This window comes from Sulfurimonas sp. ST-25 (genome assembly GCF_048079205.1).
Classification (GTDB): domain Bacteria; phylum Campylobacterota; class Campylobacteria; order Campylobacterales; family Sulfurimonadaceae; genus Thiomicrolovo; species Thiomicrolovo sulfuroxydans.
Map to the genome: position 1 here is coordinate 2,471,977 of NZ_CP182225.1, position 90,499 is coordinate 2,562,475.

A 90,499-nucleotide genomic window follows, 5' to 3' on the forward strand; every position below is an offset into this window, starting at 1 on the left:
GGAAGGCCATGAGGTCATATGTCTCGCGCTCGTGCCGGAAGAGCCGCAGGCTGACCTTGGAGTGGTCCCCGTCGCTGCCGAGGTAGCGGATGCCGACGACCTCGGCATCCCGTGCCAGGAAACGCGGGCGGGGGTTGCCCTCGCCGTAGGGCTCGTAGCGCTCCAGGATCTCCAACAGTTCGAAATCCACGCTGCCCGTGTCGAGCTGCCCGACGATCTCTTCGACCGGCAGGAAATCCTCCGGATCGAGCGTTGCTGCTTCGGCGTTGATCCCGGCGCGAAAGGCGTCGACATCCTCGGCGCGCAGGGAGAGCCCCGCAGCCATCATATGGCCGCCGAACTTCTCAAGCAGCCCCTCCTGCGAGGCGATCAGGTCGTAGATGCTGACGTTGCCGAGCGAACGCGCACTCCCCTTGGCCCGTCCCTCCTCGATACTGAGCACGATGGCCGGCCTTTCAAACCGCTGTACCAGCCGCGCGGCGACGATCCCCACGACCCCCTCGTGCCACCCTTCGTGGGCGACGACGATGACCCGGTCGTCGGGCCGGACCAGGGCAATGGCCTCCTCCGTCGCCTCCGCCTCGATGGCTTTGCGCATGACGTTGAGCTGCGTCAGGAGTTCAAACTGCCTGAAGGCCGTCTTCTCATCCGGCGCGGTCAACAGCTCCAGGGCCAAAGAAGCATCCTCCAGACGGCCGGCGGCATTGATGCGCGGCGCGATCTGGAAACCGATATCCTCGGCCCCCAGTTTCGTTTTCCCCAATGCTTCGCGGACGATGACGGAGAAGGGGCGGCCGGAGCGCTCCATCTGGGCGAGCCCCGCCTGCACGATCGCACGGTTGATCCCCATAAGCGGCATCACGTCGGCGATGATCGCCAGAGCCAGGAGTTCGAGGAACTGCCCCATATCGATGGAGAGCCCCAGCTCCTTCTTGATCAGCGCCATCAGCAACCATGCCACCTGCGCCCCGCAGATCTCCGGGAAAGCGTAGTGGTCGTCAGCGCGCTTCGGGTCGACGACGGCGTAGGCGTCAGGCAGTTTCTCGGAGGGCGTATGGTGGTCGGTGATGATCAGATCGATGCCGCGCGCTTTGCACACCTCCGCCGCCGCGAAGGCGTTGATACCGTTGTCGACGGTAAACACGACGTCGGCGTCAATGCGCTCGAGCACGCGTTCGGAAACTCCGTAGCCGTCTGTGAAACGATTGGGTATGGTCACCTCGAGCGGATAGGGGATCTGCCGGAAAAAGAGGGTCGTGATCGCCGTGGCGGTCACGCCGTCGACGTCGTAATCCCCCACCAGGGCAACGCGTTCGCCTTTGCGGATGGCATCGGCGATCCGTTTCGCGGCCTTTGAAGCATCGGTCAGACCGGCGGGGTCGGGGATATCGGAGAGTTTGGAAAAACCGGAGGCAAAACGCGAACGCAGCAGTGCCTCCAGGGCACGCTTGTCCAGCAGCGGAGCGTCAGGCGCCTTTGGCATGGGCCAGCGCCGCCTTGACAAAGGCGAGAATGGAGGGGTTCGGCGTCTGCAGACGCGAGGTGAATTCCGGGTGGAACTGGACACCGAGGAACCACGGGTGCGCCGGGATCTCGACGGCTTCGATCAGGCCGTTGGATTCGCCGGTGACGATCATACCGGCATCCTCGAGCTCCTTGCGATAGGTCGGGTTCGCCTCGTAACGGTGGCGGTGGCGCTCGAAAATCGTCTTTTGGCCGTTATAGGCTTCGCGCAGCAAAGAACCCTCTTTCGTGTCACAGGGGTATTCGCCCAGGCGCAGCGTCCCGCCCATCGGCGACTTGTGGGTGCGCAGCTCGGTCTCGCCGCTCTGGTTGATGAAGTTGTCGATCAGGTAGATCATCGGGTGCGCCGTCTCCTCGTCAAACTCGATGGAGTTCGCGTCCTCGTAGCCCAATACGTTGCGGGCGTACTCGACGAGGGTCAGCTGCATGCCGAGGCAGATCCCGAGATAGGGCACTTTGTTTGTTCGGGCATAGTTGATCGCCTGGATCTTGCCTTCCACCCCGCGTGAACCGAAGCCCCCGGCGACGAGGACGGCGTCACAGTCCTGTAGCAGCGTCTCTGCGCCGCGCTCCTCGATCTCCTCGCTGTCAACCCAGCAGAAATCGACCTTCGTATCCAGGTGCGCGCCCGAGTGGATCAGCGCCTCGATCAGAGACTTGTACGACTCTTTGAGCTCCAGGTACTTGCCGACGAAGCCGATACTGATGCGCTCCTGCGGGGAGACGATCTTCTTGACCAGTGCGTCCCACTGCTCCATGTCCGGGTTCAGCTCGCCCAGCTCCAGCGCCTTGGCGATCGGAGGCAGGATATTCTGATGCATGAAACTGATGGGCACCGCGTAGACGCTCGGCGCATCCAGTGCCTCGATGACACTGTCCTGGGGAACGTCACAGGAGAAGGCGAGCTTTTTCTTGAAAGTTTTCGGCAGGGCGTGTTCGCTGCGGGCGATGATCATCTGCGGGGTGATACCGATACGGCGCAGCTCCTGGACCGAGTGCTGGGTCGGCTTGCTCTTATGCTCGCCGGCGGCTTTGATGTAGGGGATCAGGGTAACGTGGATGAAGAAGGTACCGGAGACCTCCTCGTCATGCTTCATCTGGCGCACGGCCTCCATGAACGGCTGTCCCTCGATGTCGCCGACGGTCCCGCCGAGCTCGACGACGAGAATATCGTGTCCTTCGCCCGCCGATTTGATCCGGTCGACGATCTCGCCGACGATGTGCGGAATGACCTGGATCGTCTGCCCCAGGTACCCCCCGGCACGTTCGCGCTCGATGACCGAGCTGTAGACCTGCCCCGTCGTGAAGTTGCTGCTCTTGAGGAAGGAGGTATCGAGGAAGCGCTCGTAGTTCCCGATGTCGAGGTCGGTCTCCGCGCCGTCTTTCGTGACGAAGACTTCCCCGTGTTCCAGGGGGCTCATCGTCCCCGGGTCAACGTTGATGTAGGGGTCGATTTTGAGCATACCGACCTTTTTACCGGAATGCTTCAGCAACGCCCCGATGGAAGCAGCCGTGATCCCTTTCCCAAGGGAACTCAGTACCCCGCCCGTTACAAAGATATATTTCGTCATCGCAGACCCCGTTTGAAGCTATATTTTTTCGCAATTATAACGGGCGGCGGCTTATCGCTGTATGAGATACTCCTGCTATACTTACCGGAAAAAAGAAACATAACATGGACCAGCCCCTGCTCTACGCCGTTACGGCCCTTGCCATCTCCGTTGTTGTGAACATTCTGCTCAAGAAGATCGGTGTCTCCCAGGTGATCGGCTACATTCTGACCGGCACGATTATCGTCTATGCCTTCGACCTGCGCCACTACAACGATTCGCACACCCTTGAGCAGATCGCGGAGTTCGGGATCGTCTTCTTGATGTTCACGATCGGCCTGGAGCTTTCCCTGCCCCGGCTGGGGGCCCTGAAACAGATCGTCTTCGTCAACGGTCTGCTTCAGGTACTTGTCACGGCAGTCACCGTCTTTGGCTTTGCCTATGCGCTGTTGGGCATCGGCCTCACCTCATCCATCATCATCGCCAGCGCCTTCGCGCTCTCCTCCACCGCCGTCGTGCTCAGCTATCTCAAAAGCTCCAAGGAGATCCACCTCCCCTACGGGCAGCGCGCCATGGGAATCCTGATCTTCCAGGATATCGCCGTCATCCCGATCCTGCTGCTCATCGGATTCCTCGCCAGCGAGGGCGGCGACTGGCAGAGCACGCTGCTGCACACCGCCGAGAGCGCCGTGCTGATCCTCGTCATCCTCTTTTCCGTCGGCAGACCGATGATGACATGGCTGCTGCATTTCGCGGCTGACAGCGGGATCGAGGAGCTCTTCCTCGGCTCGGTCCTCGTGATCGCCGTCGGGGCTTCCCTCCTTGCCGATGCGATGGGCTTTACCTACTCGCTGGGCGCTTTCCTCGCCGGGGTCATCATTGCCGAAACCAGGTACCACCACAAGGTCGAGGCGGACATTGCCTCCTTCAAAGATCTCCTTCTGGGCGTCTTCTTCGTCACCGTCGGCATGAAAATAGACCTCGCTTTCTTCGCCGAGCACCTCGTCAGCATCCTCGGTGTCCTCGCCGCCGTCATGCTCCTCAAAAGCCTGATCATCTTCGCCCTGATCCGCCTGAGCAGCCCGACGCCCGTCGCCCTCAAAAGCGCGCTGTCGCTCTCCCAGCTCGGCGAGTTCTCCTTCGCCATCTTCGCCCTGGCCGCCTCGGACGGGCTGCTCGATCCGGCCCTGGAACAGTACCTGATCATGATGGTCGTCGTCTCCCTCGTACTGACCCCTTTCTACCTGCCGAAAATCCACCCCTTCGTGCTCAAGCGCTTTCAGCAAAAAGGGCTTCATGACAACCTTTCCCCTGTGGCGGAGCACCGGAACCACGTTATCGTCTGCGGCTACAGTACCGTCGGGAAGTTCGTCGCGGCCGAGCTCAAAGCACGGGGGATGGCGTACGTCGTCATCGACAACTCTCTCAAACATGTCAAAGAGGGGCTGGACTGCGGCGAAGCCATCTACCTCGGCGACCTCTCCAAGCCGGCCATCGCGGCAGCCCTGCATACGGAAAACGCCTCGGCCGTTATCGTGACGCTGGACAACCCGGAAAAGAAAAACCTCATCTGCGAAACGGTGCTCGCCATCAATCCTCAGGCGAACCTTGTCGTGAAAATCGTGACGCTCGAAGAGAAAAAAGGGCTTGAAGCGCTGCATGTCGGACATATCGTTGATGGCAAACATGAGGTCGCAAAGGTCCTGGTCTCCCAGGCAATGCAGTGTGAAATGTAAAAGGGTGGTTTAAAAACATCCCGGTAAAAGGAGGGGGGAAACCGGGATGCGCTTCATAGGTATATAAGGAGTGTATAAATGAAACTCAATGACTGCTACTGTTGTCGTTGAGACGGTGAAAGTATAGGGCAGAAGAGGTAAACTAGCCGTAAATATGCAACTATAATACAAATCTTTTATGTTATGTTTAAGTATAACAAATACTTTTACTTCGTCTTTGTCCGTCACCCCTTTCGCTATAATGGCGCCATGCGATGGCGAGAGATTAAACACACCAAACCGAAACGTCGGCCGGAGAGCGCTCCGAAAGTGACCTATGCCGACTTCAAGTCACGGGCCCTGGCCTTTATCACGGATATCTTCATGATCGGCATTCCCATCACCCTCATCATTATGATCGCCTTCGGACATGATCAGATGATGAACAGCGCGGGCGGAACGGATGTATTGATGAACCCGGCCGAGGCGAAGCAGCACGCCCCCAACCCCTACGCCTCGATCACGCAGATGCTGCTCTATGCCGTCACCTTCGTCCTCTTCTGGCACAAAAGCGGACAGACGCCGGGCAAAAAGATGATGCAGATCCGCGTCGTTGACGCACAAACCTTCCGGACGGCCTCCTGGAGCCGCCTGTTCCTGCGTTTCGTCGGCTACTTTCTCTCTGCTCTCACCCTGGTCGGTTTCTTCACCGGGCTGCTGCGCCGCGACGGCAGGGCCCTGCACGACCTGCTCAGCGGTACCGCCGTCATCCGTGCCTGAATGACCCTGCTCGTCTCCGCGTTTTACTTTTTCTACTTCGCCATCATCGGCGTCTACGTCATCTTCATGCCCAAAGTGCTTGAGATGGTCGGGTACGCCCCCTCGGAAATCGGCATTATCTTCGCCAGTGCGCCGCTGGTGCGTTTCGCCGTCCCCTTCGCCTTTATGCGCGGTCTCCGGCTCGACCGGACCGTCTTCAACGCCGCCCTGCTCCTCATGCTCGCCGCGGCCGCCGCTTTTTTCCCGGCCCTGCCCCACTTCTGGGCGCTGCTGGCCGCTAACATCACCCTGGGAATAGGGCTCAGCCTTATCCTCCCCTATATCGAGGTGATCGTACTGGAACTGATCGGCAAGGAGCGGTACGGTAAGGTGCGGCTCTACGGTTCGGTCGGCTTCATCCTCGTGGCCCTCGCACTGGTCAAGGTGCTGGACGCACCCCAGACGGCACTCTTTTTCCTGATGGGGACGACGCTGCTGACGGCGCTGTTCGGGTACAGCATCGCCAGGCATGATGCGAAAAAACAGTCAGAAGCGCCTGCGGCAGCCGACAGCGGCGGGTTTACGCTGCTGACCCACCCCGGCCTCTGGCTGGGCTTTCTACTGATGCAGATCAGTTTCGGCCCCTTTTACAACTTCTTCACCATCTACGAGACCGCCCACGGCGTGAGCCTCGATATGACCATCTACCTCTGGAGTTTCGGCGTGATCGCGGAGATCGTCCTCTTCTACTTCCAGGGTCCCCTGTTGCGCCGCAACCTGCATCGCCTGCTGGAGTTTGCCGCCGGTGTCACCGTCATCCGCTGGCTCATCGTCTGGCAGTTCCCCGAAAACCTGCCGCTGCTTTTTGCGGCGCAGAGCATGCATGCGATCAGTTTCGCCCTCTTTCACACCGCGGCGATCAGCTACCTCTACACCCTCTTCACCCAGAAAAAACTGGCGCAGCAGTTCTTCTTCGGGATCAGCTACGGACTGGGGGGATTTATCGGCGCCGTGGGGTCGGGGTATGTCTATGAGTACGCCCCAGCATCCCTCTTTCTCACCGCGGCGATCGCCTCCGCGCTCGCGCTGCTCGCGCTGCGGCGCGGCTAGAACTTGAACGTAAACAGGGTCCGCTGGTAGAAATCATCCTGTTTGACGCCGACGGCGGGCTTCGCATCGTGGTTATACCCGACCCGGAAGCCGAGATAAAGCTGCTTGTAAATCCGCAGTTCAACCCGGGCGGAAGTGGCGATGTAGTAATCGTTGGCGTCGTCGACCTTGGGCTGGTAATAGGCAACCGCCGCAAACAGGGCATCGTCCGGCAGCGGCAGGCTGTAGGCGAGGTAGCTGTTGAAACGGAGGTTGCGCTCCAGGGGATCGACCGCGGTCGAATAGCCGATATACTCGGCATAGGCACCCAGGCCGATAAACAACCCGCCCCACTGGCCGCGTTTCTTGTTCAGGACCTTCCAGCGCACGCCTCCGCCGGCAAGGGCACGCTCCTCGATAGACTTGAACGCATCCTTCTCCATCTGCCCGAACCCTTCCGCCGCGATATCGGCGCCGGCGATGTTGCGGATATAGCGCAGGTGGGCGAAGAGGTTGTCCGTATCCTTGACGCCGCTGGCCTCGCCGTATTCGCCGCGCACCACCCCCCAGAGCACGTAGGTCGTGTTGCTGTCGAACTGCAGCTGAAGGCTCCCGGAGTAGTTGTCTTTCTCCGTATTGCCCCGTTTGGTCTCAAACGCACCGGAAAGCTCCCCGGAAAGGCCTGGTTTCTCGCCGACCTCGCGGGGTTTGATCGCGACAATGGCGAAGAGTTGTACCGAAAGAAGTAAAAGAAAAAAAGCTCGTACCACGCAAGACTCCGTCTGAAAATCAGACGGCATTATAATGGACTAGTAGTCGATAATCAATGAAGTCATAAAGGTCGTATCCGTGCGTTCGTTGCCCGCTGGAGGGAGGTTTGTGTAATCGACCTTGTAGCTGACCCCCATGGAGAAGTTGCCGTTGATTTTGCTCTCCAGTGCCGTTTTGGAGACGACGAAGTAGTTCTGATCATTATCGAAATCGCTGCGGTAGCTCGCCTCTTCGATAAACTTGAATCCCTCGACGATGATCCAGCTGAACGCCCCTTTGAGCATGTAACCCCAGTAGTCGTTGTAGGTGCCGTCGACCTTCGTCAGACCGGCTTTGCCGTCCGGATAGGGGTAAGGGACTTCCGTCCCATTGACGTCGTAATACTTGGTCATCCCCTGGTCGATGCTGTAGAGTGCATTCCCCTGAAACTCCAGAGCGTAGGGCTTTGTATCGAGGACAATTACCTTTGCACCGGGACCGGTGTAAAACTGGTAAGCGAAACCTGAAAACTTGTCATCCTTGTAACCGGCCAGGTAGTTCAGCGCGATATGTTTGGCGAACTGCCAGTCGTAGTTGAGCTCGCCGAAGAGCTTGTTTTTGTTCTCCTGGCTGTTCTCCGTCCCGTAGAGCGCATCCGCGTGGAGCTTCAGGCTGTGTGCCCCCCAGCTCTTTTTCCCGTTGAAATCCAGCGAGAACGCGGTCGTATCGGTATTCCCCTGGGTCTGGACATAGCTCAACTCCGTATGGGTAACAAGGGGGTTGGACTTCGGTGCCGTCTCGGCGGCAAGCAGCAGGGCCGGAACGGCCAGAACCGTTAACAGTAAGCGCTTCATACGTTCGGCTCCTCTTTGGGGGTATCGAAATGGACATCCATTTGAGGGTAAGGAATGCTGATACCGTTGGCATCCAGCGCGAGCTTCACCTCCTCGATCATACCGAAGTAGGCATCCCAGTACTCCTCGGACTTGACCCAGGCGCGGACGGTAAAGTTCACACTGTTGTCGCCCAGTTCGCTCACCGCGACCAGCGGTGCGGGCTCGTCAAGGGTGTGGGGATCATCGCGGATCACCCCGTACAGCACCTCCTTGGCTTTTTTGAGGTCATCCCCGTAGCCGATGCCGACGACGTGATCGACCCGGCGTACCGGCTTGTTGGAGAAGTTGACGATGTTCCCGGCCGTAATGGCCGCGTTCGGGACGATGATGGTCCGGTTGTCCACGGGGCTTATGGTCGTCGTAAAGAGGCTGATGCTCTCCACCGTTCCCGTCGCGCCGCCGGCCTCGACGAAGTCACCGACCTTAAAGGGGCGGAAGATGAGAATGATGACGGCGGCACCGACATTGGCCAGGGTATCTTTAAGCGCCAGGCCGACGGCAAGACCGGCGGCGCCGAGGATCGCCATGAACGACGTTGTCTCGATGCCCAGCTGCCCGAGCGCCGCCATGATGACGACGACGAGCAGCACAAAATAGACGCTGCTCGAGATAAACTTCGTCAGCGTCTCGTCGACGCCGTATTTCGACATCGCCTTATTCGTCACATTGCCCAGTGCCTTTGCCACCCTTTTCCCGATCAGGAAAACAAGCAGCGCACCCAGGAACTGCAACGCATAGCCAAGGGCCAGATCAAAGTAGGGACCGTACGTATCAGGGTCCAGATAAGCTTCCATGGGAACCTCCCGGTTAGAGTGTACGTCAGTATAACACAGTAAACAACGGCGAAAGGTTACCGCTGCCTAAATAAATGGCGTCAGGGGCCGGAGAGCGAAAAATGGTATAATCGCGGCACTATTTTTTGCGCGGAAACTCTATCTCCGCCGGACAAGGCAAACAATTATGGGTCAGACTATCACCGAAAAAATCTTCTCCGAGCACGCGGGCAAAACCGTCTACGCGGGCGAGATCGTTCGGGTGCCGATCGATATGGTCATCGGTAACGACATTACGACGCCTATCTCCATCAAGGCGTTCGAAGACGCGGGTGCCACCGAACTGGCCAACCCCGACGGCTTCTCCATCGTCCTGGACCACTTCATCCCCGCCAAGGATATCGCTTCGGCCAACCAGGCACGTATCAGCCGCGATTTCGCCAAAAAGCACAAGATGAAGCACTTCTTCGACGAGAAGGATATGGGCATCGAGCACGCACTGCTGCCGGAGAAGGGCCTCGTCGTCCCCGGTGACGTCATCATCGGCGCCGACAGCCACACCTGTACCCACGGTGCCCTGGGCGCTTTCTCCACCGGGATGGGCTCCACCGACCTCGCTTTCGCCATGGTCACCGGCGGCAACTGGTTCAAAGTGCCCGAAAGCATCAAAGTCGTGCTCTCCGGAAAACCGGGGGCCTTCACGACCGGCAAGGACATCATCCTCGAAGTGATCCGCATGATCGGGGTCGACGGCGCGCTTTACCGCACCCTCGAGTTCACCGGGGACACGATCGCGCACCTCAGCATGGACGACCGTTTCAGCATGTGTAATATGGCGATCGAAGCAGGGGCCAAGAGCGGGATCGTCGCCGTCGACGAGATCACCGAAGCCTTCCTGGCCGACAAAACACTGGCGCGCCCGGCGAAGATCCACCACTCCGACCCTGATGCGGCCTACGTCCAGGTGCTTGAGATCGACGTGGACAAGCTCGAACCGGTCATCGCCTACCCGTTCCTGCCGTCCAACGGCCACAGCCTGAGCGAGGCCGTCAGCGACCACATCAAGGTCGACCAGGCCTTTATCGGCAGCTGTACCAACGGCCGCCTCAGCGACCTGCGCATCGCCGCGAAGATCCTGGAAGGCAAAAAGGTACACGAAGACGTCCGTCTCATCGTCACCCCGGGCACGCAGCGCATCCTGCGCGAAGCGACGAAACTGGGCTACATCGACACCATCGTTGATGCCGGCGGCGTCGTCTCCAACCCGACCTGCGGCGCCTGCCTTGGCGGATACATGGGGATCCTCGGTGACAATGAAGTCGCCATCTCCACCACCAACCGTAACTTCGTCGGCCGGATGGGTTCACGCTCTTCCAAGGTCTACCTCGCCAACTCCGCCGTCGCCGCCGCCTCGGCCATCACCGGCTACATCACCGACCCGGCTACGATCGACTAAGTTACGCCATGTCCTGGAAGGCGATTACGCTCGGTACGGTACTTGTCATCGTCATCGCCTGGAACGCGGCGGTCTATTTCGCCGACCGCCAGATCGCGGCCAAACGGTACGACGGTGTCTACGACAGCTGTCATAAGGTCTGGTCGTCCCGCGGACTCTACGACACCAAACAAGAACGCAACTCCCTGACGGCCTTCCGCCGCGCCTTCGAAGCAGGCGCCCACGGTGTCGAGGTCGACTTCAGCTATGATACGGCCTCGGACCGCTTCATCATCGGCCACGGCCACCCCCGCAAAGGTCCGGACGGACGGACGGTCTACACGGAAAAAGAGGGGGGTCTCTTCACCCTCGAGACTCTGTTCAGGGAACTGGGCGAAGGGCACGCATTCTGGCTCGATTTCAAAAACCTCGACCACCTAAGCGGTGAGGAGACCCAAAAAGCGATCCGACGGCTCGAGAGCATTGCAGTCAACGGTAACGTGCATGACCGTCTCTACATCGAAGGCTCCAACCCCCTGTCCCTCGCCCTGTACACCGACGCGGGCTTCAGAACGCTCCTCGGTACTTTCCCGCTTGCCGACGGCAACCCGGTCGCCTCCATTGTTCTTAGCGCCTACAAAATGATTTACGCCGCCTTCAACATCACGGGTATCGCGATGAACTACGGCAGCGTCGACGAGCCTATCTACGGGGAGAATACCCGCAAACAGCTCGGGAAAATCCCGGTGTTCGTTTTTCATATCCCCGATGATCCGTCGCTGCTCCGGCAGCTGGTGCATAACAGCGATGTCCGCGTCATGCTCGTCGGCCGCGACATCAGCATCGACCGCTTTGCCGTCACCGACTGCGGCCGGGAGTGACGGACGGCCCGGTTCACCAAAGGAGCGCCACATGCCTGAAAACGCCTTTCCCCTCCCCTGCATCATCTTTGCCGGCGGGAGGAGCTCCCGGATGGGCCGCAACAAGGCCCTGCTCCCCTTTGACGGTTTCGCCACCCTCACCGAGTACCAGTACGCCCGCCTCTCTCCCCTCTTCAACGCGACCTTCCTCTCCGTCAAAACGACCGAAGGTTATCCCGAAGGGCTCCCCTACCTCCCTGACGATCCGTCGATAACAGATTCCGCGCCGACTGCGGGCTTTGTCACGGCATTCCGGCACCTGGAAGCGGAGCGTTTTTTCGCGCTCAGCGTCGATACCCCCTTCGTCGATACCGCCGTCATCCGTGCGCTGCTTGAGCACGACCGCGGGGAGCTTGATGCCGTCATCGCCAGAACCAAGGGGGGCACGCACCCGCTCTGCGGCATCTACCACCGCAGCCTGCTCGAGCGGTTCGAGGCGATGGCCGCCTCCGGCGATCATAAACTGGGCAGGATGCTCTCAGAGAGCCGTGTCCGTTATGTCGATTTTGACGATGAAGGGCTTTTCAGCAATCTCAACCATCCCCACGAATATGAAACGGCATTGAAGATGCTGGATAAACAGTAGGCATTTTCGGAGAAAAGGTGCCGCCATAGGGCGGCGGAAGAGGAGAAACGTTGTTGTATGATACATCAATCATGGGGCTTACCTATAGTAGGCGGCTATAGTGCCCAAAGACGCGATGTTTGGCTTTGAAAACTTCGTCGGCAAAAGGCATATCCTTGTGCACATTCAAATCATAGAACAAATTATCCACAATTAATCCAACAGTATGATTAATTATTGAACAATACTCTGCTTATACTCTACTTTTCGCCATCAAGTTCCTTCTAATCGGCTTTACTATAAGATAGCGTTAAAAACGGGATACAATATATGCAGCTGACCCATCTGGATGAAAAAGACCGGCCGAAGATGGTCGACGTCTCAGCCAAAGCGCCCACCGAACGCGTGGCCGTCGCCAGCGGTACAATCACGATGAGCTCCGAAGCGTACAGTGCCATTGTCGAAGAGCGCACCAAAAAAGGGCCTGTCCTTCAAACGGCCGTGATCGCCGCGATCATGGGGACCAAAAAAACCTCGGACCTCATCCCGATGTGCCACCCCCTGAACCTCAGCGGGATCAACTGCGACGTGGAGGAGCTGCCGGAACTGCCGGGCTTCCGCCTGAGCGTCACCGCCAAGCTGACGGGGCAGACAGGGGTGGAAATGGAGGCACTGACCGGCGTCAGCATCGGTCTGCTGACCATCTACGACATGGTCAAAGCCATCGATAAAGGGATGATCATCTCCGACGTACAGCTCGAAACGAAGCGAGGAGGCAAAAGTGGTGAATATCAACGAACTTGATCAGAAAGTTGAACTGGAATACCCCTGTAGCTGGTGCTACAAGGTTGTCGGCGAAGAGCGCGAAAAACTCGAAAACGCCATCCATGAAGTCATTCTGGAGCGCGAGCATAAAATCGCCCACTCCAATACAAGCCGCACCGGCAAATACATCAGCCTGAACCTGGAGCTGCTTGTACACAACGAAGATGACCGCCAGTTCATCTACGAAGCGCTCAAAGCGCACCAACACGTCAAAATGGTTTTATAGGAGGCTCCGATGCTGGACCTGGAACAACTGCAGCGCGATATCCGCAATCATTACAAGAACCAAGCGCCGATGGAACTCGATGCTCGCATCGTCGACCTCATCGGCTATCTGGGAAGTGAATACGGCCTGAACGAGACCGACCTGACCCTCCCGGAGATCCGGCTCGTCGTCAATACGATCCTGGCCGAGCAGACGGCGGCCCTTCAGGAGGATCTGGAGGCGCTGCTCGTGCAGAAAGAACGCATCGAACGGCAGATCGAGCGCAAAAGCGAACGGATCCAGGACGAAAAACATCAGATCTTCAATGCGCTGGAGGGCATCCTGGGCGACGCCCCCGGTGACGCCCAGGCAAAACTGCACCAGGTCAAACTCCAATCCATCGACCTCTTCGACATGCTCGAGGAGGTGGTCGAATCCGCGATCATCACCACTCTCGAGAAGAACCACGATATCGAAGAGACGGTCGAGGAGATCTGCAAGGAGGTCACCTTTGAGACCCTGGGGGAAGGGCCGCTGGAGACCGGACGCATCCGCCTGGTCATCGGCAGTATTCTCCACAGTGCCGTCGAAGTGGGCGAAGCCACACCGAACCAGGCCGAAGCGATCCTTCTCGGGACCCTGCGGGGCGTACGCAGCGGCCTTATCAAGGCCATCCGCCGTCTGAAAAAGCAGCTCCTCTTCATGCCCGAGGAGCTCAAGCTGACGGCATCGATGCAGACGGAGCTGCTCCGTACCGATGTGCTCTTCACACAGATCCTGCAGGATGAAGCGCTGCAGTGCACCCCTGAAAGCCGAGCCCTGCTCGAAAAACTCGCCAAAGAGATCCGTTTCGATCTTGAAGAACTTGTCGAAGTCTCCAAAGAGACCGTCGACCTGATGCGCAGCCAGCTCAGCCAGGCCCTCTCCCGCTCCCAGGTCCTCAACTCCAAAACCGCAGCGGAGGCCAAGCGCGTCGGCATCTCCGCCTGGCGCTCGGCCAAAACGGTTCTGGAAGGCGCCCTGCAAAACGCCAAAGGTAAGATCGACAAAAAATAACTTTTTTTCTTAAATAACTCTTATTTTTATAGCATAGGTCAACAGCTAAGCGTACGGTATCCCCCTTTTAATATAATCTGTTCGAATATCGGTGCTTTGCACCGAAAACATCAAGGAGTTTCACCTATGCTACTGCACCCACCTCTCACCCACTTCGCCATCGCGCTTCCCGTCGTCACCGCCGTCTTCGGACTTCTTTTTCTCATCACCCGCAAAGAGGGGCTCTCCAAGATTACGGCGCGCATGCTTGTCGTTACCGCCCTCGTGATGATCGCCGCATGGTATACCGGTTCCAAAGCCGGACCGGAGATCTTTGACTATCTCAGCAAAGACGGAAAACATGAACTGCTTGAGCACAAAAACCTCGGTCTCTACCTGGCGATTGCCTTCTCCCTCATCGCCGTTGTGCAGTTCCTGGGCTGCCAGCTCAAGAAGTTCGCGATTCAGGCCGTTGCCATTCTGCTTCTGTTCGCGGCCACGGTCATGACCTTCGTACAGGGTAAAGACGGAGGCGAGATCGTCTACAACCACGGGATGCCGTTCAAAGCCGAAATGATGCTCAGCACCCTGAAAGAGGCGGGCGCGACTGCGGAGGATACGGAGGACTGCGACGAAAAGGTCGAAGCCTATGAGGACGCGGTATACAATATCAATACCCTCTCCGGAGAGGTTCAGGCAATTTACGGAGAAGCGGAAAAAGAGGGAGAGTAATTCAACTCCCCCGTGTTACAATCGCGCAAAAGGAGATGCCATGCAGACCTTGCTTTTGCTCGTGGATGACACTTACGCCGACACACTGAAACAATCCCTCCCCGCCGACAAGGCCTGGGTGCTGGATGCGCGCTACGATGCATTTCGCTGCCGCGTCCGCCTCGCCCTCGACGGCTACCACACTTCCCCCGATGCCGTTCAGATCTATCATGAAACCATCGAAGACATTGATGCATGGCTTGCGGAGCAGCGGTCATGAGAGTCGTCGCCACACCGCTCTTCACCGAACAGCTCAAAGCGCTTCTCCTGACGATCGCCGACAGCGATCCCGAAGAGGCGAAACGTTTCAAGCTCTATCTCGACACCATCTTGCTCAACCTGCCGAGCAAAGCGCAGAAATACAAGCCCTCAATCTATAGTGACAACGCTGACGTGCGGGACATTGAACATCAGGGGTGTACTATTCCCTTTTATTATGATCGAGCCGGAGCGGCCCTCGTGCTTTTGGGAATTATTGACAATCGTGTGTAAACTTAACACTTTTTAATTTTTTTGTATTAATAACTAAAACGTCGCATTTTAAGCTATACTTATTTAAATTTTACATATTTATAATAATAATATTTTTAAGTCATACAATTACCGCCATTATTGTTTCTTTTGGTAACGATATCCGGCGCTGCGGTTTCGTATTCACTCTTTATAGACGTTTCGTATTGTATACTTACGTTTGATAAGATCGTGATATTGGGTTCAGCACCTGTAAAGACAGCACATCAACAGCCGAATAACAATTTGTTGCCGGAAGTTGATGTGCTGTTTTGGTCTTATGACTATCGAAATAGTAAATAGTAAAGTTATTAATATAAAAGGGAGGAAGAATGAGAAACGAACATTCTCAACACGATGCTGAAAACGTGTCGGCCGAAAGAAGAGACTTCTTCAAGAAAACTGCCGCACTCTCAGCCACGGCGATCGCCGGTGCCGGAATGCTCTCCGGAACACGTGCGATGGCCGAAGATGACCCGGTCATTATGAATACACCGGACTGGGGTCACAAGATCGGTTACCCGGTCACTAAGAACCGCTACGGTATGCCTTCACCGTACGAGCACAACATCACCCGCCGCAACGCGAAACTCCTTTCCTCAGGGAACTGGCAGGCATCCATCGCGATGTGTCCGATCCAGGACCTCAGCGGTATCATGACGCCGAACGGCCTCTTCTTCAGCCGCTGCCACGGTGGTATCCCGACCATCAACCCGAGTGAATGGCGCCTGATGATCCACGGTCTTGTCGAAAAGCCGCTGGTTCTGACGCTTGATCAGCTCAAGCGCTACCCGAACGTCAGCCGCGTTCACTTCGTCGAGTGTCCGGCAAACGGCGGTCCGGAATGGCGTGGACCGCAGTTCAACTCCATCCAGTTTGCGAAAGGGATGATGAGTAATGCCGAGTGGACCGGCGTCTACCTCAAAGACATCCTCAAAGACCTCGGTCTCAAGCCAAGTGCAAAATGGATGCTAGCAGAGGGTATCGACAGCTCACACATGGGCCGTACGGTTCCTGTCGACAAGGTGCTTGACGATGCAATGATCGTTTGGGGCCAGAACGGCGAAGCGCTTCGCCCGGAGCAGGGCTACCCTGTCCGTCTCCTCCTCCCGGGATGGGAAGGTAACCTTTGTGTCAAATGGCTCGGACGCCTCGAATTCGCCGCTGAACCGTTCTACGCGAAAGAAGAAACAGCGAAATATACGGCACTCAAGCCGTCAGGCAAAGCGATCCAGCACTTCTATGCGAACGAAGTCAACTCCATCATCACTTCACCGTGTCCGGAAAAACCGTGGACGGATCTGAAAGCCGGCGACATGGTCGAGATCGAAGGTCTCGCATGGAGCGGTATGGGTACGATCGAAGGCGTCGACATCAGCTTCGACGGCGGCAACAACTGGGTAGAAGCAAACCTCAAGGGCCTCGTCCTTCCGAAGTCCTGGACACGCTTCAGCTTTATGTACAAGTACGAAGGCAAGCCGCTGATCCTCGCCAGCCGCGCACGCGACGACGCAGGCTACATCCAGCCGACAATCGATCAAGAAACCGCAGTGATGGGTGTTGAATCCGTTTACCATAGAAACGGTATCGCCTCATGGGAAGTCACTGCAGAAGGGAAGGTAAACAATGTTCAAGTTCGATCGTAAATTTATTCTTGGTGCTTCCGCAGCGGCAGCGGTAGCCATGCTCGCTACCGGCTGTGTCGAAAGCGGCGACGCTGCGGCACCGACTGCATCCAGTGCCGACAATGTCCTCACGTATGCAAACGGCAAGCGCGTCATTGACGGCGGTCGCTACTATGCAACCGTAAACGACAAAAGCGGCCCGTACTATGTGAACACAGCAGCGGAAAAAGGCGGTTACACCTACGGACGTACACCGACAGCCAACGAACTCGAAGCATGGAACACAACGGTAACACCGTGGCGTCTGCCGCCGAAAGGCGAAGGTACAGCCGAAGAGGGTGAAGCAGTTTACGAAGCCAAATGTGTCATGTGTCACGGCGACTTCGGTTCCGGCGGCGGCGGTTATCCGGCGCTCTCCAAAGGGAATGCATACGACAACATGGCCACACTGAAACACCAGCGTACCGGTCCGGACATGGAAGGTCCGATCCGCGTATTCGGTAACTACTGGCCGGAAGCGAGCACCCTGTGGTGGTACATCATGGAAGGTATGCCGCACCCGGATACACGTACACTGACTGATGATGAAGTCTACGGACTCGTTGCCTATATCCTGAACCTCAACGAGATGGAGATCGACGGCGAAGAAGTTGATTACGAATACGTCCTCGACCAGGAGAAATTCGCGAAGATCGTTATGCCGAACAAAGACGGCTTCGAACCGGTCATCGACGGTGCAAACGGCCTCGAGAACGTCCGTGCCTATTTTGCGGACCCGGCAAACTTCGGTGCGCAAAAGATCGCTTCAGCAGACGAGCGCTGTATGAGCAACTGCCAGAAAGAGACGGCGAAAGTTGTCCCGATCTCTATCGAGCAGAAAGATTTCCTCCCGCCGCTCTCCCAGGTACGTGACCTGCCGGAAGTTGAAAACACTGCAGGCGTAGACCTCGAAGCGAAAAACACCTATGAATCCAGCTGTGCCGTGTGCCACGGTGCTGCGGGCATGGGTGCTCCGGTAGTCGGTGACAAAAAAGCGTGGGACGCTGTTGTAGGCAAAGGTATGGACCAGGTCTATGCACGCGCTATCAACGGTACCGACGCGGGCATGCCTCCGAAGGGGGGCACGGACCTGTCTGACGACAAACTCAAGGCGGTGGTTGATTACATGATCAGCCAGAGCAAATAAATCTCAACCAAAGGATAAACATATGCAAAGAAGAACATTCCTCTCTCTCGCAGCTGGCGCTTGCGCCCTGGCTGCTGTACCGGCAAGCGTCCGTGCGGAAGATTTCCGTAAATCCAAGCCGACAGTTTGGACAGCAAAAACTGTCGACGACGCCCTCAAAGCGATGTACGGCACGACTGCAACTGTCGCTGAAGGCGTTACAGTCGTCGCTCCGGACGTTGCAAGCAACGGTGGTGCGGTTCCGGTTGATGTCAAGTCTGACATCGCTGCAAAATCCGTCATGATCGTCCAGAACGTCAACCCGGAATCTGCGGTTATCGTTTACGACCTCAACGAGTACAGCATCATCGACTTCTCCATCAAGATCAAGATGAAAGCTTCCGGTACGATCACAGCAATCGTACAGGGTAACGACGGCAAGCTCTACAGCGGCTCCAAAACACTCGACGTTGCACTCGGTGGTTGTGAGGGCTGATCGCCTTCGCCTATAGAAAACGAAAATAGAAAGGTAATATCATGAGAATCAAAGCAAAACTCAAAGGTAATGTTGTTTCTGTAAAAGCGATGGCGAAGCACGACATGTGGACATACGATATCGCTGAGAAGAAAACCGGCGACCGCAACAACGCGAACTTCATCACGCACATCGACGCCAAAGTCGGCGCGGCAACTGTTATGGACGCTTCTGTCAGCCAGTTCCTCTCCAAGAACCCGATCTTCAAGTTCGCGTTCAAAGGCGACTTCAAAGCGGGTGACGAACTCGTGATGACTTGGGTTGACCTCAAGGGCAACACCAAGACTTCCAAAGCCAAAATCAAATAATCCCCGGGTGGACGCTTCGGCGTCCCACCGCTTTCTCTCCAAGGCACCAACAGTGTATAAACACCACTTCATCACTCTTTTTATTCTCACGTCGTTCTTTTTCTCCTTGTCCGCACGCGATATCGACCTGAACCGTATAGCAATCGATACGGCCAAGCAGAAGAAGACCCTCCTAGTCTGGCTTCACAAAAATGACTGTGGTTACTGTGAAGCAATGTATGAATTTACCCTCGGCGACGACAAAGTCGCATCCCTGATTCAATCCTCTTTTGAACTTGTCGATATCAACATCAACGACGATGACACCGTGGCGTTCAAGGAGTTCAAGGGGAGCGGACACGACTTCGCCAAACATGTCGGATACAACTTCTACCCCTCCTCGCTTTTTCTGGATGCCGATGGGGAGATCATCTTTGCCGCACCGGGATATGTCGAAGAGAAGGATTTTTTGAACATGCTCGACTATGTCAGCAGCGGTGCGCATAAAAGCATGACCTATGACAGCTTTAAACGGGAGGGAAAAAGTGAATAAGCACAAAGGAAAGGTCCTGGGCCTTTTTCATGCCCTGAAAGGGGTTGAAGGGCGTCATGAGTATGATATGATCGAAATCGACGAGCAGGGTATTATCGGCGATAAATATTACGGCAAGAACCTCAACCGTACCATTCTGATCACTTCCGAAGAGGCCAGCTACGTCATGGCGGCCGACGAAGGCATCACAATGCCCTACGGCTCGTTGGGAGAGAACATTGTCATCGATATCAGTCCCTATCACCTTCAGGCTGGCCAGCAATTGAAGATCGGTGAGACGATCGTCGCCATCACCCAGAACTGCACCCTCTGCAGCAGCCTCGGCAAAGTCGACGCCAGACTGCCGGAGCTCCTCAAGAACGACCGCGGTATTTTTGCGAAAACACTCCAGGGCGGTAAAATAAAAAAAGGTGATACAGTCACCATACTCTGAATTAAGGACTCTGCCGCTACACTAGTCTCACAAACTTATCACGAAGGAGTGAGATGAAACCGTTTGCAAGGACCCTTCTCTGGACAGTACTGTCCCTGACACTGCTGATCAGCACCGCCGCCACCGATACGAACACACAGCAGGATATCCGGATCTTTACCGTTGAAAACAGCGGCGGGAAAATTACCGGGAAAAGCATAGAAAAAGCCTTTGAAGCAGCCGGTTTTCTGATCGATGGCAACAACGACATGAACAAGCCCTTCAAAGCCCGGTTCGGTGCGACGCACTACCCGGTCTACCGCCTGGCGACCATTCACGATCCCGATCTCTCCGCCAAACTGATCGCCGTTAATCCGCTGATGGGGCTGCTGACGCCGCTCTCCATGTCTATTTGGCAGGATAATGAAGGGAGCATGAATATCTCCGTCCTCTCCTTGCGCGGTCTTTCGCGTATGACGCAGATCCCAATGAACAACCCCGACCTTGTCGCCCTGGCAGCTAAAATGGAGAAGGCGCTGCGTGCCGCCCTTCCTGGGGGCCATTTCAAGTCGCTGGCCTATCAAAAGGTCGCAGACCCTGCCACACCCCTTTCGGTGACCTTTAAGGCCGTATTTGAGGCTCCAAAGGATGGATCTGTTCTTGATGCCAAAGATGACTTTGAAGCTGAATTCGAAGGAGAGATGGAGCCCATTGGTTTTCTCTTCCCAGGGTTTATCGACGTCAACGAAGAGCTGCAGGAGCGTGATGATGATAGTTATGACTTTTATGACACCTATTCTGTCTGCAAACTCGACGTCATCTTCCCGATCCATCAAACCCATCCGGAAGTCGGTGCCTTCGCGCCCTGTACCTTTTTCCTCTACAAGAAACATGGAGAAAAAACTGTCCATATGGGCTTCCCATCCGTTCAGAACTGGATCGCTTCGACGGATATTGCAGACAAAACCTCTCTAGACCCTCTGATCGAAGCGGAAAACCTCTTCATCGATACGGTTAACGGCATTACGGAATAACGCTCGGGACGGCAGGACCGTCCTCAACCATCTTCACACGATCACACCCAGCAATCCCCTAATCGACAGCAACAACATATATGATACAAAAGAGTGCTGGTTAAGCCTGTAGAACACTGGCTGAAATGAAAGAGGAATAGCTATGCAGCCGGGAGGCCGCATTGTTATTTAAATGGTGTCGAAAGCTCTTCTTCAATCGCACCCGGCGTGTTGACAATTTGCATAAACTCCCCCATGCTCAGCAGAGGATAACTGATGGCAATGTAGTATTTTGCCGCCAAAGCCTGTGCTTTACCCTCTTCGATCAGGATCGTATACGGCAAAATCTCGGCATTCTTCGCACCGATCGTCTTAACGAATGACTTTGTCTCATCACTCAGGGCGTACCCGACCAGCACTTTGCCCTCGCCAAGCGGCAGTTTAAAGACAACCGAACGGCCGTCATTATACGTCTCAAGCTTTGAAAGCAAAGCTTGCGTGTCACCCTCTGCCAGCGCGTACGTGTCTTCATAATAGGGCATACCGATCATAAAATGGTAGCCGGCGAGTTTGTCGTATTCGAAAGCATCCTCGGATACGCTGAGATCACCCAGCGCTTTTTGCAGCGCCGCTGTCAGCGTGTCGCCCAGGGTGTGATCATACTCCGACTGGAAAAATGCCTTCCCGAAATAGACCGGATTCGTGACGGCGATGCGTTGGTTTTCACCATCCACGAGCACACGGAGGACCGCGCCGAAACCGCGCCCCGGTTTCTTTGCAGCTGCTTTGAGTGCTTCAGTCGTCATGACAATCGTTTCGCTCTTATCTGTTGTCGCATACCTCCCGACAATCTCAAACCCTGCCGCTTGCAACGTCGACATTACGGCAGCCTTATCTTGATAGGGTGCGTAATAATAGGCACTCACTTTCTCGCCAATCGGTTCGGCCGCAGCATGGGCATCCACCCAAAACAAGATGGCGGCCAACAAAATCAACAATGCTTTCATTCTCTTTTCCTTTCTATTGGTTGCACCTCTGCCCTCCCGGGAGAAAAGCGTCACTGCTTGTTCGCTTTCATTGAAAATTCGGCACGGAAATATCCTGCTTCTATGCGTCATAGTGTCTGATGCCAATGATTCAATGGATCCCGCCCGGGAGCGGGAGTGTGGAGGTATGGTTCTTTTAAAAGTCGTATGTCAACTGGAACGTGACACCGGACTGCGAGTGTTTTACTTCATTGCTCGGTCCTGTCATCCCCATGCCGTCAAGGGCGGAAGTATCGAATGAAACTTTCGTTTCCAGTGCGTACGTCAGCGCCAGATCGACGGAGAGCTGCTCTGTCAGCGGCGCGGAAGCACCCGCCGTAATATGGTCTTCTACGACCGCCGGGAACCCAAGGAGGTTGAAGACGTTGATGGCAGCACCTGCCTGTGTCGTGCCGTCTGCCTCTTCGATCGGCTGTGTACCGTGGTTATACCCCGCACGCAGCGCATACCCGTCTATTTCAAACTGGTATCCGACGGCAAATACATCCGTGTTTTTCCAGTTGAAGTCTTTATAGCCTTTAGCGTCACCCCATTTAACCTGCTTATAGTCAAACGCGATGGTATTTTCGCGGGTAATCTTGAATGAGAACCCAACACCGATCTCCGCAGGCTGTGTCAGTTCATCCCCGAATGGAGCAGGCAGAATCCCCAAACCGGCGAACGGCCCAGTAGCTCCGGAAATCTGCCCCTTGTACTTCATCGGGATTTCCGCACGATAGACCGCACCGAGTGTCAATGCACCGACATTATAGGAGAGACCAAAATTGTAAGTAAATTTCAGGTCCTGTGCCAGCCCCTCCCCGACAGTCGTACCCATGGCATTGTAATTAATATCCAAAGCACCATACTGAAGGATTGGAGTGAAACCGACACTGAGTCCGTTCATCTCATAAGCGACCGGCACACCCAGCTGCATCAACTGGAGAGCGGTGACCATATTCATGGTGCTTTGAGAATTCTCACTACGGTAATCCGTACCCATACCGGCAGTTCCCCAGATACCGATACCCCAGTAGAAGTGATCACCGACTTTATTACCGACAGAAACTTCCGGAATCACATTCAGATCCGCAGCACTATCTTGCATGCCATTGCCGTCATTGGCGTTATATTTTACATTCGGCATAAAGAGTGTACCACCGAACGAAATCTCTGTCCCCTTGACGCTGCTCAATAACGCAGGGTTGTTAATACCGGACTCTGCACCGAACGGCATCCCGATGCTTACACCGCCCATCGAACGTGATTTCGCACCGAGACCGATCAGGTGGTCACCGTTTGTTGCAAAAGCAGATGTTGCTCCCAACGCCATAGCCGCTGCAACAGCCAATTTGATTGTACGTGTCATTTATACTCCTACGAATACAGTTATTCGACAGAAAGCCTTCGCTTTCAACTCGGATCATTATAGAGAGGCAAAAATAAATTGAATCTGAATATAAATAATGCATTATCACAGAAACTTATCATTTTTTTTATCGTAATCAAGAAAAATGGGGAAATAAAAGATTTTTATACTTATAACTTATCTTAATGGCGGTTTTAAGCATAGAAAAAAGCTGTTTCTGAGTGTTTTTGTTTTTGATACAAAAGAGAGATTTTTTTGAGAATTTTATCATATTGTTTCATTTCGAAACAGTATTTTTACTTTTCCTGTTATATATTAATGTGTTATTTGACTCTATCTGCATGCATTAGTTTTTCTTGACATGCTCTTGTCGAGATGAAACAGCAGTAAAAAAAACTATAGAAGATGGGTAACCTGGGAGCCACGCTTCTAGTGCTTATAGCGAGATCTCATAGAACATAAAACACATGCCAGGATAAGATTGCAACGAAGCAGATAAGACTATTATTTGATAGGAAAACAACCAGGGTGACTAGAATGACATAGAGGAAAATACAGCACTAATCATTCATAGATTGTTAATGATCTTACGAGTTGAATATTTGTATCCCAGACCAACATTGCTCACAAATAATATGCATTCATAGAAGTGCGCTATAAATAGGCGGGACATGATCTGGATAAGGGCAACAAGGTTGTGCTTGTCTATGCGAAAAGTAAGATAAATAGGAAGCGAGTACGGAGTACGACGCGAGCATAGCCGCAGGTGTAAAGTAAGACAGTGTAATTGGTTTTAAAAGTTAGGAGGATTAGTAAAGAAGGATAAATCCGAGAACCAGGATATCTCATGAAAAAAGGCAACGGGGTTGCGTTTTTACAGGAGTAAAGTAAGATAGATGAAGAGCGAATACGTAGTATAAAGCGAACATAGCCGCCGGAGTTTAGACTTAAGAGATTGTTGGTAATAAATTGTTGTGATTGTTTGAATGTGAAGAAATTCCGAGAACCAGGCGGCGACCTACGTTCCCAACCCTGCAAGGGTCAGTATTATCAGCGATGAGAGGCTTAGCTTCCGGGTTCGGAATGGGGCCGGGCGTTTCCCTCTCTCTATAGCCACCTGGACAATCGGATCTAAAAGCACCGAAGTGATCTTAGATCCGACTGTGTCGGGAAGTTTTCATTGTTAAAGTCAACGGCAACTACAGTGATTACAGCTTCTCATATTCAGTAAGGCAGTAAGACACTAATTTTAGGGAAAAAAGACGAACGGACTATTAGTACTGGTCAGCTAAACAGATTGCTCTGCGTACACACCCAGCCTATCAAGCATGTAGTCTTCATGCGTCCTTCAGGGAGAGTTCATCTTGGAGTTGGCTTCCCGCTTAGATGCTTTCAGCGGTTATCACATCCGAACGTAGCTACCCGGCGGTGCCCTTGGCAGGACAACCGGTGCACCAGTGGTTCGTCCAACCCGGTCCTCTCGTACTAGGGTCAGCTCTCCTCAACTCTCCTACGCCCACGGAAGATAGGGACCGAACTGTCTCACGACGTTCTGAACCCAGCTCGCGTACCGCTTTAAATGGCGAACAGCCATACCCTTGGGACCTGCTCCAGCCCCAGGATGCGATGAGCCGACATCGAGGTGCCAAACCTCCCCGTCGATGTGAGCTCTTGGGGGAGATCAGCCTGTTATCCCCGGCGTACCTTTTATCCTTTGAGCGATGGCCCTTCCACACAGAACCACCGGATCACTATGACCGTCTTTCGACTCTGCTCGACATGTACGTCTCACAGTCAGGCTGGCTTATGCCATTATACTCTGCGATGGATTTCCAACCCATCTGAGCCAACCTTTGTAAGCCTCCGTTACTTTTTAGGAGGCGACCGCCCCAGTCAAACTACCCACCAGACATTGTCCTGACAGAGGATAACTCTGCGCAGTTAGCTATCAGAATATTCAAGGGTGGTATCTCAAGGGTGCCTCATATACAACTGGCGTCATATAATCAACGGCTCCCACCTATCCTGCACATGAATATCCCAATAGCAGTGTCAAGCTATAGTAAAGGTGCACGGGGTCTTTCCGTCTTTCCGCGGGTAGGAGGAATTTTCACCTCCACTACAATTTCACTGGATCCCTGGTTGAGACAGCTCCCATCTCGTTACGCCATTCATGCAGGTCGGTATTTAACCGACAAGGAATTTCGCTACCTTAGGACCGTTATAGTTACGGCCGCCGTTTACTCGTGCTTCAATTCACCGCTTCGCAAAGCTAACGGATCCTTTTAACATTCGAGCACCGGGCAGGCGTCACACCCTATACATCCACTTACGTGTTGGCAGAGTGCTGTGTTTTTGGTAAACAGTCGGGAGGGACTCTTTGCTGCGACCCGCTTCTGCTCCACCCGCAGGGGTTTCACATACAACGGGCACACCTTATTCCGAAGTTACGGTGCTAGTTTGCAGAGTTCCTTAACCAGGGTTCTTCCACGCGCCTTAGAATACTCATCTCACCCACCTGTGTCGGTTTACGGTACGGGCGACTGTAGATATGCTTAGAAACTTTTCTCGGCACGACGGCATCAACGATTCTGTTTCTGCTCCGAAGAGCGTCGACAGCCTGTCAGATCTCGGTCTCATGTAAGGCGGATTTGCCTGCCTTACAACCTACATCCTTCGAGCCACTATTCCATCAGTGACCTCGTTTAGCCCTATGCGTCCTTCCATCACGCTCTACAGTCGGTATCGGAATATTAACCGATTTGCCATCGTCTACCCCTTTCGGACTCGACTTAGGTCCCGACTAACCCTACGATGACGAGCATCGCGTAGGAAACCTTGGGTTTACGGCGAAGCAGATTCTCACTGCTTTTATCGCTACTCATGCCTGCATGCTCACTTCCATCCGCTCCAGCACTCCTTGCCGGTATACCTTCAACGCTGAATGGAACGCTCTCCTACCACTTAGTAAAACTAAGTCTAGAGCTTCGGTGTACATCTTAGCCCCGTTATATTTTCGGCGCAGAATCGCTAGACCAGTGAGCTGTTACGCTTTCTTTAAAGGATGGCTGCTTCTAAGCCAACCTCCTGGTTGTTTCAGCAACTCCACATCCTTTTCCACTTAGATGTAACTTAGGGACCTTAGCTGCTAGTCTGGGTTGTTCCCCTCTCGACGATTGATTTTATCACCCACCGCCTGACTCCCGAGGTTAGGCATACAGTATTCGGAGTTTGATAGGGTTTGGTACCGCGGTGAGCAGCCCTAGCCCTGTCAGTGCTCTACCCCTGTATGCTAATAACTCGAGGCTATACCTAAATATATTTCGGAGAGAACCAGCTATCACTGAGTTTGATTGGCCTTTCACCCCTATCCACAAGTCATCCGGAGGCTTTTCAACGCCTATCGGTTCGGTCCTCCACTAGCTCTTACACCAGCTTCAACCTGCTCATGGATAGATCACTCAGTTTCGGGTCTGCAGCATCTGACTAATCGCCCTATTAAGACTCGCTTTCGCTACGGCTTCGCGTTCGCTTAACCTTGCCAGATACCACAACTCGCAGGCTCATTATGCAAAAGGCAGTCCGTCACCCCTCATAAAGAATGGGGCTCCGAATGATTGTAAGCTATAGGTTTCAGGTTCTATTTCACTCCGTTCACCACGGTTCTTTTCACCTTTCCCTCACGGTACTGGTTCGCTATCGGTCTGGTAGTAGTATTTAGCCTTGGAGGGTGGTCCCCCCATGTTCAGTCAAGATAACACGTGTCCCGACCTACTCGAATAACATGTAGATAGTTTTCGCTTACAGGGCTATCACCTTCTATGGCTCCTCTTTCCAAAGGATTCTGCTAACACACTACACGCTTTAGGGCTAGTCCCATTTCGCTCGCCGCTACTCTGGGAATCTCGGTTGATTTCTTTTCCTCAAGGTACTGAGATGTTTCACTTCCCTTGGTTCGCCCCCCGAAGGGTGACACGATTCGCACCGTGCCGGGTTGCCCCATTCGGAAATCCCCGGATCAAAGCTTCTTGGCAGCTCCCCGAGGCTTATCGCAGCCTAGTACGTCCTTCATCGCCTCTACCAGCCTAGGCATCCACCTATAGCTCTTAATATCTTTATTCTAATTAGCGCTTACTGCCTTACTCAATATGAATAAGACTGTAATCTTCAATTGTAGTTGCATATAGTAATTTCTTACTATATTTGTTGACTTTAACAATGATAATTCAATGAACGATTTAGACTCTTATACACTAAGAAGTCTAATATGAATACTTCATCAAGTACTCGTATTAGGCTTCATCCGTGGTGGAGAATAGCGGGATCGAACCGCTGACCTCCTGCGTGCAAAGCAGGCGCTCTCCCAGCTGAGCTAATTCCCCACATAGTGATCCTGGTGGGCCTAGGAGGACTTGAACCTCCGACCTCACCCTTATCAGGGGTGCACTCTAACCAGCTGAGCTATAGGCCCCTTCTCGGCATTTCTAATTCAATAGAACACAGATCACTGAAAACTAAGCAAGCAAGCGGACAGACACAACTCTGTGTGAGATTTTCTCTTCGGGCCCTCAAACGAATGAGGCCCGGTTACTCTAGAAAGGAGGTGATCCAACCGCAGGTTCTCCTACGGTTACCTTGTTACGACTTCACCCCAGTCGCTGATTCCACCGTAAGCGGTAGCCAGTTTGGCATCCCGATTTCGGGTGAAATCAACTCCCATGGTGTGACGGGCGGTGAGTACAAGACCCGGGAACGTATTCACCGTAGCTTAGCTGATCTACGATTACTAGTGATTCCAGCTTCATGCACTCGAGTTGCAGAGTACAATCCGAACTGAGAGACGCTTTATGAGATTGGCTCCACCTCGCGGTATCGCAACTCTCTGTACGTCCCATTGTAGCACGTGTGTAGCCCTGGCCGTAAGGGCCATGATGACTTGACGTCGTCCTCACCTTCCTCCTCCTTGCGAAGGCAGTCTCCTTAGAGTGCCCAGCCGAACTGCTGGCAACTAAGGACGAGGGTTGCGCTCGTTGCGGGACTTAACCCAACATCTCACGACACGAGCTGACGACAGCCGTGCAGCACCTGTTTTCAAGCTCCAGTAAACTGGCACTACCGTATCTCTACAGTATTCTATCAATGTCAAGGCCAGGTAAGGTTCTTCGTGTATCTTCGAATTAAACCACATGCTCCACCACTTGTGCGGGTCCCCGTCTATTCCTTTGAGTTTTAATCTTGCGACCGTACTCCCCAGGCGGAATGCTTAATCTGTTAAGTGCATCACCGAAACTACAAGAGCCCCGACGACTAGCATTCATCGTTTAGGGCGTGGACTACCAGGGTATCTAATCCTGTTTGCTCCCCACGCTTTCACGCCTCAGCGTCAGTTATGTCCCAGCAGATCGCCTTCGCTTTCGGTATTCCTAGTGATATCTACGGATTTTACCCCTACACCACTAATTCCATCTGCCCCTTCCATACTCTAGGTTCCCAGTTTCAAGTGCAGTTCTATGGTTGAGCCATAGGATTTCACACCTGACTTAAAAACCCGCCTACGCGTCCTTTACGCCCAGTGATTCCGAGTAACGCTTGCTCCCTCCGTATTACCGCGGCTGCTGGCACGGAGTTAGCCGGAGCTTATTCATTAGGTACCGTCATTTTCTTCCCTAATAAAAGGAGTTTACACACCGAAATGCGTCATCCTCCACGCGGCGTTGCTGCATCAGGGTTTCCCCCATTGTGCAATATTCCTCACTGCTGCCTCCCGTAGGAGTCTGGTCCGTGTCTCAGTACCAGTGTGGCGGATCATCCTCTCAAACCCGCTATGTGTCATCGCCTTGGTGAGCTCTTACCTCACCAACTAGCTGATACAATATAGGCCGATCCCTCAGCGAAAAACCTTTCCCTGCGAACAGGAGTATCCGGTATTAATCACCGTTTCCAGTGGCTATCCCAGACTGAGGGGCACGTAACCTATACATTACTCACCCGTGCGCCACTCGTCAGCAAAGAAGCAAGCTTCTCCCTGTTACCGTTCGACTTGCATGTGTTAAGCACGCCGCCAGCGTTCACTCTGAGCCAGGATCAAACTCTCCATAATTGAAAAGACGTTTCCGAAGAAACGATTACTGATCCAGCCCAAGATATAAAATCATTGGCTGTATAGTGTCTATCACTATTAATAGTAATAGACGGTTAAATTGTGTCTTATCTAAGTAAGACTTCCAGACTCGCATCTGTCCATCCCACTTGCTTAGTTTTCAATGATCTCAAACTTCCCAAATCTTCAACTCGAAGACCCGGCTGATCGGCTTCTTTCGATGCCTCTCATCGTTTGTGGACGGGAATTATAGGGGATTCCTAAAGCAATGTCAAGAGGTTTTCGGGAGGAATTGCAAAATATGTCAAATTTCTTTTTTTTGGCCCATTTTCACCCTATTTTTGTTACAAAAATATACATCTGTCGATCTGCTGCTGCTATTACCCTGTATTTTCGCGCCAAACACCCCGATTTTATTTACTATCTGTTTGACATGAACCATGTATAGTTCAGAAATCAAACTCCAATATAATAGAGGAATAGACTATGGGACTTTATGATAGAGAATATGCACGCGGAAGAGCAGCGGATCACTACGCAGCCAACCGCAGTGAAACACAGGTCGTTTCATTTGTAAAAGAGACTTATAAACTGTTTGCCGCCTCCCTGATGGCTGCGGCAGTCGGTTCATACGTGGGGATTCCGATCGCCGGTACTCTTCAGGCCATGCACTGGCCGCTCTTTTTCCTGGTCATCGGTCTGCTGATCGGTCTGCACTTTGCCAAACACAAGCAGGGGCTCAACCTGATCCTGCTCTTTGCCTTCACGTTCGCAACCGGTATGATGATCGCCCCGCTGCTTTCCGTTGTCCTCGGCATGTCCGGCGGCGCGACGATCGTCGGTAACGCTTTTGCCATGACCTCCGTCATCTTCGGGGCCATGAGCTTTTACGCCATCCGTACGACGAAAGACTTTACCTCTTTCAGCAAGCCGCTCTTTATCGCACTGCTGGTGATCATCGGCTTCTCAATCGTCAACATCTTCCTCGGAAGCCCGATGATGGCCGTCATTATCTCCGCCGCTGCGGTTTTCCTGTTCAGCATCTTCGTCGTTTACGACACGCAGGCAATCATGCGCGGGATGTTTGAGACACCGATCGAGGGGGCCGTTGCCCTTTACCTCGACTTCTTCAATATCTTCGTCAACCTGCTCCAGCTCCTGGGCATCTTCGGTGGCAGCGAAGACTGACGCCCTTTCACCCGATCTTTTTCGGGTGATCGACGCCAACCTGAACCGCCTCAAAGAGGGCATCCGCGTTATCGAGGATATCGCCCGCTATCTCCAAAACGACAAAACAACCGCTTCCAGCCTCAAAGCCCTTCGCCATAAAAGTAGAATCGACGATCTGCAAAACCTGCTCTCTTCCCGGGACAGCATCAATGATGTACTGCGTCCGACGATCAAGAGCGAACTGAACCGCTCTTCGGTCAAAAGCATTCTCATCGCCAACTACAAGCGGGCCCAGGAGTCCTCACGGGTACTGGAAGAGATGTATAAGATCGTCGATCCGGCACTCTCCGAAACCTTCAAGCAGATCCGCTACGAACTCTATACATTGGAAAAAGAGCACCTGCTCAGCTCTGAATAAAAAGTACCTCGAACTCCAGCCGGTCCAAAGGGTAGTTCTCCATCAGCTGTTTCGTCTCTTTATAGGTGAGCACGTTTCGGTTCCCGCTGACCCCGCTGCGTTTGATATAACGGAACATATCGCGGGTGTTGTCAAAGGCGAGGGAGTAGCGGACCACTTCGCATGATGCATTGAAGAACCGCTTTGCCAAACGCTCCACCTCGTCGGCACTCCGCAGAAGCGGCGGCAGCCCCGCCGTCTTAAAAAGTGTCCCGAACGTTCCGGCTGTAAAGATTGCAAGAGAGACCGGGGCATTGAGTGAGCGGATCAGTGCGAAAGTGTGGGCCAGGTCCGGCGACCACTGCAGGGCGGAGGCGGAAAAGATACGGTCAAAGTGTGTCGCCTTCAGCGAGGCGTAGAGCTTGGGATCGTCGAAGTCCCCCTGCAAACAGGTGATCCGTTCCCCCTGGGGGTGCAGTGCCAGCATCCCCGGCGCGAAATCGATGCCGACAAGCTGCTGATAGGGCCACGCTATCTGCTCTGCGACGGCACCGCGCCCGCAGCCGATATCGAGCAGGTGCTGCGGTGCATCCTTCACCCCCGCGACCAGTCTTTCAGCCACTTTCTTCTGAATAATGTTATAGCTGCCGTAGTGGTCGGCATAACGGGAGAACTCGTTCTGAACGTTCATCGGCGGTTGATCACCAAGGAGATAACAAAGATCAGCAGGACGCACATGACGATGGTCGCGCCGCTGGGAAGTGCGAAAGCGTAGGAGAGCAGCATGCCGGCTGCCACGGAAAAGAGTGCGAACAGCACGGAGAGCCCCACTGTCGCGGAAAAGCCCTGGCGGAAACGCAGGGCGGCTACGGTTGGGATGACCATCAGCGCGCCGATCAGCAGGGTCCCGACGATACGGATGGAGAGAGCGATAATGACGGCAACGATGCTGACCAGCATAAAGTTGAGCAGCGTCACGGGGATACCGCCCGTCTTGGCGACCTCTTCATCGAAGGCGATAAAGTAGAACTCTTTATAAAAGTAGCCCAGCAGCGCCAGGGCCGGGACACCGACGGCAAAAATCGTCCAGACCTCTTCCGTGGAGACAGAAAGGATCGAACCGAAGAGGTAGCTGAAAAGCGAGCTGTTGAACGCCCCCGCCAGGGAGACGATGATGACGGCCAGGGCCAGGGAGCCCGAAAGGAAAATGGCCAGGACGGCATCGGAGTAGAGGTGAAAGAAGCTGCGCAGGTACTCGATGGTCCATGCACTGAGCAGTGCCGCCGCCACCGCCATCCAGACCGGGTTGGTCTCGGTCAGGATCCCGACGGCGACCCCAACCAGCGCCGAGTGTGCCAGGGTCTCTGTCAGCAGCGCGTAGCGGCGAAGGACGACAAAGGCCCCGCTGAAGGAGGCAAGCAGTGCGATCATGATCCCGGCGAGAAACGCATTGACCATAAACTGGTATTGGAAAAGTTCCAGCATCCTCTCTCCTCGTCAATGACGGTGATGCGCGCTGAGCAGGTGCGCATCGATGCCGTAAAGTTCGCTCATCCCCTCGCAGCTGAGCAGCGTTTTCGGGTCATTGCAGGTTGAAAGCCGCTGGTTGACCGTAAAGACCCGCGCGATGTCATCGGCGATCACGCCCACATCGTGGGTCACGAAGAGGATCGTCAGACGCTCCTCCTGATTGAGCTGGCGCAGCAGGGCGTAAAAGCGCTGCTGCGAGGGCTGATCGACACCTGTATTCGGCTCATCGAGGATCAGTACTTTCGGCTCCGAGGCCAGCGCACGGGCGATCATGACCCGCTGGCGCTGCCCGCCGGAGAGCTCGCCGACAAGCTTCTGCCGCAGACCCGTCACCTCCATCCGTTCCATGGCCCGCTCAACGATGCGGCGGTCGTTCTCATGCCACCGCTTGTCCCATCCGAGGCCGGAAATACGCCCCATACGGACGATCTCTTCTACGCTACCGGGGAAAAGACGATCCGTCTGCGTCACTTGCTGGGGGACATACCCTACCTGCGCCCACTGTCGGAACTGCTTTTGCGGCTCGCCGAAGAGGCTGATACGGCCCGACGTCGGTTTCTGTAGCCCAAGCAGCAGGCGAACGAGCGTCGTCTTCCCGCCGCCGTTGGGACCGATCACTGCGCAATACTCCCCCTGGAGGACCTTCAGCGATACGTCCGAGAGGATCGTCTGACCGCCGGCACTGTAGTCAAGATGTTCGACCTCGAAAACGGCCGGCTCAAAGGTCATTTGCACTCCATTGCGTCATGCAGCTTCAGCAGGTTGGCATTCATCAGGCGGAAATAATCCGCCCCGATCTCGTCGGCGGTGATGTTCGCCAGCGGCTGGAGCACATCCACCCGCACGCCCGTCTCCGTTGCCAGCGATGCTACCAGCTTGTCGCTGACAAACGATTCGTAGAAGAGGGTTTTGATGCCGTGTTCGCGTACGATGTCGGTCAGAGCCGCCATCGTTCTCGCATCGGGCATCGTATCCGGAGAGAGTCCGGTAACGGCGTCGACATGGAAGCCGTAGCGTTCGGCAAGGTAGCCGAAGGCGTTATGGCTGACAATGATCGTATCAAGCCGACAGTCGCTCAGGCGTTTGCGGTAAAGGGCATCAAGGGTCTCAAGCCGTTTGATGTAGGCGGCGGCCCGTTCCCGGAGTTTCACGGCATCCAGGGCGGGGAATGCCGAAGTGAACAGTTGTTCTTCCCCGCGGACAAGCGCAATCATATTGTCGATATCAAGCCAGTAATGCGGATCGGTGCCGTGGCGATCCTCTTCGTGCGTCTCCCCCGCTGCATCGTGGTGCGAATGCCCCCCTTCGTGCAGACGGACGTACCGGCTCATGTCCCTGGCGTTGCCGAATGACTCAAAAGGTTCCGTCCACGGTTCGAGGCCCGCGCCGCTGTAAAGGAACAGCCGGCTCTTCTGCACCCGGATCATATCCTGCGGCGTCGGCTCGAAGGTGTGCACTTCCCGCCCGAACGGGATCAGCATGGCCACCTCGGCATCCTGGCCCAGGAGGTGGCGGGCGATATCGTAAAGCGCGAACGTCGTCACGACGACATCCGCTTTACCGGCCTGCACCTTTTTCTCCGGTACCATAACCACGAGGGCCAGCACCAAAACCGTCAACAATGCCAGTAAAACAATGATCGCTTTTTTCAAAATCTCTCCACGGCTTTCTTCCCCGAATTATAGCGAAGCTTCCCCTGCCCATTATAGAATGGGGTTTTTTTCGCTATAATTCGCCACTTTAAAGCGAATGATTAAGGATAACAATGACTTCTTTCTTGCTGATCGTACAGGTCGTGCTGGTGATTCTGCTGACCATCGTCGTCTTGCTGCAGAAAAGTTCCAGCATCGGTCTGGGAGCCTACAGCGGTTCCAATGAATCCGTTTTCGGTGCCAAAGGGCCCGGCAGCTTCCTGGCGAAAACGACCTTCGTCTTCGGATTCCTTTTCGTAGCCAATACGATTGCCCTGGGTTACTTCTACGCGCAGGCCGCCAACAAGTCCGTCGTTGACGAGATCGTCACACCGGTCACGGCGGCCGCTCCGAGCGCAGCGGAAAGCGCCGTTGCACCTGCGGCACCTGCTGCCGAAGCCAACACTTCCAACTAACCCGCCATGCGCAGCCTCCTACTGACTGCGCTGCTGCCGCTGGTACTCTTTGCGGACGCGCACATCTTCGTCTTCCACCGTTTCGGCGATGCGCAGCATGCCGCGACCAACACCTCCGTTCAGACACTGCGCGCCGAATTCGACTATCTCAAAGCGCACGGCTACAAAGTCATCCCCCTCTCCCGCCTGGCCAAGGCCCTCAAGGCACACGAACCCATTGACGACAAATGGGTCGTGCTCACCATCGATGACAGCTACAAAAGCTTCTATGAGAACGGCCTGCCGATCTTCCGCGAGTACGGCTACCCCTTTACCCTCTTTGTCTATGTCGCGGCGGCGGACAAGAACTACGGCGACTTCATGACCTGGGATCAGATCCGCGATACGGCACAGTACGGCGAGCTCGGCCTGCACGGCTATGGGCACAGCCATGAGTGCCACCTCGTGCCCTATATGCTCAAAGATGACACCGACCGGGGGCTGCTCTCCTTTGCCAAGCAGCTCCGCCGTGTACCGCGCTACTACGCCTACCCCTACGGTGAATACAACCCCGAGGTCAAGGCGGGCATCGCCGGCTACGGCTTTGAACTGATCCTCAACCAGAACAGTGGCGCGGTCAACGCCGACAGTGACCCGCACGATCTCGATCGGACGGCACTGACCGGCGAAAACCTGATTGCGCAAAAACTGAAAATCGAGCGCCTGGACACCGAGTGGATCGCCCCCCTGCGGTGGCCCGAAGATGGCAGAATAAAAGAAATACACGCTAAAATTGCACCGACATACCGCACTGCCGAGTACTTTATCAGCGGCGGGGAGTGGGTACGCGTTCCCGTCGAAAACGGTGAAATCCGCGTAAAAACCGATGTGATGCTCGCTTTGCCGCGCAGCCGGGTCTTTATCCGGGTCGGCCGGAAACAAGAGAGTATCATCTTAGTAAAGGAGTAAGAATGCTTGACGAAATTTATCAAGAGTGCGAAATGGACATGGAAGGTGCGATCGAGCACATGCAGAGCCAGTTCAAAACGATCCGGACAGGGAAAGTAACGACACAGGTGCTCGACGGCATCAAGGTCGACTACTACGGAGCGGCGACTCCTCTCTCCCAGGTTGCGACAGTCCTGGCCACGGATGCAACGACGATCACCGTCTCTCCGTGGGAAAAACCGCTGCTGGGCGACATTGAAACCGCCATCGCCAAAGCCAATATCGGTGTCAACCCGAACAACGACGGCGAGCAGATCAAGCTCTTCTTCCCGCCGATGACCGTCGAACAGCGCCAGGAGAGCGTTAAGAAGCTCAAGAAGATGGGCGAAGATGCCAAAGTCGCTGTCCGCAACGACCGCCGCAAAGCCAACGACGCGGTCAAAAAGCTTGAAAAAGACAAAGAGGTCACCGAGGACGACTCCAAGCGTGCCCAGGACAATATCCAGAAGATCACAGACAAGATGGTGGCAAAGATCGACGAGATCATCAAGCAAAAAGAACAAGCCATCCTGACGGTGTAAGCGTATGGACATCAAACAGATCTACCTCGATGCCGACGCGATGCTTGAGGGCCACTTCAAGCTCAGCTCCGGCAACCACTCGCAGTTCTACCTCCAGTCCGCCAAAGTACTCGAGGACCCGAAAACGGCCATGAAGCTGGCCAACGCCCTGGCCGACCAGATCAAAGCCAGCGGCGTGAAGATCGATACCGTATGCTCCCCGGCCATCGGCGGGCTTATTGCCGGTTTCGCACTCGCCCAGGCCCTGGATGCCCGCTACATCTTCACCGAGCGCGTCGGCGGCGAGATGACCCTGCGCCGCGGCTTTGACGTCAAAGAGGGTGAAACCATCCTCGTCTGCGAAGACATCATCACGACTGGCGGTTCGGCGATGGAAGCGGCCGCCGCGGTCGAAGGGCTCGGCGCGAAGGTTGTTGCCTTCGCCGCCCTGGCCAACCGCGGTTTTTGCCGCCGTGAGCACAGCAGCATCGAAACGAAGCCCAGCTGCAAACTCCCCGGCGACCTCCCCTTCTTCGCCCTGGCGGACTTCGATTTCGAGATATACGCCCCCGAAGAGTGCCCGATGTGCAAAGCGGGCAGCGAAGCGATCAAACCGGGTTCCCGCGGGAACTGATCGCCCCTCTTCTTGCGCGGAAATTTCTTTTTCCGCCGCCTCCTAAAAAAGCTTGCTTTAAGCCCTTTTCTGCTCCTATATAGAAAAATATATAATCAATTATTATTATACTTCACACTGTGAATAACCTGTGTATTTTTTCATCGATCAACACCGGGTAAATTTGAGGAAACAGGTTTAACAGGTGCTCAAAAAAGTATCTCCCATATGACTTCAACATGTATGTTTTCGGGAATGCGTTGCTTACTAATTATTCTTACTGAGGAAGTAAGGGAAGAGTACACGGGGCGATTTTTTCGTGACGATTGTTGAGCCCAAGTTTTCGACGTTGCTTCGTAGAACGTCTGTGGTGTTGTCACTATTGCTTGGAAGCCTTCGGCGGTGCTTTGCACAACGCCTGCGGTTTATCCTTGCTACGCTGCGGAATTCCGTTCCACTGCATCGTTCGCCGAAACGACAAGCAGTTGTCGTTTCTAATGGCGAACTCACATGACGAAGATCGTCGGCGTAATCAGCGGATACTTTTTCATTTTGCGATAGATATGCTTGCGGACGACCTGGCGCAGATCGTTCTCCATCGCTTTGGGGTTTTCGATGATCCCCGGCTTGAGATTGGTCAGGAAGTGTTCCAGGACATCTTCCATCTCCTGGGCAAACGCTTTGTCCTGCTTGTCCGGCACCAGACCGAAACTGCTGACCTTCGGCTTGGAGATCAGGTGCGAATCCGCTTTGCTGACCTGGGCGACGATCATGACCATCCCCTCCGTTGCCATCTTCTGGCGGTCGATGACGATGTCGTCTTCGATCAGGTTGTTGCTCTGGTTGTCGATGTAGGTCTTGCCTGATTTGACGGTTTTGACCTTGCGCATATACTTCGGCGTCACTTCGACACACTCGCCGTCACTCATCAGATGGATGTTGCGCTCGGGGACCCCGCAGGCGATTCCCGTCTCTCTGTGGCGCATAACGTGGTTGTATTCGCCGTGGATCGGCAGGAAGAATTTCGGCTGCACCAGACGCAGCATCAGCTTCTGCTCTTCCGCCCCGCCGTGACCGGAGACGTGCAGATCGCGATCGCGGGCGACGGTCGCGCCGGCACGCTCGAGGTGGTTAAGCATCTGCGAAATAGAGCCCTCGTTGCCCGGGATCGCCCGGGAGGAGAGGATGATCAGGTCGCCCGGCTTGATCTTAATATGGCGGTGCTCGCCGATGGCCGTTCTAAACAGTGCCGAGTTCGGCTCTCCCTGCGAACCCGTGGTGATGATGAGGACGTCCTTGTCGTTCATCCGGCTGACGTCATCCGCATCGACGAAGATGTTTTTGGGCAGCTTGATGTATTCGTACTGCATCGCCACTTCGAGGTTGCGCTCCATGGAACGGCCGATAACGCAGACCTTGCGCCCGTACTTGATACCCGCCTGGATCGCCTGGAAGACGCGGTGGATGTTCGAGCTGAACGTCGAGAGGATAATGCGCCCTTTCGTTTTCGAGAAGACGCGGTCCAGCGCCGGGGCGACCGTCAGTTCGCTCGGCGTGATCTCTTTGTTGTACGAGTTCGTCGAATCCGACAGGAGTGCCAGGACGCCCTGACTGCCATAGTGCGCCAGACGGTGCAGGTCTGCCGGGAATCCGTCAACAGGCGTATGGTCGATCTTGAAGTCACCCGTATGGATGACCGTTCCCGCCTCTGTCGTCACCGCGATAGAAGAGGAGTCGATGATGGAGTGCGTCATGTGCATCCACTCGACCTGGAAATCGTTCCCGATCTGGTACACGACGCGCTTCTCGATCGGGCGGAAGTAGCGGCGGAACTCTTTGAGATGGTGTTCGTCGAACTTGTTGCCGATCATCGCCAGCGGAAGCGCCGTACCGTACAGCGGGAACTGCATCTCTTTGTAGAGGTAAGGGACCGCGCCGATATGGTCTTCGTGGGCGTGGGTAATGATGACGCCGACGATCTTGTCTTTGATCTCGCGGACATAGGTGAAATCCGGGACAAGAATATCGACGCCGTGCATCTCTTCGTCCGGGAAACTCATCCCGACATCGATCAGGATCGCTTCGTTATCCGTCTCCATGACCATCATGTTTCCACCGATCTCGCCGAGACCGCCCAGCGGAGTGATACGGACCTTCGCCTTCACCTCCCCATCAATCTTCGTATACGGACTGACACGGACGCGCTGCGACGCCTCGTTCTGGCGCGCATTCTCCAGCAGGCTCTGCTCCGTCGGTGCCGGGGCGTTGCGGCGGCGGTTGCGGTTGCCGCCGGAACGTCCGCCGCCACTTTTCGCGCGACTTTCGCCACGGTTTTCCCCACGGTTTTCCCCACGGTTTTCCCCACGGTTTTCCCCACGGTTGCCGCCGCGGCCGCCGCGGCTGCGGTTCTGGCTCTGGCTCTGGCCTTCGCCCTCTTTTTTCGCTTCACCCTCTTTGGGTTTCTGACGGCTGCGGCTGCGGTTGCGGTTGGATGAACGGCGGCGGCGCGGTTCGCCTTCACGGTTCTGGGCCGGTTTGTTTTCTGTATTTTTCTTCGCTTCTGCGACAGGGGCTTGTGTTTCTTCTGACATCCTAACTCCTTGCAGTACGCCCCTCGGGCGTCACTGTTAATGTAATTGTGTATAGAGTTGGTGATAGTCTGCTGTCGAGATCTGGTGAGGGCGAACGGTAGAGGGGTAGCCGCGAGAGGATAATGCGGCCTGGACCTCTTCTTTACCGTAGCGTGCGGAGAGATTTTTCAGCAAGGTTTTGCGCGGCTGGGCAAATGCCGTTTTGAGCATCTGTTCAAACGCATCCGATGCCCGATTCGCCGTTTTTTTCATGAGCAGGACGGCAGAATCGACTTTGGGCGGCGGCGCGAACGCTTCGGGCGGGACATGGACGAGGATACTGACCTCTGCCACGCTCTGGGCTATCACACTGAGTGCACCAAAATTTTTCTCTCCAGGTGAAGCGGAGAACTTCTCCGCGACTTCACGCTGAACCATAACAAGCAGAAATTCGCACTTCGGATCGGCGAGGGCTTTGAGGATAATGTTCGTCGCGATGTAATATGGCAGGTTCGCCACCAACTCGTACGGAACATCAAGCAGCTCACTCTTCCAGTGCTCGAGGACGTCGCCGCAGTGCAGCGTCAGTCGACCGGTAGTGATCTCATCCGTGAAAACTTCATTCAGGTGCTTGCATAGATCGGTATCGACCTCAAAAGCATCGACGCTTTTGACATCAACTAAAAACTTAGTTAAATCACCTAAGCCAGGCCCGATCTCCGCAACTCTCCTGTCGCTGTCGGGCATCGCTTCGATGATCTTGCGCAAAACGCTCTGATCTTTCAGAAAATTCTGACCAAACTGTTTTTTGGCCACAATCCGTGTGTTATTCATGGCACATTATACACCAATTTTCATTAACTTTGCATGCCCGAGGGGGCAAAGGCTACATCAGCCCCCTCAGCATAAGGTACCAGTACATCGGTTTGAGCATATACACGTCAAAATACCACCACATCACGCGCGGTTTTTCCGGTGCCAGGAACGGGATCGTCGGCGCGAATCCCTCGTAGTTGAACTCGGCCATGATGATTTCGCCGTACTCGGTTTTCAGCGGGCAGACCGTATAGCCGTCGAACTTCTCTTTGGGCGTTTTGCCCTGCATGACCGCCAGGAGGTTGTCTTGCAGCACCGGACCGTGGTGTCGCGCCGATCCGCCGGTTTTCCCCATCGGGATACCGCAGACGTCCCCGATGCCGAAGACATTCGGGAAGCGGGGGTGCTGCAGCGTATATTTGTCCACTTCGAGCCACCCGTCGCCGCCGGCCAGCGGAGAGTTGACCACGGCATCCGGCGGGCTCATCGGCGGCACGATATGGATAAAGTCGTACGGCATCTCGATCCGGTCGGATTTGCTCACGGTTTCATAGGTATCAAAGTCTTCGTCATATACCTCTTCATCATAGGCGTGGATATAGGTCGCGACCTTGCCCTCTACATCGATCGATTCAAGGTGGTGACTGAAGTAGTTGGTGATGCTGTCATAGCGCTTCTGCGCCTCACTAAGCGCCTCGTCGATCGGCTTCAGGAAGAAGAGGCTCGGGAACGATGTCGTAAAGGCGTATTCGGCGGAGAGCCCCTCTTTCTTCAGGTAATCGGCGCTGAGGTAGAGGATCTTCTGCGGGGCGCCGCCGCATTTGATCGGCGTGTTGGGCTGGGTATAGATGACCTTCGGTTTACCGTTCTTCGCGGCTGCTTTGAGATCGTTGAACCACTCCCAGGTGATCTCCCCGCCTTTGGCGGTCCCCGCTTCGGGGTTGTTCAGGTAGACGCTGGAGATGCCGTGCGTACCGATATCGTCCTCGGTGAGCCCTTTGATGGCGTCGTAGTGGCAGACAATGCCCGTCGCAACGACCAGATAGTCGTAGGCGACCTCTTCGCCCCCGCGGGTCGTTACCCGGTTGTTGTCCGGATCGAATGCGGCGACTTCATCCTTGATCCAGGTCACATCATCGGGGATAAAGTCGCTGTTGGGCTTGACAATGTCCTCATGGGTATAGAGCCCCGCGGCCATAAAGATCTGTCCCGGCTGGTAGAGGTGGATCTCGTTGGGTGCGATAATCGTGATATCCGGGTCCGAAATGGCGCGGTGCAGCCGCGCCAAGGCCATGATCGCACCGGATCCGCCGCCGACGATAAGGATCTTCCCCTTCACATCGACGGCTTCCGCTGAAGCTGCCGGCGCGGTCGAGGCCAGCACCGACGCCGCCACCGGGGAGATCCCCATCAGTTTAAGCGCATCGCGTCGACTCAGTCCCGCCGTATCCGGCAGCTCAAGTTCATCCCGCTGTTCAAGCAACTCTTCGCGTTTCATCGTAGCTCCTTCTGTTTGCTCTTATTGTATGATAACTTCCGTCCTTATGACGAAAAAATCACTGTTTTACCAAACTTGTTTCCCATCCGTCGTATTGCCCCTCGAAGGCTTCCGCCCAGGCAATGATCTGAAGCGTTACCGCATCGATATCGTAGTAATACGGTGCGTCCATGCGGTAAAACTGAACCCCGAACGGCGGGCTGACCTCCTCCGGCGGAGCATCAGCCTGCACTTTGAAGCCTTCGGTACTGATACGCTCGACGAAGCGCTCACGCCCCTCATGTTTTGAAAAAAAGGCCCGGTGCTCGATCGCCCGCCGGATGCGGAGATTGTCGCCGGCGGCTTTGAGCCGATCGCAGGTGTGGTGGTTCTGGATGAGCTGCCACTCCCGGTCCGTAGGGAAAAGGAGTTTGCGGTACACCTCCCACTCCGTATCGAGCCGGGAACCGGATTCGTAGGTGTAATCCGTGAAAGCGCCCATCGTGGCGGCAATGACGTCGGGCCATTCAAAATCGAATTTGAGGTAATAGACAAAATGGACCTCGCCCCCCGTCACGATACGCCCGACATATTTGCCGACGCGGTAACGCAACGCCTCCATCTCCAGCCGGTCCTCGATCTCCTTGACCGTGTCCGCTTCGCTCTCAACGACGAACCCTTCGGGCGTGGCCGTGTTCAAACGGAGCTTGAGAAAGCCCACGTATCCCAGCGCATCGTTGGGGAGCGCATCGGCCACCTCGGCATTGAACGCCACGGTCGCAGGGTTTCCATCCACCGGTTTCATATAGTTTTCCCAGATCTCCTGCATGGTCTACTCCATTTCCAAACTCATCAGATACATCTCTTCGCCGTCGACAACGTCGACCTCCAGGCTCTCGCACGCGGGGCAGCGGTACCAGACCTTCTCCAGCTCGCTTCGGCTCCCGCACTGTCGGCAGGTCAGGGTGACGGGCTGGATGTTCATCACGAAATCCGCACCGTCGCAGACGGTCTGCTCCTTGAATGTGTTGAAGGCGATCTCGAGGAGGTGCGGTTCCACGCCGCTCATCACGCCGATCTTGACGACCACCTTGGTCACCCGTTCCGCTTCGTTCTCGGCGGCATGTTTCTCCACCTGTTCCAATAAAGCCTGTACAACGGAATATTCATGCATAGCAATCTCCTAACAGATCCTCGGCAGCAGTTCGCCTTTGGGCAGGTCGAGGAAACGGCGGCTGCCGAATGCGGAGTGCAGCACCACCTTGCCCGGGTACTGCGTCGTCGCCCGGCCGATCACCGCCGCGTCGCGGCAGAACCCGAACCGCTGCAGTGCGCTCACGGCAAAGGCCGCGTGCATCGGCGCGACGGCGGCAACGAAGGTCCCCTCGTTGGCCAGGTCCGTCGCTTCGAACCCGAACATTTCACAGATCCCCTGCACCTCATCGCTGACCTTGATCGCGGCCTCCTCGATCTCCAGGCAGACATCGCTGTTTTCCGCCCATTCGTTCAAGACGGCGGCCAGCCCGCCCCGGGTCGCGTCGCGTAGGGCGCTGACGGAGATGTTTTCCGCCAGCAGTGCCTCGACGGCGGGCCAGAGCGTTTCGCAGTCGCTGCCGAGATCGGCACTGACCTCCAGTCCTTCACGGGCCATCAGAACCGTCGCCCCGTGGCGCCCGATATCACGCGACGCGATGATGACGTCGCCTTCCTGAATCGCCTGTGAAGAGATCCCTTCACGCATGACCTCGCCGATTCCCGCCGTATTGATGAAGAGCTTGTCGACGCTCCCCCGCGGTACGACCTTGGTATCCCCGCAGACGATCTTCGCCCCGGACTTCGCCAGCTCCTCGGCCATACTTTCGACGATGCGTTCCAGCTCCTCGAAAGCGAAGCCCTCTTCGATCATAAAGGCCGAACTGAGGTAGAGCGGCTTCGCGCCCATCATAGAGAGGTCGTTGACGGTGCCGGCGACCGCCAGCTTCCCGATGTCACCCCCCTCGAAAAAGAGCGGGCTGACCGTAAAGCTGTCCGTCGTGAACGCGATCTTCCCCTGCGTCTGCAGCACCGCCGCATCCTCGGCCTTGATGAGGATGTCGTTTTTGAAATGGCGGTAGAACAAGTCGTGGATGAGCTTGTTCGTCTCTTCGCCGCCCCCGCCGTGGCTGAGTTGTACCTGTTTCATCCGAGCACCCCCGCATAGCGGTAGTAGGCGTTGCACGCCCCTTCCGAACTGACCATGCAGCTGCCCAAAGGGCTGTTCGGGGTACAGGCCGTTCCGAAAACCTTGCACTCCATCGGCTTCGCGAGCCCCTTGAGGATCGTGCCGCAGATGCAGAGCTTGTGGTCGTCGATGGGTTCCGTCGGCAGCACCTCTGCGAACACTTTTTCCGCATCGAGATACGCAAATTCGTCCCGAAGCTCCAGAGCGCTGTCGGGAATATCCCCGATCCCGCGCCAGCGGAAATGGCTGCGCGGCTGCAGATACATGTCAATGAGCTGCTGGGCTTTAACGTTGCCTTCCATCGTCACCGAACGGGAGTATTCGATCTCCAGTTCGGCGCGCCCCTCTTTCTGCTGCCGTACAGCCATCAGGATCCCCTGCATCACATCGACGGGTTCGAAACCGCAGACGACGACGGGGGTGCCGTACTTCTGAGGCAGCGGCGCGTAGATCTTCGCCCCGGTGATGACACTGACGTGCGAAGGCCCGATAAAGGCGTTGATCTTCGCCTGGCCGTCGCTCATAATCGCGTCGATCGCCGGCGGCACGAGCACATGGTTGATATGGAAATAGAGGTTGTCGACCTTCTGGGCGACTACCGCGTGCAGCAGCGCTGCCGTCATCGGCGTCGTCGTCTCAAACCCGATCGCAAAAAAGACCACCCGTTTGTCAGGGTTTTCCTTGGCGATCTTGAGCGCGTCCATCGGCGTATAGAGCGGGCGGATGTCCCGCCCGGCAGCCCGTTCAACGGCCAGGGAGCTCTGCGATCCCGGCACGCGGATCATGTCGCCCAGAGTCACCAGGATCGTATCCTCCATCCGTGCCAGCGCGATGGCGTGGTCGATCCGCTCTTTGGGCATGATGCAGACCGGGCAGCCGGGACCGTGAATAAAGTCGATGTTGTCCGGCAGCAGCTGCGGCAGACCGTATTTCATAATCGTATGCGTATGGCCCCCGCACACTTCCATGATCCGCAGCGGTTCGTGCAGCGCTTTCGCCTCTTCCCCAATCTGTGCGGCCAGCATCCGGATCGTGGCGGGATCCCTGAAGCCGTCGTAAAGGTCTTTGAGTTTCAGTTCGCTCATGGTGCACCCCTGTTCTCGCAGTTGTCATCCTCCAGGACGACACGCGAGCGCTCTTCTTCGTCCATCTTCGCCAGGATCTCGTGGTAGACCTTGAGCGATTCGAGCGCGTCCTCCTCATCGATCTTGTTCATCACGAAACCGATATGGATCAGGACATAATCATCTATGTTGACGCTGCCCTCTTCCATCAGGTCCAGCCCCGCTTCGCGCTTGACACCCATCGTATCGACCACGGCGGTATTTTTCTCACGGTCGACGGAAACGACCTTTGAAGGGATAGAGAGACACATCTTAGCTCCTCATCCTGCGTTTGAATTCGATCCACTCGATAACGCGCTGCACGGACGCTTCGTCTTTGATGCTGACCTCCAGGATATCGACGCCCGGTTTGATCTTGCGCGCCTCCGCCTTTTCATGTTCGATGTCGTAGTCGAAATAGGGAAGCAGGTCGGTTTTCGTGATCAGCACCAGGTCCGCCTGCCGGAACATGACAGGATACTTTTCAATCTTGTCGCTCCCTTCGGGCACGGAAACGAGCACGATGTTCAGGTGGGAACCGACGTCATAACTGGCCGGACAGACGAGGTTGCCGACGTTCTCGATAAAACAGACATCCAGGTCATCAAGCGGCATGTCGTGCAGCCCCTCGTGCACCATGAACGCATCAAGGTGGCAGGCGCTGCCCGTCTGGATCTGGTAGGCAGGTACCCCCTTAGCCTTGATGCGCTCGGCATCCCGGCTCGTTTCCAGGTCCCCCTCGATCACACCGAAGCGGAAAGGGGCACGTTCCGCCATCTGCTCCAGCAGGGTCGTCTTCCCGCTGCCCGGACTGCTCATCAGGTTGATGGAGAGCACCCCGTGGTCGTCGAAGTGGGCACGGTTATGGCCCGCTTCGTGATCGTTCTTGTCCAGGATCTTTGTAATCACATCGATCGTCTTCTTGTCATTAAGCTGCGGATTATGGTGCAGCGTCTCGTGCGCCGCCTGATGGGCATGCGAATGCCCGTGGTGGTCATGATCGTGCTCATGATCATGATGGTGTCCGTGTGAATGTTCCGTCACACTGCAGCCGCAATCTTTACACATAATTTCTCCTTCTCAACCCGTCAAAACCCGGGGCCTTTCAGTAATATTGCTATTCTCTCATAAAGAAACAAACGCCGATGATCATCAGGGATGATACCGACGGAATTGCCAAAAAAGACTGAGGATTTCCGCCCGCGCCACTCGTCCCTATTCCGACGGGTTTCCGCAGCGGCAGCGCTCCTGGGAGCGCTGGCATCCTACCGATTTCATTGCGTATTTCTTTCTGCAAATGAATAAGTATTCAGTTTTATATTAATTATAGTCTTGTTATGTAAAATTAAACTAAAAAAACGTCACTCTTATATAACTTTGGAACCGGGAAAGGCGAAGGATGTCAACGCTTCAACACTGTCCCTATTGTCAAGGAAGCATTTACCGTCTGGGAGACGGCCGGTACAAGTGCGGACGCTGCCGCCGAAAAGTCAGTCCCGCGCGCGTCGCGAAGATACGAACGCTCATCGCGAGCTTCTCCCGGGACGAAAACGCCAGCGTCTCCGCCGAAGCGCTGGGACTCTCCTACGTCTCGGTCCACCGCTATTTCGGACAGTTCAGGCAGTTGTGCGCCCGCATCTGCGAGGATGAATACGAGACGAGACGGCACCTCTCCTGCGAATACGAGGAGTATTTCTACCTGGAGCGGGCCAAAAAGCGGCGCAAAAACGCCGTGTTCGATGCCCACAACTTTCTCACCTTCGATTACGAGGGGCATCTCTACACCATTGTCATGCCCTCCCTGCAGCAGTTTCGTAACCAGTTCATCGAAGATGACCTCGAATCCGTCTACGCGGAGGAGTTCGCCCGTTTCCGGCGCCAGAGCCGCCTTATCAAGATCTCCTCGCGGCATAACAACATCGTCCGCTTCTGGGAATACTTTGAAGCGAACATCCTCCGTTACCGGGGCGTATGCGACGAAAGCTTTCCCCTCTATCTCAAGGAGATGGAGTTCAAGTTCAACCACCCCGCCTCCGAACGGGAGCGGCTGCTGATCGATTACTACTTCAAGGAGCACGAATGATTCAAGCGACCACCGCCGTCCTGGGGGTCGGCAACATTCTCGAAAATGACGACGGCATCGCCGTCTACGCCGCGGCCTACCTCGATGCCAACTACCGCTTTGAGCCTTCAGTACGCATCATCAACGGCGGGGTCGAGGGGATCAATCTCCTCGACGTCTTTATCGAGCACGAACGGGTGCTGATCCTCGACGCGATCGACATCGACGACGACGCGGGGAGCATCTATCATATCCCGGCGTCCGAGCTCACCGGTTACGGTCTGGGAAACGGGGGCGCGCATGAAGTGGGGGTGATCCAGTGCCTTGACATGCTGGAGCTGATGGGGAGGCCGCAGCCCGAATCGAGTGTACTGGGAATCGTGCCCGAACGCGTGGAAGTGCGCATCGGGCTTTCACCCTCCCTCACCGCCGCGTTCGAACGCTATGTCGAGAGCGCATTGAAAATTTTGCAAACCGCCGGCATTGACGTGCAGCGGCGCGAACCCGGCAGCTCCCTCGCGGAGGTTATCGAAGCCTTCCAGGCCTCCGGCGTCTCCTAGAAGCCCCGCCCCAGGGCGACGCTGGGGGCGGCGAAGGTCTCAAGGATCGTCTCCAGGGTCACGCCGTCGTCCGATCGCTTTGTGCAGACGACGCCGGCGTGGGCCAAACGCGCCGTTATCGTTTCAATGTAGCGCTCCCAGGCGGCGCGCAACGGCGCGGAGAGCCCGACTTCGACGGAGATGATGTCGTCGGGCACGATGCTGATGACAGAGGTTTCGGCCATATTGCCCGTCAGCGAACAGATCTGCAGCATCTCCGCTATTTCCACCTCGTTGGCCGTTTTTTTGATGAGCGATCCCTCCAAAAAGGTATCGCAGTCGCGCACGGTCACCGTGCCGGCGGGCACATCCTCGTCCGAAGCCGTATTGACGATCAGCACCTCGTCATACTCCTGCAGCAGCGGCATCAGCCCAAACCCGAGCGTCCCGCCGTCGACGATATCGACGCCCGGTTCGAAGGTGTAGTTCTCTTTGAGGTATTTGGCCGCGTAAAGCCCGATTCCCTCATCCTTGAAAAACGCGTTTCCCGATCCGATCAGTGCGATACGGTTCATTCCTTCCCTCCTTGTCGGTACAGTGCATGGTAAAGCTGCCCCAGGGCGACGCCGCCGTCGTTGACGGGCGTTTCGCGCTGGACATAATAGCGGATCCCGAGCTCTTCCAAGGCGTCGCAGGCCATGGCCGTCAGTGTCCGGTTTTGAAAAACGCCCCCGCTGAGCATCACCGGCATGCCGGGATGGCGCTGCGCAATCTCAGTGATCACTCCGGTGAGCGCTGCGTGCAGCCCCGCCGCCGCCCGGGCGGGGGCTTCAAGGGTCTGACGCAGCAGCGGCTCCCAGTCGATCACCCCCTCTTCCACGGCGAAGGCAAATTCCCCGGGCAGCACCGTCCCGGCCGCCGCTTCCAGCCGCATCCCGCTTTCGCCCTCGTAGCCGAGGGTCTGCGCGCACCCCGTCAGTGACGCCACGGCGTCGAAAAGGCGGCCGACGGAGCTGCTCTCAGGCGCATTCAGGCCGCGCTGCCATATGGTATGAAGCGTCCTGATCTCCTCGGGTGTGAAACTCCCGACGGTCGGATGCGCCATCGCAAGCACGCCCTCAAGGCTATAACACTCAAATAACAGCGATAACGCCACCCGTCTCGGCTCCCGCACGGCCTGTTCCCCGCCGAGCAGCCGGAAGGGGCGGAAGTGGTATGCCCGTTCAAAACGCTGCGGATCGGCCAGAAGCACCTCGCCGCCCCAGAGCGTCCCGTACCCCAGGGTACCTTCTCCGGCTTCGCCGTTCACCTTGTCGCCCCCGTAGCCGGTGCCATCGAAACAGAACGCCAGCACCGGCTCATCCAGCCCGTATTCGGCCATGCAGGCCAGCGCGTGGGCATAATGGTGCTGCACCCGCACAAGCGCCGTGCCGGGATGCGCCGCGTGGAACGCTTCCGCCCACTTGGTCGTTTCATACCCCGGGTGCAGGTCGCAGACGACGATGTCGGGTTCGAAGGCGTAAAAACGTTTGAACGTTTCGAGGGTGCGCTCAAAATACTCAAAGGCGTCGACGGAGACGAGGTCCCCGATGTGCGGTGAGAGCACGATGTTTTTATCGAATCCCAGCGCGATCGTGCTCTTCTGATTGGCTCCGACGGCAAGGATCCTGCCCGGTGCTTCAAAAGACAGCGGCAGGCTTCTGGGGGCATACCCCCGCGCCATCCGCAACATCAGCGTGCGGGAGCCGGCCACGGTCACGACGCTGTCGTCGCAGGCGTTGACGATCTCCCGGTCGACGTCCAGCACCGCGTCGACGACACTGCCCAGTTTCTCCCGCACCTGCACCGCGTCGGTGAGAATGGGCTCCTCGCTGATATTGGCGCTTGTGGCGACGACGGGCCGCTGCAAACGGTCCATCAGGAGCAGGTGCAGCGGCGTATAGGGCAGAAAGACGCCGATGCGGTCGATGCCCGGGGCAATCGGCTCCCCGAAAGCAAGCGCCGCTTTTTTCCGCACGACGACAATAGGACGTGTGTTAGAGAGGATGAGCCGCTCCTCCGCGTCGCTCAGCGCCGCGGCCTCCCGGATCATCTCCAGGGAGGGGAACATCACGGCCAGCGGTTTGCTCGGGCGCCTTTTGCGCTCGCGCAGGCGCGCCACGGCGGCGCCGTTCGTCGCATCGCACATCAGGTGAAAGCCCCCCAGCCCTTTGACCGCGACGATCCGGCCCTTAGCCAGCAGCGCCGCAGCCTTCTCAATGTTCTCGTTTTCCATCCCGATCGGCGCACCCGCGGGATCGGTCAGTACCAGGTGCGGACCGCACTCATAACAGCTGATCGGCTGGGCGTGATAACGCCTGTTAGCCGGGTCGTTATACTCCTGCGCGCACTGCGGACACATGGAAAAAGGGGCCATCGAGGTCTGCGGGCGGTCATAGGGAAGTGCATGGATAATGCTGTAGCGCGGGCCGCAGTCGGTGCAGTTGATCAGCGGGTAGCGGTAGCGGCGGTTGGCGGGATCAAAGAGCTCGGCGGCGCAGGCATCGCACACGGCCATGTCCGGCGAGACCATCGTTTTTGCCGCACTGCTCTCGGAGCCCCGGATGGCAAAGGCCGTTTCGCCGAGAGGAGCCAGGACGTCGCGATGCACCTCATCGATCCGCGCCAGCGGCGGCGGGGATGCCGTCAAAGCCCTCTCGAACGCCTCCAGGGACGCCGGGAGACCTTCCACCTCGATTTCAACGCCGTCGCCGTCGTTGAGCACATGGCCGCCCACCCCTTCTCGGACGGCGAGCTGGTAAACGAAGGGGCGGAAACCGACACCCTGGACGATGCCGCGGATTCGGAACCGGAGGCGTTTAGAGGTAGACGCAGCCGACAACGGCATTCTCCCTGCCAATGGGGTAGTTGACGTTCATCAGCGGGGGCGTGGCCTTCAGGTTACGCTGCATGCGGCTGAAAAGCGACTGCTGTGCGAAATGGGCGCCGCAGAGAATAAAATGCTCCGCTTTTGTTTTGTCTTTGATCTGCTGCATCAGGTCGTTGAAGTAGTCGCCGAAGGATTCGAAGATGGAGTAGGCGATCATCTCCGTCTCCACCCCTGCCAGGCGGTAGCTCACCAGGCTGGCCAGGAAGGCCGCGTGGTCGAAACGGTTGTCCTTGACGTGCGTATCGACCTGTACCCCGCCCTTTCCGTAAAAGCCCAATGCCGCTTTGCTGACCCCGGAGAAGTTCTCCTCCTCCAGTTCCAACACGGCGGCGGCCGCTTCGAAGAGGCTCGTCGCGCTGCGCTCCTGCAGCGCTTCGACGCGTGCATAGGCAGCGGGCAGTCCCTTCTTGAAGTTTTGTACCAGCCTGTCGGAACCTTCGCGCAGGGAGGCGATCTTCTCCAACAGCCCCTCGGGTGCGAAGGCGATAGGCGGGACCAGCCGGATCACCTTTCGCCCGTCATAATAGAGGAAAGAGGGTTCGTCGTCGAAATGGGCGCCGACGCACTTCTGCCCGAAGAGGCCATGTTCCGCGACGACCGACATAAACGACGCCTCGTCCTGGGCGGCGGGGCGCTGATGCGTATGCCACTGCTCCTCCGACTCCCCCTCCAGCACGACGGCATTCTCGACCGTCACGCTGCCGAAATGCTCCGGTCGGTCGAACACGACGCGCTCCCCTTCGGGCACCCCGACCAGGCCGTGCGCCATCCCGAGGGTCTGCGACGCCGGCGCCATGCGCGACGGGAAACTCACCCGCTCGCCGGCGGCGACGAAACGGACATCCTTATTGATAAAGAGGTACTGGTCGCTCTGGGAAGAGAGCTCCAGGTCATACTCCATCCGCAGGTCCGCGTCGCTCCGGGCGTCCGCCTCCTCGTAGTAGACGTAATCCACCCCCAGGCGCTGCAGCTCCGTCGCCAGCAGGATCGTAAAGCCGTCGTCGGGGTATTTCACATCCGCCGTGCGGCCGGCAACCGCCTGAAGCTCCGGGGCTTTGACCGACACATGCAGCACGGGACGTTCGATGCCCAGCAGCGCATGGAACTCTTCGCCGATCAGGGAGAGGTAGTCGGTGATCTTCTCCGCATCGATCATCAGGATCACGGCGTTGCCGAGTCCCTCGGGGCTCAGTTGAAAGCGGCGGTAGCCCATCGTCGTTTTGACCAGCAGCGACTTGGCATCGGCGACGGCCTTGGCCGCCACCTCGAACATCGTTCTGAAGCTTCCGGCATCATTGGCATAGCGCTCGCGCCCCCCGCTTTCCAGGCGCACGGGCACGCCGCAGGCGTGGCAGCTGTTAAGGTGGTCCTTCTCCCGGCGGCCGTGCGTCTCCTGCTCCGATTCGCATGCCGTGCAGGGGCGCAGGTAGGAGAGGGCGCTGTTGGCGCGCTCAAAGGGGTACGCTTCGAAAAAAGCGTACTGCCCCCCGCACTGTGCGCAGTGGGTGAAGGGGTAGTAGTAGCGGCGCGACGAAGGATCGAAAAGCTCCTTTTGGCATGCGGGGCAGAGGCCGAGCCCCAGCGGGGGCGCATCGACCAGTTCCGGCAGCGTATCCGGTTCTCCCGCCGCCTCGTAGTGCCGGCTGCCGCTGAGATGCCAGGAGGCGGGAAGCCGCTCGGCGATGGCGCCGATACACGCCTCCAGTTCCGGGTGCTCCGAGGCAAATGCACAGGAGAGCGTCCCTTTTGACTGGACAATCTTTGCCGGTACGCCGAATTCACGGGCAATGCCGGCGATACAGTTACGCAGGTAAAATTGGGACGAGCTGCTCTGCAGTTCCATCACGAAGGCCATAGGGGGTCCTTTGAACGGTCATCACACCCTCACCGGGGGCTGAAACCTTGTTATCTTAGCATAGTTTGGGAGGTTGAAAACGTCCCGGGTGCCCCGGAACGCGGGGGAAAATCCTGCTGCTTAGGATTCCTGCTCTTTGGCGAACTTGCTGCCGCCGAAGACAATGGCGATATCCCCCTCTTTCCAGAAGATCGTCCGCCATATCTGGTAGTAGATATGGAAAGCGACCCAGGTTAGGATGAGCCACATCGATTCATGGTGCGAAATGCGCACATCCATCAGCGTTCCGCCCGTTACCGGGATGGTCCAGTCGGTGGCAAGGTGCAGCAGCGCCGGCCACCACGCCCCGATCGAACTCTGGCCGGACTCCAGTCCGTGAACATAGAGCTGCAGCCCGGTAAAGAGCATCCAGATCAGGAGCAAGTGGAAAATCGTAAAATAGACCGTGTTGAAACTGTCACTGTGCGTCGAATCAAACTTCTTGCGCCGGTTGAGCGTGACGAGGTTCAAAAGCACCTCGCCAAACTCGGCAATGTTTTTGCCGGTGGGAATAAGCTTCTTGTACGGCTTCTCGAAACGGCTGAAAAAATAGAGATAGGCGACGACGATGGAGGTGACGTCAAAGATGATCGCCACGATAAAGTGCCCCCACCGGTTCCACGCCATCACATATTTGTCCACCGCACCGTCGGCGATGAGCGTCTGGTAGTACGGGTGCCCTATGTAGAGCCCGGTGATCACGGCAGCCACCATCGAAATCGCGTTGGCCCAGTGGATGATGCGCATGGCGCCCGTCATCCGCTTAACCTGTTTACGTTCGGATTTCATGGGATCTCCTTAGATACTGCACTGGCTGTCGAGCTTGTAAACACCCAGCGATTTGCCCTTGGTATCGACGACGTGCACGGCACAGGCGATACAGGGGTCAAAACTGTGAATGGTCCGGATGATCTCCAGCGGCTGTTCCGGATCGGCGACCTTGGTCCCGATCAGGCTCGCCTCGTAAGCGCCCATCCGTCCTTTATAGTCCCGCGGACCCGCGTTCCAGGTGGAAGGGACGACGGCCTGATAGTTGGCTACCTTCCCGTCTTCAACGCGGACCCAGTGTCCCAGGGATCCGCGCGGCGCTTCGGCCAGGCCCATCCCCTTGGTTTTCACACTCACCTTGTCGAAGTCGAACTCCGTCCAGGTGCGCAGGTCGCCGGCCGCCGCGTTGGCGGCAAGTTCGTCGACCCACTCTACCAGCGCATCCGCCATCAGTTCGGTCTCAATGGCACGGCCCGCCGTACGGCCGACGGTACTGAACAGTACCGATACCGGCAGGTTGCCGCGCTTGAGGAAGTTCGTCACGTACTTCGTGATACGCTCGTCCTTGCTCGCCACCCCGACGATCATCCGTGCCAGCGGCCCGACCTCGACGCGGGTATCGTTGTACATCGGCGTCTTGATCCAGCTGTACTTTTCCCCTGTCTTCAGGTAGGCGATGCCGTCATCACGCTTATCGAGGCCCGTATATTTCGGGATCGTCTGCCCGTTGTACGGGTGCAACGGTTCGCTCCCCTCGTACCAGGAGTGCGTGACGTCTTCAGCGATCTTCTCATGGTCGACCGGCTCGACCTTGCTCAGGTCGCCCCCGTAGACAATACCGCTCGGGAAGAGGGTTTTCGCATTGTAGAACCCGGTGTCGTCCAGGCGGAAGTCGCCGTAGCTCATGTAGTTGAGCAGACCGCCGCCGGTCCCGCCGACGCCTTTGCCGCCGATGAGTTCCGTAAACGTCGCTTTGGAGTCCGTCGCTTCGTCTGCGTACATCGTCCCCGCCATGTAAACGTCAGGCAGATAGGCCTGCTTGATAAATTTGTTCGTGTCGGTCAGCAGCTGTTTGAACAGCGCAATGCGCGCCGGATTCTCAATATCCTGGACACAGGTGACGCCGCCGACGACGATGGATTGCGGGTGTGGGTTCTTCCCGCCGAAGATCGCCTGCATCTTCGCCATATCACGCTGAATATCCAGGGCCTGGAGGTAGTGCGCTACCCCGATCAGGTTCTGTTCCGGCGTGAGCTTGTAATGTTTGTTCCCCCAGTAGCCGTTGCCGAAGATCCCCAGCCGGCCCTGTTTGACGAACTTCGCGACACGTTCCTGGATCGCTTTGAACTCGCTCGGGCCGTCCGTGTACGGTGAAACGCCTGCGACAGCGGCCCATTTGCGTGCCTCTTCCGCCGTTTTGTCGGGATCGGCCGACAGTGCGGAAACGACGTCGACAAAGTCCAGTGCATGCAGGTGGTAAAAGTGCACAAGGTGGTCATGCACATACAGTGACCCCTGGATCAGGTTACGTACGATCCGTGCATTTTTCGGAATCGTAATATCAAAAGCATCCTCGACGGCCTCGATGGAACGCTGGTAATGCGTCCCGGTACAGACACCGCAGATACGCATGGCCAGCAACCCGCAGTCCCGCGGATCGCGCCCCTGAAGGATCGTTTCGATCCCCCGGAACATTGTCGAGGAGCTGTAGGCATCCACGATGGTGTTGTTTTCATCAATCACCGCCTCGATACGCAGGTGTCCTTCGATCCGCGTAATCGGGTCGACTACAATATGTCTCTTGCTCATTATCCTTCTCCTCCCTCTTCTTTCTTACCGGCAACTGCACTGGCGACGGCATGAATACCGATACCGATACCCGCCGCCGTCAGGAGACCGAGACCGAACTGGTCCACGGTCTTTTCGACACCGCCGGTCGGTGCTTTGATATTCGCATTGGCCATCGGCCGCTCATAGGCGTATTTGTCCCAGAAGTCCGGTTCGGCACAGCCGATACAGCCGCGACCGACGCCGATCGGCCAGTTGACCCCTTCGTTGTAGCGGATAATGGAGCAGTTGTTAAAGGTCATCGGTCCTTTACACCCCATTTTATAGAGACAGAAGTTGTTCTTCGCACCTTCGTCGCCCCACTCCTCGACGTACTCGCCCGCGTCGAAGTGCGCACGGCGTTCGCAGTTGTCGTGGATACGGTATCCGAACGCGAATTTCGGACGCAACAGGGAGTCAAGCTCCGGCACCTGCCCGGTGAGGGCATAATGCAGGACAACGCCGACCATATTCGCCGGGTTCGCCGGGCAGGCCGGGATGTTGATCACCGGTTTGCCCTTGATAACGTCCATTACCCCGACGGCTCCCGTCGGGTTCGGCGCCGCGGCGGGAATACCGCCGAAGGTCGCACAGGCACCGACCGCCACAATGGCGGCGGCGTCTTCGGCGACACGGTTCAGGTGATCCAGAAAGTTCTCGCCGGAGGCACCGATGGTACACCACTCCCTGCCGACACCGACGGGAATGGAGCCCTCGACAAAGAGAAGGTAGTTCCCTTTAAAGTGCTCCATCGCATCTTCAAGCTGTTTCTCCGCCTGGTGTCCCGCCGGTGCCATCAGCGACTCGTGGAACTCCAGCGAAATGATGTCGAGAACGATCTCGTCGATCTTCGGCCCGTCGCTGCGGAGCAGCGCTTCGGAGTTGCCCGCACAGTCTTGAAGCTCGAGCCAGATGACCGGCAGGCGGTTCATCAGTTCGGCGGCTTCCGCGACAAGCGGCGTAAACATCGGCGGCAGCATCAGCATCGCCGTGACCGCACTGACCCATTTCATAAAGTCACGGCGGTCCTGCCCCTCGTCGCTGAGCAGGGATTCGAAGTCGAGCCGGTTGACCGCCGGCTGCTCCCGCAGTGCGTCCAAACGCGCCCGACACGTATCGAACAGTTGTTGATAATATAGGTCACCCCGGTTCGTATCTACCCTGGCGCTTTTCGAGGTGAAGAGTTTCCGCACCCCATCTATTCGTTCAGCCATCGTTTCCTCCTCGATAAATGAATGATCATTCACCATTCTATGTGCTAATAACTTAAACTTATCTAAAGTCGGGGAAAGGCACCGTTCCCGCTGAATTTCTTATATAACTTTGGAACCAGACAGGCGCAGGATTTATCTTTCTCCCGGCGCCATCGTAGCGCCCTTTTGACACACTGTTTTTTTCCCTGGATACGGCCCTGCCGGATCAGGCGACATTCGTCGCTGCCCGCTTCGCTCTTTTGCCGCCCTCGGGGTAGCCTGGCAGGATGGCCTGCAGCCTGACGACGTCGCCGAAGACGATAATAGCCGGTCCTTCGACCGCCTCGGCGACGTCGGCAAGCTTGCCAAGCGTCGTAACCCGCGTCTGCTGATTCGGACGCGTTGCATTGGAAACGATCGCCGCCGGCAGTGCCCGGCTGATACCCCGCTCCAGCGCGGCGTCACGGATGGCCCGGGAAAGCGACAGCCCCATCAGTACCACTGTCGTATGATCGGACTGCCGGAGCAGATCGATCCACGACAGGTTGGTCTTCGCCCCTTTCAAATGGGCCGAAACAACGGAAAAGTTCGCCGCGTACCCCCGGGCGGTCACCGGGATGCCGGCGACTGCCGGCCCCGCGATCGCCGATGAGATGCCGGCAACGACACTGACGCGGAACCCTTTTTCGGCCAGGTAGGCTGCCTCCTCCGCCCCGCGTCCGAAGATATAGGGGTCGCCGCTTTTGAGCCTGGCGACGCTGCACCCCTTCTCCGCATACTGCACGATCATACGGTTGATCTCATCCTGCGTTCGGCTGTGGCATCCCTTGCGCTTGCCCACATAAATCTTGACGCTCTTTGTCGGGATCAGTGCCAGGATCTCCTCGCTGATCAGGTGGTCGTACAGGATGACATCGGCCTCTTTTATAATATGGTACGCCTTGAGCGTCAACAACTCCACATCACCCGGACCGCACCCCACCAGGGAGACGCTGGCGAGCAGACGACCGGCGGTTTTGCGCGTCGCCGCGGCATCGATCATCCCCCCGGAACGTTCGCCGGCTTTCTCCCGTGCAAGTGTTTCGAGCTCCGGCGGCAGGATGCGCCGTATCTTGTCCCGGACACACTGCGTCAACGCGGGGCTCGCCCCGTCGCTCGAGACGGCGATCTTGAGCGGTCCGTAGTGCAGCAGGGAAGCGAAGTAAAAGTCGCACAAAGACGGAACGTCGACAACGTTGAGCAAAAAGCCCTTTGCGGCCTTCAGACCGAGCAGCATCTCCGTCACGGCGTTGTCGCCGGTAGCGTCAATGACCACCGAAGCCCCCTTCAAATCGCCGGCTGCCACGCTTTTGCGTATCACTTTGTGCAGGGGAACCCCTTCAAAGCCGGTATGGACGGAGGGTGCAATCACCGTTGCTGCAATGCCGTTAGCCGCAAGGACCTCCGCTTTGTGCAGCCCCACTTTTCCCGCACCGACAAGGACGACCCCGCCCTCTTTGGGCTTAAGTAACACCGGAAGCGATGCCGTTTTCATGTTTCTCTCCTAGACTCCGAATCGTATTTCGGATCGATGCAAGCAGGTAGTCGATATCGGCGACCTCCTGCGAATAGTGCACGCTGATGCGCACCCAGCCCGGCCGCGTCTGCAGCTCCGCATCGTCGGGCAGCCCGAGCAGATCGTGCCCGTAGGGTCCCGCGCATGAACAGCCCGCCCGGGTCTGGATCCCCCACGCTTCCGAGAGTCCGGCGCACAGGGCGTAGGGATCGATGCTCTCGACATTGAACGAGACGATCCCGAGGTTCTCTTTCTCCAGATCCCCGTACACCGTACAGCCCGGGATGTCCCTCAGTCCGGAAAGCAGATAGTCCGTGAGCTGCTTTTTGCGGTTTTTGATCCAGGCCAGCCCAAGTTCGTTGCGCAGCTGGTAGGCGAGTGCGGCCCGGATAAGCTGCAGGATCCCCGGCGTGCCCGCATCCTCCCGGCTCTCCTTCTCGTCGATGAAACGGTGTTCGCTCCGGTTCACGTACGTCACGGTGCCCCCGCCGGCGAACGTCGGCGCGACCGTATCGTTGATCAGCGATTTGCGAATGACCAGCAGCCCGCACGACCCCGGCCCCCCGAGCAGTTTGTGCGGGGAGAGGAACATGGCGTCGTAGAGTTTACTGGGCACGTTCATATACGGCGACGACGCGGCCGCGTCGAAACAGACCATGGCGCCGTAACGGCGCAGCAGCCGCGAGATGCGCTGATAGGGGGTGATGATCCCCGTCACGTTCGAAGCGATGCAGAACGCCCCGATCACCTCCCGGTGGCGGTTCGCCTGCAGCAGCATCTCCATGTACTCCAGGTCGATCTCCCCTTCGGCATCGAACCCGATGCGCACGGTGTCGCAGATCCCTTCGCGGTAGCTGATCTCGTTCGAATGGTGCTCGTAGGGGCCGACGATGACCAGCGGCCGGTTCTTGGGCCGTACCCGTACGATGCAGCGTTTCCGCGTCGCCGGGGGGATGTAGACCCCCAGGATCTCCTGCAGACGCTTGATCGCCGAGGTGGCGCCGCAGCCGCAGGGCAGGATGGCGAAGGCGTCGTCCAGCCCCAGCAGCGTTTTGAGCTGCTCCCGGGCCCCGTTGTAGTAGTGTTCCGTCACCGCCGCCATCGACGCCTCTTTCGAATGGGTGTTGGCATAGGTCTCGAGGACCTCCCGAATCCGCGATTCGATCGGTTCGAACGCCAGCCCCGACGCGGTGTAGTCAAAATAGTGTTTCTTATGGCGGCCGATCGTCTGCTCAGCGACGAAAGTTTTGCGGTTCCCCCGCTTAAGCAACGGCCGAAATAGCTGTTGTGTCATATGCCTGCTCCCGTAAAAATGCTCCAAATGTTTCATACCCGCTGCAAAGATACTGCAGCAGCAGGCGCTCGATGATCCCGGCGGCCTCTTCGGGCGCCACCTTGATACCGCTCTTTTCGCCGAACGCGCTGCGCTCACCTTCCAGGTGGCCGCCGAAGATCAGCTCGAAACCGTTGATCCGCCGCTCCCCGCGCTTAAGCACGGCCCCCACGAACCCGATGTCGACGATGTGCGGATGCGCACAGGCGTTCGGACAGCCGTTGACGCTGATCGTAACGGGCTCGGTGAAATCGGGGAACCGCTCATTCAGGTAGTCAACGATCTCCCGCGCCAGCTCCTTCGTTTCGCTGATGGCGAACTTGCAGAAGTTCAACCCCGTACACGCCAGCGTTCGCGCTTTGAAGGGGGTCGGATTGGGCGACAGCCCGGCCTGCTCCAGCTCCCCGGTCATGGCGCTGACCCGGCTCTCGGGGACGTCGAGCACGACGACGTTCTGCGTCGTCGTGAACTTGGCCATGCCGGCACGGTGACGCTGCATCGCCTTGGCCAGTTGCAGCAGCCCGCCCCCGCCGATGCGCCCCGACGTCACGGCACAGCCGATGTAGCTCCTGCCCTCGACGCTGCTCGCATGGGCGCCGAAATGGCCCCGCAGGGCATAGGGCGTGTAGGCCCGGGTCTGCGGCGGCAGCAGCTCGAATCCCAGCAGCGCATGCAGCCGGGCGACGAAGGCGTCGACTCCCCAAGCATCGACAAGGTGCCCCAGGCGGGCCTTGGAACGGTTTTCGCGGTTCCCCTCGTCGCGGTACAGGGTCGCCACCGCCTCAGCGATAGGAACGACCTGTTCCGCCGCCGCATAACCGATATGCGAAGCGATGCGCCGGTTCTTGGCCAGCCCGCCCCCGACGCTGACGTCGAAAAGCACACGGCCCGACGGGTGGTCGACCGCCGTAAAGCTCAGGTCCTGTATCTCGTGGGAGATACAGTGGCTGCGGCAGCCGCTGATGCCGATCTTGAACTTGCGCGGCAGATTCGAAAAATCCCGGTTGTCCCGGAAGAGAGCGTTGACCGCCCTGACCAGCGGGCGCACGTCTGAGACCGCCCCATGGTCGATGCCGTCCACCGGGCAGCTGACGACGTTGCGCGGACAGTCGCCCGCGGCCATCTTCGTACTGAGTCCGACGCGTTCCAACAGGGCGAATATCACCGGCAGATGCCGCACTTCGATCCAGTGGAACTGCAGGTCCTGCCGCGTCGTGATATCGGCGCTGCGCCGCGCGTATGCATTGGAGATGTAACCGAGCGTTTTGAGCTGTTCGGTCGTCACCTCCCCCGCCTCGAGCTTGACCCGCAGCATGAAATAGAGCGTAGGATCCTCCTCTTTCTGGAGGTTTCTGTTCTGGGTGTAGAGCCCGTACCATTTGAACCGGTCGATATCGTCGGGATGCGGATCGCTGCCGTTGCAAGCATACTCCGCTATCGCGCCGATGACGTCCAGGCCGTCCTTTTCGCGCTTGATGCGCTCCACGCGCTGCGCTTTCGTTTCGGATGCCATGCATCACCTCCTATGCAATCGCTTTGGCTTCCCAATGCGGGAAGTGCCTGCGTATCAGGGCGTTGAGTTCCGCCTCGAACGATGCGGCCGCCGTTTCCGGCAGCGCCTGCTCTTCCGCCGCCGCGACGATCATGCCGGCAGCCGACGTGTTGTTGCTGACGCGGTCGATCAAAATGAAACTGCCCGTATAACGGTTCGTTTCATACGGATCAAAGGCGATCGGAGCCCCCAGGGCGAGCCGCACCCGGGCGATCCCGTTGAGCCCGAGGGCGGACGCTTCATGCTCCGTAAGGGTGTTGACATCGTACTGGTGGTCGATCGCCACCACCCGTGCCGCCACCGTTGTCGCCGCACGCTTGAGCGTGTAGGTCCTGCCGATCTCGAGCGGCGTCTCATCCATCCAGACCAGCTCCGCAATGAGCTTCCCGGCGAGGGCGATCTCGGCGTCGCCGCCGACGAGGATGTCGCCGCGGCTGATGTCGATCTCGTCTTCAAGGGTCAGCGTCACGGCGTTGTCCGCCTCCGCGACCGCCAGTTCGCCGTCAAAGGTCACGATCGAACGCACCCGCGACCGTTTCCCCGACGGCATGACCTTCACCGCGTCGCCCTTGCGGATCGCGCCGGAGGCCACGGTCCCGGCAAAGCCGCGGAAGTCGGAGGAGGGCCGGTTGACGTACTGCACGGGGAAACGGAAAGGCGCCCCGTCGACCTGCCTGTCCAGTTCGGCCGTCTCAAGCAGTTCAAGCAGCGTCGCGCCCTCGTACCACGGCAGACGCGCCGAGCGTTCCACGACGTTGTCCCCCTCCAGCGCCGAAAGCGGAATCACCGACACCTCCGCGATATTCAGACCCGCCGCGAACGCCATATACTCCTGCCGGATCGCTTCGAAACGCCCCTCGGAGAAATCGACGAGGTCCATCTTGTTCACCGCGACGATCACCCGGGTGATCCCCAGCAGCCGTACAATGAATGAATGGCGCCGCGTCTGCGTCTGGATGCCGTAACGGGCGTCGATCAGGATGATCGCCAGGTCGGCGGTCGACGCGCCCGTCGCCATGTTCCGCGTGTACTGCTCGTGCCCCGGGGTGTCCGCGATGATGAACTTGCGCTTGTCGGTGGCAAAGTAACGGTACGCGACGTCGATGGTAATCCCCTGCTCGCGTTCGCTCTGCAGGCCGTCGACAAGCAGGGCGAGGTCGACCCGCTCTCCCGTCGTTCCTGATTTGCGGCTCTCCTTCGTGATCGCCGCCAGCTGGTCTTCGAAGATCATCTTCGTATCGTGCAGCAGGCGGCCGATGAGGGTGCTTTTCCCGTCATCGACGCTGCCGCAGGTGATGAACCGGAGCAGTTCTTTGTTTTCGTGTTCATGCAGGTAGCGCTCGATGTCCGAGGCTATCAGTCTCTCTTGTGCTTCCATCAGAAATATCCTTCCATTTTCTTCTTCTCCATGGAACCGGACTGATCGCTGTCGATCACCCGTCCCTGGCGTTCGCTGGTCTTCGCCAGCAGCATCTCCTGAATGATCTCCGGCAGCGTCGTCGCCGTCGAAGCGACCGCGCCGGTCAGCGGGTAGCAGCCGAGCGTCCGGAAGCGCACGCTCTCCAGGCGGGGCGTCTCCCCCTCCTGCAGCGGCATCCGGTCGTCGTCGACCATAATTTTCACGCCGTCGCGCTCCACGATGGGGCGCTCCTGAGCAAAATAAAGCGGGACGATCGGGATCTGTTCAAGGTAGATGTACTGCCAGATATCCAGCTCCGTCCAGTTTGACAGCGGGAAGACCCGGATACTCTCGCCCCGACGGATGCTGCCGTTGTAGACGTTCCATAGCTCGGGGCGCTGGTTTTTCGGGTCCCAGCGGTGGTTCGCGTCGCGGAAGGAGTAGATCCGCTCCTTGGCGCGGCTCTTCTCTTCGTCGCGGCGCGCGCCGCCGAATACGGCGTCGAACCCGTATTTGTCGAGCGCCTGCTTCAGCCCCTCGGTCTTCATCACGTCCGTATGGACCGCGCTGCCGTGGGTGAAGGGGCCGATGCCGCGGGCGACGCCCTCTTCGTTGACGTGGACCAGCAGTTCCAGCCCCAGCGCGTCGATCCGGCTGTCGCGGAACGCGATCATCTCCCTGAACTTCCAGGTCGTATCCACATGCAGCAGCGGGAAAGGCAGCTTGGCCGGGTAAAACGCCTTGAGCGCCAGGTGCAGCATCACCGAGGAGTCCTTCCCGATGCTGTAGAGCATGGCCGGGTTGTCGAACTCAGCCGCGACTTCGCGCATGATGTGGATCGCCTCCGCCTCGAGTTTCCTCAGATGGGTGCGACGTTGTCTGTCAAGCATTGTTTACTCCTTTCGGTGCAGTCCGCACTCTTTGTGTTCGGGCAATTCCCACCACCAGCGCCCCGAGCGGATATCGTCGCCCGGGACGACGGCCCGGGTACACGGCGCGCAGCCGATACTCGGGTAACCGTGGTCGTGCAGCCGGTTATAGGGCACGCCGTTGGCGTGGAGATGCTCCCACACCTCCGCCTCGCTCCACTCGATGAGCGGGTTGAGCTTCAGCAGGCCGTTTGCTTCGTCGTGCTCGACCAATCGCATCGATTCGCGGGTCGGGGACTGTTCCCGCCGGAGCCCCGTGATCCAGACCTCCACACCCCGAAGCGCGCGCTTCAGCGGCGCGATCTTCCGGGCATGGCAGCAGCGTCTGCGGTTTTCGACGCTGTCGTAAAAGCCGTTGATCCCCTGCGCCTTGTAAAGCGCCTCCACGTCCGAAGGGTCAGGGAAATAGACGTCGATGTTCATCCCGTACTTTTGGTTCGTTCTGTCCATCACGTCGTAGGTCTCATACGGCAGCCGGCCCGTGTCGATCGTAAAGATCCCGATGCGCTCGCGGTGCGGCTGCAGCAGATGCGTCAGCACCTGGTCCTCCGCGCCGAAACTCGAGGCCAGCGCGATCCGTCCGCCGTACTGCTGCGCGAAATACGCCAGCACCTCATCGGCGCTGCTTCCCGCCAGACGGCGGTTCAATGTTTCAATGTGCTTGTGCATGCCATCTCCTAAATCTGATAATCATCGCCGGTCGGCCGGTGCAGACCGATGCCGACCCTCGTCCAGGCCCGCTCATGCAGGTAGTACAGGACCATTTTCGTGAAGACCTCGATCGAACCGATCGAGGCGGCCATTGCCAGGCTGCCCGTAATCAGGTACGAGATCACCATCGTGTCCAGGGTGCCGACCGCGCGCCAGGAGAGGGTCTTCACCGCACTCCGATAGGCTTTTTCTTGCATAATGTCACCACGCTTTTCATGGAGCCGGTGCGACCGGCCCTCTTGTTGTTTCGCCGCTATTCGGCTGCTTCGATGTCGTACAGCGGCGTCGACAGATACCGCTCGCCGGTATCGCAAAGCATCGTCACGATCATCTTCCCCCGGTTCTCCCGCCGGGCCGCCACCGTGCGGGCGGCGAGCACGTTCGCGCCCGAAGAGATGCCGACGAGCAGCCCCTCGTCCCGTGCGAGCTTCCGCGCCGAAGCCATGGCCTCGTCGTTCCCGACGGTCAACACCTCGCCGTAGGCCCAGGGGTCGAGTACCTTGGGCACGAAGCCCGCCCCGATCCCCTGGATTTTGTGCGGTCCGGGCTTGCCGCCCGAGAGGACCGCCGAGTCCTCGGGCTCCACCGCGATGATCTCGATGTTCGGGTTGTACGCCTTGAGGATCGATCCCACACCGGTGATCGTGCCACCGGTGCCGACGGCGGCGACGAAGATATCGATCTTCCCGGCTGTATCCCGCCATATCTCTTCCGCCGTCGTCACCATATGCGCGACCGGGTTGGCCGGATTCTCAAACTGCTGCAGCACCACGCCGTTCTCGATCGTGGCAGCGAGCTCGTTGGCCCGCACCACCGCGCCGGCCATCCCCGCGGCGGGGTCGGTCAGCTCGAGTTCCGCCCCGAGTGCCAAGAGCAGCTTCCGGCGCTCGATGCTCATGGAGCTCGGCATCGTAAGAATCAGCCTTAGTCCCAGCCCCGCCGCGATCGACGCGAGCGCGATCCCCGTATTGCCGCTGGTCGGCTCGATGATCACGCTCTGTTTGTTCAGAAGCCCGCTCTCCAGTGCCCGCGTGATCATGTTCTTCCCGATCCGGTCCTTGACCGATCCGGAAGGGTTCATGAATTCACACTTGCCCAGCAGCGTCGTTTCCGTTTCGTCCGAAGCGTTGTTCAGCTTCACCAGCGGCGTATTGCCGATCAGTTCCGTTACATTGGTTGCGTAATGCATGCCGTCTCCTTGAAATACGGATTAATGCGGTACCTTCGCACCTGTTCGGGCCTACAGCGCCACGACCTCGATCTCATGCCGTTTCAACCAGCGGTAGAGGGCACACCCCATACAGCTGTCATCCACCGCTTCGGCCGCCGTCCAGATCGCAAACGCGCCGGCAAACAGTCCGGCGATGTTCGCGTATCCCGCCAGGTCCGTGCCTAGCGTTCCCAGTGTCACGCCGAACTTGATCTGATCGGCGAAACGCTTTTCCGCCGCGTCGCCCCTGCGCGCCCCGAACCGTATCATGTACGTTGCGGCGCGGGCACTCAGCGCCAGCGGGCTGATCCATGGCGTCGCATTGAGCAGCACGAAATAGTCCAGTGCCAGCAGCAGAAGCCAGACGGCACTGCCCGTATGCAGGTACATGGTCGCCGCCAGCGCGACGACGGCTGCCCGCAACCGGGTCTGGTTGGCATCGCTGCCGTAACCGGATGTTGTATTGACCTTCATTCCAATCTCCTTTCTGCAGCCGGGAGGGATTCGCCGCCCCGCTGCCTATTGTTTTTCGGCTTCCCGCTGTGAAACGGACGCCAGGAAAGACGTCAGAATCTCGGAAACCGTTTGGAATGGAAAAACTATAAATGAATATTCATTCAGTGTCAAGCACTTTTATTTTTATGGGGTTCTGTTCCGGGAACAAAAAACGTTAAAAGCCCTATATTCAGGGATTTCTAGGCAATAATTTTTTCTTTATTTAATACCTTAGTATTCTACTATTGTTACTTATGTATTAGGAGAGAAAACGTGCGGAAATGGAGATAGTATATTTATTTTTTATAATATAAATATGAATGAATTATTTTATGATGCCGCCCGGGGATCAATGCGTCGTACACACCGAACAGACGTCAAAACTGCGGAAAATGAACGTCGCCTCGGCGATATCGGCGGCACCGACCATCGCTTTTTGCGCCGGTGCCGGATCGGACATCACGGAACTGCCGAGATTCCACTGCGTCGGCGTGATGATCTTGTATTCGGCGACGATCCCCCGCTCCAGACGCATGCGGTGCATCAGCGGGCCGCGCGGGGCCTCGACGATCCCCTCCCCCGTAGCGCTGATGCGTTCAAGGGGTACCGGCGGGACATAGGAGGGTTCGGAGAGCTCCAGCTCCGCCAGCAGCGTTTTCGCATGCTGCAGCAGCACGGCCGTCTCGTACGCCCTGGCCATCACCCGTGTGTAAACGCTGTCCTTGTAGCGGCGGTGCATGTTTTTGATCAGGGCGGTATCGGCCGAGATCGACCGGGCGAGCGGCCCGACTTCGTAAAAGTGCTTCCCGTAGCGGACATTGCGGGCATGACTCGTCTCGTCCCGGCAGACTGCCGGTTCCGTCGATACCAGGCAGGGATCGGCTTTCATCGGACGGGTATGTTTCAGCCGCGCCCGTACCGTAAAGCCGTGTTCTCCCAGGACGACGAACCGGTCGTATGCCATCCCCTTTTTATGCATCTCCGTCGCGATCAGCCCCTTTTCCAGACGCCCGAGATCGCTCTGCAGCGGGTTGAATTCCCGGCAGGAGGCAAAGGAGAGCAGCGCATCCAGCCCTACGCCCGCCGTCTCCTTTTCGAAAAAACCGATCAGCTCGTCCAGCAGGCCCGCCGCCTGGATGCGTTCCAGATGGGTCGGGTCGCAGGTGACGCCGCCGGGGATCATGTAGGAGCTGTGGGGCCACTGCCCGGCGAAGAGCGCCAGAATCTTCGTCGCCTGCGCGGCGGCGTAGGCACCCTTGAGCGGGGCTGGAGAGAGGCCTCCGACACCCAGTTTTTCCAGTTCGGGCAGAATGACGAGGTAGAGCCATTTAAAATGGTTCTGGATCATCTCGAGTACCAGCGTCAGCTCCCGGATGCTCCGCGCCTTTCGCGTCAGCACGACGGGGTAGCCCGCCTGCGCATATGCCGCCTCGATCGCCCGGACGGTCGCCATCAGGTGAGCGTGCCCGCAGATCCCGCAGACCCGCGGCGTGATCACCAGGGCATCGGTCGCTTTCCGCCCCTCGAGCATGCGCTCCATCCCCCTGAAATGCGGAAAAGCGATCTCCGCCCAGGTGATTTTCTCCCCGCGGGTGTCGAAATAGAGCGACGCCTCCCCCTCGATGTGTTCAATCAGTGCCCTAGTCATCATCGGTAAGCCGCTCCTCCAGCCGTTTGATTTTGAAGCTTTTGGCGATGCCCGTCATCGTCAGGTAGGCACGCTTGGAGACGCCGACCGGCACCTCTTCGGGAATGGACATGTTCGTCTTCGTTTCAAAAAGGTTGCGGCGCGGGAAATCGGGCTCGGTACAGCCGAAACAGGGCGTGCCGACCCGCATTTTCGAACTGACGCCGTTCCAGAGCGTCCGGTTGCACGAGGCGTGGGTCAGCGGCCCGCGGCAGCCGTGTTCATAGAAGAGGCACCCCTCCTTCCGCCCGAACTGCTCCGCATCCACCTTCCACTCGAAGTACTCGTTGCGCAGGCAGCCGTCATGCGCCATGTGGCGGTAGAGCGCCGTCGGCCTTCCCAGGGCATCGACGGAAATGGGACGCCCCTCCGCGATGTTCATCAGGGCGAATCCGAGCCATTCGGGGTGCACGGGGCAGCCGGAGAGATTGATCACTTTGCCGGCTTTCCCGAGCAGGGGGCCGTCGGGATGCTCCCCGGCGTAGGCCAGGCCGCTGTTGCGTTCCGGCGCCGCCGCTTTGAAGATACCGCCGAAGCTGGCGCAGCTGCCCGCCGCGATGACGTGACCGGCTTCCTCGGCATAATACGCCACCAGCCGCTCCAGCGTCACACCGGCGCGCTCCATCATCGGGTCGAAGGCGCCTTCGAAGACAAGGACGTCGCAGCCGCGTCTGCAGCGCGCAATCTCCTCCAGGCTCTGGGAACAGGGGAGCAGCGGATGGTAGAGCACCTCAAAACGCGCCAGCAGCTGCGGCAGATAGGGAAGGTTTAAGAAGGAGTGGGTGTTGCCGTTGCAGGTGACGCCCTGAAGCCAGATCAGCGTCGGTTTAAACAGTCTTGAGCGCACGGTAGATATTCTCCGCGATGGAGGCCTCATAGCTGCTCAGTGGTTCGGGCAGTATCTTCTCGCCGAAGAGAAAGACCATCCCCCCGAGGTACCCCATAAAGAGGCCGAAGGCGCTGAAAAAGTCCTGGTCGCGGAGTTCGCCTCCGGCGACGCCGTCATCGAAGAAGATCATCATTTCCGTAATAAAGGGCGAGACGCAGACCATCCCCTCGCACGACTCTCCGAACACCTCGCGGTTGGAGAGGTAGATCCGGAGGAAATACTCGATCATCTCCGGGCGTTCGGTCGCCATCGTGAAGTAGAAGGTAACGATCGCGCTGATCTTATCCTTTGCGCTGCCCGGACCTTCGTTGATCTCGCGGATGTGTTTGCCGAGGTATTCGGAAATGTAGAGGATGAGTTCCTTGGCCAGGATATCCTTCGAGCTGAAGTAGTTGTAAAAGTTCCCCACGCTCATGCCGACCTTCGCCGCGATATCGGGAATGGTCGTGACATAAAAACCCTTCTCCGCAAACAGCTTCAATGCCGTCGAAATGATGTTCTCTTTACGTTCTTCTTTGCTCACACGCGCCACGTCACCCTCTTTAAATAATATTAATCGTTCCTCTAATGGTAGCACAAATAGCGAATAGCCATTCACATTAAGATGCATTACCTTATAATTTGATACCTATTATGAAAGCGAACCCATGGATTATTTCGCCAAACGTATCATCCCCTGTCTCGACGTCAAGGACGGCCGCGTCGTCAAAGGGGTCAACTTCGTCGGACTCAAAGATGCGGGCGACCCGGTGGAGATCGCCAAACGCTACAACGAAGAGGGTGCGGACGAACTGACCTTTCTCGACATTACCGCGTCGCACGAAGAGCGCGACACGATCGTCCATATCGTCGAGCAGGTCGCCAAAGAGGTCTTTATCCCGCTGACCGTCGGCGGGGGGATCCGCAAACTTGACGACATCTACAAACTGCTCAACGTCGGCTGCGACAAGGTGAGCGTCAACTCCGCGGCGGTCAAACGCCCCGACCTCATCAATGAAGGGGCGAAACGGTTCGGGTCGCAGTGCATCGTCGTCGCCATCGACGTGAAAAAGACGGGGGACCGCTACCACGTCTACCTCAACGGCGGGCGCATCGATACGGGCATCGACGCCGTGGCATGGGCCAAAGAGGCCGTCGACCGGGGTGCGGGGGAGATCCTGCTCACCTCCATGGACACCGACGGCACCAAGGCAGGCTTCGACATCCCCATCACCGAGCAGATCAGCTCCCTCGTCAACGTCCCGGTCATCGCCAGCGGCGGCGCGGGCACGATGGAGCACATCAAAGAGGCCTTCGAGCACGGCGCCGACGCGGCGCTGGCGGCAAGTATCTTCCACTTCAAAGAGATCGATATCATGGAACTCAAACACTACCTCCAGGGTAACGGCATCCCGGTCCGGCTCTGAGATGTCCGATATCGTCACGTTTTCGCCCGAAGAGAAGGCGATCTTGGTCGAAAAGATCAAAACCTATGTCGCCAAAGAGCTCGACCAGGAGATCGGCGGCTTCGACGCAGAGTTCCTGCTGGACTTTTTTGCCGAAGAGATAGGGGTTTACTTCTATAACAAGGGTTTGAACGACGGTCTGGATGAGATGCGGGTTCGGATCGATACGATCGCCGACGATGTCGGTTACACCCTTGAAAAAAATTCACATTCATAAGGAATGAAGCGCGATGATCATCTGTGCCGGCAACAACGAGACCTTTGACTTCGCGACCCCGATGGGCGTCGGGCTCATCGAGACGACCATGAACATTACCCGCCTCTGCCTCTTCGACAAACCGGAGTTCCTCCTGTTTGTCGGGACGGCCGGCAGTTACGGGGAGAAAGCGATCTTCGACATCGTCGAATCGAAAACGGCGTCGAACATCGAGCTCGCCTTTTTGCAGAACAAGGCCTATACCCCCATCGACAACGTCGTCTCGACCAATACCGAGGGGACCAGGGAGATCATCGTCAACTCCAGCAACTACATTACGACGGACGCCGAACTCGCCAGAGGGTTTCTGCGCTTCGGCGTCGGCATCGAGAACATGGAGTTCTTTGCCGTCCTGCGCGTTGCGCAAGAGTTCGGCATTCCTGCGGGCGGCGTCTTCTGCGTCACCAACTACTGCAACGCAGATGCCCACGCCGATTTTGTCGCCAACCATGACAGGGCCAAGGCGCTGCTGGGCGAGCATGTCAAGCGACGCATCAAGGAGTTGACGGCATGAACACACCGAAACCGACGATCATGGACCTTACCAAAGAGGAGCTTGCCCAGACCGTCAAGCCCGCTTTCCGCGCCAAGCAGATCTACGGCTGGATCTATCACAGCTTCGTCGACAGCTTCGACGAAATGGCCAACATTCCCAAAAGCCTGCGCGAAGAGCTGAACGAGCGCTATATTCTCAACCCGCTCAAAATCCTGCGCAAGGAGGAGTCGGCCGACGGCACCATCAAGTACCTCTTCGAACTCCCCGACGGCAAAACGGTCGAAACCGTCTGGCTGAAGATGAAAGAGACGCAGTACAACGAAGACGGCTCCGTCGCCCAGGAGGCCAAACACACGGTCTGCGTCTCCACCCAGGTCGGCTGCAAAGTCGGCTGCAGCTTCTGTTTGACGGCCAAGGGGGGCTTCACCCGCGACCTCACCCCCGGCGAGATCGTCGCCCAGGTGCTCTCCGTCAAGAAAGACAACGACCATGCGGCGAACCGCCGGGTCAATATCGTCTATATGGGCATGGGGGAACCGCTGGACAACCTCGACAACCTCGCCAAGGCGATCCGCATCCTCAAGGACGAGGACGGTCTCTCCATCTCCGGCAAGCGCCAGACGGTCTCCACGAGCGGGATCAGCACCCGCATCGACAAACTGGGGCAGATGGACCTCGGTGTACACATCGCCATCAGCCTCCACGCCGTCGACGACGAGCTGCGCACAGAGCTTATCCCCATGAACAAGGCGTACAACATCGCCTCCATCATGGATGCCGTGCGCCGATTCCCCATCGACACCCGCAAACGCGTCATGTTCGAATACCTCGTCATCAAAGGGAAAAACGACGACATCGCCTCGGCGAAAAAACTGATCAAACTGCTGCACGGCATCAAGGCAAAGGTCAACCTGATCTACTTCAACCCCTACCCCGGTAGCGACTACCAGCGCCCCGAACGCGAAGACATGGTGAAGTTCCAGCAGTATCTGATCGACCACGGACAGCTCTGTACCATCCGTGATTCGAAAGGGATCGACATCAGCGCGGCCTGCGGGCAGCTCAAAGAGAAAACAAACGAAGAGAAGGGAAAAGCATGACAGGATTGGATATCGTACAGATCGTTTTTTTGATCGGTGTCGTCCTCGTCGGCCTCGGCGGGATCGTCTGGGTCGTCAAGAACGAAAAAAAGTAACGCGGCTTGCTTAATGGGCCAGTTCGTCGACCGTCCCATCCTCCAGTGAAAAACGGCGTGAGACTTCGCGCTCGCTCCCGTCCTCTTCCGTCAGCGTCACCGTCACCGTCCACACTCCCTGCGCCCGTCCGCGAAGGTAGCGGTAGTCATAGACCGAACCGTTTCGGGTCGGCAGCGCCATGGTGTGCTCTCTGTCATCCTGCGGAAACATGTCCGAATGCCAATAGAAAACAACCTCGCGTTCCCAATCTTTACGGGGTGTTACGAATGTACACTGAATCTTTTCGACGCCGTCATCGAGCACGCTGCAGTGAACCGTGTCCCCCCGTGCCGAAAGTGTCAAAACCGACCCGACAACCGTCACAAGGCCTATACTGACGATTTTATGCATATTAAACACCCTCATTCTGTTTTTTTTTGCTAAGCAATTATAGCCTATCTCAGAAAAAGAGGGGGTGCATATGACAAAGTGCCTAGCGAAAAAAAATTTAAAAAACCCTAGATTTTTTCCTCCCTTTTTGTTACTATTGCACTTACAATACATGCAGCAGTATAAGAAATCATGAAATTCATCGATTTTCATGTTTCTTGACAGACTGTATGACGACGGTTCCCCCCAACATGTTTTACCGTCTGTGGCTGTATTGTAGAATTCCCGCCGGAAAGTAGTACTATGAAAGCCATTGGATATCTCGTTCTTATCAACAATGCTTACCCAGATACTATTGCATTCAACAAAAGAGTAGCGATGGAAGCTGCCAACCGTTTTAATCCGAATGCCGTTAACTATATCGAGCGTACCTATACGGAACGCCGTTCAGCCTCTGAACTGGCGAAAATGCTCGCCTTCGACAACAACGAGTCGCGTGAAGAGATCCTTGCCCGGGTCCGCCGCGAACTCAACGAGTACTGGGAAGGGAAAAGACTGAGCAGCTAATGCTCGTCTCCCTTGCACATCCCCTTTTTTTCTCTCCATACACCTTCTAAAAACGACACTTTTTGCTGCTTAATTCACATATTGTTCAAAGCCGTGAATAACTTGAAACAACATCACATTTTAATATTTGATTTTCTTATACTTATTCTTCGATCCTCTTTTACATGTAACAGCACTGTAGCGAAAATGTAATGGCCGTGTAATTTCGGCAACCTATACTGCTTTCCATAAAAATCCGGCAACTTCGCTGCGGCGCATCAGTGCAGCGTATCTGCCGCTATGGAGCATCCCATGCTGAATATCGAAGGCACACTGCATCAAGAGTACCCGCGTTTCTTCCACTACCCGACAGCAGTCAGGAAACCGGCCCTCTCCTTTTTGAGACTGCTGCTTCAAGAAGAGAAAATCAACCATTTTATCACCGACCACCGCAAAGTGAAAAACCTCGCATTCATCGACGCGGCGCTGGAGCATCTGAATATTTCCTATAAAACGGACCACCACCAGATCCAGAACATTCCGGCCATCGGAAAAGTGATCATCGTCGCCAACCACCCCATGGGTGCCATGGATGCCTTCACATTGATCAAAATGGTCAGCAGCATCCGCCACGACAAGAAGGTGAAGATCATCGCCAACAAGGTGCTCGCCGCCTTTGACCAGATCAGTGATCTTCTGATCGCCGTGGACACCTTTAACGGCCGCCTGACCAAGGAGAGCATGAAAAAGGTCGACGAAGCGCTCCGTAATGAAGAGGCCGTCATCTTTTTCCCCGCTGGCGAAGTCTCACGCGCATACCTCAACGGTATCGCCGACAGCAAGTGGAAGAGCGGCTTCATGAAGTTCGCCAAGCGCACACAGAGTCCGATCCTTCCCATCCATATCAAGGCGCGCAACTCCGCCCTCTTCTACGGCGCATCGTGGCTCTACCGTCCGCTGGCGACGATGCTGCTCGCCAAAGAGATGTTCTCCGCCCGCAACAGCGTCGTCGAGTTCACCGTAGGCGAAATGATCGGCATCGATACCATCAACGATATGCCGCTGAGTTACAAGCGCCACGCAAAGATGATGCGCAAGCACCTTTACAGAGTCTCCAAGGGGCGCAAACCGCTCTACCCGACCCAACAGTGCATCGCCCACCCCGAACCGCGTCACCTGATCAAAGAGGAGCTCAAGCGGGCGCAGCATATCGGTTCGACCTCGGACAACAAGCAGATCTATCTCGCCGACTTCGAAGAGGCGCCGACCCTGCTCAATGAAGTCGGCCGCCTGCGCGAATACAGTTTCCGCAAAGTCGGCGAAGGGAGCGGCCGCAAGCGCGACCTCGACCGCTACGACGAGTACTACCGCCACCTCGTGCTCTGGGACGACGACGCGCTGGAGGTCGTCGGTGCCTACCGCATTGCCGACTGCGAATGGGTGCTCTCCTGGGGCAGCAAAGACGCCCTCTATCTCAATGAACTCTGCAGCCTCGGCGAGGCGTTCGAACCCTACCTTGAGAATGCCATTGAGCTCGGACGCAGTTTCATCCAGCCCAAATACTGGGGAAGCCGCGCGCTCGATTATCTTTGGCAGGGCATCGGCGCCTACCTGAAGCACCATCCCCATATCAGGTACATGATCGGTCCCGTCAGCATCAGCGGAAGCTACCCCTCTGCCGCCAAAGAGGCGCTGGTCCACTTCTACGGGCACTACTTCGGTAGCCGGGACGCCCTGGTGACCGCACGTACCCCGTACCGGCTCTCTGCCCTTGCCCTGGAGGATGAAAAGGCGCGCTTCTGCGGCGACGACTATGCCGAAGACTTCCGCCGTCTCAAAGAGTATCTGAGGGCCTTCAACGTCACCGTACCGACGCTCTATAAACAGTATGCGGAGCTATGCGATGAGGGAGGGATCACCTTTATGGATTTCGGGATCGATGCCGAGTTCAACAACTGTATCGACAGCTATATCCTGGTCGACGTCACAAAGATCAAAGAGAGCAAACGCAAGCGCTACATTGATACGGAGTGAATGTTTCACGTGAAACATTCACTCACTTCATCGCCTCAAAAGCCTCACTGATAAAGTCCGTCCTGGAAACCAGATCGTATCGGACGCCTTCGAAGGTAAACGCCAATCTGTTGGCGTGCAGCAACAACCGTTTCGCACCGCTCTTCGCTATACGCTCCTCGTCGCTTATCCCCTTATCCAGAAAGCGGACGACATCCTCTTCATCCTGCCCATAAATGGGGTCGCCGACGATCGGATGTTTCACGTGAAACAAATGTACCCGTATCTGGTGCTGCCTGCCCGTCAGCGGTTTCGCTTCGACAAGGGTCATATCGTGCTCGGGAAAATAGCGCAGGACCTTGATGTCCGTCCGCGACGGCTTGCCCTCCACATGGACCTTGACGATCATCCTGACCAGGGCGGAGTCATCCGGCTGTCTGATCAATGGTGCCTCAATCGTCACATCTGCATCCATCTTGCCATGGACAATAGCCAGATAGCGTTTGTCCATCTCACGGTTTTCAAACATCAGTTTGAGAGTGCGTTCGCTCTCTTTGTCCTTCGCGGACAATAACAGTCCGCTCGTCTCCTGATCAATGCGGTGTGTAATGTTTGCATGCGGTCCGAAGCGGTGGCGTATTTCATCCACCATACTGTAGGGGGTGTGACGGTTCTGCGGATGCACAAGCACACCGCTCGGTTTGTCAAACAGCGCAAACCATTTCGTTTGAAAAACAGGGTCGAGGCCGCGGGAGACCGGCTCAAACATAACACACTGAAACAAACCCTCAACGTCGCCGCCGGGGTCGCGCATCAACTCACCGTTGATAAAGATACGGCCCTTCGAAATATAGCGCTGTGCATCGCGCTGGGTGAAGCCGAGTTCGCGTATTAAAAAGAGGAAAGCCTTCATGCGTTTTGGGGCAACGAAATCTTTAAGGACGAACGGCAAATTAAACCCTTTATTAGTGACGCTTGGCTATTATCTACTTTATATAAAAGCGGCATTTTAGCATAGGAACGATGTGTCTTTTCCGTCGAATCCGGCTAAAAAAAACCGCTGCAACGAGGAGCGAGAATGGTAGAACGCTATGCCAGAGAAGAAATGGCATCCAAATGGACGATGCAGGCAAAATATCAGGCCTGGCTCGATGTCGAAAAAGCGGTTGTCAAAGCCTGGAACAGACTGGGGCTCATCCCCGACGATGATGCGAAAAAAATTGTAGAGAACGCCGGCTTCAACGTCGAACGTATCGATGAGATCGAGAAGGTGACCCGCCACGACCTGATCGCCTTTACCACCTCCGTTTCGGAGACACTCGGCGACGAGAGCCGCTGGTTCCACTACGGCATGACCTCCTCCGATACGATCGACACGGCCGTAGCCCTGCAGATGAAAGACTCCCTTGCCCTGATCATCGAAGATGTCAAAATGCTCATGGAGTCCATCAAGAAACGCGCGGAAGAGCACAAGATGACCCTGATGGTCGGACGCTCCCACGGTATCCACGGCGAACCGATCACCTTCGGTCTCGTCCTGGCCGTCTGGTACGACGAAATGCACCGCCACCTCAAAAACCTCGAAGAGACGATGGAGGTCATCTCCGTCGGCCAGGTCTCCGGTGCCATGGGTAACTTCGCCCATGCCCCGCTGGAGCTCGAAGAGTACACCTGTGAAGAGCTCGGCCTCCAGCCGGCGCCCGCTTCCAACCAGGTGATCCAGCGCGACCGTTACGCCCGCCTGGCGACCTCCCTCGCCCTGATGGCGAGCAGCATCGAGAAGTTTGCCGTTCAGGTCCGCCACTGGCAGCGCACGGAAGTGTACGAAGTCGAAGAGTTCTTCGCCAAGGGGCAGAAAGGTTCATCCGCCATGCCGCACAAGCGCAACCCTATTCTGACCGAAAACATCACCGGTCTGGCACGCATGATCCGCGCCTACTCCATCCCGGCAATGGAGAACGTCTCGCTCTGGCATGAGCGCGACATCTCCCACAGCTCGACCGAGCGCTTCTGGCTGCCGGACGCTTTCATCACCTCCGACTTCATGCTGCACCGTATGAATAACGTCATCGCTAACATGGTCGTCTACCCGGAGAACATGATGAGAAACCTGAACCTCACGGGCGGCCTCGTCTTCTCCCAGCGCGTCCTGCTCGAACTCCCCAAACAGGGTGTGAGCCGCGAAGATGCCTACCGCATCGTCCAGCGCAACGCAATGAAAGTATGGGAAGGTCTGCAGCAGGGCAAACCGGCACTGAACGAGAAAGGCGAGAGCCTCTATCTGCAGTACCTGCTCGGTGACGAAGAGCTGAGAAAAAGTCTGAGCGAAGAGCAGATCCGCGAATGTTTTAACTACGATTACTATACGAAAAACGTGGATAAAATTTTTGCACGGGTCTTTAGCAAATAACAATCTAATTCGAATATAATTTCCTTATCTTCCTGGCTCTTTATTGCAAGAGGGTCGATAAGGAATCCATATAAAACAGTGTAGGAAGAGCCTTCCCCTCTTTTCTATCATTTGCATACAAAACATGAACTTTCTGTAAAGGCAAATAATGATCACGATCCTCAAACGAAACGGACGCAGAGAACCGCTTGATATCACGAAAATCCAGAAGTACACTTCCGCAGCGGTCAACGGGCTGACCAATGTTAGCCAGAGCGAACTCGAAGTCGACGCACAGATCCAGTTCCGCGACGGCACCACGTCACGGGAGATTCAGGAGACCCTGATCAAAACCGCTGTCGACAAGATCGATATCGATGCACCGAACTGGACGTTTGTCGCCGCCCGCCTGTTTCTGTTTGACCTTTACCACCGCGTCAACGGTTTTACCGGTTACTGCAAACTGGAAAAGTATTTTGAAAAAGGGGAAAAAGAGGGGCGTATCCTGCTGGGGCTTCGCAGCAAGTACGACCTCGACGACCTCGATGCCTACATCGATCCCGAGCGTGACCTGCAGTTCACCTACCTCGGTATCCGTACCCTCTACGACCGCTACCTGATCAAGGACCGCAACGGCGACCCGATCGAGCTGCCGCAGCACATGTTCATGGCCGTCTCCATGTTCCTTGCACAGAACGAGGAGAATCCGCAGGAGTGGGCGAAGAAGTTCTACGACATGATCTCCAAGTTCGAGGTCATGATGGCGACCCCTACCCTCTCCAACGCACGGACGACACGCCACCAGCTCAGCTCCTGTTATATCGGTTCGACACCGGATAACATCGAGGGGATCTTCGACAGCTATAAAGAGATGGCCCTGCTCTCCAAGTTCGGCGGCGGGATCGGCTGGGACTGGACACAGGTCCGCTCCATGGGTTCGTATATCGACGGCCACAAGAATGCCGCCGGCGGTACCGTACCGTTTCTGAAGATCACCAACGACATCGCCATCGCCGTCGACCAGCTCGGGACCCGCAAAGGGGCCATTGCCGTCTACCTGGAACCGTGGCACATGGATATCATCGACTTCCTCGACCTGAAGAAAAACTCCGGCGAAGAGCGCCGCCGCGCGCACGACCTCTTCCCGGCGCTCTGGATCAACAACCTCTTTATGAAGCGCGTCCAGGAGGACGGCATCTGGACGACGTTCGACCCGCTCGAATGCAAAGAGCTCTCCGAACTCCACGGCGAGGCGTTTGAAAAACGTTATCTTGAACTCGAGCAGGACGAGAGCGTCCTCAAAGAGCGCCACAAAGCCAAGGACCTCTGGAAACGGATCCTCACGAGCTATTTCGAAACCGGCAGCCCTTTCCTCTGTTTCAAGGACAACGCTAACAAGGCTAACCCGAACGATCACTACGGCATCATCCGCAGCTCCAACCTCTGTACGGAGATCTTCCAGAACACCCAGCCGAACCACTACCTGATCAAACTCAAGTTTGAAAACGGTGAGTGCCTCACCTACGAAGAGGATGAGCTCGTCAAGGTCGACAGCGGTATCGAGAAACCGGCCAAGAAGGTCACGGCTCTCGACAGCATCGGCGGACAGCAGATCTATATTGTCGAAAAAGAGAAGGTCGACGGCGCGACGGCGGTGTGTAACCTCGCCTCCGTCAACCTGTCACGTGTTAACACCAAAGAGGACATCGACCGCATCGTCCCGATCGCCGTCCGTGCCCTCGATAACGTTATCGACCTCAACTTCTACCCGCTGGAGAAGGTCAAACGTACAAACGCCCGCAGCCGCTCTATCGGCCTGGGCGTTATGGGTGAAGCGCAGATGCTTGCCGAGGCGGGAGTGAGCTGGGGAAGCCAGGAGCATTTCGACAAGATCGACGAAGTGATGGAAGCCGTGAGCTATAACGCCATCAAGGCGTCGTCAAACCTCTCCCTTGAAAAAGGGAGCTACCCCGAGTTCGAGGGTTCCAAATGGAGCCGCGGCATCCTGCCGATGGACCACGCCAACGCCGAAGTCCTGAACCTCGTCGACCGCGGCGGTCTCTTCGCCTCCGCCTACGACTGGGAGAGCCTGCGCGAAACGGTGAAAACACAGGGGATGCGCAACGGTTACCTGATGGCGATCGCCCCTACTTCCTCCATCTCCATCCTCACGGGTACGACGCAGACGATCGAGCCGGTCTACAAACGCAAATGGTACGAAGAGAACCTCTCTGGTCTCATCCCCGTCTGTGCACCGAACCTGAGCCCGGATACCTGGTCCTTCTACACGCCGGCCTATGACCTCGACCAGACGATCCTCGTCAAAGCAGCCTCCATTCGCCAGAAGTGGATCGACCAGGGGCAGAGTCTCAACATCTTCATCACCCTCGACAAAGCGAGCGGAAAGTACCTCAACGAAATCTACATGCTCGCATGGCGCCTTGGGATCAAGTCCACCTACTATCTGCGCTCACAATCGCCGGAAGCGACGAACGACGTCGAAGACCGCTCCATGGAATGCGTGGGCTGTCAGTGAAACCACTGTCGACGGCTTCAGCCGCCTCGCAACTGCTGGAGCGCATCGTAAACGGCGAAGGGGCGATGTTGCGCTCCCTCGCCTTGAACGGCCCCACCACAGCCACCCTCACCCTCTCCGTCCAGGACAAACACCGTGGTTATGACTGGATCGATATCAGCTTTGAAATGAGCGGCATGAACGATGCCAGACTCGTCGACGACAAACAGCTGGACTTTATCGATACGGATGAAGGTATCACGGTCGTGTTAGAAGATGGTCAGTGGGGATTGGCCGTGGGCCGTTATGCGGGTCTGGGAGCGCTCAAGAGCGCTCCCCTTTATGTTATCGGCGCCTCTTTGAAATATGAAGAGGCACCCTTCAGCGGGTGATCAGGAGATCACCTTCTCTTCATGACGGCGCCCTTCCCGGCTCCGTTTGACTTCACAGCCTTTAAGTCTGCTGGTCATTTCCTTGGCCTCGCGCTCGGTGATCTCACGGGCTTTGAGTGCATCCTTGATGACGTTGGCGTTCAGATAGACATGCGTCATTTTCGTCTCTCCTCTCTTTGCAGTACGTGACATGTCAATGAGGGTTATCGAGTGTCCCTGTCAGGTTCACAACACGGCACATCTCCGGCGGGAAACAGTTTCATACCATTTGAGACGTCAAAACAGTGTCGAATTGTGGAAGCATTTTTTTCAGCCGAATCTTAATGGTATAACGGATAAGGTAATAAAAAGATAACGTGTAACAATTAGTTACTGTTTAGTTTCACTCTAATCCTGTTTCAAGACGGGTTATCAGGGTCGTGCAGCAGGTTTCGATCATCGTAAAGACTTTTTCGAACCCTTCGAAGCCGGGAAAGAAATAGGGATCCGGCACGTCTTCACCGCCGTAACCGAAATCGCCCAGTTTGTAGACGTTAGCCATGCCCATGCGTTTGAGATCGGCAACGTTCTTCGCATCCAGACCGACGATAACGTCAAAACGCTCCCTGTCTGCTGGGCTCACCTGCCGGGCACGGTAGGCGGCGATGTCCAGGCCGTGCCCCTCCGCCACACGGACCGAGTGGTCGCAGGGGGGGTCACCGATATGCCACGAACCCGTGCCGGCGGAATCGATCCGCAGCGCCATGCCCTTCGCTTCCGCCTGCGAGCGCAGGATCGCCTCGGCCAGCGGGGAGCGGCAGATGTTGCCGAGACAGACAAACAGGACCGAACGCACCGTTAGCCGTTCGTATAGAGGTAACGTTTGATCTTCTTCGTCGGCGTTTTAACGAAGGGTTCGCGCTGCTCGATCACCCGTGCGATACGGGAGAACTTGGAGACGCTTTCGTTTGTCTCCGTTTTGATGCGCTCGAGCAGTTTTTCGATCTCAATGTGCTGTTCCGTCTCGGAGAGCTTCGTGATGTCCATATGTTCGTCGAGCATTTCGTAATTGAGATGAATCCGTGCCACCAGCTGCTTTTCGACCTCGTAGACAAGCGCATCCTCTACCAGCTCGTCCTCCATGATCTTCGCCTCGAGCTGCTCGGGATAGATATTTTCGCCGCTGGGACCGAGTATGACGTTTTTGGAGCGTCCGCTGAGGAAAAGATAGCCCTCCGCATCGATATAGCCGAGGTCCTCCGTATTGAACCAGCCGTCTTCGTGCAGCACCTCTGCGCTCTTCTCCGGGTCCTTGTAATAGCCGAGCATCACGTTCGGCCCCTTTGCCCAGACCGTCCCGACTCCCTTTTCGTCCGGGTCGGCGATGCGCAGCTCGACCGAGGAGATCGCCGGACCGATCGCCCCTACTTTCGTCTTAAAAGGCGCGCCGGCCGCCAGCAGCGGCGCCGTCTCCGTCAGGCCGTAACCGATGGCATACGGGAAGCCCGCGTCATCCAGGAAGTGCTCCACCATCGGTGAAAGCGGCGCCCCGCCTATTCCGAAGATGCGCAGCTCGCCGCCGAAGGTCTGCAGGAGCTTTTTGCCGGCGATCTTATGCAGCGCCTTCCGGATGAACGGTACGGCATAGAGGGCCCGCATGAGCGCGTTTTTGTGAAAGTTCGACAGAATGCGGTTCTTGAAGATCTTCTCGATCACCAGCGGTACGGAGAGGATGACCGTCGGTTTGACCAGGGCCATCGCGTCGATGAGGATCTTTGGCGTCGGGACCTTGGAGAGGTAGTAGACGCTGGCACCGTTGACAATGGGGAGCAGAAAGCCGACGGAACACTCATAGGTATGCGCCAGCGGCAGGATGGAGAGGAACCGGTCCTCCGCTACCAATTCAACCACGCATTGCGCAACGAGCGCCTCGAACGTCAGGGCGCGGTGCGTCAGCATCACCCCTTTACTGCTACCCGTCGTACCGGAAGTATAGATAATCGCTGCCAGATCGTCCTCAGAGGGCCTGTAATGCACGTCAGCGTGTTTAGAGCCCTTTACCCCCTCCTTAACCTTCTGAAGGATCGTAGGGCTTCGTTTGGCAAAGGTGGGATCATCGCTGAGATCCTCGGTCAGCACCAGCATCACCAGCGAGGAGAGTATCCCCTCGTCGAGCGCCTCGCGCTTCTTGGCCGATGCAAAGACCGCCTTGCTCTGAGAATGAGTGATGATATGGCGCACTTCGTTGTCGTGGAAATCCGGGAGGATCGGGACGATGACAGCCCCCATCGTCGTGACGGCGAAATAGACGACCCCCCAGTTTGGCATGTTTTCACTGCAAAGCGCGACGCGGTCACCGATACCGATGCCCGCATCGGCCAGGCGCGTCTTCAGCGCGGCGACCGCTTCCCCGAATTCGGCATAGCTCAGGGCCACGCTCTCATCGACGTTGCGCAGGACGGGCCGCTCGGCGTATTCCGTGACCGAACGCTCCAGCAGTGCACTGAGCGTCAACTCCGGCAGCGTGATCTTGAAACGCGGGTCGCTGTTGTGGCGGAAACGCACGCGGATGACGTCCGCGAGCCCCTGGTGCCCCTTCCCTTCGTCCAGCTCGATGCTGCATGCTTCGAGCTCCTCGCAGTCGAACCAGGGGCGTTTGAGCTTTTCGAAGCTCTTCAGATCATACAGCAGCTCAGGCGCCTTCGGACCGCCGGAGTCGCGCTCGATCTGCGACGTCGCGAAGAACTCGCCGGCGAACAGGCCGTCCTCTTTGACGGCGGCGAGCGCCTTGACGAAGACCGCCGTGCGCAGCGGCTCCTCGAGGTGAAGGTACGAACAGAGCACCGCATCGTAGCGCCCCTCCGGCTCCCAGTGCGCCAGATCCATGTGCGAGACCTCGACGTTCACTCCCCTGCTCTTCGCCATCTCCTGCAGCTTTTGCAGTCCGACTTCGGACGCATCGATGGCGTGGGCTTCAAAGCCCCGCTCCGCCGCGTAACAGGCATTTCTGCCCTCCCCCTCGCCGAGGAAAAGGATCCGCGCGCCCTGAGGGAGCGAATCCATCACCTCTTTGAGGTAGGCATTGGGCTGGGTGCCGTACAGATACCCCTCCCGTGAAAATTTCTCATTCCATACTTTGCCGATCTTCATTTCTGAACCCCGTCAAGCACCGGTACAAACGAACACACTTCAAGCTCCTCTTCAATAAGCTGATCGCCTATTTTAACATAGCGCACGATGACCTGACCCCCATCGCGCGTCATCGGAGCGACCAGCACGCCGCGGGGAGCCAGCTGATCGATGATCGCCTGGGGGATATGCTCCGCGGAAGCGGAAAAGAGAATGCGGTCAAAGGGGGCGTAGGTGCTCCAGCCCAGCTGACCGTCGTCTGTGCGGGTGTGGATGTTCGTGATCCCCTCCTCCCGGAAACGCTTTTTCGCCTCGCGCATCAGGGGCTCGATCCGTTCGATCGTAAAGACCCCGCGGAAAAGATGCGACAGCACCGCCGCCTGGTACCCGCTGCCGCAGCCTATTTCCAAAACCCTGTCGGCGTCGTTGCACTGTAGGTACTCGGTCATCTTGGCCACGGTGAGCGGGGAACTGATCCACTGCGCCGCCCCGATGGGCAGGGCGTCGAGCTTGAAGGCGTGCTGCTTGAAGCCGTTGGGAACGTACACTTCACGGTTCGTCGACGCAATGGCACTGAAAACAGTGTCGCTGATCCCGAAGCGCTCACGTATCGCCTCGGCCAGTTTTTTGTTTCGCATCACTGCAATGGCATTCATTATCGTATTCCCGTATCAAGATAGCGGCGCATCTTTTTCACTTCGCCAGGCTCAAACGGCTGCACCAGCAGGGCGTCTGTGCCGTTTCGCACACATTCACCGAAGGGGGTGATGATGCCGCTCTGGCCCGTCGTATCGCGGTTGGCGGTGTCGCTTTGCAGCACGTAGCACTCGTTGGCGACGGCCAGCGCCTGTCCGAGGATGTCGTAGTGCGCGGCGCGGAGCCGTCCCCACTGCGCCGGCACGCAGATGATCTCCGCACCGCGCAGCTGCTCCCACAATGCCGTAAAACGCAGCTCGAAGCAGACCAGGATGCCGATGCGGATACCCTCCACCTCGAAGGGAACGATCGCTTCGGTGCCGCCGGCCGTGAACCACTGCTCCTCCTCCCCGATGCTGAAGAGTTTCGCCTTCGCCTGCTCGCGCAGCAGCGCGCCATCGTGATAGACCCGGGCGACGTTGAAGACCCCCTCCTCTTTCCGAACGATCATCGTCAGAAGGAGCGTACGACCCCGGCTCGCCTTTTCCAGCTCCGGCCCGGCGATCACCGCGAAGTCCGCCGCCGCGTCAAAGCTGTCGTAGTCGAAATTGGTCAGACAGACCTCCGGTGCCAGGACAATGGCGTTTTCGGGCGTTTCGGCGATCAGGGAGAGTAGAACGGCAAGGTTTTCATCGTAGGTGCGTCCCTGCGTCCCGAAAGTGAGGGAGCAGAGCGGACGCGTCTTAGAAGTCGTCAAAGCTGAGGCTGCCTTTGGAGTAGTTCGTGACGTTGCCCTCGAAGAAGTTCGTTTTCTGGTCGTTGAACTTCGAGAAGTCATCCACCCACTTGATGGGGTGCGAAACGTTGTAAAGCTTCTCGAACCCGACCTTGCTGAGACGCTCATCGGCGAGGTACTGGATATACTGCTCGACAATGCCGTCGGTGAGACCGAGAATCTGCCCCTGGGTGATGTATTTGCCCCATGCCGTCTCCAGTTCGACGGCTTTTTTGAACATCTCGTAGACTTCCGCTTTGAGGTCTTCGGTAAAGAGGTCCGGACGTTCGCGCTTGAGCGTGTTGATAAGGTTCTGGAAGAGCACCAGGTGCGTCACTTCGTCGCGCTGGATAAAGCGGATCATCTGCGCCGACCCCAGCATCTTGCCCGAACGCGCCAGGGTGTAGATGTAGGTAAAGCCGCTGTAGAAATAGATCCCCTCGAGAATCTGGTTCGCGAAACAGGCGAGAACGAAGTTGCGTTCCGTCGGGTCCAGTGCCAGACGCTGGTAAATGGCGGCGATCGCATCGTTTTTCGACTTGAGCATCATATCGCGGCGCCACAGTTCGTAGATCTCCGCGCTGTTTTTCGAGATGGAGTCGACCATAACCGCGTAGCTCTGCGAATGCAGCGCCTCTTCGAAGGACTGGCGCACGAGGATCAGGTTGACTTCCGGAGCGGTCACGTAGGGGTTGACGTTGTCGATCAGGTTGTTCGTCTGCAGGGAGTCCATGAAGATCAGCTGCGACAGCGCCTTGTCGTAGGCCGTCTTCTCCGCATCGGTCAGATTCTTGTAATCGATGGCGTCACGCGTCATATCGACCTCTTTGGGAAACCATGTATTGTTGAGCATCATCTCCCAAAGGTTGTACGCCCACTGGTATTTGATATTGTTGAGCTCGAAAATACCCGTAGGATTACCCCCGAAAATACGGCGGTCATTGACGTGTTCGTGTGAATCCGGATTATAGATCTGTTTGCGCTGCATGCTGCTGATTCCTCGTCATTGTTAAGTGAATGATTATGGCGAAAGTGAGGTTTGAAATGCTTTAAAACAGTGGAGATTGCGCGGAAAAAATCGAGGGGTGCCCGGAAGCGTGACTCCCGGGCGAAAGTATGGAAAAACGGTTATTTTTTGCTGCGGTCGTTGCGCTTGCGCTCGTTTTCCGTCAGGTAGCGCTTGCGGATACGGACATTCTCCGGCGTGACTTCGAGCAGCTCGTCGTCTTCGATCCACTCCAGCGCTTTTTCGAGGTTCATATCGCGCGGCGGAACGAGCTTGATCGCCTCATCCGCACCGGATGAACGGACGTTTGACTGCGCCTTGCCCTTGATCGGGTTGACGGTAAGGTCGTTGGAACGGGCGTGCTCGCCGATAATCATCCCTTCGTATACCTTGTCCTGCGGTTCGATGAACAGGACGCCGCGGTCCTGGAGGTTAAAGAGCGAATAGGCCATCGCTGCACCGCCCTCCATGGAGATCAGCGCACCGTACTGGCGGCTTTCGACCGTACCGGAGTACGGGCGGAATTCGAGGAAAGAGTGGTTCATAACCCCCTCCCCTTTCGTATCGGTGAGGAACATACCGCGGAAACCGATCAGGCCGCGTGCAGGGATCTCGAACTCGATACGCGTATAGCCCTCACCCATCGGCACCATCGACTTCATCTCCGCCTTGCGTTTACCGAGGCGCTCGATGATCGTACCGGAGAAGTCGTCCGGCGTATCGATGACGAGGTGCTCGAACGGCTCGCACTTGACCCCTTCGATCTCTTTGACGATGACTTCCGGACGGCCGATACCGAACTCGTACCCTTCGCGGCGCATGTTCTCCGCCAGGACGGTGATCTGCAGTTCGCCGCGGCCGGAAACCTTGAACTTCCCTTCGCCGATCGTCTCAAGGCGCATGGCGACGTTCGTCTGCATCTCCGCCTCGAGGCGGTCTTTGATCTTGTTGGAAGTGACGTGTTTACCCTCGGTACCCGCCAGCGGCGAGTCGTTGACGGAGAAGACGACGGAGAGGGTCGGCTCTTCGATGTGCATCGGGTCCAGCGGCATCGGGTTCGCCGGGTCGACGACGGAGTCACCGACATCGACGGTCTCGAAACCGGCAAAGGCGATAATATCGCCCGCTTCCGCCTGATCGATCTCCATACGGTTGAGGCCGTGGAAACCGATCAGTTTGCTCAGACGTCCTTTGACCATCTCGCCGTCGGCTTTGGCCAGCATGACGCTGTCGCCCTTCTTGATGGTGCCGTTGAAGATACGCGCGATGCCGATCTTACCAACGTAGTTATCGTAGTCCAGGGTAAAGACCTGCGCCTGCGCCGGGTTGCCCGCGTCGCCTTCCGGCTCGGGGATCTCGTTGACGATCGCTTCGAAGAGACACTCGAAGTTGCCGTCCTCGTCGCCCATGTCCATCTTCGCGATGCCGTCGCGCGCTGCGGCATAAACGATCGGGAACTCCAGCTGCTCTTCGCTGGCGTCCATCGCGACGAAGAGGTCGAATACTTCGTCGACGACGCGGTCAGGTTCTGCTGCCGGCTTATCGATCTTGTTGATGACAACGATGGGCTTCTTGCCCAGGGCGATCATCTTCTTGACGACGAATTTCGTCTGCGGCATGACACCTTCGTAGGCGTCGACGAGCAGCAGAACGCCGTCGACCATTTTCAGGACACGCTCAACCTCGCCGCCGAAGTCGGCGTGGCCCGGGGTGTCGATGATATTGATCTTGTGATCTTTGTAGCGGATCGCCGTGTTTTTGGAGAGGATGGTGATCCCGCGCTCTTTTTCGAGGGCATTGGAGTCCATCGCACGTTCATCGACATGCTCGTGGGACGTAAAAGTGCCCGACTGGCCCAAAAGTCCATCGACCAGCGTCGTTTTACCGTGGTCGACGTGCGCGATGACGGCAATGTTTCTGATTTTTTGCAAGGGGGTTCCTTCATGAGGCGACTGCGCCCATTAAAATTTTTCGCGATTATACCGAAAAAGGAGTTAGAAAGGGGTGTGGCCGTTTAGATACGGCCGTAGAGTTCGTTGTAGAGCTTCATCGCGAAACGGTCGCTCATCGAGGCAATATAGTCGGCAACGACCCTGTGGTGGGCCCGGGAGTCGGTCTGCGCGAAAAAATACTCGGGCATCATCTTCGGCTCCGCCGTCAATGCCGCATAGAGCCCCCGGATCGCCTGTTTGCCCGCAAACATGTGGCGCAGGATTTTTTTGTGCTGGTAGAGATCGCGGTAGAGCAGCTTTTTGAGCTTCTTGATCTCCGTCTCCAGCGCCGGTTCAAACCCGATCGGCAGCGGTTCGGAAGAGGGGAGGTGCTCCGGGGCCGCCGCCGCGACCCGTGGCTGCGAATAAGCGAGCATCGAATAGACGAGATGATTGATGAAGTGGGAGCTGAAGCGGTAGCGGAACATCTCGTCGTCACGCTCGTCGATCCCCTCGTCATAGACCTTCTGCAGGATTTCGGCGATCAGGGGATTGCCCCGGAGGGTGTCAAAGGAGATCAGCCCCGAGTGGACCCCGTCGTCGATGTCATGGCTCATATAGGCGATCTCATCGGCCCGGTCGACGATCATTGCCTCGACGGAGGGGTGCATCGTGAGATCGAACGCCGTGTCGATCCATTCGGGAAGAAAAGCTTTCTTGTAGGGGTAGGAGTGCTTGAGAATACCCTCCAGGGTCGCAAAGGTGAGGTTGAGGCCGTCGAAGGTCCTGTAGCGCTTCTCCAGCGCCGTCACCACCCGGAAGCTCTGGAAATTGTGCTCGAACCCGTTCGCGTGGCCGTCTTTCTTGAGGCACTCGTCGAGGGTGTCGCCGCCGACATGGCCGAAGGGAGTGTGGCCCAGGTCGTGGGCGAGGGCGATCGCTTCGGCGAGCGGTTCACGCAGGCCGAGCTCCGCCGCGATCGAACGGGCAATCTGGCTCACTTCGAGCGAATGGGTGAGGCGGGTACGGAAAAAATCCCCCTCCTGGTTCAGGAAAACCTGGGTCTTGTACTCCAGCTTGCGGAAGCTGCCCGAATGGATAATGCGGTCGCGGTCACGGGCATAGGGGGCGCGGAAATCGTCCTGAATACCGTGGAATCGCGCGTCGGGTCTCATTCGGTAATCTTGTAACCCTTCTCTTCGAGGCACTTGATGCATTCAGGCTCGACGTCTCTCGGGAAAGCCGCCTTGGCTGCCGCTTCATCCTCGGCCGGACCGTAGAAACGGCACTCCTGCATATCCTGATGGATCTGCTCCTGCGAGTACCCCTCCGGACACATCATTCCGCCGACACGGATATTCTTGGTCGAACAGCCCGCCAGGCCGATCAGCAGCGCCAGCGCGGCAATGGCAATACGCATCATATCTCCCTCTTGTAATCTTCAAATTCAAGTTTCCAGACCTTGATCCCGCAGAAGTGGTCCCCCTCCGGGCAGGTCGGCCGTATTTTCATCGCGAAGCGCGTCGCGCAGGGCGGCAGCAGCTCCTCGGCTCCCGGCACGCCCATGGCGCGCAGCTGTTTCACCTGGCCGTAGACGATATCGAAGATCTCCTCCTGCGCGTTGTAGCAGAGCCGCATCTGCGCCTTGTGGTGGAAGGAGGTAAATTCGTCCCGCTCCACCAGTTCGATCTCGTGGGCGTTGCTGAGCGCGTAGGCCGCCTCGCCGAACCCGAGCAGCTCGCGCTGGGCTTCGAAAAAGTCGTAGCTCCGCGCGATCGCCCGCTCGTAGATGGCGAGCGCTTCTGGGTTTTTCGAAATGATCGGCGGGGTATAGGCGTTCCGGGCGTAGATCGATTCCAGGGCAGGGCGCACGGCCGGAGAACGGCGATGGCGCTGGTTCTGCGCATCGGCCGAGAGCGAGAGGCGGGTATAGGTGGAGAACCCGCCGAGCACGCCGCTGTCGGGCAGCATCTGCGAGAAACGCAGGACGTCCGCGTAGTTTTCGTTGACGTCGAAGGCCGCGTCGCCGACGACGTCGTACACCTTGACGGCTTCATCCCCCACGCCGATTTTGGCTTTGTGCGCCGCCATATCGAAGGCCGGGAAGACCGGGGCGGCCTCCTTGGCATGTTCCACCAGCGGCGCCAGCGACGCATCCACCTTCACGAGCGCCTCCGCGATGATCGCGGCGAACTCCTCCGCCTCAGCGCGGCACTCAGGCATCGCTTTGGCCACGGCGATGTAGCGCAGAAGGGTGATGATGTTGACGGTGTGGTAAAGATAGGCGCTCATTCCGCCGGGCAGAACGTACCGGGCCATCTCCTGCGCCTTTTTGCGGCTGTCTTTCCTTCGGAACTTCGGCACGACCGCCTCGACGTCGGGGAGCAGCACTTCGATGAGCTGCTCGTAATCGTCAAAACAGTGCTGGTAGTACGTTTCCCAATCGCTGCGTTCTCCCGCCGCGGGATAGACGAAGTTCTCGATCTTCATTTTCGCGTAGCGCTGGGAGACCTGTTCGGAGTTGTAATAGGGGTGCGCGTGCAGCAGCCGCCAGATCAGGTGACGGCTCATACCCGAGATGAGCATCGTGACATGCGTATGCATCAGCGTCGTGTGGTGCCCGCCTTTGAAGATCCCCTGGAGCAGGTCATCTTTTCTGCTCCAGGAGGCGCTGGCGTCGGGGGTGACGATGCCGTTGGGGAAATAACAGGTCCGCGCGGCGGAAACCGCTACGTTCGAGGGGGTATCGACTTCGAGGAATTCAACCTGCATCCTGACGCTCCGCAAATGACAAATTGGGGTATTGTACCATCGGTACTTGAAAGCAACGGCGGCGGCGAAAAAATGCCGCTTCCCTTTCAGCTCGGCCGCTTATCTGCCGCGTTCCCCGAAAAAACTGACGGCAACGTAGATAATGCCGAAAATCACCGGCGCGACGATCAACCAGGTCATGGGATCCTCGTACAAAACGGCGTAATCCTTGATCCACTCCATCATCTTGTCTCCTTTTTCGCGAGTCTGACCCGCTGGGCATGGGTAATGGCCACCGCGATGGCATCCGTGATGTCGAGCGGTTTGATCTCCCGGGTGATGCCCAGCAGCCGTTTCACCATGAAAGCGACCTGCTCCTTGGCCGCTTTGGCTTTGCCCGTCAGCGCTTTTTTCACCTGCAGAGGAGTATATTCGTCAAACTGTCCGAACTCCTGTAACAATTTTAACGTAATCGCGCCGCGGAACTGTGCCAATTTTATCACCGTTTTCGGATTGTGCGCATAAAAGATATCTTCCATCGCCACTTCGTCGATCTGGTGCGCCCTGAAAAGCTGCTCAAGCGCCTCCACCATCTGGGGGATCTGCAGCTGCAGCGCTTCGGGTTTCATTTTGATCAGGCCCGCCTCGATCAGCCGCATCTTTGCGCCGTCGAGTTCGAGCAATGCGTATCCGCAGTTGCGCGTCCCCGGGTCGATTCCAAGAATTACCACGTATTTTCCCCCTGTGAAAAAAGTTATTCACCTGTGAATGTTTTTTAAAAAGCCCCGTGTTTACGCCGCTTGAAA

Annotated in this window: 88 protein-coding genes, 2 tRNA genes and 3 rRNA genes (1 of these 93 cut by a window edge); 36 read left to right on the top strand and 57 right to left on the bottom strand. The window is 57.0% G+C overall.

Features of this window, described 5'->3' with window-relative positions; all coding sequences use genetic code 11:
* On the bottom strand, positions 1 to 1,483 hold the 5' portion of the coding sequence (recJ, locus tag ACM66T_RS12785; RefSeq protein ID WP_231019428.1) for a single-stranded-DNA-specific exonuclease RecJ. The gene continues 116 nt to the left of window position 1, outside the view; the window shows 1,483 of its 1,599 coding nt (coding positions 1-1,483); it begins with the start codon at positions 1,481 to 1,483; the stop codon falls past the left edge of the window.
* Positions 1,467 to 3,095 (bottom strand): CTP synthase, encoded by a 1,629-nt coding sequence (locus tag ACM66T_RS12790; protein ID WP_416768632.1) that lies wholly within the window; start codon positions 3,093 to 3,095, stop codon positions 1,467 to 1,469. The genes recJ and ACM66T_RS12790 overlap by 17 nt, the downstream gene beginning before the upstream one ends.
* Before the next feature lie 104 nt (positions 3,096 to 3,199).
* Between ACM66T_RS12790 and ACM66T_RS12795 the strand changes: the two genes are divergently transcribed.
* The 3 genes from ACM66T_RS12795 (at position 3,200) to ACM66T_RS12805 (ending at position 6,658) form a co-directional block, all read left to right on the top strand.
* Complete coding sequence (locus tag ACM66T_RS12795) at positions 3,200 to 4,810, top strand: cation:proton antiporter (protein ID WP_231019430.1); 1,611 nt, start codon at positions 3,200 to 3,202, stop codon at positions 4,808 to 4,810.
* Between the two features lie 249 nt (positions 4,811 to 5,059).
* Positions 5,060 to 5,569, top strand: coding sequence for an RDD family protein (locus tag ACM66T_RS12800; RefSeq protein WP_231019431.1), 510 nt, complete (start codon positions 5,060 to 5,062; stop codon positions 5,567 to 5,569).
* Positions 5,570 to 6,658, top strand: a complete 1,089-nt coding sequence (locus ACM66T_RS12805) for an MFS transporter (RefSeq protein WP_416768633.1) — start codon at positions 5,570 to 5,572, stop codon at positions 6,656 to 6,658. It begins immediately after the preceding gene.
* Here ACM66T_RS12805 and ACM66T_RS12810 read toward each other — a convergent pair.
* The 3 genes from ACM66T_RS12810 to ACM66T_RS12820 are packed head-to-tail and all read right to left on the bottom strand — an operon-like array spanning position 6,655 to position 9,077.
* Positions 6,655 to 7,407, bottom strand: coding sequence for a DUF481 domain-containing protein (locus tag ACM66T_RS12810; protein ID WP_231019433.1), 753 nt, complete (start codon positions 7,405 to 7,407; stop codon positions 6,655 to 6,657). The two genes, ACM66T_RS12805 and ACM66T_RS12810, sit on opposite strands and share 4 nt — an antisense overlap.
* A 39-nt stretch (positions 7,408 to 7,446) precedes the next feature.
* Positions 7,447 to 8,241 carry a DUF481 domain-containing protein gene (locus ACM66T_RS12815; RefSeq protein ID WP_231019435.1) on the bottom strand — a complete coding sequence of 265 codons (795 nt, stop codon included), beginning with the start codon at positions 8,239 to 8,241 and terminating at the stop codon, positions 7,447 to 7,449.
* Positions 8,238 to 9,077, bottom strand: a complete 840-nt coding sequence (locus ACM66T_RS12820) for a mechanosensitive ion channel family protein (protein WP_231019436.1) — start codon at positions 9,075 to 9,077, stop codon at positions 8,238 to 8,240. The genes ACM66T_RS12815 and ACM66T_RS12820 overlap by 4 nt, the downstream gene beginning before the upstream one ends.
* A 166-nt stretch (positions 9,078 to 9,243) precedes the next feature.
* On the opposite strand from ACM66T_RS12820, the gene ACM66T_RS12825 reads away from it, so the two are divergent.
* The 16 genes from ACM66T_RS12825 (at position 9,244) to ACM66T_RS12900 (ending at position 20,933) form a co-directional block, all read left to right on the top strand.
* Entirely contained in the window at positions 9,244 to 10,512 is a 1,269-nt protein-coding gene (locus ACM66T_RS12825; protein ID WP_231019437.1) for a 3-isopropylmalate dehydratase large subunit, read from the top strand.
* 8 nt (positions 10,513 to 10,520) lie between these two features.
* Entirely contained in the window at positions 10,521 to 11,372 is an 852-nt protein-coding gene (locus ACM66T_RS12830) for a hypothetical protein (protein ID WP_231019438.1), read from the top strand.
* A 31-nt stretch (positions 11,373 to 11,403) separates the two neighbouring features.
* Positions 11,404 to 11,997 carry a molybdenum cofactor guanylyltransferase MobA gene (mobA, locus tag ACM66T_RS12835; RefSeq protein ID WP_416768634.1) on the top strand — a complete coding sequence of 198 codons (594 nt, stop codon included), beginning with the start codon at positions 11,404 to 11,406 and terminating at the stop codon, positions 11,995 to 11,997.
* Between the two features lie 309 nt (positions 11,998 to 12,306).
* Positions 12,307 to 12,780 carry a cyclic pyranopterin monophosphate synthase MoaC gene (gene moaC / locus ACM66T_RS12840; protein ID WP_231019440.1) on the top strand — a complete coding sequence of 158 codons (474 nt, stop codon included), beginning with the start codon at positions 12,307 to 12,309 and terminating at the stop codon, positions 12,778 to 12,780.
* A complete protein-coding gene (locus tag ACM66T_RS12845; RefSeq protein ID WP_231019441.1) occupies positions 12,758 to 13,027 on the top strand; it encodes a YbeD family protein in 270 nt (89 codons plus the stop codon). The genes moaC and ACM66T_RS12845 overlap by 23 nt, the downstream gene beginning before the upstream one ends.
* Positions 13,028 to 13,036: 9 nt before the next feature.
* Positions 13,037 to 14,062, top strand: a complete 1,026-nt coding sequence (locus ACM66T_RS12850) for a hypothetical protein (RefSeq protein ID WP_231019442.1) — start codon at positions 13,037 to 13,039, stop codon at positions 14,060 to 14,062.
* Between the two features lie 126 nt (positions 14,063 to 14,188).
* Positions 14,189 to 14,773 (top strand): DUF2231 domain-containing protein, encoded by a 585-nt coding sequence (locus tag ACM66T_RS12855; protein ID WP_231019443.1) that lies wholly within the window; start codon positions 14,189 to 14,191, stop codon positions 14,771 to 14,773.
* Positions 14,774 to 14,813: 40 nt separating this feature from the next.
* Positions 14,814 to 15,032 (top strand): hypothetical protein, encoded by a 219-nt coding sequence (locus ACM66T_RS12860; protein WP_231019444.1) that lies wholly within the window; start codon positions 14,814 to 14,816, stop codon positions 15,030 to 15,032.
* Positions 15,029 to 15,304, top strand: coding sequence for a type II toxin-antitoxin system RelE/ParE family toxin (locus tag ACM66T_RS12865; protein ID WP_416768635.1), 276 nt, complete (start codon positions 15,029 to 15,031; stop codon positions 15,302 to 15,304). Before ACM66T_RS12860 ends, ACM66T_RS12865 begins: the two co-directional genes overlap by 4 nt.
* A 350-nt stretch (positions 15,305 to 15,654) precedes the next feature.
* Positions 15,655 to 16,968, top strand: coding sequence for a sulfite dehydrogenase (gene soxC, locus ACM66T_RS12870; protein WP_231019446.1), 1,314 nt, complete (start codon positions 15,655 to 15,657; stop codon positions 16,966 to 16,968).
* On the top strand, positions 16,949 to 18,133 hold the full coding sequence (locus ACM66T_RS12875; protein ID WP_416768636.1) for a c-type cytochrome: 1,185 nt from the start codon (positions 16,949 to 16,951) through the stop codon (positions 18,131 to 18,133). The genes soxC and ACM66T_RS12875 overlap by 20 nt, the downstream gene beginning before the upstream one ends.
* 22 nt (positions 18,134 to 18,155) lie before the next feature.
* Complete coding sequence (locus ACM66T_RS12880) at positions 18,156 to 18,608, top strand: thiosulfate oxidation carrier protein SoxY (RefSeq protein ID WP_231019448.1); 453 nt, start codon at positions 18,156 to 18,158, stop codon at positions 18,606 to 18,608.
* A gap of 41 nt (positions 18,609 to 18,649) precedes the next feature.
* Positions 18,650 to 18,955, top strand: coding sequence for a thiosulfate oxidation carrier complex protein SoxZ (gene soxZ, locus ACM66T_RS12885; RefSeq protein ID WP_231019449.1), 306 nt, complete (start codon positions 18,650 to 18,652; stop codon positions 18,953 to 18,955).
* 7 nt (positions 18,956 to 18,962) lie between these two features.
* The gene (locus ACM66T_RS12890; protein WP_231019450.1) at positions 18,963 to 19,487 is read left to right on the top strand and encodes a thioredoxin family protein; all 525 of its coding nucleotides are present in this window, start codon (positions 18,963 to 18,965) and stop codon (positions 19,485 to 19,487) included.
* Positions 19,480 to 19,920, top strand: coding sequence for an MOSC domain-containing protein (locus ACM66T_RS12895; protein ID WP_231019451.1), 441 nt, complete (start codon positions 19,480 to 19,482; stop codon positions 19,918 to 19,920). Before ACM66T_RS12890 ends, ACM66T_RS12895 begins: the two co-directional genes overlap by 8 nt.
* Before the next feature lie 53 nt (positions 19,921 to 19,973).
* Positions 19,974 to 20,933, top strand: a complete 960-nt coding sequence (locus tag ACM66T_RS12900; protein WP_231019452.1) for a DUF302 domain-containing protein — start codon at positions 19,974 to 19,976, stop codon at positions 20,931 to 20,933.
* A 164-nt stretch (positions 20,934 to 21,097) separates the two neighbouring features.
* Here ACM66T_RS12900 and ACM66T_RS12905 read toward each other — a convergent pair whose 3' ends face one another.
* The 7 genes from ACM66T_RS12905 to ACM66T_RS12935 all read right to left on the bottom strand — a co-directional run bounded on the left by ACM66T_RS12905 (position 21,098) and on the right by ACM66T_RS12935 (position 29,406).
* Entirely contained in the window at positions 21,098 to 21,919 is an 822-nt protein-coding gene (locus tag ACM66T_RS12905; RefSeq protein ID WP_231019453.1) for a hypothetical protein, read from the bottom strand.
* A 175-nt stretch (positions 21,920 to 22,094) separates the two neighbouring features.
* On the bottom strand, positions 22,095 to 23,306 hold the full coding sequence (locus ACM66T_RS12910) for an OmpP1/FadL family transporter (RefSeq protein ID WP_231019454.1): 1,212 nt from the start codon (positions 23,304 to 23,306) through the stop codon (positions 22,095 to 22,097).
* A gap of 1,005 nt (positions 23,307 to 24,311) precedes the next feature.
* Positions 24,312 to 24,427 (bottom strand): 5S ribosomal RNA (gene rrf, locus ACM66T_RS12915).
* Positions 24,428 to 24,559: 132 nt separating this feature from the next.
* Positions 24,560 to 27,426, bottom strand: a 23S ribosomal RNA gene (locus tag ACM66T_RS12920).
* 186 nt (positions 27,427 to 27,612) lie between these two features.
* A tRNA-Ala gene (locus tag ACM66T_RS12925) sits at positions 27,613 to 27,688 on the bottom strand.
* Positions 27,689 to 27,700: 12 nt separating this feature from the next.
* A tRNA-Ile gene (locus tag ACM66T_RS12930) sits at positions 27,701 to 27,777 on the bottom strand.
* A gap of 125 nt (positions 27,778 to 27,902) precedes the next feature.
* A 16S ribosomal RNA gene (locus ACM66T_RS12935) occupies positions 27,903 to 29,406 on the bottom strand.
* The 16S, 23S and 5S rRNA genes sit together here with 2 tRNA genes alongside, the layout of an rRNA operon.
* 486 nt (positions 29,407 to 29,892) lie before the next feature.
* Here ACM66T_RS12935 and ACM66T_RS12940 point away from each other — a divergent pair.
* Entirely contained in the window at positions 29,893 to 30,594 is a 702-nt protein-coding gene (locus ACM66T_RS12940; protein ID WP_231019455.1) for a Bax inhibitor-1/YccA family protein, read from the top strand.
* Positions 30,578 to 30,994, top strand: coding sequence for a thiamine-phosphate pyrophosphorylase (locus tag ACM66T_RS12945; protein WP_231019456.1), 417 nt, complete (start codon positions 30,578 to 30,580; stop codon positions 30,992 to 30,994). The genes ACM66T_RS12940 and ACM66T_RS12945 overlap by 17 nt, the downstream gene beginning before the upstream one ends.
* On the opposite strand, the gene ACM66T_RS12950 is transcribed toward ACM66T_RS12945, so the two are convergent.
* From ACM66T_RS12950 to ACM66T_RS12965, 4 genes are read right to left on the bottom strand one after another with little or no spacing between them, the layout of a single operon-like run.
* Positions 30,981 to 31,664 carry a methyltransferase domain-containing protein gene (locus tag ACM66T_RS12950; protein ID WP_231019457.1) on the bottom strand — a complete coding sequence of 228 codons (684 nt, stop codon included), beginning with the start codon at positions 31,662 to 31,664 and terminating at the stop codon, positions 30,981 to 30,983. The genes ACM66T_RS12945 and ACM66T_RS12950 overlap by 14 nt on opposite strands.
* The gene (locus tag ACM66T_RS12955; protein ID WP_231019458.1) at positions 31,661 to 32,458 is read right to left on the bottom strand and encodes a metal ABC transporter permease; all 798 of its coding nucleotides are present in this window, start codon (positions 32,456 to 32,458) and stop codon (positions 31,661 to 31,663) included. Before ACM66T_RS12955 ends, ACM66T_RS12950 begins: the two co-directional genes overlap by 4 nt.
* A gap of 12 nt (positions 32,459 to 32,470) precedes the next feature.
* Positions 32,471 to 33,232, bottom strand: coding sequence for a metal ABC transporter ATP-binding protein (locus ACM66T_RS12960; protein ID WP_231019459.1), 762 nt, complete (start codon positions 33,230 to 33,232; stop codon positions 32,471 to 32,473).
* Positions 33,229 to 34,155 (bottom strand): metal ABC transporter substrate-binding protein, encoded by a 927-nt coding sequence (locus ACM66T_RS12965; protein WP_231019460.1) that lies wholly within the window; start codon positions 34,153 to 34,155, stop codon positions 33,229 to 33,231. Before ACM66T_RS12965 ends, ACM66T_RS12960 begins: the two co-directional genes overlap by 4 nt.
* 113 nt (positions 34,156 to 34,268) lie before the next feature.
* Here ACM66T_RS12965 and secG point away from each other — a divergent pair, with 113 nt between their 5' ends.
* From secG to pyrE, 4 genes are read left to right on the top strand one after another with little or no spacing between them, the layout of a single operon-like run.
* Positions 34,269 to 34,610 carry a preprotein translocase subunit SecG gene (secG, locus tag ACM66T_RS12970; RefSeq protein ID WP_416768637.1) on the top strand — a complete coding sequence of 114 codons (342 nt, stop codon included), beginning with the start codon at positions 34,269 to 34,271 and terminating at the stop codon, positions 34,608 to 34,610.
* 6 nt (positions 34,611 to 34,616) lie between these two features.
* A complete protein-coding gene (locus tag ACM66T_RS12975; protein WP_416768638.1) occupies positions 34,617 to 35,558 on the top strand; it encodes a polysaccharide deacetylase family protein in 942 nt (313 codons plus the stop codon).
* A 2-nt stretch (positions 35,559 to 35,560) separates the two neighbouring features.
* Positions 35,561 to 36,118 (top strand): ribosome recycling factor, encoded by a 558-nt coding sequence (gene frr / locus ACM66T_RS12980; RefSeq protein WP_231019464.1) that lies wholly within the window; start codon positions 35,561 to 35,563, stop codon positions 36,116 to 36,118.
* Positions 36,119 to 36,122: 4 nt separating this feature from the next.
* Positions 36,123 to 36,731: an orotate phosphoribosyltransferase gene (pyrE, locus tag ACM66T_RS12985; protein ID WP_231019465.1), complete on the top strand. Its 609-nt coding sequence runs from the start codon at positions 36,123 to 36,125 to the stop codon at positions 36,729 to 36,731.
* Between the two features lie 485 nt (positions 36,732 to 37,216).
* Here the strand turns inward: pyrE and ACM66T_RS12990 are convergent, their stop codons facing one another.
* From ACM66T_RS12990 to hypB, 9 genes are read right to left on the bottom strand one after another with little or no spacing between them, the layout of a single operon-like run.
* Positions 37,217 to 39,301, bottom strand: a complete 2,085-nt coding sequence (locus ACM66T_RS12990) for a ribonuclease J (RefSeq protein WP_416768639.1) — start codon at positions 39,299 to 39,301, stop codon at positions 37,217 to 37,219.
* 36 nt (positions 39,302 to 39,337) lie between these two features.
* Complete coding sequence (gene rsmA, locus ACM66T_RS12995) at positions 39,338 to 40,114, bottom strand: 16S rRNA (adenine(1518)-N(6)/adenine(1519)-N(6))-dimethyltransferase RsmA (RefSeq protein WP_231019467.1); 777 nt, start codon at positions 40,112 to 40,114, stop codon at positions 39,338 to 39,340.
* 52 nt (positions 40,115 to 40,166) lie between these two features.
* A complete protein-coding gene (locus ACM66T_RS13000; protein ID WP_416768640.1) occupies positions 40,167 to 41,594 on the bottom strand; it encodes an NAD(P)/FAD-dependent oxidoreductase in 1,428 nt (475 codons plus the stop codon).
* Positions 41,595 to 41,652: 58 nt separating this feature from the next.
* A complete protein-coding gene (locus tag ACM66T_RS13005; protein ID WP_345970117.1) occupies positions 41,653 to 42,402 on the bottom strand; it encodes a DUF695 domain-containing protein in 750 nt (249 codons plus the stop codon).
* A gap of 3 nt (positions 42,403 to 42,405) precedes the next feature.
* Entirely contained in the window at positions 42,406 to 42,747 is a 342-nt protein-coding gene (gene hypA, locus ACM66T_RS13010; protein WP_416768641.1) for a hydrogenase maturation nickel metallochaperone HypA, read from the bottom strand.
* Positions 42,748 to 42,756: 9 nt separating this feature from the next.
* Positions 42,757 to 43,755, bottom strand: a complete 999-nt coding sequence (hypE, locus tag ACM66T_RS13015; RefSeq protein ID WP_416768642.1) for a hydrogenase expression/formation protein HypE — start codon at positions 43,753 to 43,755, stop codon at positions 42,757 to 42,759.
* Entirely contained in the window at positions 43,752 to 44,879 is a 1,128-nt protein-coding gene (hypD, locus tag ACM66T_RS13020; protein ID WP_345970120.1) for a hydrogenase formation protein HypD, read from the bottom strand. Before hypD ends, hypE begins: the two co-directional genes overlap by 4 nt.
* Complete coding sequence (locus ACM66T_RS13025; RefSeq protein ID WP_345970121.1) at positions 44,876 to 45,169, bottom strand: HypC/HybG/HupF family hydrogenase formation chaperone; 294 nt, start codon at positions 45,167 to 45,169, stop codon at positions 44,876 to 44,878. Before ACM66T_RS13025 ends, hypD begins: the two co-directional genes overlap by 4 nt.
* A gap of 1 nt (position 45,170) precedes the next feature.
* Positions 45,171 to 45,965 (bottom strand): hydrogenase nickel incorporation protein HypB, encoded by a 795-nt coding sequence (gene hypB / locus ACM66T_RS13030; protein WP_345970122.1) that lies wholly within the window; start codon positions 45,963 to 45,965, stop codon positions 45,171 to 45,173.
* A gap of 331 nt (positions 45,966 to 46,296) precedes the next feature.
* Here hypB and ACM66T_RS13035 point away from each other — a divergent pair, with 331 nt between their 5' ends.
* Both ACM66T_RS13035 and ACM66T_RS13040 read left to right on the top strand, forming a co-directional pair.
* Complete coding sequence (locus ACM66T_RS13035; protein ID WP_416768643.1) at positions 46,297 to 46,980, top strand: hypothetical protein; 684 nt, start codon at positions 46,297 to 46,299, stop codon at positions 46,978 to 46,980.
* On the top strand, positions 46,977 to 47,519 hold the full coding sequence (locus ACM66T_RS13040) for a hydrogenase maturation protease (RefSeq protein ID WP_345970124.1): 543 nt from the start codon (positions 46,977 to 46,979) through the stop codon (positions 47,517 to 47,519). The genes ACM66T_RS13035 and ACM66T_RS13040 overlap by 4 nt, the downstream gene beginning before the upstream one ends.
* Here the strand turns inward: ACM66T_RS13040 and ACM66T_RS13045 are convergent.
* The 18 genes from ACM66T_RS13045 to ACM66T_RS13130 form a co-directional block, all read right to left on the bottom strand.
* On the bottom strand, positions 47,516 to 48,073 hold the full coding sequence (locus ACM66T_RS13045; RefSeq protein ID WP_345970125.1) for a hydrogenase maturation protease: 558 nt from the start codon (positions 48,071 to 48,073) through the stop codon (positions 47,516 to 47,518). The two genes, ACM66T_RS13040 and ACM66T_RS13045, sit on opposite strands and share 4 nt — an antisense overlap.
* Positions 48,070 to 50,379, bottom strand: a complete 2,310-nt coding sequence (gene hypF / locus ACM66T_RS13050; protein ID WP_416768644.1) for a carbamoyltransferase HypF — start codon at positions 50,377 to 50,379, stop codon at positions 48,070 to 48,072. Before hypF ends, ACM66T_RS13045 begins: the two co-directional genes overlap by 4 nt.
* Positions 50,357 to 52,282 carry a hypothetical protein gene (locus ACM66T_RS13055; RefSeq protein ID WP_345970128.1) on the bottom strand — a complete coding sequence of 642 codons (1,926 nt, stop codon included), beginning with the start codon at positions 52,280 to 52,282 and terminating at the stop codon, positions 50,357 to 50,359. Before ACM66T_RS13055 ends, hypF begins: the two co-directional genes overlap by 23 nt.
* Before the next feature lie 120 nt (positions 52,283 to 52,402).
* Positions 52,403 to 53,110, bottom strand: coding sequence for a cytochrome b/b6 domain-containing protein (locus ACM66T_RS13060; RefSeq protein ID WP_345972672.1), 708 nt, complete (start codon positions 53,108 to 53,110; stop codon positions 52,403 to 52,405).
* A 9-nt stretch (positions 53,111 to 53,119) separates the two neighbouring features.
* Positions 53,120 to 54,898, bottom strand: a complete 1,779-nt coding sequence (locus ACM66T_RS13065; protein WP_345970131.1) for a nickel-dependent hydrogenase large subunit — start codon at positions 54,896 to 54,898, stop codon at positions 53,120 to 53,122.
* Entirely contained in the window at positions 54,898 to 56,130 is a 1,233-nt protein-coding gene (locus ACM66T_RS13070) for a hydrogenase small subunit (protein ID WP_416768645.1), read from the bottom strand. The genes ACM66T_RS13065 and ACM66T_RS13070 overlap by 1 nt, the downstream gene beginning before the upstream one ends.
* Before the next feature lie 205 nt (positions 56,131 to 56,335).
* Positions 56,336 to 57,643 carry a uroporphyrinogen-III C-methyltransferase gene (gene cobA, locus ACM66T_RS13075; RefSeq protein WP_231019485.1) on the bottom strand — a complete coding sequence of 436 codons (1,308 nt, stop codon included), beginning with the start codon at positions 57,641 to 57,643 and terminating at the stop codon, positions 56,336 to 56,338.
* Positions 57,612 to 58,958: an aminotransferase class V-fold PLP-dependent enzyme gene (locus tag ACM66T_RS13080; protein ID WP_231019486.1), complete on the bottom strand. Its 1,347-nt coding sequence runs from the start codon at positions 58,956 to 58,958 to the stop codon at positions 57,612 to 57,614. Before ACM66T_RS13080 ends, cobA begins: the two co-directional genes overlap by 32 nt.
* Positions 58,927 to 60,510, bottom strand: coding sequence for a nitrite/sulfite reductase (locus ACM66T_RS13085; protein WP_416768646.1), 1,584 nt, complete (start codon positions 60,508 to 60,510; stop codon positions 58,927 to 58,929). Before ACM66T_RS13085 ends, ACM66T_RS13080 begins: the two co-directional genes overlap by 32 nt.
* Before the next feature lie 10 nt (positions 60,511 to 60,520).
* Positions 60,521 to 61,927, bottom strand: a complete 1,407-nt coding sequence (gene cysN / locus ACM66T_RS13090; RefSeq protein WP_416768647.1) for a sulfate adenylyltransferase subunit CysN — start codon at positions 61,925 to 61,927, stop codon at positions 60,521 to 60,523.
* Positions 61,927 to 62,838 (bottom strand): sulfate adenylyltransferase subunit CysD, encoded by a 912-nt coding sequence (cysD, locus tag ACM66T_RS13095; protein WP_231019491.1) that lies wholly within the window; start codon positions 62,836 to 62,838, stop codon positions 61,927 to 61,929. The genes cysN and cysD overlap by 1 nt, the downstream gene beginning before the upstream one ends.
* Before the next feature lie 3 nt (positions 62,839 to 62,841).
* The gene (locus ACM66T_RS13100) at positions 62,842 to 63,546 is read right to left on the bottom strand and encodes a phosphoadenylyl-sulfate reductase (protein WP_416768648.1); all 705 of its coding nucleotides are present in this window, start codon (positions 63,544 to 63,546) and stop codon (positions 62,842 to 62,844) included.
* A gap of 8 nt (positions 63,547 to 63,554) precedes the next feature.
* Positions 63,555 to 63,785: a DUF2061 domain-containing protein gene (locus tag ACM66T_RS13105; protein WP_416768649.1), complete on the bottom strand. Its 231-nt coding sequence runs from the start codon at positions 63,783 to 63,785 to the stop codon at positions 63,555 to 63,557.
* A 56-nt stretch (positions 63,786 to 63,841) separates the two neighbouring features.
* Positions 63,842 to 64,777: a cysteine synthase A gene (gene cysK, locus ACM66T_RS13110; protein ID WP_231019494.1), complete on the bottom strand. Its 936-nt coding sequence runs from the start codon at positions 64,775 to 64,777 to the stop codon at positions 63,842 to 63,844.
* A 51-nt stretch (positions 64,778 to 64,828) separates the two neighbouring features.
* The gene (locus ACM66T_RS13115; RefSeq protein ID WP_231019495.1) at positions 64,829 to 65,272 is read right to left on the bottom strand and encodes a DUF4395 family protein; all 444 of its coding nucleotides are present in this window, start codon (positions 65,270 to 65,272) and stop codon (positions 64,829 to 64,831) included.
* Positions 65,273 to 65,642: 370 nt separating this feature from the next.
* A complete protein-coding gene (locus tag ACM66T_RS13120; protein ID WP_231019497.1) occupies positions 65,643 to 66,944 on the bottom strand; it encodes a nickel-dependent hydrogenase large subunit in 1,302 nt (433 codons plus the stop codon).
* The gene (locus ACM66T_RS13125; RefSeq protein WP_231019499.1) at positions 66,934 to 67,827 is read right to left on the bottom strand and encodes a hydrogenase; all 894 of its coding nucleotides are present in this window, start codon (positions 67,825 to 67,827) and stop codon (positions 66,934 to 66,936) included. The genes ACM66T_RS13120 and ACM66T_RS13125 overlap by 11 nt, the downstream gene beginning before the upstream one ends.
* Positions 67,808 to 68,392 (bottom strand): TetR/AcrR family transcriptional regulator, encoded by a 585-nt coding sequence (locus ACM66T_RS13130; RefSeq protein WP_345970151.1) that lies wholly within the window; start codon positions 68,390 to 68,392, stop codon positions 67,808 to 67,810. Before ACM66T_RS13130 ends, ACM66T_RS13125 begins: the two co-directional genes overlap by 20 nt.
* A 124-nt stretch (positions 68,393 to 68,516) precedes the next feature.
* On the opposite strand from ACM66T_RS13130, the gene hisF reads away from it, so the two are divergent.
* From hisF to rlmN, 4 genes are read left to right on the top strand one after another with little or no spacing between them, the layout of a single operon-like run.
* Positions 68,517 to 69,275 carry an imidazole glycerol phosphate synthase subunit HisF gene (hisF, locus tag ACM66T_RS13135; RefSeq protein WP_231019501.1) on the top strand — a complete coding sequence of 253 codons (759 nt, stop codon included), beginning with the start codon at positions 68,517 to 68,519 and terminating at the stop codon, positions 69,273 to 69,275.
* Between the two features lies 1 nt (position 69,276).
* On the top strand, positions 69,277 to 69,531 hold the full coding sequence (locus ACM66T_RS13140) for a DUF2164 domain-containing protein (RefSeq protein ID WP_231019502.1): 255 nt from the start codon (positions 69,277 to 69,279) through the stop codon (positions 69,529 to 69,531).
* 13 nt (positions 69,532 to 69,544) lie between these two features.
* On the top strand, positions 69,545 to 70,084 hold the full coding sequence (locus ACM66T_RS13145; protein WP_231019503.1) for a purine-nucleoside phosphorylase: 540 nt from the start codon (positions 69,545 to 69,547) through the stop codon (positions 70,082 to 70,084).
* On the top strand, positions 70,081 to 71,166 hold the full coding sequence (rlmN, locus tag ACM66T_RS13150; protein WP_231019504.1) for a 23S rRNA (adenine(2503)-C(2))-methyltransferase RlmN: 1,086 nt from the start codon (positions 70,081 to 70,083) through the stop codon (positions 71,164 to 71,166). Before ACM66T_RS13145 ends, rlmN begins: the two co-directional genes overlap by 4 nt.
* Before the next feature lie 105 nt (positions 71,167 to 71,271).
* On the opposite strand, the gene ACM66T_RS13155 is transcribed toward rlmN, so the two are convergent.
* Positions 71,272 to 71,652: a hypothetical protein gene (locus tag ACM66T_RS13155; protein WP_231019506.1), complete on the bottom strand. Its 381-nt coding sequence runs from the start codon at positions 71,650 to 71,652 to the stop codon at positions 71,272 to 71,274.
* A gap of 357 nt (positions 71,653 to 72,009) precedes the next feature.
* Between ACM66T_RS13155 and ACM66T_RS13160 the strand changes: the two genes are divergently transcribed.
* Both ACM66T_RS13160 and ACM66T_RS13165 read left to right on the top strand, forming a co-directional pair.
* A complete protein-coding gene (locus tag ACM66T_RS13160) occupies positions 72,010 to 72,198 on the top strand; it encodes a hypothetical protein (protein ID WP_345988437.1) in 189 nt (62 codons plus the stop codon).
* A 291-nt stretch (positions 72,199 to 72,489) separates the two neighbouring features.
* Positions 72,490 to 74,211, top strand: coding sequence for a lysophospholipid acyltransferase family protein (locus ACM66T_RS13165; RefSeq protein WP_416768650.1), 1,722 nt, complete (start codon positions 72,490 to 72,492; stop codon positions 74,209 to 74,211).
* A 22-nt stretch (positions 74,212 to 74,233) separates the two neighbouring features.
* Here ACM66T_RS13165 and ACM66T_RS13170 read toward each other — a convergent pair whose 3' ends face one another.
* Entirely contained in the window at positions 74,234 to 75,142 is a 909-nt protein-coding gene (locus ACM66T_RS13170) for an RluA family pseudouridine synthase (protein WP_231019509.1), read from the bottom strand.
* Between the two features lie 126 nt (positions 75,143 to 75,268).
* Here ACM66T_RS13170 and purB point away from each other — a divergent pair, with 126 nt between their 5' ends.
* The 3 genes from purB (at position 75,269) to ACM66T_RS13185 (ending at position 79,486) form a co-directional block, all read left to right on the top strand.
* Positions 75,269 to 76,600, top strand: coding sequence for an adenylosuccinate lyase (gene purB, locus ACM66T_RS13175; protein ID WP_231019510.1), 1,332 nt, complete (start codon positions 75,269 to 75,271; stop codon positions 76,598 to 76,600).
* Between the two features lie 148 nt (positions 76,601 to 76,748).
* Positions 76,749 to 79,115 (top strand): ribonucleoside-diphosphate reductase subunit alpha, encoded by a 2,367-nt coding sequence (locus ACM66T_RS13180; RefSeq protein WP_231019512.1) that lies wholly within the window; start codon positions 76,749 to 76,751, stop codon positions 79,113 to 79,115.
* Entirely contained in the window at positions 79,112 to 79,486 is a 375-nt protein-coding gene (locus tag ACM66T_RS13185; protein WP_231019514.1) for a hypothetical protein, read from the top strand. Before ACM66T_RS13180 ends, ACM66T_RS13185 begins: the two co-directional genes overlap by 4 nt.
* On the opposite strand, the gene ACM66T_RS13190 is transcribed toward ACM66T_RS13185, so the two are convergent.
* The 12 genes from ACM66T_RS13190 to ruvC form a co-directional block, all read right to left on the bottom strand.
* Entirely contained in the window at positions 79,487 to 79,645 is a 159-nt protein-coding gene (locus ACM66T_RS13190) for a hypothetical protein (protein WP_231019515.1), read from the bottom strand.
* A 223-nt stretch (positions 79,646 to 79,868) separates the two neighbouring features.
* Positions 79,869 to 80,321, bottom strand: coding sequence for a low molecular weight protein-tyrosine-phosphatase (locus tag ACM66T_RS13195; RefSeq protein ID WP_231019516.1), 453 nt, complete (start codon positions 80,319 to 80,321; stop codon positions 79,869 to 79,871).
* Positions 80,322 to 80,323: 2 nt separating this feature from the next.
* Positions 80,324 to 82,615, bottom strand: coding sequence for an AMP-binding protein (locus tag ACM66T_RS13200; RefSeq protein WP_231019517.1), 2,292 nt, complete (start codon positions 82,613 to 82,615; stop codon positions 80,324 to 80,326).
* Positions 82,612 to 83,250 (bottom strand): protein-L-isoaspartate(D-aspartate) O-methyltransferase, encoded by a 639-nt coding sequence (locus ACM66T_RS13205; protein WP_416768651.1) that lies wholly within the window; start codon positions 83,248 to 83,250, stop codon positions 82,612 to 82,614. Before ACM66T_RS13205 ends, ACM66T_RS13200 begins: the two co-directional genes overlap by 4 nt.
* Entirely contained in the window at positions 83,250 to 83,987 is a 738-nt protein-coding gene (locus ACM66T_RS13210; RefSeq protein WP_231019519.1) for a carbon-nitrogen hydrolase family protein, read from the bottom strand. Before ACM66T_RS13210 ends, ACM66T_RS13205 begins: the two co-directional genes overlap by 1 nt.
* Entirely contained in the window at positions 83,974 to 84,993 is a 1,020-nt protein-coding gene (locus ACM66T_RS13215) for a ribonucleotide-diphosphate reductase subunit beta (RefSeq protein ID WP_231019520.1), read from the bottom strand. The genes ACM66T_RS13210 and ACM66T_RS13215 overlap by 14 nt, the downstream gene beginning before the upstream one ends.
* Before the next feature lie 140 nt (positions 84,994 to 85,133).
* Positions 85,134 to 86,942: a translational GTPase TypA gene (gene typA, locus ACM66T_RS13220; protein ID WP_231019521.1), complete on the bottom strand. Its 1,809-nt coding sequence runs from the start codon at positions 86,940 to 86,942 to the stop codon at positions 85,134 to 85,136.
* Between the two features lie 83 nt (positions 86,943 to 87,025).
* A complete protein-coding gene (locus ACM66T_RS13225) occupies positions 87,026 to 88,117 on the bottom strand; it encodes a deoxyguanosinetriphosphate triphosphohydrolase family protein (RefSeq protein WP_231019522.1) in 1,092 nt (363 codons plus the stop codon).
* A complete protein-coding gene (locus ACM66T_RS13230) occupies positions 88,114 to 88,362 on the bottom strand; it encodes a hypothetical protein (RefSeq protein WP_231019523.1) in 249 nt (82 codons plus the stop codon). The genes ACM66T_RS13225 and ACM66T_RS13230 overlap by 4 nt, the downstream gene beginning before the upstream one ends.
* Positions 88,362 to 89,714, bottom strand: coding sequence for an FAD-dependent thymidylate synthase (locus ACM66T_RS13235; protein ID WP_231019524.1), 1,353 nt, complete (start codon positions 89,712 to 89,714; stop codon positions 88,362 to 88,364). The genes ACM66T_RS13230 and ACM66T_RS13235 overlap by 1 nt, the downstream gene beginning before the upstream one ends.
* A gap of 99 nt (positions 89,715 to 89,813) precedes the next feature.
* Positions 89,814 to 89,939, bottom strand: coding sequence for a hypothetical protein (locus tag ACM66T_RS13240; RefSeq protein WP_255707353.1), 126 nt, complete (start codon positions 89,937 to 89,939; stop codon positions 89,814 to 89,816).
* Entirely contained in the window at positions 89,936 to 90,424 is a 489-nt protein-coding gene (gene ruvC / locus ACM66T_RS13245) for a crossover junction endodeoxyribonuclease RuvC (protein WP_231019525.1), read from the bottom strand. Before ruvC ends, ACM66T_RS13240 begins: the two co-directional genes overlap by 4 nt.
* Positions 90,425 to 90,499 lie beyond the last annotated feature (75 nt).

Bases quoted from the DNA above. Each gene is read 5' to 3' on its own strand.
- hypA (WP_416768641.1), bottom strand. From the start codon at position 42,747: ATGCATGAATATTCCGTTGTACAGGCTTTATTGGAACAGGTGGAGAAA.
- ACM66T_RS13055 (WP_345970128.1), bottom strand. From the start codon at position 52,282: ATGGCCTTCGTGATGGAACTGCAGAGCAGCTCGTCCCAATTTTACCTG.
- ACM66T_RS13215 (WP_231019520.1), bottom strand. From the start codon at position 84,993: ATGCAGCGCAAACAGATCTATAATCCGGATTCACACGAACACGTCAAT.
- ACM66T_RS12960 (WP_231019459.1), bottom strand. From the start codon at position 33,232: ATGACCTTTGAGCCGGCCGTTTTCGAGGTCGAACATCTTGACTACAGT.
- hisF (WP_231019501.1), top strand. From the start codon at position 68,517: ATGGATTATTTCGCCAAACGTATCATCCCCTGTCTCGACGTCAAGGAC.
- pyrE (WP_231019465.1), top strand. From the start codon at position 36,123: ATGGACATCAAACAGATCTACCTCGATGCCGACGCGATGCTTGAGGGC.
- ACM66T_RS13005 (WP_345970117.1), bottom strand. From the start codon at position 42,402: ATGCAGGAGATCTGGGAAAACTATATGAAACCGGTGGATGGAAACCCT.
- ACM66T_RS13240 (WP_255707353.1), bottom strand. From the start codon at position 89,939: ATGATGGAGTGGATCAAGGATTACGCCGTTTTGTACGAGGATCCCATG.
- ACM66T_RS13085 (WP_416768646.1), bottom strand. From the start codon at position 60,510: ATGGCATCCGAAACGAAAGCGCAGCGCGTGGAGCGCATCAAGCGCGAA.
- cysD (WP_231019491.1), bottom strand. From the start codon at position 62,838: ATGCTTGACAGACAACGTCGCACCCATCTGAGGAAACTCGAGGCGGAG.
- ACM66T_RS12950 (WP_231019457.1), bottom strand. From the start codon at position 31,664: ATGAACGTTCAGAACGAGTTCTCCCGTTATGCCGACCACTACGGCAGC.
- ACM66T_RS13120 (WP_231019497.1), bottom strand. From the start codon at position 66,944: ATGATGACTAGGGCACTGATTGAACACATCGAGGGGGAGGCGTCGCTC.
- ACM66T_RS13070 (WP_416768645.1), bottom strand. From the start codon at position 56,130: ATGGCTGAACGAATAGATGGGGTGCGGAAACTCTTCACCTCGAAAAGC.
- ACM66T_RS13160 (WP_345988437.1), top strand. From the start codon at position 72,010: ATGGAAGCTGCCAACCGTTTTAATCCGAATGCCGTTAACTATATCGAG.
- ACM66T_RS12905 (WP_231019453.1), bottom strand. From the start codon at position 21,919: ATGAAAGCATTGTTGATTTTGTTGGCCGCCATCTTGTTTTGGGTGGAT.
- ACM66T_RS13140 (WP_231019502.1), top strand. From the start codon at position 69,277: ATGTCCGATATCGTCACGTTTTCGCCCGAAGAGAAGGCGATCTTGGTC.
- soxZ (WP_231019449.1), top strand. From the start codon at position 18,650: ATGAGAATCAAAGCAAAACTCAAAGGTAATGTTGTTTCTGTAAAAGCG.
- ACM66T_RS12790 (WP_416768632.1), bottom strand. From the start codon at position 3,095: ATGACGAAATATATCTTTGTAACGGGCGGGGTACTGAGTTCCCTTGGG.
- cysN (WP_416768647.1), bottom strand. From the start codon at position 61,927: ATGGAAGCACAAGAGAGACTGATAGCCTCGGACATCGAGCGCTACCTG.
- ACM66T_RS12975 (WP_416768638.1), top strand. From the start codon at position 34,617: ATGCGCAGCCTCCTACTGACTGCGCTGCTGCCGCTGGTACTCTTTGCG.
- ACM66T_RS13080 (WP_231019486.1), bottom strand. From the start codon at position 58,958: ATGACACAACAGCTATTTCGGCCGTTGCTTAAGCGGGGGAACCGCAAA.
- ACM66T_RS12875 (WP_416768636.1), top strand. From the start codon at position 16,949: ATGTTCAAGTTCGATCGTAAATTTATTCTTGGTGCTTCCGCAGCGGCA.
- ACM66T_RS13165 (WP_416768650.1), top strand. From the start codon at position 72,490: ATGCTGAATATCGAAGGCACACTGCATCAAGAGTACCCGCGTTTCTTC.
- ACM66T_RS13065 (WP_345970131.1), bottom strand. From the start codon at position 54,898: ATGAGCAAGAGACATATTGTAGTCGACCCGATTACGCGGATCGAAGGA.
- ACM66T_RS13040 (WP_345970124.1), top strand. From the start codon at position 46,977: ATGATTCAAGCGACCACCGCCGTCCTGGGGGTCGGCAACATTCTCGAA.
- ACM66T_RS12815 (WP_231019435.1), bottom strand. From the start codon at position 8,241: ATGAAGCGCTTACTGTTAACGGTTCTGGCCGTTCCGGCCCTGCTGCTT.
- frr (WP_231019464.1), top strand. From the start codon at position 35,561: ATGCTTGACGAAATTTATCAAGAGTGCGAAATGGACATGGAAGGTGCG.
- ACM66T_RS13200 (WP_231019517.1), bottom strand. From the start codon at position 82,615: ATGAAGATCGGCAAAGTATGGAATGAGAAATTTTCACGGGAGGGGTAT.
- ACM66T_RS12900 (WP_231019452.1), top strand. From the start codon at position 19,974: ATGAAACCGTTTGCAAGGACCCTTCTCTGGACAGTACTGTCCCTGACA.
- hypD (WP_345970120.1), bottom strand. From the start codon at position 44,879: ATGAGCGAACTGAAACTCAAAGACCTTTACGACGGCTTCAGGGATCCC.
- ACM66T_RS13105 (WP_416768649.1), bottom strand. From the start codon at position 63,785: ATGCAAGAAAAAGCCTATCGGAGTGCGGTGAAGACCCTCTCCTGGCGC.
- ACM66T_RS12830 (WP_231019438.1), top strand. From the start codon at position 10,521: ATGTCCTGGAAGGCGATTACGCTCGGTACGGTACTTGTCATCGTCATC.
- ACM66T_RS13100 (WP_416768648.1), bottom strand. From the start codon at position 63,546: ATGCACAAGCACATTGAAACATTGAACCGCCGTCTGGCGGGAAGCAGC.
- ACM66T_RS12910 (WP_231019454.1), bottom strand. From the start codon at position 23,306: ATGACACGTACAATCAAATTGGCTGTTGCAGCGGCTATGGCGTTGGGA.
- ACM66T_RS12805 (WP_416768633.1), top strand. From the start codon at position 5,570: ATGACCCTGCTCGTCTCCGCGTTTTACTTTTTCTACTTCGCCATCATC.
- ACM66T_RS13115 (WP_231019495.1), bottom strand. From the start codon at position 65,272: ATGAAGGTCAATACAACATCCGGTTACGGCAGCGATGCCAACCAGACC.
- mobA (WP_416768634.1), top strand. From the start codon at position 11,404: ATGCCTGAAAACGCCTTTCCCCTCCCCTGCATCATCTTTGCCGGCGGG.
- rlmN (WP_231019504.1), top strand. From the start codon at position 70,081: ATGAACACACCGAAACCGACGATCATGGACCTTACCAAAGAGGAGCTT.
- ACM66T_RS12855 (WP_231019443.1), top strand. From the start codon at position 14,189: ATGCTACTGCACCCACCTCTCACCCACTTCGCCATCGCGCTTCCCGTC.
- ACM66T_RS12880 (WP_231019448.1), top strand. From the start codon at position 18,156: ATGCAAAGAAGAACATTCCTCTCTCTCGCAGCTGGCGCTTGCGCCCTG.
- secG (WP_416768637.1), top strand. From the start codon at position 34,269: ATGACTTCTTTCTTGCTGATCGTACAGGTCGTGCTGGTGATTCTGCTG.
- ACM66T_RS12865 (WP_416768635.1), top strand. From the start codon at position 15,029: ATGAGAGTCGTCGCCACACCGCTCTTCACCGAACAGCTCAAAGCGCTT.
- moaC (WP_231019440.1), top strand. From the start codon at position 12,307: ATGCAGCTGACCCATCTGGATGAAAAAGACCGGCCGAAGATGGTCGAC.
- ACM66T_RS12800 (WP_231019431.1), top strand. From the start codon at position 5,060: ATGCGATGGCGAGAGATTAAACACACCAAACCGAAACGTCGGCCGGAG.
- ACM66T_RS13225 (WP_231019522.1), bottom strand. From the start codon at position 88,117: ATGAGACCCGACGCGCGATTCCACGGTATTCAGGACGATTTCCGCGCC.
- soxC (WP_231019446.1), top strand. From the start codon at position 15,655: ATGAGAAACGAACATTCTCAACACGATGCTGAAAACGTGTCGGCCGAA.
- ACM66T_RS13230 (WP_231019523.1), bottom strand. From the start codon at position 88,362: ATGCGTATTGCCATTGCCGCGCTGGCGCTGCTGATCGGCCTGGCGGGC.
- ACM66T_RS13180 (WP_231019512.1), top strand. From the start codon at position 76,749: ATGATCACGATCCTCAAACGAAACGGACGCAGAGAACCGCTTGATATC.
- ACM66T_RS13190 (WP_231019515.1), bottom strand. From the start codon at position 79,645: ATGACGCATGTCTATCTGAACGCCAACGTCATCAAGGATGCACTCAAA.
- ACM66T_RS12940 (WP_231019455.1), top strand. From the start codon at position 29,893: ATGGGACTTTATGATAGAGAATATGCACGCGGAAGAGCAGCGGATCAC.
- ACM66T_RS12955 (WP_231019458.1), bottom strand. From the start codon at position 32,458: ATGCTGGAACTTTTCCAATACCAGTTTATGGTCAATGCGTTTCTCGCC.
- hypE (WP_416768642.1), bottom strand. From the start codon at position 43,755: ATGAAACAGGTACAACTCAGCCACGGCGGGGGCGGCGAAGAGACGAAC.
- cobA (WP_231019485.1), bottom strand. From the start codon at position 57,643: ATGAAAACGGCATCGCTTCCGGTGTTACTTAAGCCCAAAGAGGGCGGG.
- ACM66T_RS12825 (WP_231019437.1), top strand. From the start codon at position 9,244: ATGGGTCAGACTATCACCGAAAAAATCTTCTCCGAGCACGCGGGCAAA.
- ACM66T_RS12860 (WP_231019444.1), top strand. From the start codon at position 14,814: ATGCAGACCTTGCTTTTGCTCGTGGATGACACTTACGCCGACACACTG.
- ACM66T_RS13145 (WP_231019503.1), top strand. From the start codon at position 69,545: ATGATCATCTGTGCCGGCAACAACGAGACCTTTGACTTCGCGACCCCG.
- ACM66T_RS13235 (WP_231019524.1), bottom strand. From the start codon at position 89,714: ATGCAGGTTGAATTCCTCGAAGTCGATACCCCCTCGAACGTAGCGGTT.
- ACM66T_RS13060 (WP_345972672.1), bottom strand. From the start codon at position 53,110: ATGAAATCCGAACGTAAACAGGTTAAGCGGATGACGGGCGCCATGCGC.
- ACM66T_RS12795 (WP_231019430.1), top strand. From the start codon at position 3,200: ATGGACCAGCCCCTGCTCTACGCCGTTACGGCCCTTGCCATCTCCGTT.
- ACM66T_RS12820 (WP_231019436.1), bottom strand. From the start codon at position 9,077: ATGGAAGCTTATCTGGACCCTGATACGTACGGTCCCTACTTTGATCTG.
- ACM66T_RS13045 (WP_345970125.1), bottom strand. From the start codon at position 48,073: ATGAACCGTATCGCACTGATCGGATCGGGAAACGCGTTTTTCAAGGAT.
- purB (WP_231019510.1), top strand. From the start codon at position 75,269: ATGGTAGAACGCTATGCCAGAGAAGAAATGGCATCCAAATGGACGATG.
- ACM66T_RS12990 (WP_416768639.1), bottom strand. From the start codon at position 39,301: ATGTCAGAAGAAACACAAGCCCCTGTCGCAGAAGCGAAGAAAAATACA.
- ACM66T_RS13205 (WP_416768651.1), bottom strand. From the start codon at position 83,250: ATGAATGCCATTGCAGTGATGCGAAACAAAAAACTGGCCGAGGCGATA.
- ACM66T_RS13000 (WP_416768640.1), bottom strand. From the start codon at position 41,594: ATGAAACGCGAAGAGTTGCTTGAACAGCGGGATGAACTTGAGCTGCCG.
- ACM66T_RS13025 (WP_345970121.1), bottom strand. From the start codon at position 45,169: ATGTGTCTCTCTATCCCTTCAAAGGTCGTTTCCGTCGACCGTGAGAAA.
- hypB (WP_345970122.1), bottom strand. From the start codon at position 45,965: ATGTGTAAAGATTGCGGCTGCAGTGTGACGGAACATTCACACGGACAC.
- ACM66T_RS13155 (WP_231019506.1), bottom strand. From the start codon at position 71,652: ATGCATAAAATCGTCAGTATAGGCCTTGTGACGGTTGTCGGGTCGGTT.
- ACM66T_RS13035 (WP_416768643.1), top strand. From the start codon at position 46,297: ATGTCAACGCTTCAACACTGTCCCTATTGTCAAGGAAGCATTTACCGT.
- ACM66T_RS12850 (WP_231019442.1), top strand. From the start codon at position 13,037: ATGCTGGACCTGGAACAACTGCAGCGCGATATCCGCAATCATTACAAG.
- cysK (WP_231019494.1), bottom strand. From the start codon at position 64,777: ATGCATTACGCAACCAATGTAACGGAACTGATCGGCAATACGCCGCTG.
- rsmA (WP_231019467.1), bottom strand. From the start codon at position 40,114: ATGAATAACACACGGATTGTGGCCAAAAAACAGTTTGGTCAGAATTTT.